This is a genomic window from Bacteroidota bacterium (assembly GCA_038746285.1).
Classification (GTDB): Bacteria; Bacteroidota; Rhodothermia; order Rhodothermales; family JANQRZ01; genus JANQRZ01.
On record JBCDKT010000006.1, the window covers coordinates 1 to 105794 of the forward strand.

Here is a 105794-nt window from a genome sequence, read left to right on the forward strand (position 1 = left end):
GATTGTTGCCTCACTCTCATGTCATGCCCGCGCAGGCGGGCATCCATCAGGCGGCGGCGCTTCACGTAGGGGGGTGCATGGGTCCCCGCCTACGCGGGGACGACCTCGTGTAGGTGAGACACTATCCTGAAGAACTGGTATAACCCCGGTCCTCCTTCAACAAAGAGAGGGGACCCTCGCCTGATGCGGCAGTCGGCCTTTCGCCTACGGTGCCTCGTCGGTGTCTCCGTCGGTCTCCGGCGTTGGTGCGTCGGCGATTGGAGGCGGAGGCATGGTGGGGTCGGCGTTCACGCCGAGGGTCGCGGCCTGGCGCTCGAGGCGCTGCTCCCACTCGTAGAGCTCGCGCTCGCGCACTTCGAGGGCCTCGTAGGTCTCGCCGAGGGCCTGCTCGCGGATCTCGAACGGGGCCTTCTCGCGGTAGCCGCGCCGCTCGTAGTAGCCCTTGAAGAACCAGTTCTCCTTGAGCGCCTCCATGTTCTCGGCGAGGCGGAAGGCGCCCAGCGTGGCCCAGTTGGCGGCGTCTTCCATCCGGTCGGTGACGGTCGAGACGTCGCCGGCGGCGGCGTTGAACTCCTGGCTGGCCTCGAGCATGGCGTTGTAGATGGCGTCGTCGTTGAGGAAGCGCGCCATCGTGCCATCGCCGGTGTTGACCTTGGCGATGATCTCGTTGATGCCCTCGGAGGCGGAGGCGGCGATCCCGACGAGGGCGTCGGCCTCGGCGGTGAGGCCGCGCAGCGCGGCGCGCGTCTCCTGCGCCGTCAGCACACTCTCCTCGTAGAGCCGGTCGTCGTAGAGGAACGCGCCGAGCGAGCCCTCGCCACTGCGGATGTCCCCCATGATGCCGGTGAAGGCGACCGTCACCGAGTCGAACCGGGCGACGGACTCGAAGAGGCGGTCGGTGACCGCCGTGAAGCTGAACGGGTCGATGCCGGTGATCGTCCCGCCCTCGGCCACGACCGGCGAGGTCCGGCTGCCGCTCGTGAGCACGACCATCATGTTGCCGACGAGGCCCTCGGTCTGGATGATGGCGCGGCTGTCCAGCCGGATCAGGTTGCGCTCTTTCTCCTGGATTTCCATCCCGACGGTGATCGGCTGGCCGGGGGAGTCGGGGAGGTCCACGTACTCGACCCGCCCGACGCGGACGCCCTGGAGCTGCACCGTCGCGCCGGGCATGAGGCCGCCCGCGTCGTTGAACTCGGCGCTCACGCGGAAGGTGTTCGACAGCAGCACCGAGCGCTGGGCGAGCACGAAGAGGGCCAGCATGAAGGCGAGGACGCCGCCGAGGACGATCAGGCCGAGCCGGGCTTGACGAGACATGGGGATACCGGTGAGGTTCGCGTGGGGGACGGAAGTATAACCCCACCGGCGTGCCGCGTAGTGCACCGTGAGGCGTCTAGTTTCTGGTCCTTCGTTTCTGGTTTCTAGTCGAGCGAACGCGGCCGAGCGTGCTGAACTAGGAACCGAAAACCAGGAACTAGAAACCGAGCGCTACGCGCCGTACTGCTCGGTGCCGTAGAAAAAGTCCTTGATGATGGGCTCCTCCGAGGCGCGGAGGTCGTCGAGCGACCCGCTCTCGACGAAGCGTCCCTGGTAGAGAAAGTGCAGGTCGTCGGCGATGATCGAGGCGGCGAGGAGGTCGTGGGTGATGGCGACCGACGAGATGCCACGCTCGTCGCGGAGGCGGACGATGAGGTCCGAGACGACGCGGATGCTGATCGGGTCGAGGCCGGTCGTGGGCTCGTCGTAGAGGATGATCTCGGGTTCGAGGATCACGGCGCGGGCGAGGCCGATGCGCTTCTTCTGCCCGCCCGAGAGCTCCGCCGGAAACTGCTTCAGTGTCTGCGAGAGGTTCACGTCGGCGACGGCTGCCTCTATGCGGTCCTGCTTCTCGCCCTTCGAGAGCGCCGTGTGGCGGTCGAGGTAGAAGCGCATGTTGTCCTCGACCGTCATCGAGTCGAAGAGCGCGCCGCCCTGGAACAGGTAGCCGATCGAGAGCCGGACACGGTCGAGGGCGTTGCCGTCGAGGAGGTCGACGCGCTGGCCCTTGACCCAGACCTCGCCCTGGTCCGGCTTCAGCAGCCCGACGATGTGGCGGATGAGCACGCTCTTGCCCGAGCCCGAGCCGCCGAGCACGACGGCGCTCGACCCCGCCGGGACCGAGAGCGAGATGCCGCGCAGGACGTGGTTCTCGCCGAAGCTCTTGTGGATGCCCCGGAGTTCGATGACCGTGCCCTCCGGCGGCGGCGGGGAGCCGCCGGTCACAGGGGCATCGGGCTGCGTAGTGTCGAGCGCGTCGATCATGAGGGGGGCTGGAGGATGGAGGGTGGAAGATAGAAGATGGGTGTGCTACGAGGACGGCGCAGGGAGATCCGCAGGCAGGTTTGTCAGCGGATCTATCGTTCCCTCGAAGCGGTCGCCGTAGTGTGACGCAATGACTTCTATCAAGCCGCGTAGATGACCGTTGAACACCTCAAGCTCCTCGGCGGGGACCCACAACTCTCGGTGAGTCCGTGCGCTTCCGGCTACCTGCACGTCGTACCGCTCCGCGAATCCGCTGTCTATCTCAAAGCGCGTCACGAATCCGCAGTAGCCTGAGTTCTCATCGCTCAAGTTCCACCCACTTGCAATCTGTTCAGCGTACTCAAAGTTGAGTACTGGGTAGAAGATGGGTTGCTACTCCAAGCGAGGAGGAAAAGCGCGCCACCTGCTCTCAGCAATTAGCTCCAGCTCTTTCAAGCCAACGGGGCGAAACAGAGTCATGGGTATGCGTCGTCCTCCATCCTCTATGCTCCATCATCCATCGTCCAGCCTTCTACCCTCCCGACACGTCGCCGAAGATGAAGAGCGAGATGCGGACCACGACCACGTCGGCGATCAGGATCAGCAGCGACGAGAGCACGACGGCCTGCATCGCCGCCTGCCCGACCTCGCGCGTGCCGCCGCGCACGGTGTAGCCGAGGTAGCACGCCACGATCCCGACGATGAACCCGAAGATGCTCGTCTTGAGCGTGTCGACGGTCACGTCGACGAACCGCATCGAGGTGAACGCCGTGTCGATGAACACGCGCCAGTCCATGTTCGTGGCGAGGTTGCTCTCGAGGAACCCGCCCGACATCGCGATGATGTCCACGAGGATCGTCAGCAGGGGGAACATGATGATGCAGGCCAGCACGCGCGTCACGACGAGGTAGTGGAACGGCTTGAGCGCCGCCGCCTCCATCGCGTCGATCTGCTCGGTGACCTTCATCGACCCGATCTCGGCGGCGAAGCCCGCCCCGAGCCGCCCGGCGAGGACGAGGCTCGTGATGACCGGGCCGATCTCCTTGAAGACCGAGAGCGCGAGCATGCTCGGCAGGAAGGCCTCGGCCCCGAAGCGCGCGAGCGTCCCCCGGCTCTGCATCGCCAGCACGATCCCAATCGCGAGGCCGCAGACGGAGACGAGGAGGAAGCTCTTGCTCCCGACCTCGTCCATCTGGTTCAGCAGCTCCCGCCACTCGAACGGCCGCCGCCAGAACCGGCGGAAGAAGCGGCCGATGAAGCTGAAGAGCGCCCCGGCCTCGTCGAGGAAGGCGTAGAGCACGCTCTGCGAGTGACGGAACTGCTCCAGCGCCTGCTCGGCGAAGCTCTTCTCGCGGAGGATCTTCTCGTTGGCCCGCGCCCTCCGGGCTGTGCGCTTGCGCTCGGCAAACGACCGCGGGCGCGCGTCGTCCGGGCGGGGCTCGTCGGTGACAGGGGGCTCCATGAGAGGGTGTCGGCTATTGGATTTCGGCTGTCAGCTTCTGACTACCGGCGGTCCAGTATACGGTCGCACCGGTGAGGGTGAGCGAGACGGACGCCGACGCATCGTGCCCAGGGTCATTCCTCAGGGTCATGCCTCTGCGTTGTTGGCATGCCTACACCGTCGCACGGCCGTGCGCCCCTGCTGGGACGAGGAATGATAGCGAGCCAACCGCCAAAAGCCGGAAGCCGACAGCCTCACGAATCAGTACGAGAACTCGATCAGGGCGCTGCCGCCGTCGCCGCCCTGGTTGCGGCGCTCGAGCTGCAGGATGAGCCAGTCGAGGAGCTGGTACTCCAGCGTCGCCTCGAAGCGCGACTCGGTCTCGCCGTCGTCGGTGGGAGAGGGCTTGATGACCGGGCTGAGCGAGGCGAAGGTGCGGTTGGTGACGTAGCTGCCGAAGGTGGCGACGATCGCGCCGTCCGGGCGCTGGTTGATCTCGATCACGTCGAGGGCGAGCCCCGAGTTGGCCGCCAGGCCCTCGACGATGCCGGAAAGCTGGCCGATGCCAGCCCCGAGAGCCGCCCCGCCGAGCCCGCCGTCCCCGCCGCCGCCGAACGCCTCGCCGGCCGGGCGCCCGGTGGCGATGTACGAGAGAATGTCGGTGTTCTCCATCGCGGGCTCGGCCGAGAAGGTCAGCGCGAGGCCGTCCTCGGCCTGCTCGCCCTCCTCGCCGAGCCGCCCGGCGAAGGTCAAGAGAATCGTCGCCTCGGTGCCAGGGCCGGAGCGCGCCGGGACCTCGTAGGCGGCTTCGAGGTCGATCTGCGTCTCGGAGACGGGCCCGTTGAAGGTGAGGACGCCGCGCCGGAGGTCGAACTTGCGCCCGAGCGAGACCACGCTCCCTCGGTTGACCTCGATCGTGCGGAAGAGCTGGTTCTCGCCCCCCGGCTCCTTCTGGACGAGGAGCGTCCCGAAGAACTCGATGTCGAACTCGGGGTTGGTGTTGCTGCGGAGCCAGACGTTGCGGTCGATCTCGAGGTCGAGGTCGAGCTCCAGGTTTTGGACGAAGACGGAGCGCGCCGTGTCGGCCTCGGTGGCGCGGACGCCGAACGTGGCCTCGATGCGCTGGAGCTCGGCCTCGCTCAGCTCGACCTCTTCGAGGTCCGGGCCGGTGAGCTCTTCGGTGAGGTAGATGTCGCCCGATTCGAGCGTGATCGCCCCGGTGAGGCGCGGGAAGTCGGTCGTGCCCTCGAACAGGAGCGGGAGGTCGCGCGTGGTCAGGCGGAGCGCGTCGTAGGTCGGGGTCTCGATGACGTTGAAGCCGTCCATCTCGATGGCAATCGCGAGTTCGCCGAGCGAGAGCTTCGGGAGCGTGATCGTGCCCTCGGCTTCGAGCGCGCCGTTCCTCCGCGCCCCGGCGCGCGCGCCCCGGATGCGGACCATGTTGCCGTCGAAGACGAGCGGGATCTCGACGGCCTGGACCGTCCGCCCGAGCGCGAGCAGGCCGAGGCGGCCGTCCGAGAGCCGAGCCTCGCCGCCGAGGACGGGGTCGGCCTGCGTGCCGGTGACCGTGAGGTCGGCCGCGAGCGTGCCGCCGACCTCGGTGAAGGTCTCGGGCGGGAGGAACGGCTGGGCCCACGAGACGGGGAACGAGTCGGCGCGGACGACGAAGTCCACGTCGCCGGCGGCGGCCTCGCTGACGCGGGCCGCCTCGCCCTCGGCCGGGCTGAGCCGGAAGCCGAGCGGGAGGAAGCCCTCGGCGCGGAGCGTCTGCCCCGAGACGTGCGTCAGGAGCGCGCCGAGGGTGAGGCGGAAGTCGTCGTAGGCGATCTCGGTGGCGAGCGAGCCGACCGTCTCGCCGCCGGAGACGAGGCTGTCGATCTGGACCGACCCGTTGATCGTCGGCCGGGCGGCCGGGCCGGCGAGCACGAGCGTCGTCGAGAGCGTGCCGCCGACGCCGTCGTAGCCGACGAGGTCGGTGACGGCGTCGATCGCCAGCTGGTCAACCGTGAGCACGAGGTTCTGCTCGCCTTCGAGGTCGACCACGCCGTCGACGGCGATCTGCTGGTCGCCGGAGTAGAGCAGGAGGTTGCGGAAGCGGGTGCGGGAGCCGTAGGAGATGGTCGCCTCCTGCAGGAGCTGCCAGGGTTCGCCGTCGACGTTGAAGGTGAACGTCTCCAGCACGACGTTCCGCTCGTTGGGGTTGAGGTCGGTGCGGAGGCGGAAGGCGAGGTCGCGCCGCCGGTCGACGCCGAGCTCACCCTGGGCGGTAAGCTCCTCGCCGTCGTAGGTCACGTCGATGTCGCCCCCCTCGATGTCGATGCTCGGGAGCGAGAGGAAGCCGAAGTCGATGCGGGCCGTGCCCCGGACCCCGCCGAGGGCACTCGTGTCGGCCGCTGCGCCGGCGACCTCGCCGTTGAGGATGAGGTCGAGCGTGGAGGCGCGGATCTCGCCGTAGGCGAACTGCTGCGCCTCGACGCGGACGTCGGCGAAGAGGTCGCCGGGGGCACCGGTGGCGCGGCCCTCGACGCGGCCCTGCTCCAGCGTCACCGGCTCGGCGAGGAAGGCGTTGAGCGGCGTCGTGTCCTTGACCTCGGCCTCGAACGCGAAGTCGGTCGGGGCCGAGGCGTAGTCCGGCAGCGCGATCTGCCCCGCGCCAGTGGCGTCGGCGAACGACGACCGGAGCAGGAGGCCGTCTACCTGCACCACGCCGCCCGCGAGCCCGAAGTCCGTCCGGAGCGAGTCCAGGTCAGCCCCGACGACTACCGAGCCCCCGCCCACGAGCGAGCCGTCGAGCGTCATCGTCGCCGGGTCGAAGCCGCGCCCGGCCACGTCGAAGGACAGGGTGAGGCGCGTCGCCTCGCGGCGGAGGTCGACCGAGTCGGGCAGGACCTCCCCGAGCAGCGCCGTCACGTCGAGGCCGTCGAGCGCGCCCGAGGCGTCGTAGCTCGGCGTCTCGCCGAAGGGCCGCCCGGTGAATTGCGCCGCCGCCCCGCCGGTCTCGAAGTCGAGGTCGAGGCCGGCCTCGACGTAGCCCCGGTCGTTGTCGAACCGCACGGTGCCCGATTCGAGCGCGGCCCCGTTGACGCGCGACTCGGCGAGGACGATCCGGCCGGAGGCCGTGGCGAGCTGCTGGTCGAACCCGTCGAGCTCGAGCTCGACGAACCCGTTGAGGCTGGTCTGGAGCGCGGGGTTGCCGGTGACGGCGGCGAGGTTGAGGCCCCGGAACGTGCTCTCGCTGAGCCGCAGCGTCGGGGTCTCGTCGAAGGGCCGCCCGCTGGCCGCGAGGCGGAGGTCGCCGTCCGGCGTCGCCGCGTCCACGTCCAGGCGGAGGTCGCCGCTGCGGAGCGCGCCGGTGACGGTGCCCTCAGTGATCTGCTGGTCGCGGAAGCGCGCGTCCCGGAGGTCGAGCCGCACGTCGGCGGCGAGCGTCTGCGGGTCGACGCCGGTGCCGGAGACGGCGAAGGTGCCGGTCAGGTCGCTCGACTGCGTGGTGTCCTGGGCGATCACGCCGAGGTCGAGGTTACGGACAGCGCCCCGCGCCTCGTAGGCGAGCGGTTCCTCGAAAGGCTGCGCCGTCCCCTCGGCGTCGAGGCCGCCCGCCGCGCCGAGGTCGGCGTCGAGGTCGAACGCGAGCCGGCCGCCGCGCAGGTTCGCCGCGACGTTCGCGTCGTCGATCCGGTAGGCCGCGTAGCGTGAGTCCCGGAGGCTAGCCGTGAGGTCGAGGCTGAGGCGGGCGGCCTCGGCCCCAGAGCCCGACAGGGCGAAGCGGCCGGTGAGGTCCGTGCGTGTCGTGTCGCCGGTGACGGCGGCGAGGTCGAAGTCTTCGAGCCGGCCGTCGTCCACACGGTAGGCGAGCGGCTCGGCGAAGGGGCGGACGACGCCTTCCGCCGCCACGAGACCGCCGTCGCCCGCAAAGGTCGCCTCGGTGTCGTAGCCGACCGTGCCGTCCCGGAGGGTCACGCCAAGCCGCAGCGTATCCAGTTCGATCTCCCCGACCTGTGCCTCGCTGAGCCGGACGCTCGCCGTGGCGACCGCCGTCTCGGGTGCGAACCCCCGGCCCTCGGCGGCGAACGTCCCGGCGAAGCGGCCGGGCTGCTCGGGGTTCTGGAGGAGCCGCGCGAGGTCCACGTCCTGGACCTGTCCGTCTACATTGTAGCGCGGTACGTCGGCGAAGGGCCGTGCCGTGCCCTCGGCGAAGACGCGCGCGCCGGGCACCGCCGCGCCGAGCGTGAACTGAAGCTGGCCGCCGGTGAACTGCCCGACGAGGTCGGCCCGCTCGATGGTCCGCTCGCCCAGCGTCGTCGGGCGCACCTTCACGTCGAGCGTGCCGTCGAGCGCCTCGCGGCTCGGGCCGCTGAGGTCGAGGTCGAGGTCGGCGCTGAGGGCCCCGGCGAAGGCGGGGTTGCCGAGGAGGCGGCCGGGGTCGAGGTCGCGGACGGTGCCCTCGGCGGCGTAGCGGACGGGGCCGGTCGCGCTGCCGCCCGAGAAGGCCCCGCTGAGGTCGACCGTGCCGCCCTCGGCGAACTCGGCGTCGAGGCGGGCGAGGATGTCCTGGGGCGTGCCGTTGGCCTGGAGCCGGATGGTGGGCGTGCCGTAGAGCGGGACCGGGGCGAAGGCGCGCACGTCGGCGAAGGCCAGTGGGCTGGCCTGGAGGTCGGCGTCGAAGGTGAGGTCCTCGCCCCCGTAGTCGATGCGGCCGCTGGCCCGGACGTCGCTCCGGTCCGAGGTGAGGAGGAAACTGCGTAGCATCGCCTGGTCGTCCCCGAAACCTCCGGCCATGGCGAGTTGGACGGGGCCGCCGGCGTTCGGCGTCGCCGTGGCGTAGAGCGTGTCGAGCGTGCCTTCGAGCCGTCCCGGTCCGAAGTGGAAGCCGCTCAGTGTCGCGTTCAGCCCATCGACCGTCAGCACAGAGTCACCCGTCGCCGAATAGAACCGGGTCTCGACGCGGCCCCGCGTGATCCGCGCCTCGTCGAGTGTGACCGTGAACGCCGAGGCCGAGGTGTCCTCGGCGGCGGGCTTGAGCACGCGGGCGAAGTTCCACGTCGAGTCAGCGTCCTCGCGGGCGACGACCTCGACGCCGGAGATGACGACCTCGCCGAGCGCGAGCCGCTTGCGGAGCAGGGTGAGCAGTTGGTAGTCCGCGCGTGCCGTATCGATGCGGATGACCGTCTCGCCGTCTTGCAGGATCTCCAGTCCGAGGAGGCGCGCGCCCGTGAGGAAGCCGCCGTCGAGCCGGTCTACGGTGACCGTGCCGCCCTCGGCGAGCAGGTTCTGGACCTGCGCCACCGCAATGTCCTGCACCTTACTTCGGCCCCACTCCGTCCGCAGCAGGAGCGCCGCCACGAGCACGACCCCAACGAGCACCGCGAGCGCGATGCCGAGCCAGGTGGCTAGGCGGACCCCGAGGCTCCGCTTCGGCGGGGCGTCGGAGGACGGGGTAGTATTGAGGTCGGTGCCGGCCATGTGGTGGCTGTCAGCTACTGGCTGTCGGCTGCGGGCAGAGCGAAGGGGGCGAAGAGCTGAAAGCCAGTAGCCGAAAGCTAAAAGCCCTAAAACGTCTGCCCGATGGAAAAGTGGAGGTGGATGCGGTTCGACTCGGGAATCGTGAACAGCCCGAAGATCGGAAGCTCGTTCGTTGGCACGTCCGCCAGGGGCTCCCCGTTCTGGAGTGCGTTCAGCACGTCCTGCGGGCTGCGGAGGTCGAAGTAGTCCGGGTTCAGCTTGTAGCCGACCGAGAAGCGGATCGCGCCGACGGGCGTGGCGAACGCCATCCCGGCTCCGGCCGCGTAGAAGAACCGGTCGGGGTTGATGTCGAGGCCGTCGAAGCGGGGGTCCGGCTCCTCGTCGGTCAGGAAGCGCTCGTCGCTGGTCCAGACGCGCCCGGCGTCGAGGAAGACGAAGGTGCCGAAGTTCGGGCCGAAGCCGGGGAACGGAAGGCGGACCTCGGCCGTGGCCGTCACCTTCGACAGCCCGCCGATGCCGACGTAGCGGCTCGCCCGCAGGGTGGTGTCGGCCGGCGTGGTGAGGGTCGCCTCGGTGATGCGCTGCTCGACGTCCGGGACCTTGGGACCGAGCAGGCCGATGCCCCACCCGCGCACGTCGCCCGTGCCGCCGCCGAGGAAGACGACGTTCCGCAGGCGGACGAATTCGGTGAGGGCGTCGTCGGCCCCGCTGCCGGGCACGCTCGTGCCGAACGCGAAGAGCCGCCCGCCGTTCACGCGCCCGTAGAGCCCGATCGATTCGGTGAGCGGGAAGAACCCCGTCGCCGTCGCCCCGAGCCGGCCGTACTCGACGCTCGTGATCGGGAGGGGGAGGGCGACCTCGGCGGTGGGGCGAAGGATGTACCCCCGGCGTGGGTCGAGGTCGTCGTCGAGCGCGCCGTAGCTGCCCGCCACCGCGAGCGTGCTGCGGTCCACGCGCCCGGCGAGTACGTCCTGGAGCGAGTCCTGGCGGGCGAAGTCGAGGAGCGTGGCGAGGTCGAGGTTGGCCGTGCTGGCCGTGCGGAACTCCTGCACGTCGCGCAGCTCGATCCCGTACTGGAGCGAGGCCGTCTTGAGCGGCTCCACCTCGTAGAGCAGCGTCGCCGTGCCGCCGTACGTCGTCGACTCGTTGCGGTCGTCGTCGCGGAACTCGGCGAACGGGGAGCCCAGGAGCGCGAGGCGGCGGTTCAGGAAGTAGGGCTGGCGGAGGAGGACCGACGCCCGGTAGAGCCGCTGCGGCTCGCTCACGATCGCCCCGGCACCGGTGTTGGCGACGGCCGAGGCGGTGAAGGTGCGCGCCCCGCCGAAGAAGTTGCGGTGGGTCCACTGGGCCTGCGTCGTCGCGCCGGCCTCGGAGAGGTAGCCGACGGACCCCGAGACGATGCGCGCCTCGCCCTCGCGCACCCGGAGGCGGACGACGACGCTCGAGTCCTCGGGCTGGCCCTCGGGCACGTCGGCGAGCGCGATCTGGAAAAGGTTCAGGCCGAAGACCTCGCGCTGCCCCTCGACGAGTTCGCTGAACGAGAACCGGTCGCCCTCGCGGAACGGGAGCTCGCGCCGCACTACGTTCGGGCTGACCGAGTCCGAGCCCTCGACCTGGATTTCGCTGACGCGCCCGCGCGGCCCGGCCGCGAGGCGGATCGTGACGTCGGCCCGGTTAGCGAGCGAGTCCACGTCGCTCTCGGCCTCTACGCGGGCGAAAGCGTAGCCCTGGTCGCGCACCCAGCTCAGCGTGGCGTCTTCGAGCTGGAGGAGCCGGAAGTCGTCGAGCCGCTCGCCCTGCTGGAGCGCGATCCGGTCGCGGAAGGCGTTCCAGGCGGGATGGAGGCTGGCTGGAAGCTGCTCCACGGCCGGCCGGCCGGTGGTGTCCTGGAAGGCGAGGTTGTCCAGCAGCAGCGGCGGGCCCTCGTCGATCGTGAAGAGCACCTTGATCGTGTTCCTCGTCGTGTCGAGGTCGGTGAGCCAGTCGATCTCCGGCTGGAGGAAGCCGTTGCGGTTGTAGAAGCGCCGCAGCCGGACGACGTCCTTCTGCATCTCGATCGGCAGGAACGGGTGGACGCCGAGGCCGGGGATGAGCCAGCCGAGGACCGGGATGCCGTCGAGCGTGCTCCGGGTCCCCGGCCCGAAGAAGAGCAAGCCCGGCTGGTCCGTCAGCGCGATCTGCTCCCGCAGCAGGTCCGGCTCGAAGGTCTGCCGCTCGGCGAACGTGAACCGGATCGAGCGCACCTGCGTCTGGTCGTCGACGAGGAACAGCGGGTCCTGGGCGACCGCCGCGCCGGTCCAGGCGAGGGTGAGGGCGAAACCTGCGATGAGAAAAGGAAGGGAGAGGGGACGGCGGCGCATAGGCCGGGCAGCGCGGGAGAGGAGTCAGGAAGCAGAGGTGCGGGGGAGCGACGGCGGGGCTCCGTCGCCGGTCGGAGGGGCCGATGCGGCGGCCCTGGCGTCCGGCGCCCTTGCATCCAGCGACGGGCCGTCCGGTTCCACCGTCTCCTCGTCCTCCGCTTCTTTTCCGAAGAGACCTCGGAAGAACGCCCTGATCCGGCTCCGGCCCGGGTGGTTGCGGCGCTCGTGCAGCCCGGTCATGATCGCCCCGATGATGAGGACGAGGCCGGAGAAATAAACCCAGAACACGAAGGCCAGCAGCACGCCGAAGACGTTGCCCAGCCCCCCGAGGGCCGGTTCGGTGGCGTCGAACGCCGCACGGGCGGTCGCATCGGCCGCCGCCGCGGGGACGCTCGTCTCGCTGTAGCGGCTGAAGGTGCTGGTGTACGTCGCGTAGATCGTGAACCCGTTCTTGGCAAGCTCGAAGAGCACCGCCGAAGAGGCCGCGCCGAAGAACGCGCTCCGCGACGACGGCGAGGGCTGGGGGATGAAGTAGTAGAGCTGCACGAACATCAGCACCGAGATCGCATACGGGACGAGCAGCGACACGAGCCGGAGCACAAGGCCCCAGCCGCGCTTGAGGAAGTCCGGGTCGAAGCCCCACCCGGCCAGCACCTCGGTGCTCGCCGCGCTGACGTAGTTGAGCGAGAACGTCAGCGCGAACGACAGCAGGAAGAGGAGGCTCACCTGTGCCGTCATGCGCAGGTCGAAGACGTAGCCGCCGAGAAGGGGGCGGTAGTCCGGCTCGTTGCGGACCGCCGTGGCGATGACGTAGCGCAGCGCCGAGAACAGCGTGATCACCGTCACCAGGAGGAACACCGACCCGAAGATGGTGATGGCCGAGGAGGCATCCTGGACCTGGAAGAGGAGCTCGACGAGCGTCTCGCTCTGGCCCGGCGGCAAGAACGTCCGGAGGTAGCCCGCGACCGCGTCGAACGGGTTCTCCTGCTTCATCACCATGCCGAAGACGCCCGTCGCAAGCAGGATCAGCGGCAGGATCGTGACGAGCACCTTGAACGCGATCGCCTGCGCCCAGATGAAGACGGGTACCTCGTTGATACGCGTCCACACGCCGGCGAGGTAGAACTTCGCGGCGTCGAGGAGCGAGCGCAGAGGCCGGGGCAGCGCGGAGGCCATAGGGCGACGGGTTGAGTCGCCCTAATATAGGATGCACCCATGGTTAAGAGCGGAAGCGGGGACGAGCGGAAGCAGGGAAGAATAGCGTGTCGACAGGGCCTAAACCTCTTTCGCTCTTCCGTACCTCCGCTCTTCCGCTCCTACGCCGTCGCCTTGCGCTCCTCCAGCACCGGCGGGGCGGCGCCCTGCGCGGTCGCGCCCGAGACGCGGCACAGGCCGATCGCCCTGCGGCTCGGGAGGTCGAACATCACGTCGAGCATTGTCTGCTCCATCACGCTGCGGAGGCCGCGCGCGCCGGTCCCGAGGGCCTGCGCCCGCTCGACGAACGCGTCGAGCGCCTCGTCGTCGAAGACCAGGTCCACGCCGTCCATCGCGAGGAGCTTCTGGTACTGCCGGACGAGCGCGTTCTTGGGCTCGACCAGGATGCGCTTCATCGCCTCCGGCGTGAGCGGGTCGAGCGCGGCCAGCACTGGCAGCCGGCCGACGAGTTCGGGGATGAGGCCGAACTTGAGCAGGTCGTCGGGCTCGGCGTGCCGGAAGATGGCCGGGTCGTTCTTGTCGAAACGGCGCTCCGAGCCCGCGGTGAAGCCGATCTGCGAGGCGCTCATCCGCCGGGCGATCACGTCCTGGAGCCCGGCGAACGCGCCGCCTACGATGAAGAGCACGTTCGAGGTGTCGAAGGGAACGAGGCTCTGCTCGGGGTGCTTGCGCCCGCCCTTCGGCGGGACGCCGGCGACGGTCCCTTCAAGCATCTTGAGCAGCGCCTGCTGGACGCCCTCGCCGGAGACGTCGCGCGTGATCGAGGCGTTGTCCGACTTGCGGGCGATCTTGTCGATCTCGTCGATGTAGATGATCCCACGCTGGGCGCGCTCGAGGTCGTAGTCGGCCGCCTGGAGGAGGTGGCTGAGGATGCTCTCCACGTCCTCGCCGACGTAGCCGGCCTCGGTGAGGGCCGTCGCGTCGGAGATCGAAAACGGCACGTCGAGGACGCGGGCGAGCGTCCGGGCGAGGAGCGTCTTGCCGGTCCCCGTCGGGCCGACGAGCAGGATGTTGGACTTCTCCAGCTCCACGTCGTCGTGGAGGTACTCCTGCGCTTCGAGCCGCTTGTAGTGGTTGTAGACGGCGACGGCGAGCGCGCGCTTGGCGCGGGTCTGCCCGATGACGTACGCGTCGAGCGCCTCCTTGATCTCGCCCGGCGTGAGGCGGTGGGAGCGCGTGCTGACCGGGCGGCTCGGCGGCGGGTTCAGCACGAGGTCGCCGCGCACGATCCCGGAGGCGTCGTGGATGCAGCGGTCGCAGATGTAGACGCCGGGGCCGGCGACCATCGAAGCCACTTCCTGCGCGGTCAGGTTGCAGAACGAACAGCGGATGATATCGTCGTCGCCGCCGGCGTGCATGCGTTCGGAGCGTGGTGCGGGGTGAGGTGTTAGATACTGACATCGGCCCCCGAAAAGCAACCGTTAAATCGGCGGGACGTGGGCAGAGGACGGTGGGACGGAGGACAGAGGACGGAGCGGGCTGAGTAAGTTAGCCACACCCACGGTCTTCTGTCTACCGTCCTCCGTCTTCTGCCATGCTCCCTGCCGTCTTCCTCGACCGACTCGCCCAGATCGTTCCGCCGGACGAGCAGGGGTCTGTCCTGGAGAGCTTCGGCGCGCCGCAGGCGACGGGCTTCCGCATCAACACGCTGCGCGCCGAGCCGGCGGCGACCGTCGCAGCGCTCGAAGGCGGGGGGCTGCACCCGCAGGCGATCGCAGGCTTCCCCGGCGCGTACTGGGTGGCGGCGGACGAGCGGGCCGGGCTCCTCGCCTCACCCGCGTACGCCGAGGGACGGCTCTACGTGCAGAACCTTGCCAGTCAGCTTCCGCCGCTCGTGCTCGGCCCGCAGCCGGGTGAGCGAGTCCTCGACCTGTGCGCCGCGCCGGGGAGCAAGACGCGGCAACTGGTCTGCCTGATGGGCGACGCGGGCGAGATCGCGGCGGTCGAGGCCGTCCGGGGGCGGTTCTTCAAGCTGCGGGCCAACCTGGAGGCGCAGGGCGCGACGTGCGTCCGCACCTTCCACCGCGACGGCGCAACGGTCTGGCGGCACCGCCCCGAGCACTTCGACCGCGTCCTCCTCGACGCGCCGTGCTCGACCGAGGGGCGCTTTCGGCTGGCCGACCCCGAGACGTTCCGCTACTGGAGCCCGCGCAAGGTCAAGGAGATGGCACGCAAGCAGCGGCGGCTCCTGTTCTCGGCGGTCCAGAGCCTCCGCCCCGGCGGTACGCTCGTCTACTCCACCTGTACCTTCGCGCCCGAGGAAAACGAAGTCGTGCTGAGCCGGATGGTCCAGAGGTTCGACGGGCGCGTCGAGGTGGTGCCCGTCGCGCTGCCGCCGGAGGCGCGAGCGCAGGCTGCGCTCGCCGAGTGGAAGGGTAAGCCGCTGCCGGGCGTCCGGCACGCCCGCCGCATCCTCCCAAGCGAGAAGATGGAGGCGTTCTTCGTCGCCAAGCTTGTCAAGCACGAGACGACGCTGTAAAAAAGGCGGCAGGCCCTCTGCGTGGAGAGCCTGCCGCTTGGCGAGCAAAAGATTCTGTCATCAACTGTTTTCACAAACGGCCGTACCTCCACATAACTCAACTACGAATCTTCCTACACGTCCGTCACTTGTCGAGACAATTATGTAATGCGTATCCCAATTTGAAAGGATGAGATAGGCTTGCGTACCATTGATCTGCGGAAATGCACGTGAGAAGATTTCATCACCGGAAGCGCGAACCCAAATCCTTGAAATGGTCTCAGACGAATTCGGAGCTAAAAGATCAACCGTAACCTGATTAGGAACTGTACCAGCCGGTATGGTTGTCGGCGACTCTGTGTCACCGTCCACACTCAGATTGGCACTCCCGGAAGACTCAAATAGAGAAAATGATAATGCCTCTACGTCAAAGACGCTAGCTGTACGGTCTATTTTACCATCGCAGTTCGGTGATGTTAGCGCGAGTTCTCCTACCTGAGCATAGGCCCCAATTTTGATCGGAGTGCCGAGAGGTATATTTCTCTTCTGTAAAGAAAACGTATGAGAATAATTTTTGAGTTGACTAGAGGGTTCATTGCACTGGTTGTCAGCATTAGCAAGGTTGCTCCTAAACGGATCAAGATTAGCAGTGTCGATGTACATGAAAACCCCAGGTTCTCCTCCTCCCCTTACATTAAAGTAATCATAGGACCCCGGCGAGTACTCATGCGTAATTGCGCTTGCCCTGTTGAAGCTCGATTGCTGTGATATATTTATGGATACGAAATTTACTTCTTCATCATACAGTATGGCACCATTCCAGTGATCTAGCTCTACGGGAAGAGTAATACTTCCAGATAAAACTTCAACTTTATCAATGATTCCTGAGGAGAGTAGATCGTTGGGAGAACCCATCCGGACTCCCAGGTTCAGTAGTCTGTCGAGAGGGGTGGGTCCAAAACCCATGTCTTCATATGTGTAGCTAAGAGAGGCGTTCGGCGGCTGGAGCCCAACCCAATCAGAGATAATAATCCCTCCCAGGGGATGGGACCACGAGAACGGTTTGTAATCGTAATTGGGTTTGAGATTGACATAATTGGCCTGGCTCATGCCAGGAATGACAGGAATAGAGAGTACTGTTGGGTTCCCCTCACTCGTTTGAGCTATTCCACTTCCATAGTAGTTTGTGGGATAGGGCGGTGAGTTGGTTGTAGAGTCGCAACCATTGAGGAGTGCAAGTAGAAAAACGAATAAGGCTGCTGTTCTAGGCATGGCGGGGTGGTGTCGCTTGAGAGGTGAGCAAATATAGCATAGTCCAGTATAGAGAAGCATAGTTCTGCTATCGCCGCTTACCAAAAGAAAGCGGCAGGCCCTCCGCGTGGAGAGCCTGCCGCCGAGTCGGTCGCAGGACTGGGTGGCTAGTGCCGGGCTACTGCAGCAGCGTCACGCGCCTGGTGGCGGTGAACTGCTCGCCCGTGGCGCGGATCAGGTAGACGCCCGAAGCTAGGCCTGCACTGTCCAGCTCGAAGGTGTGCTCGACGGTCGCAGCCAGCAGGCCCTCGTGGAGCCGGGCCACCGTGCGCCCCATCACGTCGTAGACGAGGACGGAGACCTGCTGGGGCTCGCTCACCTCAACGGTGAACTGGGTGCGCCCGGTGAACGGGTTCGGGTAGGCCGCCGACAGCGCGTAGACGCCCGGCTCGGCCGTCTCCTCGGTGGAGACCGTCGCGGGGAGGTCGAAGTCTTCGGTCTCGTCCCCGACGACGCCGGACGAGCCCTGGCTGGCACCGACGCCCATGCCGCGCTTGGCGAAGGCACGCCAGATGATGTCCGAGTAGGCACCCCCGTAGAGCAGGCTGTCTGCCTCCAGGATGCCGTCGCGCCCATCGATGAAGCCCGGCGAGCAGGCTTGCAGCTTCAGCCCTTCGGTCACGAGCTGGAGGGCGATGTTGTTGCCCGCCGTGCCGCCAATCAGGTCGCCGTCGAAGCCTTCGGCGGCGATGAGGCCCCAGGTCATCTCCCACAGCGCGTTGGCGAAGACGCTCCCGATCCCGTGCGGGATCGAAAGGCCCGAGCGGATGTCGCCGTAGGTGGTCGGGTTGACGCTCATGTCGGTCGAGTACCGGAACGGCCGGATGCCGCCGCCAGTGGTCTCGTCGAACTGGAGGTAGGTCCCGATGCCGCGACCTTGCTCGGCCGTGTCGCCCTCGCGCATGGAGAACATGAGGCCGTAGTAGTCGCTCCAGCCCTCACCCATCTGCTCCTGGTTGCCGAGGCAGGAGGCCGCCGAGGGGCCGCCGGTGAGGCGGTTGGAGATGCCGTGGCCGTACTCGTGGACGATCACGACGTTGTCCAGGTCCGAGTCGCGGCTGAGCTGGGCCGAGAGCGCGCCCTCCGCGCCGGGCGAGTTGGCGACGAGCGAGAGGCCGGTGCTCTGCTGCACAAACGCCGAAGGGATTGTTATGTCGCTGTCGTTATCTCCCTGAGGGAGGCCCATGTTGACAAGATCCTCGGGTGATCCCGTCTCGTCGGTCCCCGTCCGTGCGTTGTTATGAACGATGACGCCGGTGGCACCGGCGTCTTGCGCGTTACGCACCTTGACAACAAAGCTGCAGTCCCCACGCTCGATGAGTGCGATGTTGCCCTCGATCTCGTCGACGTTGAAGAACTCTTCGCAGCCGCGGTCGGCTCCGTCGTCGCCGTCCTGGCTGCCGCCGTCGAAGCTCACGACCGGAACGATGCTGGAAACCTCAGCGCCGCTGGGGAAAGGCGGGCCGAAGCTGGCCGGGGCCGTCGGGTACTGCCCCGCAATCTCAGCCGGTGCGGTCACCTCAAAGATCGGCGGGGCATCCCACTGGAACATCTGCATCCGCGGCCGGCTGCCGTCGGGCGGAGTGCCGAAGTTGGCGTTGTTGGTTCCACTCCCGTCCTGCGCGTCGGCCTGGACGTAGTCGTTGCCGAGGCCGCCGTTGCCGAAGTTGTTCTGCTGGAAGTTGCCCGCGGCCTCGTCGAAGCCGTAGCGGTACATCACGTCGTGGATGAGGTTGTTCCAGTAGAACAGGTTCGTGATCGCCACGTCCTCGTATTCCACGGGCGACTGCGTCTCGAAGTCGATCGGGAAGTCGAAGATGAGGCTCTCGCCGCCGTCGGGGGCGTAGCCGGGGACGTTGTTGGCGTCGCGGTCCTCGGAGGCGTGGACGTTGTTGCCGCGCGTGATCGTGTACTGCACCGCGCCGGTGTCGTGCCACCCCAGCGGCGAGGCGGTCGGGTCGGCCGGGTTCACCTCCAGCGTGCGGCCCCCGAACGAGGGGGCCTCCAGCGGGTACGCCCACACGTTGTAGGAGCCGGCAGCGGCACCCCGAGCACCAACCATCGGGCTGGCCGCGACGGGCCGGTAGTCAGCCGGTGCGTGCGCCTCGTCATGCGCCCACTCGTCGTGGATAACCCAGTCGTACTGCGCCAACGCCGTTCCTGTCTCGGCGTCGACGATCAGGTTCCACCAGTGCTCACCGTCGAGCTGGTAGATCGCCAGGTCCCACGCTAGGCGCAGCGCGCCCTCGTCCGTTGCGAAGTAGACCAGCTGGACGGGAATCGGCTCCAGCGAGACGCCGGCCGCGCTCAGCGTGAGCCGGTTGCGCGCGTCCATCGGCTCCACCACTGCCGCCGCCGCGCCCAGCGACAGCCCGAGGTGCCCCGCCGCCGCGGACACGGCCCCGGCCGGCGTCAGCGTCGGCTCGGCGGTGTTGGCGGCCCGCGCCGCACTCGGGACGAACGACGAGCGCACGGCGTGGACGCCGCCGTCGGGGGCGACGTGGGCGCTGGCCCGGGCGTTGAAGACCTCGATGCCGCCGACAGTCTGGCGGAGGTAGAGGTGGGTCACGCCGCTGGTGCGGCTGGTGTACTCGTCGGTGACGGCGACGTCCGCGAGGTCGGCTTCGGTCAGGCCGAGCGTGGCGCGCTGCGCGTTGAGGTGCTCCAGCGCGGTCGAAAGCTCGGCGCTTTGCGCAAAGGTGAGCGGGGCGCTCACAGCAAGTAGCGTGAGCGCGAGTAGAAGTCGGTGCATGAGCCTCTGGGGGTAGTGGGAAAGAGGAACGAAGACTAGAGGATACTACTAGAAGCCGCTCTCTGCAAGGGAGAGGCGACTTCTCGCACTCTTGTTACCGGCCTGTGAGAAACGCCCCGGCGGGGACGGCCTACCGCAGGAGCGTGATGCGACGGGTAGCGGTGAAGTGCTCACCCGTGGCACGGACCACGTACACGCCCGAGGCCAAGTCTGCCCCGTCCAGCTCAAACGCGTGGGGGACACCTGGACTCAGCAAGCCGTCGTGGAGCCGGGCCACCGTGCGCCCCATCGCGTCGTAAACGACGACGCTGGTCTCCTGGGCAGCCGCTACCTCGACGGTGAACTGAGTATGCCCGCTGAACGGGTTCGGGTAGGCCCCCGACAGCGCGTGGGATCCCCGGACGGCTCCGATGCCGGCCGAGGTCGTCCGAAGGTCCGGCGGTAGGTCGAACGCCTCGTTGCCGTCGTTGACCGAGTTCGACGAGCCCTGGCTGGCGCTGAAGCCGAGGCCGCGCCGGGCGAAGGCGCGCCAGATGATGTCCGAGTAGGCACCCCCGTAGAGCAGTGCGTCGGCCGCCAGGATCGCGTCGCGCCCATCGACGAAGCCCGGCGAGCACGACTGCAGCTTCAGCCCCTCGGTGACGAGCTGAAGGGCGATCGTGTTGCCGCCGTTGCCCGAGATGAGATCGGCCGCGAAGCCTTCCTCGGCGATGAGGTCCCAGGTCATCTCCCACAGCATGTTGGCCCAGATGCTCCCCACCCCGTGCGGGATCGAAAAGCCGCTGCCGATGTCGCCGTAGGTGGTCGGGTTGACACTCATGTCGGTCGAGTACGGGAACGGCCGGATGCCGCCGCCGTCGGTCGGTTGGAAGGTGACGTAGGTGCCGATGCTGCGGACCTGCCCGGGGGTGTCACCGGGGCGCATGGAGAACATGAGGCCGTAGTAGTCGCTCCAGCCCTCACCCATCTGCTCCCGGTTGCCGAGGCAGCTGGACGTGCCGGGACCGCCGGTGAGGCGGTTGGAGATGCCGTGGCCGTACTCGTGGACGATCACGCCGTTGTCCAGGTCCGAGTCGCGGTCGGGGCGCGCGAGGAGGGCACCCCGGACGGGCGCGTTCGCGACGATCGTCAGCCCCGTGCTCTGGCGGACGAACGCTGCCGGAATCGTGACCTGGTCTCCGAATGAACCGGGCCCCATCTCGATGAGGTCCTCGGGGCTGCCGTTCTCACCGGAGCCGGTGCGGGCGTTGTTGTGGACGATCACGCCGACGGCCCCTGCGTCCTCAGCGGCGAGGGCTTTGAGGCCGAACTCGCAGCCACCACGCTCGATAAGCGCGATGTTGCCTGCGACCTCGACCGTGTTGATGATGGCCTCGCAGGCGCGGTCGGCCCCATCGTCGCCGTCCTGGCCGCCGCCGTCGAGGCTGACGACGGGGACGATCTGGGGGATGGCGTCGGCGGCGGACTCTGCGGTCGTCGGAAGGCTCGCCGGGAAGCTCGGTCCGAAGGTGGCGGGTTCGGTGTCGTACCCCCCGGCGATCCCTGCCGGAGCCTTGATCTCGAAGCTCGGCGAGCCGTTCCACTCGAACATCTGCATCCGCGGCCGGCTGCCGTCGGGCGGGGTGCCGAAGTTGGCGTTGTTCCTCCCGCTTCCGTCCTGCGCCTCCGCCCGCACGTAATCATCGCCGAGGCCGCCGTTGCCGAAGTTGTCCTCCTGGAAGTTGCCCGCCGCCTCGTCGAAGCCATAGCGGTACATCACGTCGTGGATGAGGTTGTTCCAGTAGAACAGGTTCGTGATCGCCGCATCCTGGTACTCGACGGGCGACTGCGCGCTGAGATCGACGGGGAAGTTGAACGAGAGGGCCGCGCCGCCGTCAGGGGCGTAGCCGGGCGCATTGTCGGCGTTGCGGTCCTCGTACGCATGGACGTTGTTGCCGCGCGTGATCGTGTACTGCGCTGAGCCGTCGTCGTGCCAGCCGAGGGGCGAGGCCGCCGGGTCAGCCGGGTTCACCTCCAGCGTGCGGCCCCCGAACGAGGGGGCCTCCAGCGGGTACGCCCACACGTTATAGGTTGCCCCCCCGCCGGTGCTGCGTGCCCCGAGGCTGGGCTCGGGCGAGAAAGGGCGGAGGTCGGTGAGCGCAGGCGGCTCGTGCCACTCGTCGTGGACGATCCAGTCGTACTGGGCTAGCACCGCGCCCGTCTCGGCGTCGACGATCAGGTTCCACCAGTGCTCACCGTCGAGCTGGTAGATCGCCAGGTCCCACGCCAGGCGCAGCGCGCCCTTCTCGGTCGCAAAGTAGACGAGCTGGACGGGAATCGGCTCCAGCGAGACGCCGGCCTCGCTCAGCGTGAGCCGCTTGCGCGCGTCCATCGGCTCCACCACTGCCGCCGCCGCGCCCAGCGACAGCCCGAGGTGGCCTGCTGCCGCCTCGACGGCCTCTTCCGGTGTCAGCGACGGCTCGGGCGCGTTAGCCGCACGCGCCGCGCTCGGGACGAAGCTACTCGTGAGCGCGTGCACCGCGCCGTCGGGCGCGACGTGAGCGCTGGCGCGGGCGTTGAAGACCTCGATGCCGCCGACGGTCTGGCGGAGGTAGAGGTGGGTCACGCCGCTGGTGCGGCTGGTATACTCGTCGGTGACGGCCACGTCGGCGAGGTCGGCTGCGCTGAGGCCGAGGGCGGCGCGCTGGCCGTTGAGGTGGTCGAGGGCGGTGGCGAGGGCCGCGCTGCGGGGCGCGTCCTGCGCCGCCGCGAGCGGAGCCGCGACGAGGAGGGCGAGCACGAGTGGGAGTCGGTACATGAGCCTGCGGTTGAATGGAGAAGGCCGGGGCGGGGAGGATAGACACGGGAGGGACAACCCGCAAGGGCGGATCAGCTTCTCCCTGTGTCTCCTTTGCCCTGCCCCGGCCGATGCCTTCAGGCTACCCGAGCCGGGTTCTCCGGCCGCGCCAGCAGGTGCTCCCAGTCCACGCGCCCCGTGAGCTGCATCACCCCGAAGAGCGTCACGATGCAGAGCGCCGTGATCGTCAGCCCGGTGTAGCCTTCGAGGAAGAAGGTGTAGGCGAACCCGACGAGGTAGACGAGCTGCGCCAGCCCGACCTCGACCAGCGCGAACCGCGCCCCGGTCACGAGCCGCATGTACGACACCACGAGGCCCACCGAGACCGCCGAGCAGACGGCCACCGCGAGGTGGACCGACAGGTGGTCCACGAGGTAGGAGAGCAGCAGGTGGAACGCGAAGAACGACGCCCCGAGGAAGAAGTAGTGCATCGGGTGCAGGCGCACGCCGCGCATCAGGCTCATCAGGAAGAGCAGGAAGAAGAACAGGAACAGCGAGACCGGCGCGAAGAACGTCACCCGGCTCACCCCCGGGCCGGGGTTGAGCCGCTCCGGCATCGCCATCCCAATCCCGGCGTCGGCCACGAGGTGGGCGTAGCTCCAGTCGAGCGCCCAGCCGTCGTCGGTCCGCGTCTTCCTGGTCGCCGCGAGGGTGCCTGCCGGGAAGTCAATCTTCCCGAAGTCCGTCGCCATCGCGAGGCGGAAGTCGCGGACCTGCTCGGTGCGCTCGCCGAAGTCGTAGCGCCAGGTCTCGGTGCCCTGCGACCGGTAGCCGACCCGGAAGCTCGCCGTCTCGCCCGGCTCCAACTCGACCTCGCGCACGGCGCGCCCGTTCTCGATCACCGCCTCGCCCTCGTCCTTCCCGCCGAACGTGAACCGGAAGCCGTCGAGCACCGGCGCGCCCGTCGGGAAGGGATACTGGACGCGGAAGGTCCTCGGCTCCTCGGCCTCGTTGCGGATGCTGTAGCGCCCGGCGAAGTCGACCTCGTAGGTCGGGTGCCAGAGCAGGCCCTTCTTCCGGTGCTCCAGCGCGAGGTGGGCGCGGAGATCGCTGCTCGCGAGCGGGTGGACCTCGGCGCGGACGCGCTCGACGGTGCGCGTCGCCGGCTTCCCGTCCACGAGGTCGGCGACAGTCTCCTCGTACGGCACGAGCCGCTGGACGAGGGGGGCTTGCTGGACCTGTGGCCCGCCCCAGAGCGCGCCGACGGCGCTGCGGGTGGCCACGTCCTGCTCGTTCGTGCGGACCGTGACGGCCCCGCCGAGGATGAACCAGGCAACGGTCGTGCAGCCGAAGATGAAGGCGATGGCGATGATGCGTTTGATCATGTCGGTTGGGTGTTGAGGTTAGAGGATTGAGACTCTAGGGAGGAGGCGGGCCGAGACCGAAGCGCTAGTCCTCACTTACGGCACCCGTAGGGGCGCAGCATGCTGTGCCCAGGCCGCTCCCGTCGCCGCTCAGCCCGCCGAAGCGGCGGTCCCGGCGGCGGAAGTCCGCGACGGCCGCGCCGAGGTCGGCGGCGGTGAAGTCGGGCCAGAGGGTGGGGGTGAAGACGAGCTCGGCGTAGGCGCACTCCCACAGCAGGAAATCGCTCAGCCGCTGCTCGCCGCCGGTGCGGAGGAGGAGGTCCACGTCCGGCGCGGCCGGGCTGTGCATCGCCTCGGCGAGGGCACCCGCGAAAGCGTCGCGCGTCGGGTCCGGGCGGAGCCGGCCGGCGGCTCGGCAGAGTGCGTCGCGGGCCGAGTAGTCCACCGCGATGCGGAGCGCGAGCCGCTGCCCGCCGCGCGTCTCCCACTCGGCGCGGGCAATCGCGGCGCGGACGGCCCCCGGCAGCCGGTCCCGGCGGCCGATGACGCAGAGCCGGACGCCCTCGCGCTTCAGCTTCGGTGCCTCGGCGCGGAGGTAGCGCCGCAGCAGGGCCATCAGCGCCGCCACTTCCGTCCACGGACGCTTCCAGTTGTCGGACGAAAACGCGTAGAGCGTGAGCGTCCCGACACCAAGCTCCGGCGCGGCCTCGACGATCCGGCGGACCGTCTCGACCCCGGCGCGGTGGCCGGCGGTGCGGGCCAGCCCCTGTGCCGTCGCCCAGCGGCCGTTGCCGTCCATGATGAGGGCGGCGTGCAGGCTGTTCGATGGGTGTTTCATAAACAACTTTGTTTTGTAAAGTAAAAAGGCAGAGAGCAGCGAGCGCAGCGTCCGCTTCACGTCTGTAGGGGCGAACGGCGTTCGCCCAGGTGCCGTCGCCTTCGATGGCACCTCGCCTCACCGCCGCGCGGCCGAGATGATCGCCTCCATCTGGTCGAGGTAGGTCTCCAGCGCCCGGCGGCCCGCAGTCGTCAGCTCGTACTCGGTCCTGGGCGTGCGGTCGTCGAAGAACTTGCGGCAGGCGAGGTAGCCCGCGTCCTCGAGCTTGCGGGCGTGGACGCTCAGGTTGCCGTCGGTCGTGCCGAGCACGGCCTTGAGGTCGCCGAAGCTCATCGCCCCGCCCGCGGCGAGCGCGCTGACGATCCCGAGCCGCATCCGCTCGTGGATCAGCTTGTCGAGGTCCGGGGCCGGGGTCACGGCTGCCTTCCGTTTTGCACGCGTCGTCTTTGCCATAGTCGTCACTCGTTGTTCGTCATTCGTAACCCGACGCTCGTGTCAGCCTCCGTGCCGGCGTGCGATGAGGAAGCCAAAAATGATCTGCAGCCCGCCGAAGCCGAACGCCATAAACGCATTCCCCCACGCCGCTGGGGCGAGGAGCGCAAGCGCGCCGGTCAGCATGAGCAGGCTCCCCATCAGCGGAACGAGCCGGACCGAGAACATGCCCGCTGCGACCACGCCCGCGCCGTAGAGCAGGAGCCACAGGCCGGGCAAGAGCCGCAGGCTCGCGGTAGCCTCCACCACCCCGCGCCGCACGAAATACTCCTTCGTCGGTCCCACATCGAACCCGTAGACGGCGAGCGTGAGGACGACCCCGGCCCCGACGGCCGGCGCGATGCCGAGCAGGAACTTCCGGCCCTGGCCGCTGAGGAGCGGGACGCCGTGCCCCCGCGCCTTCCGCGCCGTGGCCCACGCGCCGATCGCGATCCCGACGAGCGCCTCGGCCGCCCAGACGCGCATCCACCCGAAAACGGTCGCTTGCTGCGCGGCGAAGGCGGCCGCCGCGAGGGCCGTCACACCCATCGCTACGCCGCCCCAGCCGGGGACGGCGGTGAACTCGGCCGTGCGCGACATGGTGTCGCGGATAAACCGGAGGTGCGCCTCGGCGCGGCGCTCCGGGTGGGGCGGCGGCTCGGCGCGTCGGAGCGTGCGGCGGTCGGTGCGGGATCCGCTCATAGGTGATTACCAAGAACTTTGTAATGCAAAGTAAAAAGAAAAGCCGTTCGTGTCAAGAGAAAAGCGCGGGGGCGTCGGAGCGCGAGACCGCAGCGCTCGCGTGTGCAGGACCTAGAGGTCGGGGTTGACCCACCCCACACCCGGAGACGGCCGGTCCGCCTGCGGCGCGGCGCCCATCGCGAACCCCCCTTCGAGCGCCTCGTCGATCTGGCTCTCGAAGCTGTCCTCGATCTGCTCCTCGATCTGCTCCAGCACCTGCTCGGCCAAGTCGCCGTCCTGCTCGATGATGACGAGCGCGGCGAAGCGGACGCTCGCACCGCTCCCGGCCCCACCCATCGGGACGACCTGGGCGACGCGCCAGCCCTGCTGGAGGTGATCGTTGAGCGGGTTGAGCCCGCTCGTGCCGCCGGTGCCGGTGGTGACGAGGAGGGTTTTCTGAGTCGTGGGCATGCCTAGCGTGGTGGAGCGGGGGGAGGGCTGTGAGATGGTTCGTCCTATCCGCTGGTTCCCTTAAGTCGGCCTGGGCGGGCAAAGCCGAGGCTCTTGGGGGCGGTACGGGCGGCGGGTGTGGGTGTGGTCAGTGTCTTCCGCGCCCCGAATGATTCGACCGATCTCAACGACTGATGAATACGGCGCTTCCCGAGCCCCGCATCGAAAGCGGGCGTATCCATTGCCCGCTTCTCGCCCCCGATTCCTCTCTCGACGCCTGGCTCTACGACAAGCCCGAAGAGCGCGTGCGCCAGAGCTCTATCGAGCACCTGCGTCAGTACTACGGCTATGCCTACGCGCAGATGGCGCAGGAGCAGCGAACGCAGCACGGCACGAAGAGTCCACGCGTAGACATCGCCGTGTGGGCGACAGTCGAGGACGCCCAACGCTCGCCTCGGCCCGCGCCGGTTCTCGTGGTCGAGTGCAAGGCGGAGACGGTCAACATCCACCCGCGCGACTACTACCAAGGCGAGAGCTACGCCCGCGCCGTCGGCGAGCCGTGCGAGTTTCTGGTGATGCACAACGCACGGCAGACCGTGTTCCTCCGGCTCGTGCGTGGGCTGCCGGGCGAGCTCGTCCAGGTCAACGAGATCCCGAAGGCGTCGGACTGGGGTGATGCAAAGCGGCTGCGCGAGGCTCGCGAGAGCCTGCGGGCGTTCAGCCGGAAGGAGTTCCAGCACCTGCTTCACAAGTGCCACAACATCCTGCGCGACAACCACAAGATGGCACCGGGGCGGGCCTTCGACGCGATCTCGAAGATCCTCTTCGTCAAACTGTCGAAATAGTGGACCTACTGCGGCCTGCAGTGAGCGGCGACGCTAGCGGCTGGGCGATGGAGGCTGCGCCGTGGACGGTGGAAGCCGGGCACGCGGCAGCTACGCAAGGAACTCCGTTCGTGAGCGTGTCGCCGAACCCGTTTGCCCAGCGGGCTGCCTTCAGCCTCTCGCTTGCAGAGACCGGTCCAGTGCTCCTGACGCTCTACGACATTCGAGGGCGTGCCGTGGTGACACTAGCGGATGGCGTGCCCGGGGCGGGCTGGCACACGGTGGTGTTTGACGCCGATGGATTACCGAGTGGCGTTTATATCTGGTCATCGGTAGATGGAAGCCACGCCGAGACAGGACGCATAACGCTGATGCGCTGAATTCCTGGAGGGTTCGGTCCAATATCCTTCGGCCAGAGCGTCCCCACCGTTGCACCGGCGTAGGAGAACGCTCCTTTGCTGTTCAGCGCGCCCAACCGAACCGACGGAACAGAGACTTACTTATCGTCCAGGCTCACTGCTCGATGCTGCGCGCCTCGAAGGCGGTGACGGTTTCGCCGTCGGTGGCGTAGGCGAGGCGGATCGGGTTGCAGCACACCTCGCAGTCTTCCACGTAGGTCTGCTCGGGGACCGAGAGGTCGAGGACCATCGAGATGGTTTCGCCGCAGTAGGGGCAGGAGAAGAAATGCTCGACCTCGATCATGTGTGCGGCGTCTGGCTTGCTGGCTTGACACGGACTGGCTGCCGTGCCTACCGTGTATCATTCTCTCGCTCCGCCCCTTCCGTTCCCGGCCTCCTTGCTATGCGCCTGCGTATGTGTGCCCCGCCCTCTATCCGTCGCCTTGCGGCGGCCTTACTGCTGGCCCTACTCGCCCCCGGCCTGGCGGCGCAGTCTCTCCATGCGCGCATCGTCGATCCGCTCACCGGCGAGCCGGTTCCACTTGGCCTCACCGCACCGCCTACCGGGCCTGCCCGGAGCGGCGGCGGGAGCGACCTCGAACTCCGGCAGTACCTCCCCGAAGGCTCGACCAAGCTCGTGCGTGCTCTGCCGGGCGGGCTGACGGTGCTGCACCAGAACGGCGCAGCGCTCGTCGCCACGGCCCTCGACGGCCCGGCCGAGCCGCCGGAGATGTACCCGCTCGAGCTCGGCCGCGTCGTGCTCGGCGCGCAGCCCACCGACCTCGTACTGCGGGACGACCTCGCCTTCGCCGCGCTGCGGAAAGACGCGGGCCTGCTGGTCCTCGACGTAAACGACCCGGCGGACCTCCGGGAGGTGGGACGGGCTGAGGGACGCGATCTGCTCGCGGTTGCCGTCGCGGGCGACTACGCCTACGCGGGGGCTGGCACGAGCGGCATCGTGGTCTACAACGTCTCGGACCCGGCGGCACCGGCCGAGGTAGCTACGCTCGGCACGCCCGGCTCGGCCAACGGCATGTGGGTGGACGGGCAGACGCTCTACGTCGCCACCGGCGTGGACGGCCTTCGGATCTACGACCTCGCCGACCCCGAGGCTCCGTCGCCCATCGCGGCGTTCGGCACCGACGGCGAGTTTGCGACCTACGTCCGGGTCCACGACGGCGTCGCGTGGCTGACCGGCGGCTTCGGCCTCGTCGCGCTCGGCGTGTCCGACCCGGCCGCACCCGACTCGCTCGGCAGTTTCTCGACAGGCGGCGAGACCACCTACGAGATCGCCTTCGACGAAGACACGGCGTATCTCCCCGGCCTCGACGGGCTGCGCGCGCTCGACGTGGCGGACCCGGCGGCGATCGCGGAGACCGCGTTCTTCCCCGCCAGCCAGGCGCTGAGCGTGGACGTCGGCGGCACGGCCCTCGTCGCCGAGCGGTTCAAGGGGTTCTACTCGCTCTCGGGCTCCAATCTCTTCGAGGAGGCCTTTGTCGCGGGGGCGGGCTTTTCGCACAAGGTGTTCTTCGACGGCGACCTGCTCTACGTCACCGACCTCGCGGGGCAGCTTCGGGTTATCGACGCGGGCGGTGAGGCGGCCGCCGAGATCGCCCGCGTCGACGTGCCGCCGAACACGCAGGAGGTGGTCGTGGCCGGCGGGCGGGCCTACGTCACCGACTCGGACTTCGGCGGGACCGGCCTGACGATCCTCGACGTGAGCGACCCGGCGGACCCGCAGATCGTCGGCAGCTACGGCTTCGGGAATCAGGCCTTCGGCCTTGACGTGGTAGGGACGACCGTGTACCTCGCGGGCGGCTTCAGCGGCCTCCTCGTCCTCGACGCGAGCGACCCCGGGGCCGTGACCGAACTCGGGAGCTTCCCGATTGGCTCGAACGCGGTCGACGTGACCGTGCGCGATGATATCGCTTACCTCGTCAGCTTCGGCGGCGGAATGCTCACGCTCGACGTCTCCGACCCCGCGAATATCGCTCAGCTAGACGCCGAACCGTTCGGCTTCCTCAACGCGATCGACCTGGACCAGGAAACCTTCGGGCTGAGCGCCCTGGTTGCTGACGGGCAGGAAGGCCTACGACTCGTAGACGTCAGCGACCCGGACAGCATTGTGAGCGTCGGCACGGTTCCGACGCTCACGCAGGCGCGGGACGTGGATGCCAGCGTTGGTCTTTTCGAGGATGTACTTATTCCTCTCGCTTACGTGGCTGACGACTTCTACGGTCTCCGCGAGTTCGAGAACGGTCAGGTAGAGTCTGGCAGCTTCGAGAGTTCGGATCGCGGTATCGGGGTGGCCGTCCAGCCCTTCGACTCTGCGGACGCCAGCATCATAGCCCTCGCAGCAGGCGAGACCGGCGTCTATCTCTTCGAAACCCCCTTCTTCACGGCCAACGAATCGGGAGTAGGCAAAGGCACCCTCTCGCTCGCGGCTCCGTTTCCAAATCCGGTGCGAGGCATGGCGACGCTCCGGTACACGCTCCCTGAGGCCGCCGACGTGACGCTCGCCGTCTACGACGTGCTCGGCCGGCGTGTGGCGACGCTCCGGGACGGAGTCCAGCCGGCAGGCGTGCACGGGGCGACGTTCGACGCAGGCACCTTGCCGAGCGGGGTTTACCTCGTCCGCCTCGCAGCCGGCACCGACCGGGCCGCCAAGCGCCTGACGGTCGTACGGTGACGTGATCTCCGTGCGTGCTGTCCTCACATAGCTTCTGGTTTTTCTGCGCATTGCGTTTGGCCTCGGCCGAACCAGGAGCCGGAGTATGCGTGTATCTTTGCCGTCTACCCTCTCCTTCTGATGATCTGGAACCTCATGCCTGCTTCCCGCTTCGCCTCGTGCCTCGCGGCCCTCGTCCTCTTCTCGCTCGCGCTGCCGACAGCGTCGGCCCAGATGCGCGGCACCCACATCGTCTCCACCTGGGACGATCCCGTCAAGCTCGCCGACGGCACGGAGACGGTCTACCGCTACGAGGTCTCCTACGACTACGCGACCGGCGAGACGCTGCGCCGCGCCTACGACGGGGCCGTGCTCGTCGAGACCGTCGAGATGAACCCGCCGTCGGCTCCCTTCCCTGCCGAGATCGAGGCGGCGATGAACATCATCCAGGCGGACGGGCAACTGAGTGCCCTCGTGAGCCGCTCGAACGCTCTTGTCGGGGGCGGCTTTATCCTGTTCGGCGAGCAGCACGCGCCCTGCGCCAAACCGGCCCGGTGCCTACAGTTCGACATCATGTCGCAGGATCGCCTGGAATCGTACCAGTTCGTCGTGGTGGATCTGCACTCGGGCACCGTCATCGAGCGTGACTTCTACCCGGACCTCTAGCCGCTGCCCAGCGCCCTCACCCTCTCCCCCTTTCGACGATCTGAACCATGCGCATTCTCTTTACTGCTCTTCTGCTGGGCCTTTTCGCAGCCCCCTACGTCGAGGCGCAATCCTGCAACCCGGACACCTTCGAGCCTATCGCCATCACCTGGCCTGAGGGCGAGGGCGTAGATCCGATCTGGGCGCTGTCCTTCCTCCCGCCCTCCTCCAGCACCGGCATCGTCGGCTCGGGCCTCGAAGTACGCGACGTGACCTTCAACGGACGCGAAGTCCTGAAGCGCGGCCACGTCCCGATCCTAAACGTGAAGTATGAGAACGAAAGCTGCGACTGCTACCGCGACTGGAACTACCAGGATCAGCAGTTCGAGGCTGACAACGCGGTGAGTACCTGCTATGCCGACGCGACGCCAGGCAGCGTCCAGACGATGTGTGATGCAGCCCCGACCAACTGCGTGGACACCAACAACGACGGCGAGCCGGACCGCTGCGACGACGTAGGCTCGTTCGAGGGCGTTGCCGTCGAGCGCTTCGACGACCGCCTCGTGCTCTCGACCCAGTACAGCGCCGGCTGGTATCGCTACACGGCGCGCTGGACCTTCTTCGAGGACGGCACGATCCACCCCCGCTTCGGCTTCACCTCCACCGGCAGCGTCTGCACGCAGAACCCACGTCGCCACCACGCCTACTGGCGCCTGGACTTCGACATCGAGGGCAATGCCAACGATTATGTCCTGGAGCGGAGCGCCGTCGCCGAGGACGTAGTCTTCGAGACCGAGACCCGCCGGACGTGGGGCGATCCGGACGACGGCATCGCGTGGACCATCGCCGACGTAGCCACCGAGCGCGGTTACACCGTGGCTCCGAGTGCTGCCGACTACCTCACCCCCGTCAACCCCATGACGGGTATCCCGGCCATCGACAACTTCGCCCGCGAGGATGCGGTCATTGCCCGGTACCAGCCTGGCGAACTCGACGACGGCATCGGCTTCGCAGGTGGCACGCCCAACTGCGACGCTGAGTTTGAGGGCGAGGGCAACGCGACGCAGGCCATCGTCAACGGCGACGATGTCTACGACCAGGACATCGTCTTCTGGTACCGGTCCGGTGCCACCAAGGGAGACATCGACCCCGGCACCTGCTACGTCGTCGGCCCCGTCTTGACGCCGGTCGGCGATTGGGGGCAGCCTCCGGTTGCCGCTGAGGAGCAGGCCAGGCCGACGGGCTACACGCTCGACGATCCCTACCCGAACCCGTTCGACCAGACCACGACGCTCCGCTTCTCGGTCGAGGAGGCGCAGGCGGTCACGCTCGTGCTCTACGACACCGCCGGCCGGCTCGTTCGCACACTCTACGAGGGCACGCTCGCCGCCGGTCAGCCGCAGACCGTGGTGATGCAGGGCACCGACCTCCCGAGTGGCGTCTACACGGTCCGGCTCGAAGGCAAGTCGTTCACCGGCAGCACACGCGTGGTCCTGCTTAAGTAACTCAAGTTGTGTGGTAAGAGCGCTCCGGGGCCGAGACCGCAGACGGCGGACCGCCGGCTCCAGCACCCAAGGCGGTCTGCCGTCCGTCGTCTGCGGTCAACGGACACGACGGATGGGCAGCCCACAACTTGGATTAAGTAAGGTCGACGCTCAGCGCCGCACCGCGTCGGGCACCGCTGGCAACCAGCCTACCCCGATCACGCCCCAGAGGCCGACGAGGATCGCCTCGGCGGCATCGTGCCGGAGCGAGGTGGGGCGCGCCGCCCCCGACCACTCGATCACGCGGCGGGCGAGGCGTTCAGCGTGCGCTTTGGCGTCCGTCCCGGCGCGGCGCTCGCGGGGGTAGAGCAGGGTGCGCCGCCACGTACCGGCATCGACGCGCTGCACGGCCACCCCGCTCCGCTCGCCCTCTTTCGTCCACAGGTCGGCGAGGGTGCCGCCGCCTTCCAGCACGAGGTGGGCCAGCCCGGGCACGTCCTTCAGCACCCCGTACGCCCCGCGCTTGAGCTTGGCGTTCGAGCCGAAGTGCTGCGAGCGGTACCAGCGCAGCCGCCCGTCGGACCCGTAGAGCGCGAGGCCGGTCCGCAGGCCGAGGTCGACGGCGAGGAGGGCCTGGGGGTGCGCCTTCGGCGCGCTTATGGACGGCGCGGGGGGAATGGAGAGCGTGGGAGGACCGAGCGGTGACGCGGAGCGTGATGGTCTCGGTAGATTTGTCGGCTTTCTTTGGCTCGCTCAGAGGGCGATGACGGAGGCGGCGAGGACGTGGTCTTGCGCGCGGATGGCCTGGAGCGTCGCGTCGTCTTCCTCACCGTCGAAGCGGATCCGGGCACAGGCGGCCTCGGCTCCAGCGAAGATGAGGTTTTCCATCTCCTGCACGTTCCACCCGGCCTGGCGCGCCGCGTCGAGGACGCCGGCGAGCACGCCCACCCGGTCGTGGTGGCGGACCGTCAGCAGGTGCGTCGCGGGCGACTGCTCGGCGAGGTTGACGCAGTTCGGGACGCGCCCGGTCTCGGCGTAAGTCGTGACGACGCGGACGGCCTCTTGGCCGATAGCCTCCGTCGCCTGCTCGGTCGAGGCCCCGATGTGGTGGGTGACGTAGAAGTTGGGATGCGCCGCGAGAGGGTGATCGAACGCGCCCTCCTTCGCCGATGGCTCGCCGGAGGGCACGTCGGTGGCGAAGCGGATGTCCTTCTCCTCCATCGCCCGGCGCGCGGCCTCCTCGTCCACGACCGCCGCACGGCTCGTGTTGATGAGGAACGTCTTCGGAGCCATCGCCTCGAAGACCGCGCCCCCGACGAGGCCTTCGGTGGCCGGCGTGGAGGCGACGTGGACCGAGACGATGTCCGAGGCCCCCGCCACAGCCTCGGGCGACTCCATCCGGGCGACCCCGAGGTCGGCCGCCGTCTCGTCGGTGAGCGAGCGGCTCCACGCGACGACGTGCATCCCGAACGCCTTCGCGCGCGGGACCATCTCCTGCCCGATGTTGCCCAGCCCGATCAGCCCGAGCGTGCAGCCCTTGACCCCGAATGCCTTCGAGAAGCCGCCCTTGTTCCACCGCCCCTGCCGCGCCTCGCTGACGTTGTCGGGGATCCGCCGGTCCAGCCCGAGGATCAGCCCGAAGGCGAGTTCGGCGACCGCCGCCGCGTTCTTGCCCGGGCAGTTGGCGACGAAGATGCCGCGCTGCGACGCACCAGCCACGTCAATCGTGTCGTACCCCGCGCCCGCCCGGACGATCAGTTCTAGCCCCGAGGAGGCGTCGGGGTCGGCGGGCGTAACTCCGGTCGAGCGGACGATGAGGATGTCCGGCGCGTGCTCGGCGAGGGCCGCGGTGAGCGCCTCGCCCTTGAGGCCTGGGTCGGAGACGACAGTGTGGCCAGCTTCGCGGAATTGCTGGGTGCCGTCTTCCGAAAAGGCATCGGCGATGAGAATGGTCATGGAGGAACGACGAGTGACGAGTGACGAACGACGAGGGCTCAGAATCGGTGGACGAGGTGGCCGGTAGCCGATAGCCAAGAGCCGATATCTCTAAAAGCGGTGGACGAGGAGGCCGCTGCGCAGCTTGGGCTCGAACCAGGTCGACTTGGGCGGCATGAGCTGGCCGGCGTCGGAGACGGCGAGGAGTTCGTCCGGCCGCGTGGCCGACATCGAGATCGCGAGAGCCGCCTTGCCGCTGTCCACGAGCCGCTCCAGTTCACCCGTCCCGCGGATGCCACCGACGAAGCCGATGTTGGCGTCCGTGCGCGGGTTCGTGATGCCGAGCATCGGTTCGAGGAGGTGCTCGCCGAGGCGCGCCACGTCGAGCGTGTCGGCGACCGTGTCGCGTTCGGTCTCGGGCAGCGCCAGGTCGTACCACCGGCCGCCGAGGTAGACCGAGACGTGCCCTGGTCCTACCGGTTCAGGTGCGGCGCCGTCCGCCACCTCGAACCGCTCGCGGAGTGCCGCGAGGAACGCGTCGGGCGTGTCGGGGAGGCGGTAGATCACCCGGTTGTAGGGCATGATCATCATCTCCTCGTAGGGGAAGAGGACCGCCATGAACCCGCCGACTTCGTCGTTGTCGGCGACCTCCTTCGCTGCCCGGCTCGCCGCCGCCGAGCGGTGGTGCCCGTCGGCGACGTAGAGGTTTGGAACGTGCCGGAACGCCTCCTGCACCGCCGGTGCGTTGGGCATCCGCCAGACCTCGTGCCGGACGCCGTCGACGGCGGTGAACGCGTAGAGCGCCTCGCCCTGCGTGGCCTCTTCGACGAGTGCGTTAATGGCGGGCGTGCCCCGGTAGGTCAGCATCACCGGCTCGGCGTGGGCGCGCTGCGTGACGATGTGCCGCGTGCGGTCGTCCTCCTTGTCGGGCCGCGTCTTCTCGTGCTTGAGGATCGTGCCGTCGTCGTACTCGGCAACGGTCACGAGGCCGAAGAGGCCGGTCTGCGCCCGCCCGTCCATCGTGAGCCGGTAGACGTAGAACGCGGGGGTCTCTTCCTCGACGAACGCATCGCTCGTGGCAAAGCGGCGGAGCGCGTCGGCCCCGGCCTCGTAGACGCGGTCGTCGTGCTCGTCCGTTCCCTCGGGCAGCCCGATCTCGGGGCGGATGACGTGGAGGAACGAGTAGGGCCGCCCCTCGGCGAGCGCCCGCGCCTCCTCGGTGTTGACCACGTCGTAGGGAACCGACGCCACGTCCTCGCCGCGGCCGGGCGCGGGGCGCAGCGCGCGAAAGGGAAGAACCGTAGCCATGCTCAGAAGAGATGTAGGAGGGGGGGACGGAAGGTAGCCACCGCGCCGCGGTGCGTGCTGAGGCGCAGGCGGCAAAAAAAGATTAAGACCGCGCCGCCGGTTCACCGAAGCTTCGCTGCCCTCACGCCGGGCGGGGTTGCATTGGGGCACTCGATTGCGTACCATGCGTGTCCCACTGCGGGGTGGAGAAGTGGTATCTCGTCGGGCTCATAACCCGAAGATCGCAGGTTCGAATCCTGCCCCCGCTACCAACGCCGGGCCGTCAGCACATCCTGACGGCCCGGCTTTTTTGGGCCCGCTCGGCGAGGCCGCCCCAGCGGTCTGCCGTTTGGCTTAAGGTTACGCCCCGTGCGCGTCGAGGCCGGGCGGTTCTACAACGCCTACGACCGCTACTCCGGCTACCTTGACGGGGTGAGCCCTCCATGTCGGGACCCCGGACGCCGGGGCGGGCGTGACGGCAGGCGTCCAGCCCGACCGCGCCGACGGGCTGTTCTCGGCGGACCTCCCGAAGTACACGGCCTTCGGGCACTACCGCTTCAGGCCAGAGCCGCTCCGCGTTGATCTCCGGGCCGTGGTCAGGCAAATCCTGCCCCGCGAAGACGGACTGGTGGGCCGCACGCATTTCGGACGCGTGGTCGGGGCGAGCTGAGCGACGAGGGAACGCTGGCTCGCTTTACTCATTGATTGGCTTCGTGACCTCGCTCCGCCGATACCGATTCCTCCCTGTCCTGCTCGCGGCCAGCCTCGTGCTGGCGACGGCGCTCCCCCTCGTGCAGCACGCCTGTGCGATGACGGAGGTGGCAGCCGGAGAGGCAATGGCCGAGCACGCAGCACTCGCTTTGCCGTGTCACGGTGCGCCTTCGGACGAGGCTCCTGAGGACGATAGGTCCGACTCGCAAAGCGTTCTGAGTATGCCGTGCTGCACGCTCGCTGCCGTCGGTACCGCGGCGCAGAACGCGCCGGAACTGAGCGTCTCGGTGACCGTGCTTGCAGAAGACGCGCAGGCCCCGTCCCTAGCCGCTGTGGATTCGCACCCGCGCGCGTCTGGCCTGTCTTCTCCGGGGCGACGAATGCCGCTCCACATCGCCCTGTCCCGCTTCCTGACCTGATCGGAGGCTCGGCGGATTCGTCCGCCGTGTAGCGGCTCCGTGGTTGAGTCGCTGTTTCCCGCACGCTCCCTCGCAGGGGGACGCGTGCTCGCTCCTCATCCTCACGATCAGGTCTATGGACATCCTCCGCTCCATCCCGGCGCTCGCGCTCGCCGGGATCACGCTCGCGGGCTGCGCGACCATCGCCCCGCAACGCGCCTTCGATGACGTGCGCAGTACGCTCGATGACCGCCTCGACGCCCACATCGCTTGGCGCATCGGCACCACCGAAGACGCCGCCGCCGACAGCGCCGTCGCCGCCCTCCTCGCCGACTCGCTCACCGCCGACGCCGCGGTACAAGTCGTCCTCCTCAACAACCGCCGGTTGCAGGCGACTTACGAGGCGCTCGGCGTCGCGCAGGCTGACCTCGTGCAGGCGGGCCTGCTGTCGAACCCGGTCTTCGGCGCAGGTGCGCTGTGGTCGCTGGAAGAACGGGGTGCGCCGGACCTCCGGTTCAGCGTCGCGTTCCCCTTCCTCGACGTGCTGTATCTCCCGCTCCGCCGCCGGATCGCCCGGAGCGACTACGAGGCGACCCGGCTCCGCGTCAGCGGGGCAGTGCTCAGGTTCGCCGCCGCCACGCGCTCGGCGTTCTACCGTGCCCAGGCGGACGCGGCGGTCGCCGCGATGCAGCGCGCCGTAGTCGAAAACGCCGAGGCCGCGTACAGCGCGGTCCGCTTGCTGCGCGAGGCGGGCAACGTCCCGGCGGTGGACGTGCTCGCCGAGCGGACCCGGCTCGAACAGACGCGCCTCGACCTGGTGGCAACCGAAGCGCAGGCGGCCGAGAGCCGGGAAGCGCTCGCCCGCCACATGGGACTGGAGCGCGCAGACTTCGCGCTGGCAGGCGCGTTGCCGCCCGTACCCCGCGACACCCTCGCTTCGGAAGACGCCGAGGCCCGAGCGGTCGAGGCCAGCCTCGCGCTCGCCGCTGCCCGGCAGGACGTCGTCACGCTCGGCGAGCGGCTCGGCCTGGCCCGGCCCGAGCAGCTGCTGCCCGACCTGGAGGCCGGCGGCGAGGTCGAGCGCGAGGAGGGCGAGTGGGAAGCCGGTCCCGAAGTCGAGGTGGTGTTGCCCCTACTCGACCAGGGGCAGGCTCGCCTGGCTCGCCTCAGGTCCGAGTTGCGCCGCCGCCGGGCGGTCTACGACGCGCTCGGTGCCGAGGTCCGGTCTGCCGCTCGGCAGTTCGCCCTCCGCCTCGACGCGGCGCGGGCCGTCGCCGAGCGCTACGAGCGCACCGTACTCCCGCTCCACGCTGACCTGACGGCGCAGACGCTGCGCCAGTACAACGCGATGCAGACCGGCGTCTTCGGGCTGCTCCAGGTGCAGCAGCAGGAGGTCCGCGCCAGCCGCCGCTACCTCGGCGCGCTCGCGGCCTACTGGACCGCGCGCACCGACCTCGCGCTTCTCTTCCAGGGCGGGATGCCCGCCCTCGACCGCTCCCCGCTCGGTGGCTTCGACGCATCGAGCGATCCGATGAGCACTCCTGCCGACGACCACTAAACCCTACCGACCATGTCCCGATTCTCCCGCCGCGACTGGCTCAAGGCCAGCACCCTCGGCATCGGCGGTGCCGCCCTCGGCGCGCACCGCGCCGCCGCGCTCCCCGTCCGCCTCGGTCCCACCGCCACCTCACGCCCGGCGCTCGTGCCTGCCTCGAACCTCTCGACGCGCTGGACGGGCGACCGCCCCGCCCGCGTCCACACGCCCAACGGCTCGTCCATCACAGGCCGCCGCGCCTCCGACGGCGCATGGGTCTACGAGTTCACCGTCGGAGAAGTCGAGCACACCTTCGCCCCCGGCCTGACGGCGACGTGCTGGGGTTACAACGGGCAGGTCCACGGGCCGACGGTCGAGGCCGCCGAGGGCGACCGCGTCCGCCTCTACGTCACCAACCGCCTCGGCGTGGCGACGACCGTCCACTGGCACGGGCTGTTCCTGCCGAGCGGGATGGACGGCGTCGGTGGCCTCAGCCAGCCCGCCATTCCGCCGGGCGAGACGTTCGTCTACGAGTTCACGCTGAGGCAGAACGGCACCTTCATGTACCATAGCCACCACGACGAGATGACGCAGATCGCGCTCGGGCTGACGGGGCTGTTCGTCGTCCACCCGCGCCGCGAAGCGAACCCGGTGGACCGTGACATCGCGATCATGCTCCACGAGTGGTACGTCGCCCCCGGCACGAGCCGCCCGGACCCGAACGCGATGTCGGACTTCAATATTCTGACGATGAACGCCCGGGCGTTTCCCGGCACCGACCCGCTCGTCGTCGGGCACCGGGACCGGGTGCGCATCCGTTTCGGCAACCTCTCGCCAATGGACCACCACCCGGTCCACGTTCACGGCCACGCCTGGACGCTCGTCGCCACCGACGGCGGGCCGATCCCGGCGGCGGGGCAGTGGCCCGAGACGACCGTCCTCGTCCCCGTCGGCTCGACGCGCACGGTCGAGTTCACCGCCGACGCGCTCGGCGACTGGGCGATGCACTGCCACATGACGCACCACGTCATGAACCAGATGGGGCATGAGATCCCGAACACGACGGGCGTGGATTCGGCGGCGCTCGACCGCGACGTACGCCCGCTTCTGCCCGGCTACAACACGATGGGCGAGCACGGCATGGACGAGATGGGGCGGCACATCGAGATGGGCCACATGCCAGTCCCCGAAAACTCGATCCCGATGCTGGGCGCGCCCGGCCCGTTCGGCTACATCACGATGGGCGGGATGTATACCAACCTCCTGGTCCGGGAGAAACCCGTGGACTACGACCGCTTCCCCGGCTGGTACGATCACCCGCCAGGCACCGTCGCCCGCGCCGCGACGCCCGAAGAGGCCACCCGCGACGGCGTCCGTCTCGCTCCGATGCAACGCCACGACGCGCCACACCGGGAGCAGTCCCACGACGGTCACTCGATGCACTGACCCACGTCCTACTCAGCAAACGAATCTCAGCCTCATGTCCTACACCCGCTTCTTCGCCATGATCGCCACCTCGACGGCGGTGATGTTCGTGCTCATGTACTCTACCGTCCACGCGCTCGACCACGTCTGGTGGAGCCAGACGAAGTTCTGGATGGCGCTCTACATGGGTGCGGCGATGGCCGTTATCATGCTCGCGTTCATGCTGAAGATGTACGACGACCGGCGGAAGAACGTCGCCATCGGCGTCGGAGCAGTCCTCGTCTTCGCCGCGTCGTTCTTCCTCGTCCGCAGCCAGGACACGGTGGACGACGTAGCGTGGATGAAGGCCATGATCCCGCACCACTCCATCGCGGTGCTGACGAGCGAGCGGGCGCACCTCACGGACCCGCGCGTCCGCGAGCTCGCCGCCGAGATCATCCGCGCCCAGCGCCGCGAGATCGCCGAGATGGAAGCGCTCATCGACAACCTCGACAACCGGTAGGCCGCGCCCTAAGCTCGCTCGGCGAGGTCGGCCCAGCGGTCCACGTCGCGCTCGAGCTGTGCCGCGAGAGTTTCTAGTTCGGCGGAGAGCGCCGCGACCTGCTCGTAGTCGCTCGGCGAGGCGGCGAGGGCGGCTTCGATCTCGGCCTGCCGCGCCTCGGCGGCCTCGATGCGGGCCTCGGTCTCGTCCAGCTCGCGCTTCTCGTTGAACGAGAGCTTTTTGCCGGGGGCGGTGGCCGGCTTCGGCGCAGGCGCTTCGGCGGGCGGCGCGCTCTTCCGGGCCGCGGCGGCGATGCGGGCGGCCTCGGCCTCTTCCTGCTCCTTGATCTCCAGCCAGGCACTGTAGCTGCCGGGGATCTCGCGGAGGTGCCCGCCAGGCTCGAACCGGAACAGGTGCCCGGCCGTGCGGTCGAGGAAGTAGCGGTCGTGCGAGACGGTGATGAGCGCGCCGGGGAACGTGTCGAGGTAGTCTTCGAGCGAGACGAGCGTGGGGATGTCGAGGTCGTTCGTCGGCTCGTCGAGGAGGAGGACGTTGGGCGCGCCCATGAGCACGCGGAGGAGGTAGAGCCGCCGCCGCTCGCCGCCGGAGAGCAGGCCGACGGGCGTGTACTGCTGCTTCGGCGGGAAGAGGAACCGGTCGAGCATCTGGCTCGCCGTGATGACGGACCCGTCGGCGGTCTTGACGTTCTCGGCGACCTCCTCGATGTAGTCGATCAGCCGGAGGTCGTCCTTGAGCGCGCGGCTCTCCTGATCGTAGTACCCGATCGACACTGTCGGGCCGACCTCGACCTGGCCGGCGTCCGGCGCGAGGCGGCCCGCGATCATCTCCAGGAGCGTCGTCTTGCCCGACCCGTTCGGGCCGATGATCCCCACGCGGTCGGTGCGGGTGAACGAGTACGAGAAATCGTTGATGAGGGTCTGGCCCTCCCACCCTTTCGTTACCCCGTCGAGTTCGATGACCTTTTTGCCGAGGCGGCTCGAGACGGCGGAAATCTCGGCCGTACGCTCGGCCTCTTCGCGCGGGGCGCTCAGGAGGTCGTGGGCACGCTGGACGCGGGCTTTCTGCTTGGTCGTCCGGGCCTTCGCGCCGCGCCGGAGCCAGGCCAGCTCGCGCCGGGCGAGGTTGTCGCGCGTCCGCTGCTCGGCGGCGCGGACCTCGGCCTGCGCCGCCTTCGCCTCGAGGTACTTCGTGTAGTTGCCCTCGAACCGCTGCGCCGTGCCCCGGTCGATCTCCAGCATCCAGTCTACCGCGCGGTCGAGGAAGTAGCGGTCGTGGGTGACGAGCAGCAGCGCGCCGGTGTAGCGGCGGAGGGTTGCTTCGAGCCAGCCAACGGTCTCGGCGTCGAGGTGGTTGGTGGGCTCGTCGAGGATGAGGAGGTCGGGCTGCTCGACGAGGGCGCGGGCCAGGGCGACGCGCTTGCGCTGTCCCCCGGAGAGCGCGTCGACGGGTGCCTCGGTGTCGGCGATGCCGAGGCGGTCGAGCACGGCGCGGGCGCTCGTCTCCAGGTCCCACCCACCGGCCGCGTCGAGCCGGTGCGACAGGTCGGCAACGCGCGCGGCGAGGGCCTCGCCCGTGCCGTCGGAGGCCTCAAGGCGGCGGAGGGCAGCCTCGTAGTCGCGGAGGAGCCGCATCGCCGGGCCGTCCCCTGCGAAGACGGCGTCGAGGACCGTCTGCCCGGGCGCGAACGCCGGCTCCTGCGCGAGGTAGCCGACCGTGTGGGCACTCGGCCGCTGGACCGTCCCGCTGTCGGGCGGCTCGACGCCTGCGATGATGCGGAGGAGCGTCGTCTTGCCTGACCCGTTGGCCCCGATCACGCCCATCTTGCCGCCGTCTTCCAGGCTGAAGGAGACGTCGTCCAGGAGGGGCTTGACGCCGTAGTGTTTGCGGACCGAGTCGAGCGTGAGCGCGGGCATTCCCAACGGTACCACCGCAGCGGCTGGGCAGTGGCAGCGCAGCGGGCTATTCACCCGGACTCCGAAATCTCCCGCACCGGCTGACACAGAAAAGCGGTGCCCCCTCCGAAGAGCGAGCACCGCCTGCCTGGCAGGGTCGTGTGCCCCGGCTAGCGGACGAGCGTGATGCGCTGCGTCTGGCGGAAGCGTCCGGCTTCGACCTGGTAGATGTAGACCCCGCTCGGGAGGCCGGCGGCGTCCCACTCGACCTCGTGGGTGCCGGCGGCCTGCGGGGTGTCGACGAGCGTCGCTACGCGGCGGCCCGTCACGTCGTAGACCTCGACGCGCACGGTGGCGGCCTCGGCGAGGTCGTAGCTCAGCGTCGTCTGCGCCGCGAACGGGTTCGGGTAGCTCGGGCGGAGCACGAAGCCGGCAGCCAACCGCCCGTCCTCGTTCGAGACGGGCGGGTTGACCGTGATGTCCACGGCGACGACGATCTCGGGGTTGTCTTCGTCGTCCGTCGTGATGACGAGTTGGGCCTGGTACGTGCCCGGCTCGGCGTCGGTGGCGTCGACCGTGACCGAGATCTCCTGGGAGCTCGCGGCGTCCACGGTGCCGGCGTCCGGGTCCACGCTGAGGACGATGGGATCGTTGCTGGCTTCGGTCGTGATCGTCACGTCGTCGACGAAGAAGTTCGTCACGGTGGCTGCCGACCCGTCCTGGGTGGACTCGAAGCGGAGCGTGTGGCTCTGGCCGTCGGCGAAGCTCGAGATGTCCACCACCACCTCGGTGTAGTCTCGGAACGACATTGTGTCAGCCTCGGTCGCCGAGAAAACGACGTCGCTGTCCATCAGGACATCGAAGGTGCCGGGGCTGTCGCCGACCGGGATGCGCAGCCAGAACGCGAGAGTCGCTGTACCGTTCGGGATCGTCACGTCTTGGTCGATGGAGCCGGTCTCGGCCGCCTCAGCGCCGCCGAACCAGGCCCACCAGGTGCCGGTGCGGGGCTGGAAGTCGGCGTTGTTGGGTGCGCACACGGCGCTCGTGCAGAGCGGCGTGCCGAAGTTCGAGGAGGCCTCGCCCCACGACCCGTTCGGGGTTCCGCCCTCGAAGCTGCCGTCGGCGACGATCTCGCCGCCGCGCCACGGGGTGCCCTCGGTCGGCGGCATCAGGCCGCGCAGCGCTTTGGAGGCGGTGCCCCGGTGGCGGACAGGAGCGTCCGCTGTCGCCCGGGGGGCCGGCAGGATGACCGTGGCGATGCTGTACGTGCCCTCGGTGTCGCCGTCGTTGGTCAGGGTCAGCGTCTCGGCGTCCGAGACGGTGCCCGTGTCGACGGTGAACGAGAGCATCCCTGGGTCCACGCTGAAGGACGGGGCCGCGTTGGGCGTCTCGTCCTCGAACGATCCGTCCTGGATGGCGGGCTCGTCCTGAGCAACGGTCGAGGGGGTGGCCACCGCGAGAAGGACGGCAGCTGCGAGACGCCAGAGCAGGACCGCGACGGGGCGAGGAGAGCGAAAGTAACGAAGGGGCATAAAGTCACGAAGGGGCATGAGGAAGAGAGGTTGAGTTGAGGACAGAGGGCGTCGCAGGGCGCGAGACCGGCCTTGCAGCGTGGCTGTGGCTGAGTATACACCTCGCCCTGGCATACAGCGCGCACGCAAGTCCTGTCCGCGAAAAGCGGTGCCCCCTCGTCCGAAGGAGCACCGCTTCGCTGTCCGGCCTCGGCAGGCCTAGCGCAGCAGCGTGACGCGCTGCACCTCGGCGAAGCCGCCGCCGGTCGTCAGCCGCACGAGGTAGGCCCCGCTGGCCAGCCCACTCGCGTCGAACGAGGCCGTGTGCGTCCCCGCCTCGTACTCGCCCTGCGCGACGAGCGCCACGCGGCGGCCGAGCACGTCGAGCACCTCGAGCGTCACGTCCGTTGCCGCCGGCAGGGCGAAGCCGAGCGTGGTCGCCGCGGCGAAGGGGTTGGGGTAGGCTGCGGCCAGCGCCGCCTCCACCGGCAGCGCTTCGCTCGATGCCGCCGGCGTGTCCGTCCCCGGCGCGGTGCGGAAGTCGTAGACCTGACCGCCTTCCAGGAGCCGCCCCTCGGCGTCGAACGACTGCCAGTCGTCCGGCCCGTCCGCGCGGCCCGGCACGATCTCGGCCGAGAAGGCGTCCGCGTCGGCCACGTCGTTCGGGAAGCTCCCGACCTCGGCGCGGTAGGCGTAGCTCCCGAACGGAGCCTGGTTGGGGACGCGCTGGACGAACGTCTGCGTCACCGTCGCCGGTGGGCTCACGTTGATCGTGCTCGGCCCGATCAGTGGCGAGCGCGTGCTGCCGTTGGGCAAGTCCACCTCGGTCCAGAACTCGAACGACGACGGGCCGTCGGCGCTGACCTCGAAGGTCACGTCGAAGAAGGCGAAGTCGCCGCGCTGGAGCACGACCGGCGCGGGCGGGGTGTTCGGGGTAATCGTCACGGTGAGGTCACCGCCGGACGGCAGCACGAACTCGGCGATACGGGTTCGGAAGTCGGAGAACGAGGTGGTCTGGTAGTACTCCGTCGTGAACCAGAACGACTCGTCGTTAGCCGGATCGACGGAGAGCATGCTGTAGTCGCCCCAGCGGGAGCGCCCGCTGAAGACACCGGTCTGCGCGCCCCCGCCCGTCAGAATCGTGGTCTCGGCGACGTCCAGGGTGCCCGTTCCGCTCATCGCGGCCGTCTGGCCGGTGAAGCGGATCGACGGGAACAGCGACGGGCCGGAGACGGAGTAGCCGATGGCGAGGTCTCCGTTGCCGTTGAGCGCCGCCGACGCCATCCAGCGGTCCAGCCCGTCGTTCGGGGCGTAGGTGCCCTGCTGGTAGAGGCTCCACCCGGAGCCGGTGTTGCCCGCGCCGTTGCGCAGTTCGTACCACCGAACGCCCGCCCGGTTACCCCCGGCGTCGACGGTGTGGTTGAGCACGAGCGTCTGGCGGTCGCCGAAGTTGCGGTACTGCACCCGGTGCATCAGCGTGAACGACAGCACCTCGAGACTCGCCCCCGGTGACGGCTGCGGGATGCCGCCCGAGACGTTCGAGTCGTACCCGGCTGGGGTGAGTGTGTTGAGCAGGGAGAACGTCGAGGCGTTCGGGTTAGTCCAGTTCACGTCGAGGCCGTAGATGCGAAGCTGCTGCGGCGACGTGACCGGCCCGCCGACGAAGAGGCCCGGCGTGCCCGCCGGCGGCGGCGGCCCGTCCAGGTCGGCCGGGAGGAAGCCGTCGATGTCGGTGCCGTTGTTGTTGCGCGGGATGAAGAACGAGACCATATCGGCCTGCTGCCCGTTCAGCATCCGAGCACGCTCGAAGGCCATGGCTTCCATCCGAAAGCCGCCCGGCGCGCCGAAGGACCGCGTGGTCATGTAGTACGCGTCGGGCCAGACGCCGATCTTGGGGTAGTCCGGGAAATACGGGTTGTTGAACTGGTACTGGTGGTAGGAGCCGGTCGGGTCCGAGGTCGTGGAGACGGCGATGCAGAGTGCATTCGTCCCGAAACCCGTGACGACCTCCTGGAGCATGAACTGCATTGCCACCCAGCGGCCCGCAAGCTCGTCGTAGAGGATGATCGGGTCGCCGTCGTTGCGCGAGTCGCACGGCCCGCCGAGGCCCTGCCAGAAGAAATTGCCCGGCACCGGCCCGAGCACGACGTTGCCCGCCTTGTCGTAGAACTTGGCCGTGCCGTTGATCCAGTGCACGTAGTGGTCGAGGCCGACATCGCCGTTGGTGTCCGGCGGGATGAGGAAGGACTCGGCCGCCGACACGCCGTCGAAGCTCTCCAGGACCGTGCCCGGCCCGGCCGTGCTGCGCCCGGCGTCGAGCACGGGGTCGGTGAAGCCCGGACGGTCTGCGTTCGGGTTGCGCGACGGCTTGTCGAAGCTGTGGAACTTGTTCGGCACGACAGCGGGGAGGGCCGTGCGCGTCTGTGCGGGCTGAATCGGCAGGTCGCGGAGCGGGAGCGAAGTGTTGACCCGGCTGGCCGCGACGACCCGCGGCGCGGCGTCCTGGGCTGCGACTTCGGGCAGGCACAGCAGGAGCGCGAGCAAGACCGGCAGTAGGGAGCGGTACATGGCTGAGGAGGGTTGAGGAGGTAGGGAGATGGAGGAGGCGGGGGCCGCACCCGGTCCGGAGGCCCGGACCGCAGAGCGGGCCGCAAACATACTGCGATTCGGCGCTTGTGTCGAGACTCCGAAGCGAAAGAGTCCGCGCGCAGTCTAGCGCAGGAGGGTGAGGCGCTGCACCTCGCTCTGCCCGCTGCCCGTCACGAGGCGCACCACGTACGCCCCGCTCGGCAGGCCCGTCGCGTCGAACGTCGCCCGGTGGGCCCCGGCTGCGTGCGTACCCTCGGCCAGCAGCGCCACGCGGCGGCCGAGCACGTCGAGTACTTCCAGCGTGAGGTCATCGGGGACCGGGAGGGCGAAGCTGAACGTCGCCGCCGCGCGGAACGGGTTCGGGTAGGCTGCGCCGAGGAGCACCGCGTCGGGGGCCGTCTGGCTCTCCGTAGCCGTCGCGCCCACCACCGCGAGGGTGAACGTGCGCGACGCCCGCGACACGTCTGGGAATTGGCCGACGCTGATCGTGTAGGCGTAGGTCCCCACCAGCGTCGTGTCCGGCACCGGCTGCGTAAAGGTCCCGCTGGTGCTCTGCCCCGCTGGAATCACCCCGGAGGTGATGATGCCCGCGAGGCCCGCCGGTGTCATCTCGAAGAACAGATCCCCCGCCAGATCCGAGTCGGTCGCGTTGGAGATGGTGTAGGCGAACGTCACCGAGTCGCCGGGGGCGACCGTCAGCGGCGTCGTGTTCGTCGCCGACAGGGCCAGCCCGCCCGAGGGCAGCTCGAACGAGGCGATGCGCGTCCGGTAGTCGCGTGCAGAGGTCGTCTCGTAGTACTCGTTGGTGTGCCAGAACGTGCGGTCGTCCACCGGGTCAACCGAGGTCATGCTGTAGTCTCCCCAGCGCCCGAAGCCGAGCGTCTGGACTCCGCCGCCGTCCAGAATCGTCGTCTCCTCGACGTCCATCTGGCCGCTGCCGCTCGCGGCGGCCGTCTGGCCGGTGAAGCGGATCGACGGGAACAGCGACGGGCCCGTGACCGAGTAGGCTAGGCCGATGGCCCCGTCGCCGTTCATCGCAATCGACCCAAGCCACCGTTCGAGGCCGTCGTCCGGCGCGCAGGTGCCCTGCTGGTAGAGGCTCCACCCGCTGCCGGTGTTGCCCGCGCCGTTGCGCAGTTCGTACCACCGCACGCCCGCCCGGTCATCCCCGGCGTCGACGGTGTGGTTGAGCACGAGCGTCTGGCGGTCGCCGAAGTTGCGGTGATGATGACGAGGTTGTCGTAGGGCGCGGGCGTCAGCGTGTCGAGCAGCGTGAACGTCGAGGCACTGGGCGTACCCCAGTCCGCTTCGAGGCCGAAGAGGCGGAGGTCCTGCGGCGGGGCCTCCGGCCCGCCGACGAAGGGACCCGGGGTGCCTGCCGGCGGCGGTGGACCGTCGAGGTCGGCCGGCAGGTAACCGTCCACGGTGAAACTGCTACCGTCCAGCGGGACTAGAAACTTGACCATGTTGGCAGGCTGCCCTTCGAGCATCGCCGCCCGCTCGAACGCTATCGCCTCTACACGCAGGCCTGAGCCGAGCGAGCGCGTCGTGGCGTAGTAGGCGTCCGGCCAGACGCTGATCTTGGGGTAGTCCGGGAAATTCTCGAAGTCGAACTCGTATTGGTGGTACGCGCCGGTCGGGTCCGGGGTCACCGAGACGGCCATGCAGAGGTCGAAACCGACCGTGAGTTGGAACTGCATCGCCACCCAGCAGTCGGCGAGGTGGTCGTAGAGCACGATGGGGTCGCCATCGTTCTGGCTCTCGCATGGCCCGCCGAGGCCCTGGAAAAAGAAGGTGCCCGGCACCGGCCCGAGCACGACGGTGCCGGCCTTGTCGTAGACCTTGGCCGTGCCGTTGATCCACTGCACGTAGTGGTCCGGCCCAACGTCGCCGTTGGTGTCCGGCGGGACGTAGATCGTCTCGGCCGCCGAGACGCCGTCGAAGCTCTCCAGGACGGTGCCCGGGCCGGCGCTGCCGCGTCCGGCGTCGAGGACGGGGTCGGCGAAGTCGGGGCGGTCTGCGCCCGGGTTGCGCGCCGGCTTGTCGAAGTTGTGGAACCGGTTCGGGACGACCGCCGGCGGCAAGGACCGGTGGTTGATCGGCGGGAGCGGCATCGCGCGGAGCGGGACCGACGTGTTGAACCGAGCGGCTGGGATGACCTCCGGCGCGAGGTCCTGCGCGGTGGCTGCAGGCCACGCAAGGGCCACGCCGAGCGTGGCCAGTAGGAGCAACTGGGAAACGGCGAGCGAGGTATGAGAGGGACGGACCGAAGGCGGTGCAGCGCGAACATACTGCTGCCTGGCGGTGACGCCCAGTCACGCCTTTCGCCCTCCTGTTCCCCACACGTCCGTCACAATGCCACGCGCACACCCACGACGAAGCGGTTGCGGACCACGTCTTCGCTTACCACCAGCGCGCCGGCATCGGCCGAGTCGAACACGACCCGGTCCTCGAACTCGGTGTAAGCGTAGGCCACGTCGAGCGCGATGCGGTTCAGCGTCTTGAGGCTGAACCCGACAGTGTAGGTCGAGCGCAGCCGGTCGAGGTCGGGCTCGCCGGCCTGGGCGAGGCGCTCGAACTCCTCGCGGAGCGGGTCCGGCTGGAAGGCCGCCCCGGCGCGGACGGCCCACACGCCGAGGTCGTATTCTGCGCCGAAGCGCGTGTTCAGGACCTCGCTGTAGCTCCGGCGCAGGTCGAAGTTGGCGTCGACGAAGTCGTTGCTCGGGCGGAGCCGGGCCTGCGACCAGTCCACGAACTCGATGTCGGCGGCGAGCAGCAGCCCGCCCCGGTCATAGGCCAGCCCGCCGGAGAGCCGCCACGGCGTCGTGATCGAATACGGCTCGAACGGGCCGAACTCGTCCTCCTCCTCGATGCGGAAGTAGGTCGGCGTCTCGACGGCGAGGCCGAGGCGCGTCCCCGCCGACACCTCGGCTGCGAGGCCGGCGCGGACGTTGACGCCGCCGAGGTCGGCTTCGAGAAACCGGAGTGGCTCCTCGCCCTCCGGGAAGACGTTTTCTATGAACTGCTCGAACTGGTACTCCCCGCCGACGAGGTTGAGCGAGGCCCCGAACAGGACGCGCGGCGCCACCTCGACCGCCCCAACGAACGACAGCTCGCCGCGCTCGCCCTCTTCGAACACGTCGCCGAAGGGCCCGGTCCCCACCTGTCCGAACGACAGTTCGCGGTCGAATCCGGCCGTCTGGTTGTACCCGACGCCGAGGACGAGCGAGCCGCGACGGACCGGCACGACGCCCACGTACGCCGCACTGCCGAGCGTCGTGCGGCTTGCCGTCGCGGTGAGCGCTTCGCCCTCAAAGACGGCGTCGCTCTCCAGCGTCCCGCCGCCGAGCGAGCCGACAGCGTGCGAGCGGCGGATGAGGCCCAGGCCCGCCGGGTTGGCGAAGGCCGCCCCCCAGTCTGCGATGCCGGCCACGCCGGCCCCCGCGAGGCCCGTCATCCGGGCATCGACCGCCGGAAAGCGCTGACCGTAGCGGAGCACGTCTTCGCCCGTCTGCGCCTGCACGGGCAGCATCGCAGCGGCCAGCGCAAGGGCAGCGGCCCAGAAAATGCGAGCGTTCATAGAACCGGTTGGATGGTGGACGGGCGTAGAGGGCAGACGCAGAAGAGGCCCGCACGGGGCGCACGGGCCTCCTCAGCACATCAGTACATCACGTTAGCGGTGCAGCGCGCTTACTCACCGCCGCCGCGGCGCGAGCCGCCCCGGCTGGACCGACCGCTGGAGTTCGACGAGCCGCGCGACGACGGGCGGGCCGTCCCCCGCGACGACGAGCCGCGCGAACTCGGGCGCGCACTCGGGCGAGGTGCCGGACGCGGAGCCGGGCGCGCACTCGGGCGGCGGTTGGAGCTGCTGGAGCGGGCACCGTCGTCGTTGCCAGACCGGCGGCGCGGCGGCTCGGAGCGTGGGCGCGGTGCGGAGCGCTCGGTGCGAGGCCGAGGCGCAGGGCGCTCGGTGCGGGTACGCGGGGTCGGGCGCTCGGTCCGGGTCCGGCGGTCGGGCTGCGGAGCCACGCGCGGCGTACGGTCAGGCTGCGGTCGGACACGAGGCGACCGGTCGGGCTGCGGACGGACGCGAGGCGTAGACCCCTCCCGAACCGAGGGCTGGTCCGAGGGACGCACCCGGGTCGAGGGACGCACCGACGGAGCCGACGTGGAGGGGCGAACACGCGTGGACGGACGAACGGACGGCGACGAGGTCGAAGGACGGACGCGTGTGGAGGGGCGGACGGACGGCGCGGAAGCCGCCGACGGGCGGACGCGCGGCGGCGTGCCAAGCTGGGGCGCATCGGTGCGCGTCGGCCGGACCGGCGTGTCGCGGTCGGTGGAGGCCGAGAGCGACGCGCCCGCCGGGCGGATCGGCGTACCTGCGCGGACCGCGTCGCGGACGGACTCCTGCCGCGCGGCTACCTGCTGCTGCGCCGAGCGCGAGAGCGTGCGGATGCTGCCCACGCCGAGCGGCGCGTCGAGCAGCACGTCGCCCCGGCGGCGGTCGTTGGCGTAGGCCGAGAGCGCGTTGCGGCGCGTCCGGTCGGTGCCGAGCGCCGTGCGGATGCTGCCCCGCGTGCCGCCGCCCCGGATGCCGCCGCTACTGCCGCCGTAGAAGCCGCCGCCGTAAAACCCGCCGTTGTAGAAGCTGCCGTCGAAGAAGCCCGCCGCGTACCCGTCAAAGAAGCCGGCCCCGTAGCCGCCGAAGAACGTCGGGCGGAACCCGTAGTAGGGCGCGAAGAAGGGGTCGTAGAAGAAGGGGTCGTAGAAGCCGGAGTAGAAGGGCCTGCCGAAACCGAAGCGGAAGCTCACGCCGAAGCTGTAGCGGAAGCGCAAGTCGAAGAAGGGATCGAAGCCGTAAGCCCACGACGGGGCCGGGTAGAACGGCGAGTAGAACTGGTAGAAGCGGCAGCGGAAGGGGCGGTAGTACGGCGCGTAGCTGACGAAGTAAGGACTGTAGTACGAGCCGCCGAAGTAGTCGGAGCCTGCGTCGTAGTAGCGGTCATAGTCCTCGTAGACCGGGTCCTCGTAGCGGTAGCGCGTGACCTGCACGTCGTCGTCGTAGTACCCGCCGCCGTAGGTCTCGCCGTAGGTGTCCTGGTAGACGCCCTCGGCGTAGGTCTCTCCCTCGTAGTAGATCGTCTCGCCGGCCTCCGGGGCATAGCCCAGGCCGACGCGGGCCGTGCTGCCGGTCCAGGTCGGGGCCGCCTCCGGCTCAGCGCTCGTGCGCTCAGCGTAGTCGGCGGGGAGGCGGTAGTCGCTGCCGGCGGCGTAGGCGGCGTCCGCGCCGAGCTGGGTGTAGCAGCTCGACAGGCTGAAGCTCACCGCGACGAGCACGAGCGGGACGAGGAAGCGGGGAAGCGGGTTCATGGTAGCCAGGAGTCGATGTTGGTGCGGCGGATGCGTCAGCAGTGTACCGACAGCGAGGGCCCAGGGTCCGCAGCGCGTTGCGAGCACGCGGACGGGCACGGTATATTTGATCCTTTGCTCCCAGAGCCGCCGCGCCGCCGCCGGAAGTAACATCCAGCGCTGCCTCTCCCCCGGAGGGCAAGAAGCACGCCGCGCCGCGATCCGCCCTGCCGCGCCCCGAACCCCCGGGGCGCGCGTCGTTCCTGATCTCTTCTCTCGCCACACCCTTCGCCATGGCAGACGCCATTACGCCCCAGCAGCACGACTACTCGCAGTGGTACGTCGACGTGGTCCGCGCCGCGGGCCTCGCCGAGTACTCGCCCGTCCGGGGGTCGATGATCATCCCGCCCAACGGCTACGCGCTCTGGGAGAACATGCAGCGCGCCCTCGACGGGATGTTCAAGGCGACGGGCCACCGCAACGCCTACTTCCCGCTCTTCATCCCGCAGAGCTTCCTCGCCCGCGAGGCCGACCACGTCGACGGCTTCGCCAAGGAGTGCGCCGTCGTCACCCACTACCGCCTCAAGACCGACGACGCGGGCGAGCTGATCGTAGACCCCGAGGCCGAACTGGAGGAGCCGCTCATCGTCCGCCCGACGAGCGAGACGATCATCTGGGACGCCTACAGCCGGTGGATCCAGAGCTGGCGTGACCTCCCGATCCTGATCAACCAGTGGGCCAACGTGGTCCGGTGGGAGATGCGGACGCGGCTCTTCCTCCGCACCGCCGAGTTTCTCTGGCAGGAGGGCCACACCGCGCACGCGACCGAGGCCGAGGCCGTCGAGGAGGCGCGCCGGATGCTCGACGTCTACGCGACCTTCGCCGAGGACTGGATGGCGATGCCGGTCGTACGGGGCGCGAAGACCGAGAGCGAGCGCTTCCCCGGGGCCGTCGACACCTTCGCGATCGAGGCGCTGATGCAAGACGGCAAGGCGCTCCAGGCGGGGACCTCGCACTTCCTGGGGCAGAACTTCGCTCGCGCCTTCGACTGCACCTTCACCAACCAGAGCAACGAGCAGGAGCACGTCTGGGCGACGAGCTGGGGCGTCTCGACGCGCCTCGTCGGCGGCCTCGTGATGACGCACGGCGACGACCAGGGCCTCGTCCTCCCGCCGCGCCTCGCGCCGACGCAGGTCGTCGTCGTCCCGATCTACCGCGCGAACAAGCCCGACGACAAGGAGGCCGTACTCGACGCCGCCGAGCGCATCCGCCGGGACCTCGACGTGGCCGGCGTCCGCGTCCACGTCGACGCCCGCGAGGCGCAGCGGCCGGGCTGGAAGTTCAACGAGTACGAGGTGCAGGGCGTCCCGCTCCGCCTCGCCGTCGGCCCGCGCGACGTGCAGAACGGCACCGTCGAAGTCGCCCGGCGCGACCAGGACGGCAAGCAGTCCGTGCCGCTCGACACCCTCGCCGACACCGTCACGAGCCTCCTCGACGCCATCCAGCAGGGCCTGTTCAACCGCGCCCGCGACCGCCGCGACAGTCGCACGGCAACGGTCGACTCGTACGGCGACTTCAAGGCGGCCGTCGAGGACGGCGGGTTCGTCCTCGCCCACTGGGACGGCACGCCGGAGACCGAGGCGCGCATCAAAGAGGAGACCAAAGCCACGATCCGCGTCGTTCCCTTCGAGCGCGACGACGAGCCCGGCCAGGACCCGCTGACCGGCCAGCCCTCCGCCGGCCGCGTCCTCTTCGCCCGAGCGTACTAGGAGCGGAAGTGCGGATGAGCGGAAGCAGGGAAGATCACAGACTCATCCCTCGTCGCACTCTCCCTCCGCTCTTCCATCCCTCCGATTTTCCGTTCCCACGCATGCAACCCGCCAGCGCGATAGCAGCAGGCCCTGAGGCACGCCGCGACCTCGGCTACCAGGCGGCGAACCTGCTGTCGTACGTCCTCAACCCGCTCGTCCTCCCGCCGGTCGGGTTCGGGCTGATCCTGTGGCACTTCGGGGCGGCGGGCGGCGAGATCGCGCTCATTGTGGCGGTGGCGCTCGTGTTTTTCAGCGCAGTCCCGCTGGCCTACGTGATCACCCTCGTCCGCCGGGGCGAAGCCACATCGCTGGAGGTGCGCGAGCGGTCCGGGCGGCTCAAGCCCTTCCTCGTCGGCATCGCCTCCTACGCCGTCGGCATCGCCGTGATGGCGCTCGTCGGGACGACGGCGGTCCCGTTCCTGGTTGCGCTCGCGCTGATCTACCCGCTCAACACGGCGGTCCTCCTCCTCGTCAACCTGCGCTGGAAGATCTCGGTCCACATGACGAGCCTCGCCGGGTTTGTCTCGATCCTGCTCTTCGTCTCGCTGACCGTCTGGCGGGACCTCCCGCCCGGCACCGAGGCAGTGCTGACCGTACTCACGGTGGCCCCGCTGCTGCTCTTGCTGCCGGTGCTGATGTGGGCGCGCGTGCGCGTCGGGGCACACTCGCCGGGGCAAGTCCTGGCCGGCACCCTGTACGGGCTCGTGATGCCCGCCGTGGAGCTGCTCGTCATCGTCCGCGCGCTCGGGCTGATCTGAAGCTGCAGGGAGCAAAGCGTCTTCACAGGCGTTGGTCCTGTTTAGCGTACCAGAGCACGTACCTCATGTCGCACATCCATCCCACGCAAGACATCCGCTCGCTGTCGGACTTCCGGGCCAACGCCGCGTCGCTCATCAAGCACGTCCGGCAGACCCGCCGGCCGCTCGTGCTCACCCAGCACGGTCAGGGCACGGCCGTCGTCCTGGACGCCCACGAGTACGAGCGCCTGATCGACGAACTCGACCTCCTCCGCGATGTGCAGGCCGCCGAGGCGGACCTCGCGGCGGGCGGCGGTCTCGGCCACGAAGCGGCGAAGGCTCAAGTGCTCGCCCGGCTCCGGCAGTGATGCGCGTCCACTGGTCTACGGTCGCTCTCGAACGCGTGTCGGAGATCGCCGACTACCTCGCCGTGGACGACCTAGGAGCGGCAGAACGCTGGGTGGACGGGCTGTTCGCTGCTGCCGAGCGCCTAGAGCCCTTTCCGCGTAGCGGGCGCGTCGTCCCCGAGTTGCGGCGCGAGGCCATACGCGAGGTCTTCTACAAGCGGTACCGAATCCTCTACAAGGTCCAGCCGGAGCGCGTAGAGGTGCTCACCGTGCGTCACATGCGGCAGCATCTCAGCGACAACGATCCAGACCTGAGCGATGTCTAGAGCGCATCACAAAAGGGTAGAATCTGGTCCCTTTCGCCGCCGAAGGTAGGGCTAGGCTCCGCAACGCCTTATATTCTTCGCCCCAACCGCTCAATTCCGACGCCGCTGCGATAGGCTACCGTCCGCTTTCTGCTCATCAACCTCTGGTGCTCCGACGGTATGCCTCGTCTCCCCCGCGCGCTCGCCTTGCTCGGCCTCGCGCTGTCTTTCGCCGCCGCCCCTGCCCTCGCCCAGAACCTGGGACAGATCGAGGGCCGCGTCACCCAGCAAAGCAACGGCAGCCCGGTGCCCGGTGCCAACGTCGTCGTGGACGGCACCTCGTTCGGCACGGCGACGGAGCCGGACGGGACGTTCGCCCTCCGCCTCCCGACCGGCACCTACGTCTTCCGCGTCTCGGCGGTCGGCTTCCAGGCGCGGACGGACTCGGTGACGATCCGCAAGAACGAGACGGCGCGCCTCGACGTGGCGCTCGAAGAGACCGACATCGAGATGGAAGGCGTTGAGGTGGAGGCCGAGGAAATTCCTCAGGACGCCGGGGTCTACACCCTCGACCCGAGGACGGCTGAGGAGATCCCGTCCCCGCTCAACGACGGGCTGCGGGCGATCAAAGTGCTGCCGGGCGTGACGAGCAACAACGAGACCTCGTACCAATACTCGGTGCGCGGCGGGGGCTACAACGAGAACCTGTACTACATCGACGGCTTCGAGGTCTACACCCCGTTCCGCACCAAGCAGGGCGAGCAGGAGGGGCTCGGGATCGTCAACCTCGACATGACCGACCGGCTGACGCTCTACGCCGGCGGCTTCCCGGCGCGCTACGGCGGCAAGCTCTCGTCGGCGCTCGACGTGGCCTACGCCCGCCCCGGCGGCGACGGCGACAACACGGTCGCAGGTGGGGCCTACGCCTCGACGCTCGATGCGGGCGGGCACCTGAAGCTCGGCCTGCTCGGCGGGCGGCTCGGGGTGGCGCTCGCCGCGCGCTCGGCGCGGCCCGAGGGCTTCTTCGGGACGCAGGAGCTCAAGGGCGAGTACGACCCCGAGTTCGCCGACGTGCAGTCGACCGTCACCTACCGCATCGCCGAGGGGCACGAGATCCAGGGCCTCGGCCTGCTCCTCGACCACCGCTTCCGCCTCGTCCCGACGACCCGGCGGACGTTCTTCGGCACGTTCCAGGACCTCCGCTCGGTCTCGTTCGGGTTCGACGGGCTCGAGGAGGACGGCTACACGCTCGGCTTCGGCGGGGTCCGCGTGCTGAACACCATCACGAACGCGCTCCGCGTCGAGCACGACGTGTCGTACTTCGACGTCGAGGAGTTCGAGACGCTCAACATCGCCGGCAGCGTCGGGCTCTTCCGCATCGACAACCCGTTCGAGGACCCGGACGACCCGACGAACCTGATCCAGACCGGGGCCGCCAGCCAGCGCGACACGACCAACAACAACGTCCGCGTCAGCACGCTCTCCGGTGGCGGGCGCTACCGCCTGAGCGCCGGGCGCCACGCCGCCGAGCTCGGCTGGACCGCCCGCCGGTTCAGCTTCGACGACCGCCTCTTCGAGGTCAGCTACCTCGCCGGCCGCGCCGAGAACGGCAACCCGGTCGAGGTCCCGGCCGACAGCCTCTCCGACCAGACCTCGTTCAGCGAAGAGCAGGTCGGAGTCTACCTCCAGGACGCGGTCGACGTGTTGGCGGAGTCCGGCAAACTCGTCGTCACCGGCGGCGTGCGCGCCGACTACTTCACGTTCAACGACGAACTGACGGTCAGCCCGCGCCTCTCGGCCCGCTACGTGTGGAACCCGCTTACGACCGTCACTGCCGCCGCCGGGGTCTACCACCAGGCCCCGACCTACCGCGAGCTGCGCGGCGAGCCGATCTTCGACTCGACGACCGTCGGCAGCAACAACATCATCCGGGGGACACTCAACCGGGACATCCGGAGCCAGCGCGCGATTCAGTTCATCGGGGGCGTGGAGCGCTTCTTCCCGAAGGTCCGCTTCTACGGCCGCGCCGAGGCGTACTACAAGGCGCTCTCAAACCTCATCACCTACGACGTGGAGAACGTCCGCACGGTCTACTCGGGCGAGAACGACGCCGACGGTTACGCCTTCGGGTTCGACCTCCAGCTCCGCGGCGAGTTCGTGCCCGGCCTGGAGAGCTGGCTCAACTACGGCTTCCTCAAGACGAGCGAAGAGTTCCTCCGGCCGACGCCCGGCGTGAGCGGCTCCACGCCGCGCCCGACCGACCGGCGGCACAACTTCGCGCTCTTCGTGCAGGACTACGTCCCCAACAGCACGACGTGGAAGGCCCACCTCCGCGCGCTCTTCGGGACCGGCACGCCCTTCACGCCGCCCGCCCCCGGCGAGGTCGTCGGCGGCGTGCAGCTTCAGGCCCCCGGCTTCCGCAACTCGCAGCGCTTCCCCGAGTACCGCCGCCTCGACCTCGGCATCACGAAGGAGGCCACGCTCGCCCAGCGCACCCCGTCCGGCAACCCCGTCCGGCTGGAGCTCACCGGCGAGGTGCTCAACGTGTTCGACATGACGAACACGATCTCGTACTCCTACGTCGCCGATGCGCGCGGCATCTGGCAGCGCATCCCGACGCGCCTCACCCCACGCACCGTCAACGTGCGAATGCGCCTCCGTTTCTAAGAATGCCGTTTAGATGCAGTCCGGCATTAGGCTGGTTACAGGTATTGGCAGGATGCATAGGAATAATTGCTCCTATCGCCATATTCATATGGGCAACCTGGCCCGTCATCCTCGTGTGGGCTGTTTCCTTGGGTCCAGACCCCAGTCCAGAACGGTGGGCCGAGCGTCAGTTGGAGGTACATCTAGACTTCGATGTGCCGCCTGATTTTGAAATCGTTGACTCCGACTCCTACATTGCGTCGCGTGAGACCTACCATACCTTCACTGTACGATTCACGAACGACGCTTTTAGTTCTTTTCATGAGCAATGGAGAGATATGCAAGGGGAAGAAACTGTTTGGGAGCAGTTGGATGAACGTGGTCTGGGGACTCGAATCACACTAGCCACAGAGAATCATTCCGTAAACTTCTGGCATCGCCACATTCCATAGGCCTCGAGCATCGCTACCAGTGACCGTTCTCTACAACGCACCGTACTTGCTCAGCCGGTGGGCGAGGTGCGTCGGCATCGGGAGCTTGAAGCGCGTGGCGCAGCGCAGCGTCAACTTAACCGCTGTCCGCAGTGAGGCGCGGTGGCCGACCGAGACGAACACCGGCTTGACGTTCTCCCGCGTCCGAATGACGGCTCCAATCGGCTCGCCCTTGTCGGTGAGCGGCGCGAGGTCGCCTTTCGTCGGTCCCGGCTCGTCGTAGCGCCCCGTGAGCCGCGTCTTCGCCACCCCGATGGCCGGCTTGTCGAGCAGCACCCCGAGGTGGCACGCCAGGCCGAACCGGCGCGGGTGCGCGTAGCCGTGCGCGTCGAGGACGAATACGTCCGGCTCGGTGGTTAGCGTGTCGAGCGCCGGGAGGACGGCGGGCATCTCGCGGAAGGAGAGCAAGCCCGGCACGTAGGGAAACGCCGTCGGTCCCTCCCACGTCGCCTGGTCGATGACCTCGAAGTCGGCCAGCCGCAGCACGACGAGGGCGGCCCGCACCCGGTCGCCGCGCACGCTCACGTCCACGCCGCATGCGGTCGCGATGTCCTCAGCCAGCGGCTTAAAGCGGACGAGCGCGGCGAGGTCGCGCTGCAAGGCGACGGCTTCCTTCGGAGTGACATCCCAGGGGTGCTCGTAGTGGAGGCGCATTCGGAGGAAAGAGGGCGGCGAGAGAGGAGAGCGATAAGATAGAAGAGCAGGAGCAGCGTACCTCTACTCTCTCCTTTCTTTTCTGCCTCTACCCTTGCTCCGGGTGGCCGAACCACACGATGCCGAGCACCTTCTCCTCCGCGGCGTCGACCCCGACGAGGGCGTAGAGCTCCGGGTGCTCCGTGATCATGTCCGTCACCCAGTTGTTCGGGACGTTGTCGCTCCAGAGCGAGAGCGTGGCGCGCTGCACCGAGGTCAGGCAGTCCTCCACGGCGCGCTCCATCTTCGCCTCATCATCGATGCGCGCGCAGGTGACGACGACCCATCCGGGTATAGCGCGCCACTGCCCGTAGGCGGCCCGTGCGCCCTCCGGCCCCATCTCCTCTTCGAGTAGGCGGGCGTAGAGCCACACCACGGCCGAGACCGTCTCCTCGTCCAGCCTGTAGTACGTCCACGGCTCCGGGTCGAGCGAGCCGAGCGGGTCGCGCGCCGCCTCCATCGCCCGTTCGAGCGCAGCCTCCTGCATCGCCACGGACGGGCGTTCAGGTTCGAGGGAGCGTGGACGAAGGGAGAGATTCATTAGCCTATCTACAGCGTCAGACCCGGCGGGGTACGCCAGGTGTATCGGCTGCTTTCTATCTCATCTTGATTCAGATTGCGAGCGCGCTGCACCAAAGCATATGCCACTCGGAGATGTGAACCCTGGGAAACAGGGTCAAATTGCGCAGAGGTGGAACAAACTGCTGGATTAGCGGCCTGAACGGGCTGTACCGGAAAATATACCGGAGTTCGTTCTCCGCACGGTGTTGAGATGGATCGGGACAAGGTACCCGTCTAGTGTCGGATTCGTAACAGCGTCTCCAGGTTCCCGACCCTGCGTTCTCGCCGGTCCATTGAAGATTCACGCCGGCATCGGGCCTGGCTCGGCCTTGTCTGTTGATTCCCCTCTGGACGGGGCGGTATATTTTGGCCTTCCGCGCCGGATGCGCTCGCGGTTTCCTGCTGCGTCCGGCGATGGGCTCTTAGCTCAGTTGGTTAGAGCGCGTCGTTGACATCGACGAGGTCACTGGTTCGAATCCAGTAGAGCCCACGAGAAGCCTTCGCAAGCGACTGTCTTGCCACGGCTTCTGCTTGTTGAGGCGCATCGGTGCGGGCTTCGTCGCAGAGCAAGGCACCGGTGCTGGCAGGGCGCGGCGCTAGCCGATGGGATCGTTGAGTGGTAGCTCCGTTCCTACGCCGGGGCGCACGAAGACGAGTACGAGCCGGCACGGGCTGTTGCCTCGGTTGATAAATGCTACCTGCGCAGCGGCCGCCGGGACGACGGCCGACTCCATGTAGCGCAGCGGCTGCCGCCGTCCGTTCTGCGCGGCGATCTCTACCGCCTCGCCTTCCACGAGGTTGACCGCCAGCGCCCGCCCGTCCGTCTTCAGTTCCACCCGGTCCTCGAAGTTGAGGCGGTGGATGTCGTAGAAGAACTCGGGGCGGTCCATGAGCACCTCCTCGGTCCACCCATCGCCCTCGCGCAGCGTGCGTGGCGTCGGAACGAGGTTGTCCCGGACCCACTCGGTGCGCCGCTCGAAGCGCAGGTTCTCCCACGCGCGGTCGAGGTTGATCGGTCGGAGGTTGCCCTCCAAATCGCGCCGGACGTAGTCGTAAATCTTGAAGGTGAAGATGTACGGCATCGCGCTGATTTCCAAGACGAGGTTGCCAACCCCGCTGCAGTGGACCGTGCCGTTGGGGATCAGGAAGAGATCGTGCGGCTGGGCCGGGACGCTGTGGACGTACTGCTCGAAGTCCACCGGCTCGCCGGACTCGGCCGACGCCTCGAGTGCGGCGCGGAAGGCACCGGGGGCGGCACCCTCATGCATCCCGAGGTAGACGACGGCGTCTTCCTGCGCAGCCGAGATGTAGTAGGTCTCGTCCTGCGTGAACGTCTCGCCGAACTGGTGCCGGATGAAGTCGGGGCGCGGGTGGCACTGGACGGAGAGGTTGCCGCCGCTGACCGTGTCGAGGTAGTCGAGCCGGAGGGGCCACTCGTACCGGAACTGCTGGGCGGCCTCGCCGAGCACGCGCCGGTACTCCTGAAACATCAGGCAGTCGAACGAGCATTCGAGCCGGGTGCCGTCGGTCTCGAGGACGATCCCGTTCTCTGGGGTGATGAGCTCGAACGACCACGCGAAGTTGGGCTGCTCGGGGTCGAGGCCCATGTGGTCCTGCATGAACTGGCCGCCCCAGGGGCCGGGATAGAACCACGGGCGCGGGCGGAACGGCGTCTCGGAAAGCTCCCGGAGCGCAGCGCGGAAGGGGTCGCCCGGCATCGCCGCCGGTGCGGCGGCGTCCTGGAGGTCGAGGAAGAGGTCGAGGTCCGGGAGAAGGCGGCGCTTGTGGCGGTTGAGGGCGGGCCACTCGGCGAAGTAGGCCCGCTTGTAGAACAGGTTGAACGGGAGCGCCTCGTCGGTGCCGAGGTTGGTCAGGCCCTCGTCGCGGGCACGGGCCTGCAGCACGTCCTTCGGGATGTCGGCGTACCACAGCGCATCCCAGAGTTCGACGAGGCCGGCCCCGACGCCGTAGACGATCGCCAGGTCGCCAGCGGCCCGGCCGCGCGCCACGGCGGCCTCGATGCGCAGCCCGGCCAGCCGCTCGGCGTCGAAGAACACGTCCGGCCCCAGCGGGAAGTGGGTCCCGAAGATGGGATCCTCCCCGCCGAGGAAGGGAGCCAGCCGCTCGGCGATCGCGTCAGCCTCGGCGAGGGCGTCGGCAGTGGGCCACCACGCCGGGTCGAGGCCGCGCACGGCGAGCGCCTCGGCCAAGCGTGCCCGGAGCGTGTCCCAGTCCACGCCGTGGAACCCATCGAGCGCGAGGACCCGCAGGCCCGTCGGCACGGCGGCGGCAATCCGATCGGCGAGGACGTCGTACCCCTGCTCGATGCGGCCCTCGGACGGCGTGAAGGCTGGGAACGGGTCGAAGAGGCCACGCGGGAAGGTGGTCGCGTCGGCAGGCAGCAGGGTGCGGGCGGGGAAGTCTACAGGGTCGGACATGAGCAGTCAGGCAAGCGAAGGGTGGAAGGCTGCGCCGAGGGCGGCGGCGCGGTTGCCGAGCGCGGCGGCGGCAAGCTCGACCCGGCCACGCGGGACGGTCCACGCCTGAGCGTGGACCCGCTCGGTGAGGCCCGGAAGGATAAGGTCGGCGCTGTTCATCACCCCGCCGCCGATCACGACCCGGTCAGGCCCGTAGGCATGGATGACATTGACGACGCCGAGGGCGAGGTCGTCGAGGTAGACGCTGAGGGTGTGCCGGCACGCTGCGTTGCCGGAGCGCACGGCGGCGAAGAACGCCGGCAGCGGATCGCCGGGGCCGAAGCTCGGATGCGCCTCCCTGACCCGAGCGGCGAGGGCCGTCGCCGAGGCGTACAGTTCGAGGCACCCACGCTGGCCGCACGGGCAAACCGGGCCGTGGCGGTCGATGCTGATGTGGCCGCCGAGGATACCGCCGAGGGCGTCGGTACCGCTGTACGGCGTCCCGTGCCGGACGAGCGCGCTGCCGAGGCCGGTGCCGAGGGTGAGGCAGGCCATCACCGTGGCTCCCTGCCCTGCCCCGAAGCGCCACTCGCCCCAGGCATAGGCCCGGGCGTCGTTCTCGACCGCAAAGGGAACGCCGAGCGCATCGCCGAACGCCCCGCGCAGGTCGCGCCCGGCCAGCAGCGACCCCTCGCCGATGTCGTCCAGCACGCGCCCGTCGTCCACGAGTCCTTTGACGGCAAGCCCTCCGGCGACCAGCCCGCAGCCCGAGGCCATCGCCCGTGCGTGGGCGACGAGGTTGGCGAGCATATCACCATGCATGAACGTCCGCAGCGGGGTCTGCTCGAAGGTGACCGGCCTGCCAGCGTCGGTGAAGACGCCGGCCTTGACGTTTGTCCCGCCGTAGTCCATCCCGAAGCGCATGGCTAGTCCGCCTCGGCGGGGAAGAAGCGGCGGAGGCCGTCCATCAGGTGCGCCCGCCAGTTGCCCCAGGTGTGGCCCTCGGGGTACTCCGCATACACGAAGTCGTAACCGCGCTTGGTGAGCGCGTCGCGCAGCCGCCGGTTGGCAGCGGTGAAGTCGCGCTCGCCGTCCGGCAGCAGGCCCACTCCGACGGTGGTCTCGTAGGTCCCCACGTCGACGTAGAGCCGGACCGGCGCGGGCGGGGCGGAGGCGATGAGCCGGATCATCCGGTCGCCCTGAAACGAGTGGTACCCGGACTGGCTGTGTCCGAGCCCGAACACGTCGGAGCGCCGGAACGGGACGTAGGTCGCGGCCAGCCCGCCGTAGGAGTCGCCGACGATGAGCCGGGCGTCGGCGGCTGGTCGCGTCCGGTACCGACTGTCTATGAAGGGCACGAGCTCGTCCGCGAGGAAGGCGACGAAGGCGTCGTTCATCCCGTACTCGGTCATCCGGTTCGGGGACTCGGGCCGGTGCCGGTTGGGAGGATCCACGAAGACGGCGACGACCGGCTCGGTCTCACCGCGCTCGGTCAGCCAGTCCAGCACGGCAGGCGCGTGCGCGAAGGCGACGTAGTCCCGGCCGTCCAGAAAGTAGACGCTCGGGTAGCGCGCCGACGCCTCGGCGTCGTAGCCGGGCGGCGTGTGTACCAGCACCCCGTGGGGGTACGGCAGCGCGCCCGGCGGCAGCGTGTGGCGGTCGGGTCCGTCGGACGAGCCGGGCGTGCCGTCGCGGACGGGCGCGAAGACCTCGGGGTAGGCGTAGCCCGGCATGACGAGTTCGGAGAAAGGCCCGAACCCGCTCAGCACGCGGTGCGGGTTGCGCGGGTCCGGCTGGCCGAGCAGCTCTGCTCCGAACCCCTCGGCGTCGGTGTCCACCATGAAGAGATACTCCAGCCGCGCCTCCGGCTCGACGCGCTCGCGGCGGTACCACAGGTCCGTCCCGGCAAGGCGCTCGAGCGGCAGCGCCTCGGCCCACCCGCTCATGTCGCCGAGCAGCCCGACCGCCTCGGCCTCGCCGCGCCAGAGAAACACGGCCGCCGTGTCGCCCTCGACGAGCGGCGCCGGCCCGAGCCGTTCCCAGAACGCCTCGGCGAGCGCCGCGCGCTCGGCCTGTCCTGCCGCCTCGGCCTCAGCGCGAAAGGCATCGAACGAGGCGGGCTGCGCGAAGGCGGAGGTAACCATGAGTGTGAGGAGGAAGACCGGGCGGATCATGCGGGACGAGCGCCCTCGCGGGTGACGTGGTAGCGCGTACCCTGGTGCTCGACGTTGTGCAGCTCCGCCCTCGGGTCGAACGAGCCGAACTGCGGCTGTGCCGTGAGCGGCCCCGACAGCGCAGGCTGCACGCCGAAGAGGCCCTCGATGACGACGTTGACGTAGCTCCCGTTCGAGGAGCACGTCCAGTCGTTGATGTACGGCTCGTCGGGCGGTGCCTTCGTGGCCGCGCCGTCGGTGGTCGGCCAGAGGGCTTCGGCGAAGTGGGCCTGCCCGAACGGTCCCTGGTTGGCACTCCGGGCAAGGCCGCGCAGCCACTCGACCGCGAGGTCGGCCTGGCCGATGCGGAAAAGGCCGCGCGCGGTCTCAGGCGGCCACGCCGGGTAGGCCCCGTTCCACTGGTGATCCGGGCGCACGTCGCGGAAGGCGTCGTCGTCGCCGGGCGAGAGGGCATGCATCCAGGTCGGCGTCTGGAGTTCGCGCCGGAAGAAGGCGACCATCTCGGTCTTTCGCCGGTCGGTCAGGTCGTCGGGGATGGTGTTGAGGACGGTGAGGAGATCGTAGCCGTGGCGGACCTCGCGCTCGGAGCCGTCGGGGAAGCGCGCCCGCCAGTAGCCCTTACCGTCGACGTACAGCGCGTCGAGATCGCGGAGGATCTGCTGCGCCTCGGCCTCCAACGCACCGTCGTCCGGCTCGCCGACGTGGGCGAGCAGCCGCCCGACCTCGCGGAGGTTGAACACGTTGGCCGCGTTGAGGCTGGCGACCTCGTGCAGGTAGGTGTGGACGCACTCCAGGAGGTTGTTCAGCCCGCCGTAGTCGGCCAGCCCGCTGTCCGTTTTGAAGCGCCGCCAGTTGGTGGCGTAGCGCCGGAGCGCGTCGACGATCCGCTCGTCGCTCCCCTCGACCGTACCCGTCAGCCAGTCGTGGTCGCCGGTCCAGCGGACGTAGGTGCTCGCCATCGAGACCATCGCAAAGTCGTTGACGGCGTACCAGTTGCCGACGCCCTGCCCGGTCAGATATTCCGTCCCGAAGTGCTCGTGCACGTCGAGGTGCATCCAGCGGTCGAGGTAGCCGCGCATCACGGCCGGGTCGAGCTGGGCGTGGACGGGCGAGGAGAGGAAGTAGTCCCACAGGAACGTCACCGACTGCCAGTAGCGCGGCATGAGGGTGTCGTAGGCGCGCCCGTGGACGGAGTGCGGCGAGTCGCGCTTGAAGTAGACCACCCCGAGCGCACCCATCGCGTAGAGCTTGGCCATCGCGTCGTCGGTGGTGTGCAGTTCGGGGAGGTGGCCCGAGTAGCGGTCGTTGCCCGGCGTGAAGACGGCCCGCAGTTCAGCGTTCCAGTCGGCGCGCACGCGCTCCAGCTCTCCCGGCACGTCGCGGATGAGCGCGTCGTAGGTCGCCTCTGCTTCGGCGTCGGTGGCCCCGATGGCGTGGACGTAGTCGATCCGCCCGGTCTCGCCGGGGGCGAGGCGGAGCGTCTGCGCGAGGGCGACGGGCCGCAACCCATCGGGCTTGGGTGCCATCCCCTGAAGCTGCACCGCTTCGCTCCCGGTCGCCCGAAAACGGACGGCACCTCGACTCTCGTCGAGCGAGACGGCGTGGCCGGTCTCGTGCGGCGGGAGCGGCGCGTTCCACGGCCGCCGCGCCTGCGTCACGCTCCCCTGCACCCCGAGCCGGACTTCCACCGCGCGCTCGGACCCGCTCCGGTTCTCGACCTCCAGCGTCATCACCGCCGCCGGCCGACCGAGCGCGAGCGCCGTCGTCGAGGTCAGCTTCAGCCCGTCGTGCTCGGCGGTGCGGACGACCCGGTCCGGCCACCAGTGGAACGTCACCGGTGCGCCGAACGCGTTGAACAGCCGCAGAGCCTGCCCCGGACCTGATCCGGGGTCGAGGTACAGGTTCGCCGTGTTGATGTCCGCCGTGCCAAAGGGCGGGAAGTTGAGGCTGTGGATCCCGGTCAGGTCGAGGGCTGTCTGCACGCAGCCGAGGAAGTTGGTCAGCCCCGGCGCGGCGAAGAGGTCGCCGTATCGCTTCGTCATCGGGGCGCTTCGGAGATCGTCGACGGTAGGGATCACGGTGGGGAATGGGGAAAGGGCGAGAGGGCGGAGGGGCGAGAGGGCGAAGGGGACGTGGTCGCCCTTTCTCCCCTTCGCCCTTTCTCGAGCGAGGCGTCAGCCGAGCGTGACCTCGATCAGGTGGGGGAAGTATTCTTCGGCTTCGATGTAGGTGAAGTAGATCACCCGCCCGCCGTCTTCCGAGAGCGACGGGTGCTCCTTCCCGGCGTAGGCTGCGACCGGGTATTTCTTGTCCGGCGTCGCCTCAACGGTCCACAGCACCGTCGGCTCGCTCCACGGTCCCCACGGCTGCGGGGCCGTCCGCCCGACCTGCTGCCCGTCGGTGTTCATCGAGTGGACCGAGAGGTAGCAGCCGAGGTAGTCGTTCCACGAGACCGACAGCTCGTTCGGCGGCCCCTCGAATATGGAGACCGCATCGGCGATGTCAGCACTCCACGCCGGGTCGGGACCGCTGAGGTATTCGTAGCAGCCGAGGTCCTCGACGGCGTCGGGGCGGACGCGGGCGAGGTAGACGCGCTGCGCGCCGTCCTCGTAGCCGGTGACGCCGTAGAGATAGAGCCACCCGTCGGCCTGCAGGACGGCGGAGGCGAACTGCGGCTGCGGGTACGGCCACCACATGTCGTTCCCGCCCTGACTCAGCCGCTCGAACTGCCATTCGTCCACGGTCCCTTTCGCCAGCCCGCACCCGATGATCTCGAACCCGAGGTCGAACGGCCCGCCTTTGTCCTCCAGCATGCGGATGTGCATGTAGAAGAGGTAGACTGCCTCGCCGAGCGCAACGCCGTGCATGCACCACATGCGGTCCCACTCGTCGCGGTCGCCCGGCCCCGGCGGGACGAGTTGCCGGATCTCCCCGTCTCCGTCCACGATGTGCTGGAAGCCGGCGAGGCCGCCGCGCCCGGACTGCGCCGGGAGGACGAGGCCGGTGTTCGTCGGCAGGCGCTCGAACGGGGCGTGGCCCTGCGGCCGCCCGATCTCGGCGAGGCGCGTGAACACGTCGCGCAGGCTCCCCGGCGGGCGCTCGCCGATGAGCGTGTCGCCGAAGTACCAGAACACGCGCGCGGCCTCCTGCGGTCCGGGACCGCCGAGCGGGATCGAATACGCACCGTCCTGCCCGGTCATCCGGTACGGGTTGACGGTGAACTGCGGGCCGAGGTCGCGCACGGCGGCGACGCGGAGCGAGCGAAGAGGCATGGGTCGGGTGTGGGTGGGCGTGTGAGCAAAAGACCCGGAGGGGCGAGCGGTGCTGCGCCCTGGCCGGAGACGCAGCTGTCGGGCGTGGCACCGCCGCGCCCCTACGGGAAAACCTTCATCGCACTATCGTCATCCGCCGGGTCTCGACCATCTCGCCGTCCGCTTCGAGGCGGTAGAGGTAGGCCCCGCTCGGTAGCTCCGCTGCGTCGAAGACTGACGTGTGCTCACCCGCCGGCCGGGTCCCTTCAGCGACGATAGCCACTTCGCGGCCGGCGAGGTCGAAGACCGTCAGCCGCACCTCGGCGGCACGCTCCAGCGTGTAGCGGATCGACGTGGACGCAGCGAACGGGTTGGGGTAGTTCTGACCGAGCGCCACCGCCCCGGGCTGCGCGCCGTCCTCGGTCGAGACGAAGGTGTTGACCGTGATCGGCTGGTTCAGCGCAGTGTCGGCCGAGACACCGCCATCAGCCGGGTCCAGGTCGATGTCGTCTACTTTGAAGGCTGTCGTCGTCGTGAAGTAGCCAAGGTCGAAGGTGCCAGTCTCCTGCCCGACCTGGAGCCGGAGGATGGCGTCGTAGAAGTCATCCGCCTCGGCGAAGTACGCCTCGTCGGAGATCGTGCCGATCCACTTCATCCCGTCCGGCGCGGGGAGCACCCGCTCGGTGGAGTCGGCCCATCCCAGGTCTTCCAGCATGTCGCCCGCGCCTGCGTCGCCGTCGTACTCGCCGGAGACGAACGACCAGTCTTCGGGTACGAGCACGGAGACGACCCCCTCGAACCGGTTCATCTGGTCCTCGAAGGTCTTCCGAATCGTGACGGTCACCGCGATGACCTCGCCCTGGTCGGCCTCGGACGGCTGGATGACCTCGACGATCTCGCACGCGGCGATGGCGAGCGGCAGCAGCAGGCAGAAGCCGAGCACGAGCGCCAGGCTGCGACGGGGGTGCAGGGTAGCATGGGTCATAGGATTACCTCGTGGTTTGTTGAGTCGGAGAAGGAAGGGCAGCGCGAGCCTCGGCGAGGCGGAGGCGTAGCGTGACGCGTTCGTTTGGCCCGAGGCGGACCGTAGCCGCGCCGCCCTCGACCGGCACGGGCGCGACCTCGTCGCCGAGGAAGGTGACGCGCGCAGCCGACGTAGCAGCGCGGCCGGGCAGGCTCACCCGGACCGCCGCGTCGGCATCGGGCCGAGGGTTTCTCAGCCGGACGCGCACGCCGTCGGCGTCCGGCTGGAAGGCGAGCAGGTGGACGGGATCACCGTCGAGGGTCAGGAACGAACGGACCGGGTCCACGGCGGTCAGCCACGTCGGGTAGACGACGGCGGGCTGGGCGAACGAGCGCCCGAAGCCATCGGTGAACGCCGCGTCGAAGCGGCCCGGCTGATGGGTGAAGGCGAACCGGAGCGGCCACACGCCTTCGTTCGCCTCGTTCCGGTTCCACGCGGGCGGGAAGTGGCTCGCGAGCACCGCCACGACGGTCGGCACGTCCTCGCCCGCGATCTCGCGCAGCCGGATGACGCGGCTGTCGGCGGCGGCCCAGCTCACGGTCCGCTCGGGGTCGGCGAGGGCGAGGCTCTGGCGGAGCGAATACACGTCGTGCGTGATCGCTTCGAAGCGGTCCCTCCCGGCCTCGGCGAACCCGCCGAGCACGCCGAGAGCCTGCCCTGAGCCTGCCGAAGGGTGCGCCGCCGGACCGCCGAGCGCAAACGGGAAGGCGAGACCGTACTCCTCCGTCACCCCGACCGGCGTGAGCGCTTCCAGGTCGACTGCCGCCTCGACCTCGACGCGGGCCAGATCCTCCCACAGCGTGTACGTCACGCCCGGCACGACGCCACCGCCGAAGTCCACCGCGAGTCGGAGCCGCGCCGGGCGCTCGTCGATCACCTCGACCGTCACCCCGTCCGCCGGCAGCGGCGCGAACCCCGCCGGGTCGCCGAGGACCGCCCGCACTGGCAACCCGAACGGCAGCGCCGCACCGGGGCGGACGAGCTCGGTGCCCGTCTGCTTGCCGACCACGCTCGCCAGCGCTCCCGTCGCGGGATCGACCGCGAGGCGGTAGTGCGCGTTCTCGATCACGTTCGGCCCGGCCTGCAAATCGGTCGGCGGTGCTTCGCCCCGCGCTTCGAGCCGGATCTTTTTGTACCCGACCGGCGGTAGGTCGCGGGCGACGAAGCGGAGGTCGTAGCCGTCGGCGACGCTCGGAAGCTCTTCGCCCGTCGCAGGGTCCACGACCCGGTAGCGCGCCGCGTCGTGCGCAAACTCGACCTCGACCGGCACGTCGCGCCGGGCACCCATCCCGTTGAAGACGAACACGGCCTCGGTCTCGAACGACTCCATCGGCTGGAGGAGCCGCCGGGTGGCGCGTTGCAGCGTAGCCTCGGTGGCGAGGACGGCGCTCTGCACGTAGTCCTCGCGGTAGGCCATCGTGATCGCGTTCTCGTCGGGGCCGCCGTAGCCAAGCTCTAGCCCGCTGCCGTGGGCGCTGTATTGCAAGAGGTGGTGGTAGGCCTCGTCCACCATCGGTTGCAGCGGTGCCCGGCCGTCCGAGAGCCACGCCGCCGTAGACATGGCCTCGGCGACGGGCAGCCGGTGCTGCGCCTCGCGCTGCCGGACGACGCGGGCGAGTTCGCCCTGGTAGAGCATGTCCCAGTCCGAGGTCCAGTCGCCCCGGACGGTCGGCAGATCGGCGGTGCAGCAGGCGGTGAACGCCTCGGCGAAGCGGTCGAGCGTGCTGACGACGATGCGGGGGTAGGCGTACTGCCTGTTCCACGCCCGCGCCGTTTTGAGTTCGGCGCTCGGGATGCCGCCGTTGTCGCCGAAGGTGGTGTTGAGGAGGACGACCGGGTGGTCGTTGCCCTGCGCCCGGAGCCGTGCGAGCCGCTCGCGCATCCTGTCTTCCACCGCCCCAACGCCCTTGACGAGACCGACGGTCTGCCCCTCGTTGTAGGCCTCGGTCCGGTAGGTCACGACACTCGCCCCGTCGGCCCCCTCCCAGCGGAAGGCTTTGGGAAGCGACTGCTGGAAGGCGTAGCCGCTGAAGACCTCGTTGATGCCCGTGACGAAGAAGTCGAGGCCCGCCTCGCGGAGCACACCAGGGAGCCTCCACGAGAACCCGGGCACGTCGTTCGAGAGCATCGCGCTGACCTCGAAGCCGTAGCGGTCGGCGTACGCCTGCCCGAGCGCGAACGAGCGGAGCAGCTCCTCCTCGCTCACCCAGCCGGTGAACGGGTTGGCGTAGGTCGGCGAGACGGCGATCCGCCCGGCGCGGACGAGGGCCATCAGCCGCTCTACCTGCTCGGCCGAGCGCGCCTCGACGAACCGCTCCAGTTGCCACACGGTCTCGACGGTCCACCGGAAGTCCGGCTCGGCCTCGGCTTTTTCGATGACGGCGTCGAGCAGGAGCGCGTGCTTCTCGGCCACCGTCGGCTGCGGGTGGGTGTAGCCGACATCGGTGTGCGAGTTCAGCATCAGGTGCAACTCGACCCGCGGCTGCGGCTCCAGCGTCACCTCCCGCGTGACAGGCGATTCTTCGCCGAGCCAGACCTCCAGACGGGCGGGCGTCGGCCTCTCGACCGGTGGTCCCCACAGCGCCAGCCGACTGACACCAAAGGGGGCAGCACCGACGGGCACGGTGGTGGTTTCGCTGCCTACCGTCAGCCGGGCCTCACCGTCCGCCGGACCGACCGTGCGACGGGTGATGCTCAGGTCGAAGCGCTGCCGTAGCCCGCCCTCCGCCTCCCGGAAGAAGATGGACGAGACAAGCGAAACGCCCGGCTCGTCACCACTCAGTCTCACCTCGGCCTGCACGCCTTCCGCCCCGACGAGTCGGGCGTAGAAACCCCAGTCCCAGTCCAGCGGCACGAAGAACTGCACGCCCTCGTTGTGGTGCGACTGCCCGACCTTGACGAGCAGCCGGTTCGCCCCGGCCCGTAGCCGCACGCGCACCGTGTCTTCGTCGGCGACGGCGTTGCGGGCGCGGTCGACGGTCTGGACAGTCTCGCCGTTGAGCACCACTTTCAGGCGACTGTTGCTGCCCATCAGGAGGAGGGCGTCCTGCTCGGTCTCGCTCTGGACCGTCGTGAAGGCATAGCCCGCCTTCGCCCACCAGATTTTCTCCGGCCCGTCGCCCGGCGGCACGTCGGCGAACGCCGCGTGGAAGTCGACCAACCCCGCGCTGTTCGGCGCGACGGGGCGCCACGTCACCGCCTCGCCCGCCGCCCACGGACTCGCCTCGGCGTCGCCCTCGGCCGGCTGCGCGTCGGCCTCGCCGATCACGTCTTCGTCCGCGGGCATCCCGAAACCGGTCGTGGGTTGCTCGAACGGCCCAGCGGTGAGCCAGACGGGGATGGTGCCATCGGCGGCGATAGGTGCCTGGGCCAACTCCTGCGCTACGGCGGGCGCGGCAAGTAGGAGCAGAGATAGTAGAGGATAGAGGATAGAGAATGGCGGGCGGTGGACCGATGCGTTCCATCCTCCATCTTCCATCCTCCATCTTGTGCCGAGGAGTGCAGAGCGATATGAGCAACAACGCCGTCTCATCCCTTCAGTCCGCTCATGGTGAAGCCTTTGATGAAGTAGCGCTGGAAGAAGAAGAACAGCGCGATGACCGGCACCATCATCAGGATCGACGCCGCCATCAGCACGCCCCAGTCGGTCTGGTGCTGCCCGGTGAAGAGCGCGAGGCCGAGCGCGAGCGTGTTCTTCGCCTGGTCCGAGAGGTAGATCAGCGGCCCGAGGAAGTCGTTCCACGCGAACATGAACGTCAGGAGCGCGACCGTCACGAGCGCAGGCCGGGCCAGCGGCAGCGCGATCCGCCAGAAGATGGTCCACTCGCTCGCCCCGTCGATCCGCGCGGCGTCGAACAGCTCGGTCGGGAGTGTGAGGAAGAACTGCCGCATCAGGAAGATGTTGAACGCCCCCCCACCGAGGAAGGCGGGGACGATGAGCGGCTTGTAGGTGTTCAGCCACCCGAACTCTTTGAAGAGCACAAAGAGCGGGATCATGATGACCTGCAGGGGCAGCATCATCGTCGCCACGACGAACAGGAAGAGCAGGTCCCGTCCCGGCCAGCGGAGGCACGCGAACGCGTAGGCCACCAGCGCGCTCGACCCGACCGTCCCGACGATCGTGAAGACCGTGATGACGGTCGTGTTGCGGAGGTAGAGCAGGAACGGCATCCGCTCGAAGACCTCGGCGTAGTTGTCCCACCGGAGCGTCTCCGGGATCCACACAGGCGGGACGGCGAAGATGGCCTCGTTGCCCTTGAGCGAGGTCGAGACCATCCACGCGAACGGCAAGAGCAGCACGAACGCCACGGCGACGAGGGCGCCGTAGCCGAGGGCCCTGCGCAGTCCTATGGGCCGAGTCGGTACCAAGTGTTGATGCTGGTTCAGAGAGCGTCCCGCTCGATCTAGCGAGGATGGAGGATCGAAGATGGAGGATGGAATGCTCTGGTCTGCCTTTGCCATCCTCCAATCTCTATTCTCCATCTTCCAGTCATTGTGGTAGCCCTCGCAGCCGGATGAAGCGCGGACGGTAGAGGTCGGCGTCCGAGAAGAAGTCGCCGAAGAAGTCGAAGGTGTTGACGTTGTACGAGATCAGCAGCGTCCCCGGCTCGGAGAGGTGCGGGTGCGCCTTCGCGTTGTAGCAGTAGTAGTCCGAGTCCTGATTCACTTCGGGGCACGAGTAGATGTCGCGTATCGGCCCCCACGGTCCCACCGGGCTGTCGCCGACGCGTGCCGCCGTGACCGATGAGATCGCGTCGCGCTGGAAGACGAGGAGGTACTTCCCGTTGGCGAGCGGGGTCACGCTCAGTTCGTTCGAGACCCGGTTCGTGACCGGCACCGCCGCGTCGAGGTCGGCCACCCAGGCTGCTCCATCCCAGTAGCGGTAGCGCTCGAAGTCGGCGATGTGCTGTGGGCGTACGCGGGCGACGAGAAGCTTCTTGACCAGGGAGTCGTTGCGGACTCCGTAGACGTAGAGGAAGCCGTCGGGGTTGGGTACCCCGGCCTCGGCGAGATTCGGGAGGATGGCCCCGCCGAAGGCCAGGTTGCCCCGGTTGCCCTCGGCGGGCCGGAAGAGCGGCGTGTCGAACTGCTCGACCGGCCCCGGCATGCCGCCGGCCAGCGAAGTCCGGGCGAGGTTTGCCCCGACCAACTCGAACGGGAAGAGTATGTCCTCCGCGCGCGCCACGCGGAGGTAGTAGGCCCACAGCGTGTTGCCGATCACGATGCCGTCGGCGTTCCAGTACCAGTCGCCCGGCTCAGCGTCCGGCGTGTCCGGGACGACGGCGGCGCGGGGGGTGTCGCGTCCGCCGGGCCAGAAAAACTCGATGTCGCTGGGATCGGGTGCCCCGCCACCGAGCAGGGCAACCGTGTTGTTGACGAGCGTCGAGCCGGGTGCCCGTCGGCCGTCGGGGAGCACGTCGCCGATAGCCGTGTCGTTGAAGAGAAAGATCGTCTGGGTCGCGCTTGCCGTGCCCGGTACCTCGACGCCGTTGACGGGAATAGAGTAGATGCCGTCGGCCCCGGTCCAGCCGCTCGTCGTGTCGAAGAGGTCGGTCCACGCCGGCGCAGGCTCGACGGTCACGCCCCCCAGCAGCCCGGTGGCGCGCTGCGCCTGCGGTGTCGTGTGGGTCTCGGCAGAATCGGTGGTAGCGTCGCACGCGGCGAGCAGTAGGCAGAAGGCACAAAGCAGAAGGTTTCGCATGAGCATCACCAGGTGGTAGAGGACGAATGGCTGACTCCTAGACTCCGCCTTCGTAGTGGACCCACCGCTTGCCGAGGCGGAACTGCACGACCGTCACGGCAAGGGTGATGACGAGGAGAATCCACGCCATCGCCGAGGCGTAGCCCATCTCGAAGTCGTCGAAGGCTTTGTAGTAGAGGTACAGGTTGTAAAAGAGCGTCGAGTTGAGCGGGCCGCCCTGCGTCATCACGTAGGCCTCGGTGAAGACCTGGAACGAGAAGATGACTTCGAGTACCGTCCACAGGAAGATGACAGGCGAGAGCATCGGGAGCGTGACGTGCCGGAACTTGGCCCACGCCCCGCCGCCGTCGATCTCGACCGCCTCGTAGAGGTGGTCCGGGATGCCCTGGAGCGCGGCGAGGAAGACGATCATCCGCGCTCCGCCAACCGACCACAGCCCCATCAGCACGAGCGCGGGCTTCGACCAGTCCGGGCTTTGCAGCCACAGCGGCCCCTCCAGCCCAACCCACCCAAGCACCTCGTTCACGAGGCCCACCGACGGGTTGAAGAGCCACAGCCAGATCACGGAGAGCACAACGCCCGTGATGATCGACGGTAAGAAGTAGGCCGTGCGGAACCACTTGACCCCGCGCACGCTCTGGTTGACGAGCACCGCGAGCAGCAGCGACCCCGTGATCGCAAACGGCACCCGGAGTACGGTGTAGACGAGCGTGTTCCAGACCGAAATCCCGAAGTACGGGTCGGCCCCGAGCAGCGTCGCGTAGTTCTCCAGCCCGATGAACTGCGGGACGCGGAGCACGTCGAAGCGGCACAGGCTGTAGTAGAGCGACATCACCATCGGGTAGAGCCCGAAGACGAAGAAGCCGACCAGCCACGGCGAGAGGAACAGGTAGCCCGCGGCGGCCTCGCGCCCCCGGTTCGTCCCCAGCCGGTCCCGGAAGCGGCGCGCCCGCCGCTCGTCCGGCGGGGGTGGCAGCGGGGCCGGCCCTGGCGGCGGCGTCATCTCGCGGATCGCATCGGTCTGGACGGCTTGCATCGCTCAGCCCTCCCCGTCGCGGTCCACGTTCGCCCGGACGTACTGGTCGTAGGACACGGCCCGGTCGAGGGCGTCCTGCACGACGGCCTCGGCCTGCCGGAGCGCCTCGCCCGGTGCCTGCAGCCCGTAGATCACCCGCTCCTGCGCGCCGAAGAACTCGCGCCAGAACACGTCGTGCGCCAGCGGCACGACCGTCGGCGAGTAGGCGACGGTCATCTGCTCGGCGAAGACCTCCATCTCGGGGCTCGTCAGGAAACGCGGGTCGGTCGCGGCGTGGCGGTTGGCCGGGAACAGGTCCTCATCCGTCGCGGCGACCTCCTCGAGCTGGACGTGCTTCTGGACGGCGAAGCGCATGAAGGCGAACGCAGCCTCGGGGTGGCGCGCCCCGCGCGGAACGGCCAGCCACCAGCTCCCAGCCGACGAGGCAGTCGGCCGACCGGGGAACGTCGGGATCGGGGCCACGCCGTACGCGACGCCGGGCGCGTAGCGGGCGAGTTGGTCGAGGTAGCTCAGGTCGAGCACCGCCATCCCGATCCGGCCGGAGAGGAAGCCGTGCTGGTCGGCGCTGCCGAGGCCGGAGGTGAACGCCTTGAGGTTGTCCACGCCGTAGGCCGCGTAGAAGTCGGCGATCCACCGGAGCGCCTGCCGCATCGCGGGCGTGTCGAGCCGGACCGTGCGTCCGTCCTCGCTGAGGAACTGGGCGTCCTGCTGCCACGCCATGAGCTGGGTCGTCGGGAGGTTGCCGTAGTCGGGAACGAACCCGACGCGGGTCAGCCGTCCGTCCGGCCCGCGCGATGTCAGTCGCTCAGCAGCGGCGATGACCTCGTCCCACGTCGTGGGCGGCTGCCCGGCGTCGAGGCCCGCGTCGCGGAAGAGCGCCTTGTTGTAGAAGAGCGCGTACGAGGTCGAGTTGATGGGAAGGGCGTAGGTCTGGCCCTGCCAGCCCATCTCGCTCCAGAGCGCGGGGAAGAAGGCAGTCGTATCCAGATCGCTCGCCTCGATGTGCCGGTCGAGCGGTTCGAGGGCGAGGCGCGAGGCCCACTTGACGACGGGCACGAACTGGCTCACCACGTCCGGCGGGTCGCCCGAGAGGACGGCGGTGAGGATTTTGCGCTCGTGCTCGTTCCACGGGATCGGCGTGGCGTGGACAACGATGGAGTCCTGGACCTCGTTGAAGCGGCGGGCGTGGTACGGCACGTCGTCCTGCGCGCCGACGATGTACCAGTAGCGGATGTGCGTTCGGCCGTCACCGGGCGCGGCGCGCTCCGGCGTCCAGACGAGGAACGCGACCGTGACGAGGGCGAGGAGCACCCAGCCGGCGCGCTGCGCTATGGTCCCCCAGCCGCTCACAGGCCGAGGCTCACCGTGAAGCGGTGCGTCGCGCCGAGGAGGTCGCCGAAGCCGACGTACGCGTAGTCGGCCCGCACGCCGACGCCTTCGACCCGGGGCGGCACGACGCCAGCACCGACCGACCACGCGCCTTCGTCCACGCTCACCCGGTACCCGGCGCGCAGCGCGAGCACGTCTAGCAGCACGGCCTCGACCCCGCCGTTGACCCACTCCTCGTTGTCCGTCGGGTGGACGAGTTCGACGGCTCCGGAGACGCGGACCTGGTCGAAGCGGACGAGGTCGTCGGCAGCGGCGACACGGAAGAGGAGCGGCGTGCGGAAACTCTGCTCCAGACCCTCGGTGTCTGGCCCGAAGTGCTGGAGGGTGAACGCGAGGCGGAGCTGCCGGAAGCCGGTGTAGTAGAGCGCCCCGACGTCGAAGAGCACGTTCTGGAAGCGGTCGTTGTCGAGCATCTCGATGACGTACTTGGCCTGCACGCCGATCGTGAGGCGGTCGGTGAAGCGGCGCGCGCCAGCGAGGCCGATCATCACGTCGCCCGCCTCCACCATGCGCCCGGTCCCGTCCGGCTCCAGCACGGTCGTCTCCTCGAACGGTTCGATCCCGAAGCGGACGAGGCTCAGGCCGACAGCGTACGGCCCGACCGGTGCCGCCACCACGAGCGCGTCGAGCGAGCTGTCCACGATCCACTCGTTGTGGGTGAACGCCACCTGCCGCTCGCCGATGAGCGGGAGCGCGCCGACGTTCCAGAAGACGGCGTTGGCGTCGTTCGTCATCGCCGCCGCCGCCTCGCCGAGGGCGCTCTCGCGCGCCCCGAGGGCAATCTTCAGAAACTGAAACCCCGCCGAGCCGGACTTCTCGAACTCGAAGCCCTGGTCGATCTGAGCCTGGACTGGGAGTGCAGAGAGGAGGAGCAGGATGGAGAGTAGAGAATAGAGGATGGAGGGGAGCGAAAGGCTATCCGTCCTCCATTTTCCATCCTCCATCTTCCGGCCTACGGAGGCGAGACGGGCGCAGCGAGCAGTACGTGACACCATCACCACCTCCTCATTTAATGATGACCAGCGTGCCCCGCGCCGTCCCGACCTCGGACTGCACGGTCCAGAAGTAGATGCCGGGGGCCGTGCGCTGGCGGGCGTCGGTGAGTTGGTCCCACGCTTCCTGCCCGCTGTTCGGGTCGTCGTGCTCGAGGGTGCGGATCAGCTCGCCGCTGGCCGTGTAGATGCGGATCGTGGCGCGCGCCGGGAGCTTGTTGAAGATGATGAGGTTCGCCGCATCCGAGGTGGGAAAGGAGCGTCCCCGGAACGGGTTCGGGAAGACCTGCACGTCCATCGCCGTCTCTGCCGCGCTGCGCTCGACGGTTACCGGGTCGAGGTTGCGGTTGGTCAACCAGCTTTCGTTGCCGTCGCCGTCGACCGCCGTGACGGCGTAGGTGTAGCTGAAGCCCAGCCCTACGTCGTTGTCGGTGAACTGCCAGCGGCCCAGGCGGAGGTTGAAGAAGCGGTCGATGTCATTCTCGTTGCCGACGCGGATCGGCCGACGCGTGAGCTTCTCGAATGGACCGATGAACCCGAGGTCACTGCGGTAGACGTTGTAGCCGGTGATGAGCGAATCGGACAGCGGGTTGACCCACACCTCGTCGATGGGCGGCCAGGTGACCGACGCCTCCGGCACTGCGCCGGGGAGGGTGACGATTTCGATGGGCGGAGCGGGCGGCGGCACGGCTGCGACGCGGTAGCCCGCTTCGTAGAGCACAGCGGCCCGGTCGATGCTGGCTTGGAGCGAGTCGAGCCCGGCGTCCAGGTCGTTCTGCGCGTCCAGTCCTTCGCGCGCTACCTCCAACGGCAGCCCGTTGACGGCTTCGGCAAATGCGAGGCGGACAGCCTCGCCCGGGCCGAGGTCGTAGGGTCCGCACCCGAGGAGGATCAGCGGCGTCAGGCGCTCCTCGTCCTCGGCTTGGAGCGAGGTGTCTGTCCCTGTCAGGATCGCGTAGAGCGCGGCGGACGAGGTGCTGGCCGTCGTGAGGCGCGGCCCGTTGCCGAGCGTCTGCGCCCAGAAGACGGTCGCGGGCTGCGCTTCGCCGCCGCTGCCCGGCGGCGCGTCGAGCAGGGCGATGCCGGCGTAGCCGGTCGTCCGCAGCTCGTCGCGGTCGGGCCAGTAGTTGCCCACGTCGCCCGGCAGGTCGAAGTTGGGGGTGTCGTCGTAGGCGTAGACGAGTGCCCGGTCGGCGTCGTAGGCGACGAGCTCGTCGGTGCGGTTGCCGTCGTCACCCCAGCCGTTGTGGACGTTGATGTCCTGGTAACTCGGCCGTAGCAGCGAGGGCAGGCCGACGAAGACGCCCGCGAGCGGACCGCCCGTCTCGTTCGTCACGGCGTAGTCGAGGAGGACGAAGGTGTTGAGCCCGCGAAAGCTCCACGTCCGGCTCGTGCGGCGGACGCGGAGCCCCGAGGTCGTCGTGAACTCCGCAACGATCGTCTCCTCGGCTTCGCCCGGGTCGTAGCCGTCGGCCTCGACGAAGTTTTCGGTCTCCGCCATCGGCAGGACCTCATCGACCTCGACCGTCGCAAACGGGCCGAGTTCGTCGAAGAAGACGGCCCCGTTCGCGCCCAGACCGCCGATCCAGAGCCCGGCCCCGGCATGGTAGGAGCGCTGCTCATCCTTTGAGGCCAGCGCGTCTGGCCCGCCCGGCCAGTCCATGCTTGGGAAGAACTCAAACGGGTTGAGCGGCTCGCGCGCGCCGAGTGTGCCGTCGTCCTTGACCGTCTCCCAGAGCTCGCCTCGGTCGTGGACGCGGACGTCGGCCTCGCGGAGCTGGGCGGCGGCGGGGAGTGCGGTGAGGACGAGCAGCAGAGCGAGAAGGTGGAGGGTGGAGGATCGAGGATAGCGGGCCGTTCTCCATTCTCCATCCTCTATCCTCTCCCGATCCTCAGCGCACCCCGCCCCTGCGGAGGCAGAACGATGGAGACGCCCTCTGTTTATTACGCGAGGCACACTCATCGGAAGTCGTAGCGGACGCCGAAGACCACCCGGCGCGGGGGGAAGTAGGTGACGGCGCTGATGTCGTAGCCGATGAAGTCCTGCGTGACCGTGTCGTTCTCGACGAAGTCTACGACCGCCGCCTCGTTGGCCCCGAAGTAGTTGCCGAAGGAGCGGAGGTTGCGCGTGTTGAAGAGGTTCGTGACGTTGGAGTAGACCGCGAGCGCGTGGGTGCCGACGGTGAACTGCCGCTCGACCCGCAGGTCGATCTGAGAACTCGCCGGGAGGCGCTGGTTGTCGACCGTGTCTGCCGGGTCCAGAGGTTCGAGGTAGGTGAAGGCACGCCCGCTGACGTAGCGCCCGAGCGCGCTGAGGCTGGTCCCGCCGAGCGCCCGGTCGAACCAGCGTCCGCCGCCCTCGGGGTAGCGCAGGAAGAGGTTCGCCCGGAAGATGTGCGGGCGGCTGAAGGTCTGCTCGGTGGCAAGGCGCTGGCTGGCCTCGTCGTTGTAGAAGAAGGTCGGCGTGCCGGTCGAGTCGAAGTCGACGCGGCCCGGCGTGGCGCGGCCCTGGACGGCACGCGAGAAGCTGTAGTTGAAGTCGAACGTGACGTGGCGGCTGAAGAGGGTGCGGAGGTTCACCTCGAAGCCGCGCGCGTCGCCGTAGTCCCCGGAGAAGTTGCTCACGAAGTTGCCCGAGGGCAGCGTCACCCGGCGGTCGAAGAGGTTGGCGCGCGGGAGCACCTGGTCGAAGACGTCTTTGTAGAACCCCGTCACGTCGAGCACGGCGAGGTCGCCGAACTGCTGCGCGATGCCGACTTCGAACGAGATCGTCTTCTCCGGCTTCAGGTCGTCGAGCGAGAGCGCCACCACGCGCTCCGGGTCGCCGCTGGCCGAGGGCGCGCGGGTGCCACCCTCGGGGCAGTTGGTCAAGCCCTCGAGCGACAGCCCCTGGTCGTAGGCCTGCTGGCACTCGACGATGTACTCGGGCCGGAAGTAGCCGAACTCGAACATCCGGTCGAGGGGCGCGGTCTGGTAGAAGTGCCCGTAGTTGAAGTGCAGCACCGAGCCGTCGGTGATCGGGTAGGAGACGCCGATGCGCGGGCTGAGCCGGTGGTAGGACGGGGCCGGCGTGCGCGGCTTGTCGAAGACGTTGTCGAAGCTGAACTTCACGCGCCCGTTCTCGTCCACCTGGTCGCCGTCGGGGTCGAGCGTCTCGTCGTAGAGCGGGTCGAGGGCGAGGACGGGGAGGTTGGTGACGTCGAACCAGTCGCGGTTGGGGTTGAAGTAGTCGTAGCGGAGGCCGAGGTTGAGAATCATCCCCTTGAACTCCATCTTGTCCTGGAGGTAGGCCGCGAACTGGAGCGGGTGGTAGGTCTCATCCAGGCCCCGGTTGAGCCAGTAGCGCTCGTCGAGCGTGGTCGAGGGGAAGCGGAAGGAGCGGTCCTCGTTGTAGGTGTTGACGCGGGCCTCGAAGCCGGCCTTGACGAAGTTGGCCGCGTCCACCTGCCACGAGAGTGCGCCTTCGAGCGACACGTCGCCGACGACCTCGCGGCGGTCGAGGAGGAACGAGAACTGGTCGAAGGGCTCGTCGCCGAAGCCGTCGTAGCGCTGGAAGCCGAAGATGGTCACAGCCTCGTCGTCTTCGGTCCGGCCGAAGCGCGCGAACGGACTCGGGCGCTCGCGGAAGTCGAGCCAGTACGTGCTCAGCTTGAGGTCGTAGAACATGTTCTGCGACAGGCTGTGCGTCCAATCGACCGCTGCCTGGTAATGCTTGCGGTCGAGGACCGAGCCCCAGCCCCGGTAGTATTTCGACTCGAGGATGAAGTCACCGTTCTCTTGGAGCGTCGAGTGCAGCGCTCGGCCGTAGAGCCCGCTCAGCCGGAGCTTCGTACCGGAGCCGGGGCGGAGGACGAGGTTCGCCAGCACATCGTCCTGCTCGCGCCGGTCGATGGGACGGGGGTAGGCGTAGGCCGCGCGGTTGTACTGCCCGGCGACGAAGAACCGGCCGTCCAGCGCGCTCAGTCCGGGCACCGGCCCGCCGACGCTGCCCCACGCCCGGTGGTCGGCGATGTCGCGGTAGTCGTAGATCTGCGCCTGGCGCTCGTCGGTCCACCACGCGGGGTCGAGTGTACCGTCCGGGAGCTGGTTGCCGACGCTCTCGCTTTCCGGGTTGTCCGGATCGATCGGCATCCGCGGCCCGAACTCGAGCTGCGTCTCCGGGTCGTAGAGGTAGCTGCCGAAGTGGCGCTGTCCCGGCGGCCCGTAGAGGTATTCCGCCGTCGCCTCGATCCGGTCGCCGCCTTCCTTGGTCACCACGTTCACCACGCCCGACTGCGCCCCGCCGTATTCCGCCGCGAAACCGCCGGTGAGGATTTGGATCTCCTGAATTGCGTGGGGATTGATGCTCGTGTAGGAGCCGCCCTGGTCGGCTCGGCCTTCGATGAGGGCTGCGATGCGCGCGCCGTCGAGGAACCACAGTACCTCGGTCTGGTCGCCGCCCCGCACCGCGTAGCGCGGCTCGCCCCGGCCCGATCCGTTCAGCCCGCCTTCGATAGGCTGCTGGTCGAAGAAGACCCCGGCCTGGACGAAGAGGGCTTCCTCGGTGCTCGTCACGGGCAGCTCGTCGATCTCGGCGACATCGAGGTACTGCACGCTCGCCGTCTCGTCGCGCTGCACGGGCGGGCGCTCGGCCGTCACGACCACCTCGTCGCCGAAGTCTACCGCCCCTTCGCTCAGTTCGATCTCGACGCGCGTCGTCAGCCCACTCTGGACGCGGACCGCCTCGACCACCGTCTCAGTGTAGCCGATGAACGAGGCGCGGAGCGTGTACGCGCCGGGGCGGACGCCGATGATCGTGTAGTGCCCCTCGCTGTCGGTCGCGGCACCGAAGCTCGTGCCGACGACGGCGACGCTCGCGCCGGGCAGCGTCTGACCGGTCGCAGCGTCGGTGACGGTGCCGGCGATCTTGCCGGTCTGGGCGAGGGCCGGGGCCGCGAAAAGCAGCACCCCGGCGAACGTCAGAACCCACGCCAGGGCGCGGCACCGGGGCATTCCAGCCTTGTCCGTGCGCGGCGTCATAGCGGCAGGGGCTGCGCTTTTTCGTCCCAGCGCAGCAGGACCGCGCGCACGCCGCCGAGGTGGACCCGCATCCGCTCGGCCGCGAGCGCGGCGTCGCCTCCGCGCAGTGCCTCCAGGATGCCGACGTGCTCGTCGTGGTCCTGCTGGCGCGAGCCGTGGATGTCGAGAATCACCCGCTGCTCGGCCTGAAAGAGGGTCGTCAGCACGTCGAGCACCTGCCGGAGGACGCCGTTGTCCGACGCTGTCGCAATAGCGGCATGGAACGCCATGTTGGTCATGTTGAGCACGTCGCCGTCGTCCAGGTGAGCCTGCGCCCGGTCCAGCAGCGCAGCCATCGCTGCCAGGTCGTCCGGCGTGGCGTGGCGGGCGGCGAGCCCCGCCGCCTCTACTTCGACAAGGATACGCGCCTCGATCAGGTCCACGAGCGTCTTTTTGGACGGCGTTCCCGCGAGGACCGGGTTGGAGGCGAAGAGCGCGTTCGGCCGACGCCCCACGTAGACGCCGGAGCCGTGCCTGACGGCCACCGTGCCTAGCGTCTCCAGCTTGGTCAGCGCCTCGCGCAGCGTCGGGGTGCCGACGCCGAAGCGCCGCGCCAGGCGGCTGATCGTGGGAAGGCGGTCTCCGGCGGCCAGCCCCTCGGCTTCGATCATCTGCGTGATGCGGCGGGCGAGGTCGTCGGGGAGGCTGTGGCGGGCGACGGGCGCGAGCGTCGGTTCCATCGGCAGATTGACAAAGTGATCTGATGACTTTAGCTTTCCCGGCAGAAGGATACGGCGCGCGCCTATCCCTGTCAAGCCACGTCCCTCTCCCCCATGCCCCTCCCCGACCGCACCGCGCTCGTCACCGGAGCCGCATCCGGCATCGGGGCCGCTGTCGCCCACCGTCTCGCCCGCGAGGGCGCGTCCGTCTGGGTGACCGATGTGGACACGGCAGCCGGCGAGGCGACCGCCGAGGCGGTCCGGTCCGGCGGCGGCAGTGCGCACTTCTTGTCCCTCGACGTGACCGACGAGGCCGCGTGCACCCGCGCCGCCCACGCCGTCCACGACACCTACGGGCGGCTCGACGTGCTCGTCAACAACGCGGGCATCGGGCACGCCGGGACGATGCTGGAGACGACGGGCGAGGACTTCGACCGGCTCTACGCGGTCAACCTCCGGGGCGTCTTCAACGTGACGCAGGCCTTTCTGCCGGGGATGCTGGAGCGGAAGCGCGGCGTGGTGCTCAACCTCGCCTCCATCGGCGGGATCGTCGGCATCCGGGACCGGCTGGCGTACTGCGCGACCAAGTTCGCGGTCGTCGGTCTGACCAAGTGCCTCGCGCTCGATCACGCGGCGGACGGGATTCGGGCGGTGGCGATCTGTCCGGGCCGGGTCGAGACGCCGTTCGTGACGCAGCGGCTTCAGGAGTACGCCGACCCCGAGGCCGCCCGGCGCGAGATGACCGCGACGCAGCCCGTCGGGCGCATGGCGCAGCCTGACGAGATCGCGGCGGCGGCAGCCTACCTCGCCGGTGACGAGGCCGCCTTCGTCACCGGCGTTCCCTTCTACATCGACGGCGGCTGGACCGCTGGGACCTGAGATGAAGCTGCTCCGCTACCGCGACCCCGAGGGGACTGTCCGCTACGCCGCCGAGCAGGCGGGCGGCGCAGCGCGTGTCGTCGCCGGAGCCCCGTTTGGGGACGTCGCGGTGACGGGCGAGGCTGCCTCAATTGCCGACGTGCTCCCCCCCGCCGACCCGCCTGCCGTCTGGGCCATCGGGCTGAACTACCGCGCCCACGCCGAGGAGGCTGGCCTGCCGATTCCCGAGCATCCCGTCGTGTTCGCCAAAGGGGTCAACGCCGTCACTGGACCCGGTGCTCCCATCGTGCTCCCGCGTGTGCTCCGAAGCGACCGGGTGGACTACGAAGGCGAACTGGCCGTCGTGATCGGGCGGCGCTGCAAAAACGTCTGGGCCTCGGACGCGCTCGGTTACGTGCTCGGGTACACCTGCGCCAACGACGTGAGCGCCCGCGACTGGCAGATCGAGCGCGGCGGGAGCCAGTGGTGCCGGGGCAAGAGCTTCGACACCTTCTGCCCGCTCGGCCCCGCGATCACCCTCGCCTCGGCCATTCCAGACCCGCAAGCCCTCGTGCTCCGCACCCGCGTCAACGGCGAGGTCGTGCAGGAGACGAGCACCGCCGACATGATTTTCCCCGTCACCGAGCTTGTCGCGTTCCTCAGCGGGAGCACGACGCTGCTCCCCGGCACGGTCCTCCTCACCGGCACACCCGTCGGGATCGGGATGGCGCAGACGCCGCCGCGCTGGCTCCAGCCGGGCGACACCGTCGCGGTCGAGATCGACGGCATCGGGACGCTCACAAACCCGGTCCAGGAAGAACCGATCTGACTATGCGATTCCGCGACCACGTAGCCGTCGTGACGGGTGCGGCGAAAGGCATCGGTGCAGCGACCGCCCGGCTCTTTGCGAGCGAGGGGGCCCGTGTGGCGCTCCTCGACGCCGACGATGCCGGCGCGGCCACCGCTGCCGAGATCGACGATGCCCTTTTCGTCCGCTGCGACGTGGCCGAGGCCGGGGCCGTCGAGGCGGCCTTCGGGGCAGTCCGCGAGGCGTTCGGAGGGGTTGATCTACTGGTCAACAACGCGGGCATCCAGCGCTACGGGACGGTCACGCAGACGAGCGAGGCGCTGTGGGACGAGGTGATGAACGTCAACCTCAAGAGCGCCTTTCTCTGCGCGCAGCAGGCGCTCCCGTCGATGGCTGAGCGTGGGGGCGGGGTGGTGGTCAACGTGGCGAGCGTGCAGAGCTTCATCACCCAAGCCAACGTCGCCGCCTACACGACGAGCAAAACGGCAATCCTCGGGCTGACGCGGAGCATCGCGGTGGACTACGCGCCCGCTGTCCGCTGCGTCGCGGTTTGCCCCGGCACGGTCGACACGCCGATGCTGCGGTGGGCCGTCAACGAGTCGCCCGACCCCGCCGAGGTGATGCGCGAGGTCCACGCGATGCACCCCGCCCAGCGCATCGCGACGGCCGAGGAGGTGGCTTCGCTCATCGGCTACCTGTGCAGCGCCGACGCGGCCTTCATCACCGGCCAGGCCTACCGGATCGACGGCGGCCTCGGCCTCTCCATCGGCGGCAGCAAACGGGCCTGAGCCATGAAGATCACCGACCTCCGCGCCACAACCGTCACCGTCCCGCTCGAAGCCCCGCTTCGCCATGCCAACGGTGCGCACTGGGGCCGCTTCGTCCGCACGATTGTCGAGGTAGAAACCGACGAAGGACTGATCGGGCTGGGCGAGATGGGCGGCGGGGGCGAGTCGGCCGAGGCCGCGTTCGCCGGGCTGAAACCGTACCTCCTCGGGCATGACCCGATGCAGCTCGAAGCGCTCTACTGGAAGCTCTGCAACCCGACGGCCTCGCTCTACAACAACCGCGTCCAGCTCCACGCCGCCGTTGAGTTCGCCTGCATCGACCTGATCGGCCAGAAGCTCGGCGTCCGGGCGTGCGACCTGCTCGGCGGGGCGCTCCGCGAGCGGGTGCCGTTCGCGTCGTACCTCTTCTTCCGCTACCCTGCCGAGACGAACGGGCACGGCGGCGAGGACTCGCCCGAGCGCATGGTGCGCCACGCCCGCGCCCTCGCCGAGCGCTACGGCTTCACGACCCACAAACTGAAGGCGGGCGTGTTCGCGCCGGACCACGAGATCGAGGTCTTCCGCGCCCTCGCCGAGGCGCTTCCCGGCCACCGCCTCCGCATCGACCCCAACGCAGCGTGGTCGGTCGAGGAGAGCATCCGCGTCGGGCGGGCCATCGAGGACCTGCACAACGACTACTTCGAGGACCCGACGTGGGGCCTGGAGGGCATGCGGCGCGTCCGCGAGGCCGTCTGCATCCCGACCGCGACCAACACCGTCGTCACCAACTTCGAGCAACTCGCCGCGTCGATTCGCACGAACGCGGTGGACGTGGTTCTGCTCGACACGACGTTCTGGGGCGGGCTGCGGCAGGCGTGGAAGGCGGGCGTCGTGTGCAGCACGTTCCAGCTCGGCGTGGCCGTCCACTCGTCGGGCGAACTGGGCATCCAGCTCGCCACGATGCTGCACCTCGGGGCCGCCCTCCCCAACCTCCACTTCGCCGCCGACGCGCACTACCACCACCTCACCGACGACGTGATTGCAGGCGGCAAGCTAGCCTACGAAGACGGCCACATTGCCGTCCCCACCAGCCCTGGCCTCGGCGTCACGCTCGACCGCGACAAGCTCGCCGAGTACGCCGCCCTCTACGAGAAGCTCGGCCCGTACCCCTACGACCGTGACCCGCACCGCCCCCGCTGGTTCAACCTGTGGCCGAAGACCGACTGGGCTGTTCCGTCGGCTTCGCCTCCTTGAGTGTGGGAGGATGGGAGTCTGGGCGCAGAAACTTGCAGAGCGCGCTGGCCTCCTCCCCCGGCCTCCCAGCCACCCGTACTCCCAACCCCATGCCTGTCCTCTCCCTCGACCGCGCCTCGGTCTTCTACGACGGCCTCGACCACCCGGAGTGCGTCGCGGTCCACCCGGACGGCTCGGTGTGGGCCGGCGGCGAGGCCGGGCAGATCTACCGGCTCGACGCCGACGGGACGCACGCCGAAGAGATTGTCAACACGGGCGGCTTTGTGCTCGGGATCGCCTTCAGCCCCGACGCCTCGTGGCTGGCCGCCTGCGACCTGAAGAAGCAGTGCGTCTGGCACCTCGACCTCGCCACGCATGCGCTGACCGAGTTCGCCCGGGGGCCCGAGGACGGCGCGCCGTTTAGCATCCCCAACTTCCCTGCCTTCGCCTCGGACGGCACCCTCTACGTCTCCGACAGCGGAGCCTTCCGCGACGTCAGCGGGCGCGTCCTCGCCTTCGATGCAAGCGGGCGCGGACGGGTCTGGCATGCCGGGCCGTTCAACTTCGCCAACGGCCTCGCCCTGGCTCCTGACGAGCAGGCGCTCTACGTCGTGTGCTCGTGGCTGCCCGGCGTCGAGCGCGTCGAGATTCTGGAGGACGGTACGGCGGGAGCACGTAGCGAAATAGTCGTGCTCCCCGAGACCGTGCCAGACGGTCTGGCTTTCGATGCCGAGGGCAACCTGTACGTCTCCTGCTACGCGCCGTCGCGCATCTACCGCGTCCCTCCCGGCGGGAGTGCCCCCGAGGTGTTCCTAGACGACTGGGAGGCGCACACGCTGGGCAACCCGACCAACGTGGCTTTCGGCGGCCCCAACTTCGAGCATCTCTTCGCGGCCAATCTCGGCCGGTGGCACCTGACGCGGATCGAGGCCGGCGTGCGCGGCGCTCCGCTCGCCTGCCGCCGTACCCCCTGACCTCTCCTCCCCTCGCGCCGATGCATGACATTGCTCCACCGCCTCTCCAGACCGTACACGGCCAGCCCTCGTGGCGGATCGGCAACCACGGCGTCGAGACGTTCGTCACCCGGCAGGGAGGCCACCTCGGCCCGACGACGTTCCGGCTCGGCGAGCGCAACGTGCGGCCCTATGCCGTCGCACCCTGGGCCGAAGACGCGGCGACGGCAGCGCTCCCCCCGATGCTGCGCGTGCTCCGGGGAGACTTCTTCTGCCTCCCGTTCGGCGGCAACGCCGAACCGTCCGGGGACGAGGCCCACCCGCCGCACGGCGAGGCGGCCAACGAGACGTGGACGTTCGACGACCTGCGCCGCGAGGGCGACGCCGTCTCGCTCCACCTCCACCTCGACACGACTGTGCGCGTGGGGCGAGTCCGTAAAAACGTCACGCTCGTGGACGGGCATGCTGCGCTCTACCAGCGCCACACCGTCACCGGCATGGTAGGCCCGATGAGCCTCGGCCACCACGCCATGCTGAAGTTTCCCGAAGCCGAGGGCAGCGGTCTGGTCGCTACCAGTCCCTTCGTGCTCGGGCAGACCTCCCCGGTGCCCGTGGAGCGCCCCGAGCAGGGCGGCTACTCGGTCCTCGCCCCCGGCACCACCTTCGACGCCCTCGACGCCGTCCCGACGACGACCGGTGTCCACGCCGACCTCAGCCGCTACCCGGCTCGGCGCGGCTACGAAGACCTCGTGCTCCTCGCTTCCGACCCGGTGCTGCCGTTTGCCTGGACTGCAGTCACCTTCCCCGACGAAGGCTTCGTCTGGTTCACCCTGAAGGACCCGCGCGTGCTGCGCCAGACGATCCTGTGGGTCTCGAACGGCGGGCGGCACTACCCGCCCTGGAACGGGCGGCACACCAGCGTGCTGGGGCTGGAAGAGGTCACGTCGTATTTCCACTTCGGGCTCGCCGAGTCGGCCGCGCCCAACCCGCTCTCGGAGCAGGGGCTTGCCACGACCGTCACGCTGAGGGGCGGTCCGTTCCACGTCGCCTGCATCAGCGCCGTCGCCCGCGTCCCGGTCCAGTTCGACCACGTCGCCGAGGTCCACGCGCTCGGCGAGGAGGACGCCGTCGTCCTGACGTCGCGGAGTGGGGCCCTGGTGCACGTACCGCTGCGCCACCGCTTCCTCCAACCGCCCGCCTGAGTGTCCGCTCATGGAGATGCTGAAGGGCTGCGAGAGCAGGTGCCCACCTCCGCTTTCGATTTGAATAGCACTTCACCGCTCCGCCGGGCGCTGCGCGCGTATCGTTGCGGCTTCCACTCTTCGCAGCGTGCTATGCAGATTACCCTCCCCGACGGTTCCGTCCGCGACCTCCCCGACGGCAGCAGCGGTCACGACCTCGCCCAGGCCATCTCGCCCGGCCTCGCCCGCGCCGCGCTCGCCGTCCGCGTCGACGGCGAGGTGCGCGACCTCCACCGCCCGCTCCCAGACGGCGCGACGGTCTCGATCCTGACCTGGGACTCGGACGAGGGCAAGGGGGCCTTCTGGCACTCGACGGCCCACCTCATGGCCGAGGCGCTCGAAGCGCTCCACCCCGGCGTGCAGTTCGGCATCGGCCCGGCCATCGACAACGGGTTCTACTACGACGTCGACCTCAGCCGGACGGACATCGACACGCTCTCGCCCGAAGATCTCGAGGCGATCGAGGCGAAGATGAAGGCGCTCGCGAAGGAGGACAACCGCTACGAGCGCCGCGCCGTCTCGAAGCAGGAGGCGCTCGACTACTTCGGCGAGAAGGGCGACGCCTACAAGCTCGAACTGATCGAGGAGCTGGAGGACGGGACGATCACGTTCTACCGGCAGGGCAACTTCGTCGACCTCTGCCGCGGGCCGCACATCCCGAGCACGAAGCCGATCAAGTACCCCAAGCTGCTGAGCATCGCGGGGGCGTACTGGCGCGGCGACGAGTCGCGCCCACAGCTCACGCGCATCTACGGCGTCAGCTTCCCGAAGCTTTCGATGCTGGAGGAGCACCTCGAAAAACTCGAACTCGCCCGGCAGCGCGACCACCGCAAACTCGGACGCGAGCTTGGCCTGTTCATGTTCTCGAACCGCGTCGGGCCGGGCCTGCCGATGTGGCTCCCGAAAGGCGCTGTCCTCCGCGAGACGCTCATCGACTTCCTCAAGGCCGAGCAGCTCCGCCGCGGCTACGAGCCGGTCGTCACCCCGCACATCGGGCGGCTCGACCTCTTCCGCACGAGCGGGCACTACCCGTACTACGCCGACAGCCAGTTCCCGCCGATGCTGGAGCGCGGCGGCGCGGCGCTCCCCCACGGCGAGCACCCGTCCGAGCGCTCGCGCGAGGGCCACGAGGACGAGGAGGGCTACCTCCTCAAGCCGATGAACTGCCCGCACCACGTCCAGATCTACGACCACACGCCGCACTCCTACCGCGACCTCCCGGTCCGGCTCGTGGAGTTCGGGACGGTCTACCGCTACGAGCAGTCGGGCGAGCTGGGCGGCCTCACGCGCGTCCGCGGCTTCACCCAGGACGACGGCCACATCTTCTGCACGCCCGACCAGGTCAAGGGCGAGTTCAAGGACGTCATCGACCTGACCCTGACCGTGCTCCGCGCGCTCGACTTCACGGACTTCACGGCGCAAGTCTCGCTCCGCGACCCGGCCAACACCGACAAGTACATCGGCGACCCGGCGCAGTGGGACGCTGCCGAGCAGGCCATCCGGGAAGCCGCGGCTGAGGTTGGCCTGGAGGCGGTCGAGGAGGAGGGCGAGGCCGCCTTCTACGGGCCGAAGCTCGACTTCATGGTCAAGGACGCCCTCGGCCGCGCGTGGCAACTCGGGACCGTCCAGCTCGACTACAACCTCCCCGAGCGCTTCGACCTGACCTACGTCGACGAGAACGACGACCGCGTCCGGCCGGTGATGATCCACCGCGCCCCGTTCGGAAGCCTGGAGCGCTTCATCGGCGTGCTCATCGAGCACACCGGCGGCGACTTCCCCGTCTGGCTCGCCCCGACGCAGGTCAAGATTCTCCCCGTCTCGGACGCCTTCAACGACTACGGCCGGACCGTCCTCGACCAGCTTCGCGCCGCCGGTCTCCGAGCCGAGCTCGACGACCGGAGCGAGAAAGTGGGCCGCAAGATCCGCGACGCCGAAGTGGCGAAGACGCCCTACATGCTGATCGTCGGCGCGAAGGAAGAGGAGGCTGGCACCGTCGGCGTCCGCCGCCACGGCGAGGGTGACCGCGGCGCCGTGCCGACCGCCGACTTCATCGGGCAAACCCAGGCCGAGATCGCCGAAGCATTAGGTCGCTGAACGTACCTCCGATGCCCAGGCACCACACCATCGACTACACCGAGTTCGCCGTCCGCGACCTCGCCGAGGCGAAACGGTTTTACCGCGACGCCTTTGGCTGGCAGTTTACCGACTACGGCCCGGCCTACGCCGGCATCCAGGGCACCGACGGCGAGGTGGGCGGAATGGAAGAGACCGACGCCCTGCGGACCGGCGGGCCGCTCGTGATCCTCTACTCCAACGACCTGGAGGCCAGCCTCGGTGCCGTCCGGGCGGCGGGCGGGACGGTCACCAAAGAGCCGTTCGACTTCCCCGGCGGCCGCCGCTTCCACTTCGCCGACCCGAGCGGGAACGAGCTCGCCGTCTGGACGGAGGCGTAGGGGCGACGCATGCGTCGCCCTTACCCTTCGAACTTGCGGAAGACGAGTGTCGTGTTGTGACCGCCGAAGCCGAAGGCGTTGGAGACGGCGACGGTGACCTCGCGCTCGACCGGCTCGTTGAACGTGTAGTCGAGGTCGCAGCGCTCGTCCGGGTGCTCGAAGTTGATCGTCGGCGGGATGCGGTTGTGCTGCACGGCGTAGATCGACGCAATCGCCTCGATGGCCCCGGCGGCCCCGAGGAGGTGGCCGGTCATGCTCTTGGTGGACGAGAGGTTCATCGCGTAGGCGTGCTCGCCGAACACCTTCTTAATCGCCTCGGTCTCGGCCACGTCGCCGAGCGGGGTCGAGGTGCCGTGCATGTTGAGGTAGTCCACGTCCCCGGCCTCGATGCCGCTCGTGTCGAGCGCCATCTGCATGGCGAGGCGCGCGCCGGCCCCCTCGGGGTGGGGGGCCGAGATGTGGTAGGCGTCGGCGCTCATCCCGAAGCCGGTCAGCTCGGCGTAGATGGTCGCGCCGCGCTCGGTGGCGCGCTCCAGGCTTTCGAGCACGAGCGCGCCAGCCCCCTCGCCCATCACGAACCCGTCGCGCGTCGCGTCGAACGGGCGGCTCGCCGTCGCGGGCTCGTCGTTGCGGGTCGAGAGCGCGCGCATCGCGGCGAAGCCGCCGACGCCGATCCGGGTGACGGGCGCTTCGGTACCGCCGCAGACGACGGTGTTCGCCATGCCGTTGCGGATCAGCATGAAGGCGTCGCCGATGGCGTTGTTGCTCGTCGCGCACGCGCTGACCGTCGCGTAGTTCGGCCCCTGGAAGCCGTGCCGCATGGCGATCAGGCCGGGCGCGATGTCGAGGATCATGTAGGGCACGAAGAACGGCGAGAGGCGGCGCGGGCCGTTCTCGTGGAACTCGATCACCTGGTCCTGGAACAGCTTCATCCCGCCGATCCCCGACCCGAAGACGACGCCGACTTTCTGCTTCTCCGCCTCCGAGAGCGAAGCCGCGTCGAGGCCCGCATCGGCGAGGGCCTGGTCCGCCGCGACGAGGGCGTACTGCGAGAAGGCGTCGAGGCGGCGGGCCTCCTTGCGGTCGAGGTGGTCAGCCGCGTCGAAGCCTTTGAGCTCGCACGCGAAGGTCGTTGCGAACGGCTCGGGGTCGAAGTGGGTGATGGGGGCCGCGCCGCTCTCGCCGCGCATCATCGCCTCCCAGAACGTCGCAGCGGTCAGGCCGATGGGGGTGAGCGCGCCGAGGCCGGTGACGACGACGCGGCGGCCGGGGGGGAAGGGGTCCATAGCAAGCGGGGGTCGGCAGAGGCGACCGGCGCAGATGGGTGGGCCGGCAGTCTAGCGCATAGAACGGGGACGGGGAGAGACGGCGCAGCCGAGGGCGCGGTGCCCCGGGGTCGCCCGCTCTCCACGTCCCCGCAGGGTCGGGCACGTCGGCAGCGTGCCGACGGAGAGGCTACGCCGTGTGGTTAGCTTCGACGTAGTTGATGGCGTCGCCGACGGTGGCGATCTTCTCGGCATCCTCGTCGGGAATGGTCATGTTGAACTCCTTCTCGAACTCCATGATGAGTTCGACGGTGTCGAGGGAGTCGGCGCCGAGGTCGTCCTGGAAGGAGGCGGATTCGGTGATGTCGCTTTCGTCCACGCCGAGCTTCTCGACGATGATGGAGGTGACGCGGGCTTTGGTGTCAGCCATGTTGGCAAGGGGTGAGGGTAGAGAGGGCGAGAGGAAACGTCGCCGGGCGCGCCCGGACCTTGAAAAACTACGGTGGAGCACATTTGAAATCAATCTGCTCGGTCAGGGTCCGCCGCGCGCGCTGCGAAGTTCCGGTTAGAACGGAGCGTAGCTCGGACGGGTTGCACCCTCGCAGTTGGAGCCGCCCTCGGCCTGCGCTATTTTCGCCTGCTCTTTACGAACCCCCTTTTCCCGCGCGCCATGGTCTACCTCTTCACGTCCGAGTCCGTCTCCGAAGGGCACCCGGACAAAGTCTCCGACCAGATCTCCGACGCCCTCCTCGACGCGTTCCTCGAAGGCGACGCCGCCAGCCGCTGCGCCATCGAGACGCTCTGCACGACGGGCCTCGTGGTCGTCTCCGGCGAGGTGACGAGCGGGACCTACGTCGACGTGCAGGAGGTGGCGCGCCGGACGATTGAGGAGATCGGCTACACCGACCCCGCGCTCCGGTTCGACGCCCGCTCGTGCGGCGTCCTCGTCACGATCCACGAGCAGAGCGGCGACATCGCGCAGGGCGTGGACGAGGACACCGGCCTCCACGACGACCAGGGCGCCGGCGACCAGGGGCTGATGTTCGGCTACGCGACGAACGAGACCGAGGAGATGATGCCGCTCGCGCTCGTCTGCGCTCACGGCCTCGTCAAAGAGCTCGCCCGGATCCGCAAGGCGGGCGAGGTGATGCCCTACCTCCGGCCCGACTCCAAGAGCCAGGTCACGGTCGAGTACGAGGACGACCGCCGCACCGTCCGCCGCATCCACACCGTCGTCCTCTCGACCCAGCACGACGACGACGTGACGCTGAGGCAGATCGAGGCCGACATCCGCGAGCACCTCCTCCCGGCCGTCCTCCCGGCGGACCTGCTCGACGACGACCTCATTCTCCACGTCAACCCGACGGGCCGGTTCGTGGTCGGCGGGCCGCACGGGGACACGGGCCTGACCGGGCGCAAGATCATCGTCGACACCTACGGCGGCAAGGGGGCTCACGGCGGCGGCGCGTTCTCCGGCAAGGACCCCTCGAAGGTGGACCGGAGCGCGGCCTACGCCGCCCGGCACGTCGCCAAGAACATCGTCGCGGCGGAGCTTGCCGAGGAAGTCCTCGTCCAGGTCGCCTACGCCATCGGCGTCGCCGAGCCGGTCTCGATCGACGTGACGACCTACGGCACCGGGGCCGTCTCCGACGCCGCGCTCGTCGCCGCCGTGCGCGACACCTTCGACCTCCGCCCGCAGGCGCTCATCCGCCGCCTCGACCTCCTCCGCCCGATCTACCGGCCGACAGCCGCCTACGGACACTTCGGACGCCCCGACGTTTCGTGGGAGAAGCTGGACGGCGCGGAGGCACTCCGGCAGGCCGCCAGCAGCCTGGCCTAGCATGGCAACGGGCCGCGACATTCCGCGTTAAGAAGCGGCCAATCCCGAACCTACGGCCTCGCCCCGCGTTTGGCGTGGCTGACTCTGAACCCCAACCCCAGAAGCTACTATGGACCACAAAGAAGGACGTTACAAGGTCGCCGACCTCTCGCTCGCCGACGCCGGCCGCATGCGGATCGAGTGGGCCGAGAGCCGGATGCCGGTGCTGATGAAGCTCCGCGACGAGTTCTCCCAGAGCAAGCCGTTCGAGGGCTACAAGATCACCGGCTGCCTCCACGTCACGAAGGAGACCGCCGTCCTCATCGAGACGCTCAAGGCGTGCGGGGCCGAGGTCGCCTGGAGCGGCTGCAACCCGCTCTCGACCAACGACGAGGTCGCGGCCGCCCTCGCTGCCGGGCCGAAAGGCGACGGCGACGGCGTCGAGATCTACGCCTGGTACGGTCAGGACACCGAGGCCTTCTACTGGTGCATCGACCGGACGATCGACAAGACGCCCCACACGACGCTCGACGACGGGGCCGACCTCATCTTCCGCGTCCACTCGGCCTTCCCCGAGAAGGCGGCCGACATCATCGGCGGCTCCGAGGAGACCACGACCGGCGTCCACCGCCTCCGCGCGATGGCCGACGACGGCAAGCTCGGCTACCCGGTCTACGCCGTCAACGACGCCGAGACGAAGTGGGACTTCGACAACGTCTACGGCACCGGGCAGTCCACGCTCGACGGCATCCTCCGCGCCTCGTCGGTCTTGGTGGCGGGCAAGAACTTCGTCGTCGCCGGCTACGGCCACTGCGGGCGCGGCGTCGCGATGCGCGCGGCCGGGATGGGGGCCAACGTCATCATCACCGAGGTCAAGCCGACGGCTGCGCTCAAGGCGACGCTCGACGGCTTCCGCGTGATGACGATGGAGCAGGCCGCGCGCGAGGGCGACATCTTCGTCACCGCGACCGGCATGAAGGACGTCATCCGCGGCGAGCACTTCGTCACGATGAAGGAGGGCGCGATCGTCTGCAACACGGGCCACTACGACGTGGAACTCAACCTCAAGGAGCTCGCCGAGGCGTCGAGCGACACGCGGATGATCCGCACCGACAACCGCGAGTACACCCTCGACAACGGCAAGAAGATCTACGTCCTCGCCGACGGTCGCCTCGTCAACCTCGCCGCCGCCGAAGGGCACCCCTCGGAGGTGATGGACATGAGCTTCGCCAACCAGTTCCAGGCCCACCTCGAACTGATCAAAGCCCACGAGGCCGGCGAGACGATGGACAACACCGTCCTCGACCTGCCGGAGGAGCTCGACCAGCAGATCGCGCGCGTGAAGCTGGAGACGCTGGGGCTGGAGATCGACCGCCTCACCGACGAGCAGGTGACCTACGCCACCGACTACTCGGCCGGCACCTGATTCCAGAAGGTGGCAAGCAGTAGCAGAGGGCCGCCTCGCAGCGCGCGGGGCGGCCCTCGCTACGTTCACAAAATTGCCGCAGACACCGACCTCCCCGGACGCACCGAGACTGCTGAGGTCCAGGTCGCTGGGTAGCTGAGGCGAGACGGCACCTGCGTGCGGGGCATTAGCCATCCGTGCATCACCGCTCCTACCGTGGACCATGCCGCGACCATGCAGGCCCAGCGCTCGCCTTCGGACCCACTCGCCAAATCGTTCCCGCACAGTACCTATCCACATGCTGACTACGTACCGCAGGGGTCTGGCCGGAGGTCTTGAACTATACATTACAGGTGTTAGTTTACGCTAAACGTGCTTCAAGCGGAACCTTCACTATTTCGGTTGACTCAAAGATGCCGAACTCGTAAGTTTGGTTAAGGTCAGGAGACGCGCTGTTTAACAAGGGCTCCGCGCCGGTTCGCACATCCTGGCTCCCCCAAGCCTCTTCCTCATCACCCATCCACCCTCCCTTCTATGCTACCCAACGTCCCCTTCGAGAACTTCTTCTCGTACGACCCGATGGCCTACGACATGACGGCCCATATCCTCACGCTGGGGTATGCCTGCATGCTCGCCGGGCTGTTCTACTTCGTCCTCACCATCAAGAGCGTCTCGCCCAAGTACCGCATCTCGTCGGTGCTCTCGGTCGTGGTGATGGTCTCGGCGTTCCTGCTGCTCTACGCGCAGGCGCAGAACTGGCAGACCGCGTTCATCTTCGACGAGGGTGCCAACCAGTACGTCCGCGCCGACGGGGCCAACATCTTCACCAACGGCTACCGGTACCTCAACTGGCTCATCGACGTGCCGATGCTGCTCTTCCAGATCCTGTTCGTGATCAACATCGCCCCGGACCGGTTCGCGTCCTACCGCAACCAGTTCTTCTTCTCGGGCTCGATGATGGTCCTCACCGGGTACGTCGGGCAGTACTACGAGGTCTCCAACGCGACCGCGTTCTTCGTGTGGGGGACGATCTCGACGCTGTTCTTCGTGCATGTGCTCATCCTGATGCGCAAGATCCTCAAGGAAGGCCAGCAGGGCATGGCCCCGCGTGCGGCCCGCGTCATCGACGGCATCTGGACGCTATTCCTGGTCTCGTGGATGCTATACCCCGGTGCCTACTTGATGCCGGTCATCACGGACATGAGCAGCCTCATTGCGCTCGACGGTGGCACGGGTGCCTCCGGCGTTGGCCTCCTCCCGCTCATGGAGGGTGACACGGCTGTCGTCGCTCGCTCGATGACCTACACCATCGCCGACGTCACGTCGAAGGTGATCTACGGTGTGCTGCTAACCGTTGCAGCGCAGATCCGCAGCGAGGAGGAAGACGGGTACCGGGAAGTCGCTGTCGCCTAACGCGCAGCGCGACCTGAGCCCAAAGCGCTCGGCCGGCCGCTCCATCCCACGGAGCGGCCGGCCTTTTTTTACCCCCCAACACCAAACGGGGCCGACCCGCACACGGCAGGCCGGCCCCGTTGCCAGGCAGGTGCTTTCTACGCTTCGCCGCGCACGTTGGGGTTGTACACGTCGAGCGGGATCAGTTCGAGGAAGATGCCGCCGTCGCCAGGGTAGCTCTCGGTGTGCGACACCTGGTTGGTCCAGATCTCGTCGGGGATACCCGAGGGGAAAGCCTCGCAGTTGGGCTCCTGGGCGGCCTGGCGGTCGAGGTGGGTGCACGCGGTGCACTGGGACTGAGCGGGAATCATGGCTGCGTGGGGTCTGGTTGGTTGGCCGAGTGCTACACCGATAAGCCCTGCCGGATCCGTGCGGATTCAAAGTCATATTGAGTCTAAATAACTCTATTTCTACTGAGTCTAGATAAGCATTCAGGTCTAGTCTTTTTGCCTCCCAACTAACCGTTGCTTACCGGTGCGACCCGGCCTCTCGGACGGCCCGCGAGGCCCGGCTCCGACCCACATCATCCGCTCGCAGCACACGCCCCGCAACCGGGTGGTTCCTCGGCGGTCGTAGCTTCTTGGCCTCCTTAGTCCACCACCCGGCTCTTCGATGCTTTGCCGCGCACTCCTCCTCTTCGCCCCGCTGCTTTTCTTCGCCGCTTGCTCGTCGTCCGAGCGCGTCGCACCCGAAGCACCTGACCCCCCGGTCGGTCTAGACCCAGCCCTTCTGGCCGAGCCGCTCGGCCTCGACCCGGCGGTGCGGACGGGTACGCTCGCCAACGGGCTGACGTACTTCGTCCGCCGCAACGCCGAACCCCAGAACCGCGCCGAGCTCCGGCTCGTGGTGAACGCCGGGAGCGTGCTCGAAGAGGAGGACCAGCGCGGCCTCGCACACTTCGTCGAGCACATGGCCTTCAACGGGACCGAGCGCTTCCAGCGGCAGGAGCTCGTGGACTACCTCGAGGGCATCGGGATGCGCTTCGGGCCGGACCTGAACGCCTACACCTCGTTCGACGAGACGGTCTACCTTCTCCAGGTCTCGACCGACAGCGCGGGGCTGCTCGCTACGGGCTTCGACGTGCTCAAGGAGTGGGCCTCGGCCATCACGTTCGAAGGCGAGGAGATCGACAAGGAGCGCGGGGTGGTACTCGAAGAGTGGCGACTCGGGCAGGGGGCGCAGTCGCGGGTGCGCGACAAGCAGTTTCCGATCCTCTTCGGCGGCTCGCGCTACGCCGAGCGCCTCCCCATCGGCACGCCCGAGGTGATCGAGAACGCGCCCTACGAGCGGCTCCGCACGTTCTACGAAACGTGGTACCGACCCGACCTGATGGCGGTCGTCGCCGTCGGCGACTTCGACCCGGCGGATATCGAGCAGACGATCCGCGCCGCATTCGGCGGCCTGTCGAATCCGCCTGATCCCGCGCCGCGCCCGACGTTCGACCTGCCCCTGCACGACGAGACGCGCTTCGCGATTGCGGCCGACCCCGAGCTTACGCAGACGAGCGTGGCGGTGCTCACCAAGGAGCCGTCGGACCGGGAGCGAGACGTGGCCGCCTACCGCCGCACCCTTGTGGACCGGCTCTACAACCGGACGCTCAACGCCCGCCTCTTCGAACTGACGCAGCAGCCCGGCGCGCCCTTCCTCGGCGCGTTCACCGGCAAGGCCGGGTTCGTCCGCCCGACCGACCTCTACCTTGTGCAGGCCGTCGTGGCCGACGGCGGCGTGCCGCGCGGGCTGGACGCGCTTCTGACCGAGGCCGCCCGCGTCCGGCAGCACGGCTTCCTCGCTTCGGAGCTTGAGCGCACGAAGGCCGCCCTGCTCCGCGAACTCGAAGTCGCCTTCAACGAGCGCGAGACGACCGACTCGCGGCGGTTCGCGGGCGCGCTCGTCAGCCTCTTTCTCGAAGGCGACCCTGCCCCGGGTATCGAGCGCGAGTACGAGCTTGCCCAGGTGCTCTTGCCAACCATCGGACTCGCGGAGCTCGACGCGCTCGCCAGCGAGGTGACGGGCGAGGCCAACCGCGTCGTCCTCGTGAGCGCGCCCGAGGCCGACGGCGTAGCGGTCCCGACCGAGGCTGAGTTGCGCGCCGTGTTCGAAGCCGTCGAGGACCGCACCATCGAGCCGTACACCGAAACGCTGTCGGCGGAGCCGCTCGTGGCCTCGCCGCCCGCGCCGGGCGCGATTGCGTCGGTCTCGGTCTACCAGGACGGCAGCGGGATCACCGAGTGGGAGCTCGCCAACGGCGTCCGCGTCGTCCTCAAGCCGACGGACTTCAAGAGCGACGAGGTGCTCGTGAGCGCGTTCAGCCCCGGCGGGACCTCGCTCGTCTCCGACGCCGCGTTCCGCTCGGCCGAGCAGGCGTCGGCGGTGGTCAGCATCGGCGGCGTCGGGGCCTTCAGCGCCCTTGCCCTCGACAAGAAGCTCGCGGGCGAAGCGGTGCGGGTGCGGCCCTACGTCGGGAGCCGCGAGGAGGGGTTCACGGGCAGCGCCTCGCCGGACGACCTCGAAACCCTCTTCCAGCTTCTCCACCTCTACGCGACGGCGCCGCGCGAAGACGCCGAGGCGTTCGTGGCCTACACCGAGCGGATCCGCGGCGTGCTCCAGAACCGCAGCGCCCAGCCCGAGGCCGCCTTCGCGGACACGCTCCAGGTGACGCTCGCCCAGCACCACCCGCGCCGCCGGCCCTTCACGGTCGAGACGCTCGGCGCCGTCGAACTCGGCGAGGCGCTCGCCGTCTACCGCGACCGGTTCCGCGACGCGAGCGACTTCACGTTCGTCTTCGTCGGCGCGTTCACGCCCGAGGCGATGGAGCCGCTCGTCCGGCAGTACCTCGCCACCCTCCCCGGGGCCGGCCGCGAGGAAACACCGCGCGACCTCGGCATCCGCCCGCCCGCCGGGGTCGTCGCCAAGACCGTCCGGCGCGGGATCGAGCCGAAGGCGCGGGTGCAGCTCGTGTTCTCGGGCACCCTCAGCGTCCGGCTCGACACGCTCGACTACGACGACACCGTCGAGATCGACGGCCGGACGGTGGCTGTGGCAGACTCGGTCTTCGGAGCCCGGCGGACTGCAGCGCGGGCCGAGCGGTTTGTCCTCGGCGCGCTCGAGGACGCCCTCAGCATCCGGCTGCGCGAGGAACTGCGCGAGGACCGGGGCGGCGTCTACGGCGTCGGCGTGAACGCGAGCGTGGACCGGATGCTCGGCCTCTACTCCGTCTCGGTCGGCTTCGGCTGCGACCCGGAGCGCGTGGACGAACTGACCGCCGCCGTCTTCGCCGAGATCGAACGCTTTAAGGCGGACGGCCCGACGGACGAGGTGCTCGGCAAGGTCAAGGAGGGCGACCGGCGGGCGCAGGAGCTCGCCCTCCGCGACAACGGAGCCTGGCTCGGGGCCCTCGGCGCAGCCTACCGCCACGGCGAGGCTCCGATGGGGTTCGTGGACCGGACCGACCTCATCGACGGCCTGAGCGCGGACGCAGTGCGCAGCGCGGCGCAGGCCTACCTCGACACCGAGCGCTACGTGCAGGTCGTGCTGCTGCCTGAGTAAGCTCGGAGGAGCGGAAGAAAGGAAGAGCGGAAGCGTCTCGGGACGCACCGCCGTCGTATTCTTCCGCACTTCCGGTCTTCCCCGCTTCCGCTCCGAAAAGCCATGCCCCCCACCCTCTCCGACGCTGACCGGGACCGCATCCGCACGGCCGTCGCCGAGGCCGAGCGGCGGACCTCCGGCGAGATCGTCCCGTATCTCGTCGAGCGGAGCGGGCGCTACGAGGTCGCCGTCTGGCGCGGGGCGTCGGTGGCGGCGATGGGGACGATGTTCGTCGCCATCCTCGTGCTGCAGGTCTACGACGGGTGGGGGCTGGGCTGGCTCTACGCGAGTTGGGGCCTCGCGCTCCTGGCCTCGCTCGCGGGCGTCGCCGGGGCGCTCCTCGCCACCGTCGCTCCCGTCAAGCGCGCCCTCGCGGGCGAAGCGCGGCTCGCCCGCCGCGTCCACCGCCGCGCCTCGCTCGCGTTCCTGGACGAGGAGGTCTTCTCGACGCGCGACCGCACCGGCATCCTTCTCTTCGTCTCGCTCTTCGAGCACCGCATCGAGGTCCTCGGCGACGCCGGCATCAACGAGCAGGTCAGCCCCGAGGAGTGGATCGAGGTCGTGGACACCATCCGGCGCGGCATCAAGCAGGGCGACCTCGCCGGCGGGCTCGTCGAGGCCATCGGCTTGTGCGGGCAGTTACTCGAAGAGAAGGGCGTCGCCATCAAGCCCGACGACACGGACGAACTGCCCGACAGCATCCGGCTGCGGGAGGAGTAGGTGTTGGCAGGGCGTGGGGAGAGGAGGGTAGGGAGAGAAGGGAGGGGAATCTTAACCCCCCTACCTCCGTGCCCGCCGTCTGGATATCCCTCCGTTCCTTCCACGCCCTCCACGCCCTCATTCTCCGTCCCTCCCTCCACGCCGTATTTTGCCCACCCCACTCCGCCGCCACGATGCCCCTCTCCTACACCGTCCGCGAAGGGCTTGCCGGTTTCCGGCGGGCGCGCTTCGCCGCGCTGACTGCGACGAGCGCCCTCACCGTCGCGCTCGTGCTGATCGCCGTATTCGGACTGCTGGCGTGGCAGGGAGCGCAGGTCACGAACTGGCTCAAGCAGCGGATCGGCGAGGTGCAGGTCTTCGTCTCGAACGCGGCCGACGAGCGCGCCACGAACGCGCTCCGCCTCAAGCTCGAAGCCACGCGCGGCGTGGACGAGGTGGTCTACGTCTCGCGCGAGGACGCCATCGCCGAGTTCCGCCGCGAGTTCGGCGAGGAGGCCGGGTCGCTGCCGGAGGACAACTTTCTCCCCGCCTCGTTCCGCGTCCAGCTAGAGCCGGACTGGGCGAACGCCGACAGCCTCGGCGGCCTCGCCGGGCAGTTCACTACGTGGAACCGGGTGGACGAGGTGATCTACAACCAGCCCCTCCTGGCGAAGGTGCAGCGCAACCTCCGCGTCTTCCTGCCGATCGCGCTCGGCCTCGGCCTCGTCGTCGTCGCGGCGGCACTCTTCCTCGTCGCCAACACGGTCCGGCTGACGATCTACGCCCGGCGGATGCTGATCCGCACGATGAAACTCGTCGGGGCGACGAATGGGTTCATCCGGGGCCCGTTCTTGGTCGAGGGGATTGCGCAGGGCGTGGTAGCTGGGGCGCTCGCGTGCCTACTCGTGTGGCCGGTCTACGGATTTTTGCTGCGCGCCGTCCCGCAGACGCAGGGCTGGCCCGGCGGCTCGCCGCTCTGGACCCTCGCCGCCGTCGTCCTCGTAGGCATCGGGCTGGGCTGGCTCGGGTCGTGGATGGCCGTCCGGCGCTTTGTCAAGCGTATCCAACTCTCGTGACGTAGGCCGTGGGCTTTCAGCTTCTCGTGGTCGGACTGACAGCCGAAAGCCAACAGCCGAAAGCCCTTCTCCTCATGCGCCCCCTCTGGCTCTGCCTCCTGCTTCTCTTCGCGCTGCCCGCCTGCCAGTCCGACTCCGACGTGACGCGCGGCGAGGACGGCACGCTGCGCCTCGGCCGGGAGGAGGCGCGGGCCATGACCGAGCGGGCCGTCCGGCTCGGCGACCGGACCCTCGTCCTCGACTCGGAGACCGGCTCGCTCTCGGTCGTCGGCACCGACGCCGAGGAGGTACGGCTCCGCATCGAGCGCATCGCACGCGGGGCCACGCTCGGCTCGGCGCAGTCGCGCCTGGAGCGCCTCACGATTGACGAAGCGGGCGACGACGAGATCTACCAGTACGTCTTCCGCTGCAACGGCGTCGAGGGGGCGCGCATCGATGTCGTCGCCGAGGTGCCGCGCGGAGCCCGGCTCAACGTGGCGCTCGAACGGGGCACCATTCGCCTCTCCGACGCGGCGGGCGATGTCGCCGTGCTCAACGAACTCGGATCGGTGGAGGCCACCGGGCTCGGCGGCCGCGAGGTCTCGGTCCAGACCGAGTTGGGCGATATCGAAGCCGCCTTCGCTGCGCTTCCGGCCGAGGCCGACGTGCAGATCGAGACCGGGAACGGCAGCGTCACGCTCACTCTGCCGGGCGGCGCGAGCGCCGAAGTCAGCGCCCAGACGCAGACGGGCACGATCGCCGTCGAGGGCCTCGCCTTCACGGACCGCGCCCTCAACGCGGCGGGCAACCGGTTCCGCGGACGGCTCGGGCGCGGCGAAGCCGAGGTTGCCGTCGAGACGGAGGTCGGCAGCATCAGCCTGAACGAAGGCGCGGCCCCGCGCTCGGACGGCCCCGAGAGCGACACGACGGTCGTCCCGCCCGGAGCCCCCGTCGCCCCGAGCCCTCCGGTAGAATGAGCCCGGCGCTCCCGGACGAGACGGGGGCTGCGCTCTCACACAGGCTGCACGGAGATAGGCTGCGTGAGGACGTGCGGGCGCGTTAACTTCGAGCCCCACGCGCCGACCTGCTCGCCCCATGACGCCCGACCTCCTGATCCAACACGGCACCCTTCTCGACCCCAACTCCGGCGCCACCCGCCGCGCCGATATCCTCATCCGCGGCAGCCAGATCGCCCGCATCGCAGGCGAGATCGAGGCCGAGGACGGCGTCGCGGTCTACGACGCAAACGGTAAGCTGATCTCGCCGGGATGGATGGACATGCACGTCCACTTCCGCGAGCCGGGGCAAGAGCACAAGGAGACGATCGAGACCGGCGCGCGCGCCGCCGCCTTCGGCGGGTTCACGGCCGTCGCCTGCATGCCCAACACCGAGCCGCCGATTGCGACCCGCGACGTGGTCGAGTTCGTCCGCAAGCGCGCCGACGGGCTGGCGGTCGATGTCTACCCGATTGGCGCGGTCTCGAAGGCCCGGGCCGGGGAGCACCTCGCCGAACTCGGCGACATGGCTGCGGGCGGGGCCGTCGCGTTCTCCGACGACGGAAGCCCGGTGCAGGACGCGGGGCTGATGCGCCGGGCGCTCGAGTACGCCCGCACGCTCGGCACGCCGATCCTTCAGCACGAGGAGGACCTGACACTCAACCCCCACGGGCACATGCACGAGGGGGCCGTCGCCACGCGCCTCGGCGTCCCCGGCATCCCAGCCCTCGCCGAGGAGGTGATGATCGCCCGCGACGCCATGCTCGCGGACTTCACCGGCGGGCACGTCCACGTCTGCCACATCTCGACCGCGAAGGCCGTTGCCATCGTCCGGCAGGCTAAAGCCGACGGCGTCCCGATGACGGCCGAGGTCTGCACCCACCACCTCGCCCTCACCGACCAGGCCGTCGAGGACACCGACTTCGACACGCACACCAAGATGCATCCCCCGCTCCGCACGGCGGAGGACGTGGCGGCGCTCAAAGAGGGCCTCAAGGATGGCACGATCGACGTGCTCTGCACCGACCACGCGCCGCACGCGAGCTTCGAGAAGGAAGTCGAGTTCACGGCCGCGCCGTTCGGGATCCTCGGGCTGGAGACGTGCTGGGGCCTCGTCGGGCGCGAGCTCATCCGGCCGGGCGTGCTGACGGTCGCCGAGGCGGTGCGTAAGCTGACCGTCGAGCCGCGCCGGATTCTGCGGCTGGCGCAGCCGACCCTCGAGGCGGGAGAGCCGGCCAACCTCACGATCTTCGACGCCGAGACCGAGTGGACCTTCGAGGCTGCGCACATCCACTCGAAGAGCAAGAACACCCCGTTCGTCGGCTCGCCGATGGTCGGGCGAGCGTGGGCGGTCTACAACAGCGGGCAGCTTGTCGAGGCCGAGCCAGGGCAGGCAGAGGCGTGAGCAGGCAGTCCCTAAGCGAGGCCGTCGGGCCGGAGGTGCAGCGGGCGATACGCGCTCGGCTGCGAGCTATCGAGCGCGAAGAGCGGGTGTGGATTGTCTACGCCGTCGAGTCCGGGAGCCGGGCGTGGGGCTTCGCCTCGGCCGACAGCGACTACGACGTGCGCTTCCTCTACGTCCGTCCCCGCGACTGGTACCTCACCATCGACGCCGAGCGCAAGCGCGACGTCATCGAGCGTCCGATCTCGGACGACCTGGACCTCAGCGGCTGGGACCTCAGGAAGGCGCTCGGGCTGTTTCGGAAGTCGAACCCGCCGCTGCTGGAGTGGCTGCAGTCGCCACTCGTGTATGTCGAGGACGGCCCGGTAGCGGAGCAGATGCGGGCGCTGCTGCCGACCCACTACGCGCCGCGCGCCTGCTTCTACCACTATCTCAGCATGGCGCGCAACAACGCCCGGAGCTACCTGAGGGGCGAGACGGTCCAGCACAAGAAGTACTTCTACGTGCTGCGGCCCCTCCTGGCGTGCCGGTGGATCGCCGAGGCGCGCGGCCCAGTCCCGATGGAGTTCGAGGTGCTCGTGCGTGCGATGCTGGACGATGCAGCTGTGACCGAAGAGATTGTAGACCTGATCGCCCAGAAGCGCGTCGGGCTGGAAGCCGAGCGCGGTCCGCGTCTGCCAGCCATCCACGCGTTCGTCGAAGCAGAGTTGGAGAAGCTCGGAAAAGAGGCAGACGGGCTACGCACCCCGGAGACTGTCCTCGGCCCGCTCAATCAGCTTTTCCGCTCCACCCTTGACGCCTTCGACCAGCGGTAGCGGCGCGAAGAGCCTGTCTTTCCGCTCAACTCACGCTCAACGCCATGTCCGCGCAGACTCTGGGCCCCGCATCGAGCAGGCCCCCGGCGTGGTTGAGGGCAGACCGCGCATCGCCGGACGGCGCATCGCCCTGCAGCACATCGCCGCCTGGCGCGAGCGCCTCGGCCTGAGCGCCGACGAGATCGCCTCGGAGTACGATCTGGCACTCGCGGACGCGTATGCGGCCCTCGCCTACTACTACAGCCAACGCGAGGACGTTGACGCAGCGATCCGCGAGGGCGAGGCGTTCGCGGAGGCAATGCGAGCGCAGATGCCGTCGAAGGCGAGGGACCTACCGGATGGCCGAGACGATTGAGAAACTGTTTGGGGAAGGAGCGGGAAGCCGAGACCCGGCGAGGCCGACCGCTACGAGGAGCGCGAGTGCGAAGCATCGAGGAGCGTAGCGACTCCTCCAGCCGATGCCGAGGTATCGGCGATGGAGCGCGACGCTGGAGCGGGGGGCCGCGCTCGTTCTCGCCTGCGTCCTCGAATACAGGCTCTAATACCAGTTCTTCAGGATAGTGTCTCACCTACACGAGGTCGTCCCCGCGTAGGCGGGGACCCATGCACCCCCCTACGTGAAGCGCCGCCGCCTGATGGATGCCCGCCTGCGCGGGCATGACATGAGAGTGAGGCAACAATC

Annotated in this window: 79 protein-coding genes and 2 tRNA genes; 34 read left to right on the plus strand and 47 right to left on the minus strand. The window is 68.8% G+C overall.

Translation table 11 applies throughout. From position 1 onward, the window contains the following. Positions 1-204: 204 nt before the first annotated feature. From AAGI91_03245 to clpX, 8 genes are all read right to left on the minus strand, one after another. Entirely contained in the window at positions 205-1317 is a 1113-nt protein-coding gene (locus AAGI91_03245) for an MlaD family protein (protein MEM1041623.1), read from the minus strand. A gap of 171 nt (positions 1318-1488) precedes the next feature. Next, on the minus strand, positions 1489-2301 hold the full coding sequence (locus AAGI91_03250; GenBank protein ID MEM1041624.1) for an ATP-binding cassette domain-containing protein: 813 nt from the start codon (positions 2299-2301) through the stop codon (positions 1489-1491). Between the two features lie 45 nt (positions 2302-2346). Further along, positions 2347-2610: a hypothetical protein gene (locus tag AAGI91_03255; protein ID MEM1041625.1), complete on the minus strand. Its 264-nt coding sequence runs from the start codon at positions 2608-2610 to the stop codon at positions 2347-2349. A gap of 202 nt (positions 2611-2812) precedes the next feature. Then, the gene (locus AAGI91_03260; GenBank protein MEM1041626.1) at positions 2813-3742 is read right to left on the minus strand and encodes an ABC transporter permease; all 930 of its coding nucleotides are present in this window, start codon (positions 3740-3742) and stop codon (positions 2813-2815) included. A 240-nt stretch (positions 3743-3982) separates the two neighbouring features. Next, positions 3983-9184 (minus strand): translocation/assembly module TamB domain-containing protein, encoded by a 5202-nt coding sequence (locus AAGI91_03265; GenBank protein MEM1041627.1) that lies wholly within the window; start codon positions 9182-9184, stop codon positions 3983-3985. Positions 9185-9270: 86 nt separating this feature from the next. Continuing rightward, entirely contained in the window at positions 9271-11544 is a 2274-nt protein-coding gene (locus AAGI91_03270) for a BamA/TamA family outer membrane protein (GenBank protein MEM1041628.1), read from the minus strand. Between the two features lie 24 nt (positions 11545-11568). Beyond that, positions 11569-12720, minus strand: a complete 1152-nt coding sequence (locus AAGI91_03275) for a YihY/virulence factor BrkB family protein (GenBank protein ID MEM1041629.1) — start codon at positions 12718-12720, stop codon at positions 11569-11571. Between the two features lie 140 nt (positions 12721-12860). Next, positions 12861-14117, minus strand: coding sequence for an ATP-dependent Clp protease ATP-binding subunit ClpX (gene clpX, locus AAGI91_03280; protein ID MEM1041630.1), 1257 nt, complete (start codon positions 14115-14117; stop codon positions 12861-12863). A gap of 176 nt (positions 14118-14293) precedes the next feature. Between clpX and AAGI91_03285 the strand changes: the two genes are divergently transcribed. After that, a complete protein-coding gene (locus tag AAGI91_03285; protein ID MEM1041631.1) occupies positions 14294-15238 on the plus strand; it encodes an RsmB/NOP family class I SAM-dependent RNA methyltransferase in 945 nt (314 codons plus the stop codon). 60 nt (positions 15239-15298) lie between these two features. Here the strand turns inward: AAGI91_03285 and AAGI91_03290 are convergent, their stop codons facing one another. From AAGI91_03290 to AAGI91_03325, 8 genes are all read right to left on the minus strand, one after another. Continuing rightward, a complete protein-coding gene (locus tag AAGI91_03290; protein ID MEM1041632.1) occupies positions 15299-16489 on the minus strand; it encodes a hypothetical protein in 1191 nt (396 codons plus the stop codon). Positions 16490-16646: 157 nt separating this feature from the next. Beyond that, positions 16647-19280, minus strand: coding sequence for a T9SS-dependent M36 family metallopeptidase (locus AAGI91_03295; GenBank protein MEM1041633.1), 2634 nt, complete (start codon positions 19278-19280; stop codon positions 16647-16649). A gap of 130 nt (positions 19281-19410) precedes the next feature. Then, on the minus strand, positions 19411-22077 hold the full coding sequence (locus AAGI91_03300; protein MEM1041634.1) for a T9SS-dependent M36 family metallopeptidase: 2667 nt from the start codon (positions 22075-22077) through the stop codon (positions 19411-19413). Positions 22078-22193: 116 nt separating this feature from the next. Continuing rightward, positions 22194-23441, minus strand: coding sequence for an inner membrane CreD family protein (locus AAGI91_03305; protein ID MEM1041635.1), 1248 nt, complete (start codon positions 23439-23441; stop codon positions 22194-22196). Positions 23442-23505: 64 nt separating this feature from the next. Continuing rightward, positions 23506-24258: a di-trans,poly-cis-decaprenylcistransferase gene (locus AAGI91_03310; GenBank protein MEM1041636.1), complete on the minus strand. Its 753-nt coding sequence runs from the start codon at positions 24256-24258 to the stop codon at positions 23506-23508. Positions 24259-24375: 117 nt separating this feature from the next. Next, positions 24376-24711: a transcriptional regulator gene (locus AAGI91_03315; protein ID MEM1041637.1), complete on the minus strand. Its 336-nt coding sequence runs from the start codon at positions 24709-24711 to the stop codon at positions 24376-24378. Between the two features lie 42 nt (positions 24712-24753). Further along, positions 24754-25431, minus strand: coding sequence for a hypothetical protein (locus AAGI91_03320; protein MEM1041638.1), 678 nt, complete (start codon positions 25429-25431; stop codon positions 24754-24756). 111 nt (positions 25432-25542) lie between these two features. Beyond that, a complete protein-coding gene (locus AAGI91_03325; protein MEM1041639.1) occupies positions 25543-25881 on the minus strand; it encodes a hypothetical protein in 339 nt (112 codons plus the stop codon). Positions 25882-26054: 173 nt separating this feature from the next. Here AAGI91_03325 and AAGI91_03330 point away from each other — a divergent pair, with 173 nt between their 5' ends. After that, on the plus strand, positions 26055-26705 hold the full coding sequence (locus tag AAGI91_03330; GenBank protein MEM1041640.1) for a type I restriction enzyme HsdR N-terminal domain-containing protein: 651 nt from the start codon (positions 26055-26057) through the stop codon (positions 26703-26705). A 492-nt stretch (positions 26706-27197) separates the two neighbouring features. On the opposite strand, the gene AAGI91_03335 is transcribed toward AAGI91_03330, so the two are convergent. Continuing rightward, positions 27198-27386, minus strand: coding sequence for a CPXCG motif-containing cysteine-rich protein (locus AAGI91_03335; GenBank protein MEM1041641.1), 189 nt, complete (start codon positions 27384-27386; stop codon positions 27198-27200). A gap of 111 nt (positions 27387-27497) precedes the next feature. Here AAGI91_03335 and AAGI91_03340 point away from each other — a divergent pair, with 111 nt between their 5' ends. The 3 genes from AAGI91_03340 to AAGI91_03350 all read left to right on the plus strand — a co-directional run bounded on the left by AAGI91_03340 (position 27498) and on the right by AAGI91_03350 (position 31900). Then, on the plus strand, positions 27498-29771 hold the full coding sequence (locus tag AAGI91_03340; GenBank protein MEM1041642.1) for a T9SS type A sorting domain-containing protein: 2274 nt from the start codon (positions 27498-27500) through the stop codon (positions 29769-29771). Positions 29772-29891: 120 nt separating this feature from the next. Next, on the plus strand, positions 29892-30416 hold the full coding sequence (locus tag AAGI91_03345) for a hypothetical protein (GenBank protein ID MEM1041643.1): 525 nt from the start codon (positions 29892-29894) through the stop codon (positions 30414-30416). 47 nt (positions 30417-30463) lie between these two features. Further along, positions 30464-31900: a T9SS type A sorting domain-containing protein gene (locus tag AAGI91_03350; protein ID MEM1041644.1), complete on the plus strand. Its 1437-nt coding sequence runs from the start codon at positions 30464-30466 to the stop codon at positions 31898-31900. Between the two features lie 150 nt (positions 31901-32050). Here the strand turns inward: AAGI91_03350 and AAGI91_03355 are convergent, their stop codons facing one another. From AAGI91_03355 to AAGI91_03365, 3 genes are all read right to left on the minus strand, one after another. Next, positions 32051-32386, minus strand: a complete 336-nt coding sequence (locus AAGI91_03355; protein ID MEM1041645.1) for a hypothetical protein — start codon at positions 32384-32386, stop codon at positions 32051-32053. A gap of 246 nt (positions 32387-32632) precedes the next feature. Beyond that, a complete protein-coding gene (locus tag AAGI91_03360) occupies positions 32633-33835 on the minus strand; it encodes an NAD(P)-dependent oxidoreductase (protein ID MEM1041646.1) in 1203 nt (400 codons plus the stop codon). A gap of 90 nt (positions 33836-33925) precedes the next feature. Next, entirely contained in the window at positions 33926-35122 is a 1197-nt protein-coding gene (locus tag AAGI91_03365; GenBank protein MEM1041647.1) for a DUF1015 family protein, read from the minus strand. 176 nt (positions 35123-35298) lie between these two features. Between AAGI91_03365 and AAGI91_03370 the strand changes: the two genes are divergently transcribed. The 5 genes from AAGI91_03370 to AAGI91_03390 all read left to right on the plus strand — a co-directional run bounded on the left by AAGI91_03370 (position 35299) and on the right by AAGI91_03390 (position 39671). Then, positions 35299-35373: transfer RNA gene (locus AAGI91_03370), tRNA-Met, on the plus strand. Between the two features lie 200 nt (positions 35374-35573). Next, a complete protein-coding gene (locus AAGI91_03375) occupies positions 35574-35771 on the plus strand; it encodes a hypothetical protein (GenBank protein ID MEM1041648.1) in 198 nt (65 codons plus the stop codon). A 575-nt stretch (positions 35772-36346) separates the two neighbouring features. Next, entirely contained in the window at positions 36347-37768 is a 1422-nt protein-coding gene (locus tag AAGI91_03380) for a TolC family protein (protein MEM1041649.1), read from the plus strand. A gap of 12 nt (positions 37769-37780) precedes the next feature. Further along, the gene (locus tag AAGI91_03385; GenBank protein ID MEM1041650.1) at positions 37781-39190 is read left to right on the plus strand and encodes a copper oxidase; all 1410 of its coding nucleotides are present in this window, start codon (positions 37781-37783) and stop codon (positions 39188-39190) included. A 34-nt stretch (positions 39191-39224) separates the two neighbouring features. Continuing rightward, entirely contained in the window at positions 39225-39671 is a 447-nt protein-coding gene (locus tag AAGI91_03390; protein MEM1041651.1) for a DUF305 domain-containing protein, read from the plus strand. Between the two features lie 8 nt (positions 39672-39679). On the opposite strand, the gene AAGI91_03395 is transcribed toward AAGI91_03390, so the two are convergent. The 7 genes from AAGI91_03395 to AAGI91_03425 form a co-directional block, all read right to left on the minus strand. After that, positions 39680-41584, minus strand: a complete 1905-nt coding sequence (locus tag AAGI91_03395) for an ABC-F family ATP-binding cassette domain-containing protein (protein MEM1041652.1) — start codon at positions 41582-41584, stop codon at positions 39680-39682. Positions 41585-41733: 149 nt separating this feature from the next. Then, positions 41734-43017 (minus strand): T9SS type A sorting domain-containing protein, encoded by a 1284-nt coding sequence (locus tag AAGI91_03400; GenBank protein MEM1041653.1) that lies wholly within the window; start codon positions 43015-43017, stop codon positions 41734-41736. 276 nt (positions 43018-43293) lie between these two features. Continuing rightward, positions 43294-45642, minus strand: a complete 2349-nt coding sequence (locus AAGI91_03405) for a T9SS type A sorting domain-containing protein (GenBank protein ID MEM1041654.1) — start codon at positions 45640-45642, stop codon at positions 43294-43296. A gap of 144 nt (positions 45643-45786) precedes the next feature. Beyond that, a complete protein-coding gene (locus tag AAGI91_03410) occupies positions 45787-46698 on the minus strand; it encodes a T9SS type A sorting domain-containing protein (GenBank protein ID MEM1041655.1) in 912 nt (303 codons plus the stop codon). Continuing rightward, positions 46695-47894 (minus strand): hypothetical protein, encoded by a 1200-nt coding sequence (locus tag AAGI91_03415; protein ID MEM1041656.1) that lies wholly within the window; start codon positions 47892-47894, stop codon positions 46695-46697. The genes AAGI91_03410 and AAGI91_03415 overlap by 4 nt, the downstream gene beginning before the upstream one ends. A gap of 119 nt (positions 47895-48013) precedes the next feature. Further along, positions 48014-49243 (minus strand): hypothetical protein, encoded by a 1230-nt coding sequence (locus tag AAGI91_03420; GenBank protein ID MEM1041657.1) that lies wholly within the window; start codon positions 49241-49243, stop codon positions 48014-48016. 110 nt (positions 49244-49353) lie between these two features. Next, positions 49354-51036, minus strand: a complete 1683-nt coding sequence (locus AAGI91_03425) for a hypothetical protein (protein ID MEM1041658.1) — start codon at positions 51034-51036, stop codon at positions 49354-49356. Between the two features lie 272 nt (positions 51037-51308). On the opposite strand from AAGI91_03425, the gene proS reads away from it, so the two are divergent. The 5 genes from proS to AAGI91_03450 all read left to right on the plus strand — a co-directional run bounded on the left by proS (position 51309) and on the right by AAGI91_03450 (position 56882). Further along, on the plus strand, positions 51309-52784 hold the full coding sequence (gene proS / locus AAGI91_03430) for a proline--tRNA ligase (protein ID MEM1041659.1): 1476 nt from the start codon (positions 51309-51311) through the stop codon (positions 52782-52784). A gap of 101 nt (positions 52785-52885) precedes the next feature. Continuing rightward, entirely contained in the window at positions 52886-53584 is a 699-nt protein-coding gene (locus AAGI91_03435) for a hypothetical protein (GenBank protein MEM1041660.1), read from the plus strand. Between the two features lie 65 nt (positions 53585-53649). Next, positions 53650-53931, plus strand: a complete 282-nt coding sequence (locus AAGI91_03440) for a type II toxin-antitoxin system Phd/YefM family antitoxin (GenBank protein MEM1041661.1) — start codon at positions 53650-53652, stop codon at positions 53929-53931. Continuing rightward, positions 53931-54236, plus strand: coding sequence for a type II toxin-antitoxin system RelE/ParE family toxin (locus AAGI91_03445; GenBank protein MEM1041662.1), 306 nt, complete (start codon positions 53931-53933; stop codon positions 54234-54236). Before AAGI91_03440 ends, AAGI91_03445 begins: the two co-directional genes overlap by 1 nt. Positions 54237-54395: 159 nt before the next feature. After that, the gene (locus AAGI91_03450; protein MEM1041663.1) at positions 54396-56882 is read left to right on the plus strand and encodes a TonB-dependent receptor; all 2487 of its coding nucleotides are present in this window, start codon (positions 54396-54398) and stop codon (positions 56880-56882) included. A 461-nt stretch (positions 56883-57343) separates the two neighbouring features. On the opposite strand, the gene AAGI91_03455 is transcribed toward AAGI91_03450, so the two are convergent. Beyond that, positions 57344-58006: an endonuclease V gene (locus tag AAGI91_03455; GenBank protein ID MEM1041664.1), complete on the minus strand. Its 663-nt coding sequence runs from the start codon at positions 58004-58006 to the stop codon at positions 57344-57346. A gap of 88 nt (positions 58007-58094) precedes the next feature. Further along, entirely contained in the window at positions 58095-58586 is a 492-nt protein-coding gene (locus AAGI91_03460; protein MEM1041665.1) for a hypothetical protein, read from the minus strand. A 436-nt stretch (positions 58587-59022) separates the two neighbouring features. On the opposite strand from AAGI91_03460, the gene AAGI91_03465 reads away from it, so the two are divergent. Further along, positions 59023-59096 (plus strand) — tRNA-Val (locus AAGI91_03465). Positions 59097-59202: 106 nt separating this feature from the next. On the opposite strand, the gene AAGI91_03470 is transcribed toward AAGI91_03465, so the two are convergent. The 15 genes from AAGI91_03470 to AAGI91_03540 all read right to left on the minus strand — a co-directional run bounded on the left by AAGI91_03470 (position 59203) and on the right by AAGI91_03540 (position 82328). Continuing rightward, positions 59203-61044 carry a class I mannose-6-phosphate isomerase gene (locus AAGI91_03470; GenBank protein ID MEM1041666.1) on the minus strand — a complete coding sequence of 614 codons (1842 nt, stop codon included), beginning with the start codon at positions 61042-61044 and terminating at the stop codon, positions 59203-59205. A gap of 6 nt (positions 61045-61050) precedes the next feature. Next, positions 61051-61947 (minus strand): ROK family protein, encoded by an 897-nt coding sequence (locus AAGI91_03475; GenBank protein MEM1041667.1) that lies wholly within the window; start codon positions 61945-61947, stop codon positions 61051-61053. A gap of 2 nt (positions 61948-61949) precedes the next feature. Further along, positions 61950-63167: an alpha/beta hydrolase-fold protein gene (locus AAGI91_03480; protein ID MEM1041668.1), complete on the minus strand. Its 1218-nt coding sequence runs from the start codon at positions 63165-63167 to the stop codon at positions 61950-61952. Positions 63168-63193: 26 nt separating this feature from the next. Continuing rightward, a complete protein-coding gene (locus AAGI91_03485; protein MEM1041669.1) occupies positions 63194-65239 on the minus strand; it encodes a hypothetical protein in 2046 nt (681 codons plus the stop codon). Between the two features lie 132 nt (positions 65240-65371). After that, a complete protein-coding gene (locus AAGI91_03490) occupies positions 65372-66469 on the minus strand; it encodes a DUF4185 domain-containing protein (GenBank protein ID MEM1041670.1) in 1098 nt (365 codons plus the stop codon). A gap of 115 nt (positions 66470-66584) precedes the next feature. After that, positions 66585-67433, minus strand: a complete 849-nt coding sequence (locus AAGI91_03495) for a T9SS type A sorting domain-containing protein (GenBank protein ID MEM1041671.1) — start codon at positions 67431-67433, stop codon at positions 66585-66587. Positions 67434-67437: 4 nt separating this feature from the next. After that, a complete protein-coding gene (locus AAGI91_03500) occupies positions 67438-70758 on the minus strand; it encodes a hypothetical protein (protein MEM1041672.1) in 3321 nt (1106 codons plus the stop codon). A 242-nt stretch (positions 70759-71000) separates the two neighbouring features. Further along, positions 71001-71840 (minus strand): carbohydrate ABC transporter permease, encoded by an 840-nt coding sequence (locus AAGI91_03505; GenBank protein MEM1041673.1) that lies wholly within the window; start codon positions 71838-71840, stop codon positions 71001-71003. Between the two features lie 121 nt (positions 71841-71961). Beyond that, positions 71962-73173, minus strand: a complete 1212-nt coding sequence (locus tag AAGI91_03510; protein MEM1041674.1) for a DUF4185 domain-containing protein — start codon at positions 73171-73173, stop codon at positions 71962-71964. A gap of 37 nt (positions 73174-73210) precedes the next feature. Then, positions 73211-74209 carry a sugar ABC transporter permease gene (locus AAGI91_03515; protein MEM1041675.1) on the minus strand — a complete coding sequence of 333 codons (999 nt, stop codon included), beginning with the start codon at positions 74207-74209 and terminating at the stop codon, positions 73211-73213. A gap of 3 nt (positions 74210-74212) precedes the next feature. Then, on the minus strand, positions 74213-75559 hold the full coding sequence (locus tag AAGI91_03520; protein MEM1041676.1) for an ABC transporter substrate-binding protein: 1347 nt from the start codon (positions 75557-75559) through the stop codon (positions 74213-74215). Continuing rightward, positions 75556-76542, minus strand: coding sequence for a PorV/PorQ family protein (locus AAGI91_03525; GenBank protein ID MEM1041677.1), 987 nt, complete (start codon positions 76540-76542; stop codon positions 75556-75558). Before AAGI91_03525 ends, AAGI91_03520 begins: the two co-directional genes overlap by 4 nt. Before the next feature lie 61 nt (positions 76543-76603). Next, positions 76604-78547: a T9SS type A sorting domain-containing protein gene (locus AAGI91_03530; GenBank protein ID MEM1041678.1), complete on the minus strand. Its 1944-nt coding sequence runs from the start codon at positions 78545-78547 to the stop codon at positions 76604-76606. A gap of 2 nt (positions 78548-78549) precedes the next feature. Then, entirely contained in the window at positions 78550-81609 is a 3060-nt protein-coding gene (locus AAGI91_03535) for a TonB-dependent receptor (protein MEM1041679.1), read from the minus strand. After that, complete coding sequence (locus tag AAGI91_03540; protein ID MEM1041680.1) at positions 81606-82328, minus strand: FadR/GntR family transcriptional regulator; 723 nt, start codon at positions 82326-82328, stop codon at positions 81606-81608. Before AAGI91_03540 ends, AAGI91_03535 begins: the two co-directional genes overlap by 4 nt. Before the next feature lie 93 nt (positions 82329-82421). On the opposite strand from AAGI91_03540, the gene AAGI91_03545 reads away from it, so the two are divergent. The 8 genes from AAGI91_03545 to AAGI91_03580 all read left to right on the plus strand — a co-directional run bounded on the left by AAGI91_03545 (position 82422) and on the right by AAGI91_03580 (position 90620). Then, entirely contained in the window at positions 82422-83186 is a 765-nt protein-coding gene (locus AAGI91_03545; GenBank protein MEM1041681.1) for an SDR family oxidoreductase, read from the plus strand. Between the two features lies 1 nt (position 83187). After that, positions 83188-83994: a fumarylacetoacetate hydrolase family protein gene (locus tag AAGI91_03550; protein MEM1041682.1), complete on the plus strand. Its 807-nt coding sequence runs from the start codon at positions 83188-83190 to the stop codon at positions 83992-83994. A 2-nt stretch (positions 83995-83996) separates the two neighbouring features. Further along, positions 83997-84761 carry a glucose 1-dehydrogenase gene (locus AAGI91_03555; protein ID MEM1041683.1) on the plus strand — a complete coding sequence of 255 codons (765 nt, stop codon included), beginning with the start codon at positions 83997-83999 and terminating at the stop codon, positions 84759-84761. A 3-nt stretch (positions 84762-84764) separates the two neighbouring features. After that, entirely contained in the window at positions 84765-85994 is a 1230-nt protein-coding gene (locus AAGI91_03560; protein ID MEM1041684.1) for an enolase C-terminal domain-like protein, read from the plus strand. 89 nt (positions 85995-86083) lie between these two features. Beyond that, positions 86084-86947, plus strand: a complete 864-nt coding sequence (locus tag AAGI91_03565) for an SMP-30/gluconolactonase/LRE family protein (protein ID MEM1041685.1) — start codon at positions 86084-86086, stop codon at positions 86945-86947. A gap of 20 nt (positions 86948-86967) precedes the next feature. Further along, positions 86968-88128: a hypothetical protein gene (locus tag AAGI91_03570; protein ID MEM1041686.1), complete on the plus strand. Its 1161-nt coding sequence runs from the start codon at positions 86968-86970 to the stop codon at positions 88126-88128. A gap of 132 nt (positions 88129-88260) precedes the next feature. Further along, a complete protein-coding gene (gene thrS / locus AAGI91_03575; protein ID MEM1041687.1) occupies positions 88261-90261 on the plus strand; it encodes a threonine--tRNA ligase in 2001 nt (666 codons plus the stop codon). Positions 90262-90272: 11 nt separating this feature from the next. Next, the gene (locus AAGI91_03580) at positions 90273-90620 is read left to right on the plus strand and encodes a VOC family protein (protein MEM1041688.1); all 348 of its coding nucleotides are present in this window, start codon (positions 90273-90275) and stop codon (positions 90618-90620) included. 20 nt (positions 90621-90640) lie between these two features. Here the strand turns inward: AAGI91_03580 and fabF are convergent, their stop codons facing one another. Both fabF and AAGI91_03590 read right to left on the minus strand, forming a co-directional pair. Beyond that, on the minus strand, positions 90641-91906 hold the full coding sequence (fabF, locus tag AAGI91_03585) for a beta-ketoacyl-ACP synthase II (GenBank protein ID MEM1041689.1): 1266 nt from the start codon (positions 91904-91906) through the stop codon (positions 90641-90643). 169 nt (positions 91907-92075) lie between these two features. Further along, positions 92076-92315 carry an acyl carrier protein gene (locus AAGI91_03590; protein ID MEM1041690.1) on the minus strand — a complete coding sequence of 80 codons (240 nt, stop codon included), beginning with the start codon at positions 92313-92315 and terminating at the stop codon, positions 92076-92078. A gap of 240 nt (positions 92316-92555) precedes the next feature. Between AAGI91_03590 and metK the strand changes: the two genes are divergently transcribed. From metK to AAGI91_03605, 3 genes are all read left to right on the plus strand, one after another. Beyond that, on the plus strand, positions 92556-93725 hold the full coding sequence (gene metK, locus AAGI91_03595; GenBank protein ID MEM1041691.1) for a methionine adenosyltransferase: 1170 nt from the start codon (positions 92556-92558) through the stop codon (positions 93723-93725). Positions 93726-93834: 109 nt separating this feature from the next. Then, a complete protein-coding gene (locus AAGI91_03600; protein MEM1041692.1) occupies positions 93835-95130 on the plus strand; it encodes an adenosylhomocysteinase in 1296 nt (431 codons plus the stop codon). Between the two features lie 513 nt (positions 95131-95643). Next, the gene (locus AAGI91_03605) at positions 95644-96522 is read left to right on the plus strand and encodes a bacteriorhodopsin (protein MEM1041693.1); all 879 of its coding nucleotides are present in this window, start codon (positions 95644-95646) and stop codon (positions 96520-96522) included. 137 nt (positions 96523-96659) lie between these two features. Here AAGI91_03605 and AAGI91_03610 read toward each other — a convergent pair whose 3' ends face one another. Then, a complete protein-coding gene (locus tag AAGI91_03610) occupies positions 96660-96872 on the minus strand; it encodes a hypothetical protein (GenBank protein ID MEM1041694.1) in 213 nt (70 codons plus the stop codon). A 301-nt stretch (positions 96873-97173) separates the two neighbouring features. On the opposite strand from AAGI91_03610, the gene AAGI91_03615 reads away from it, so the two are divergent. The 7 genes from AAGI91_03615 to AAGI91_03645 all read left to right on the plus strand — a co-directional run bounded on the left by AAGI91_03615 (position 97174) and on the right by AAGI91_03645 (position 105467). Next, entirely contained in the window at positions 97174-100107 is a 2934-nt protein-coding gene (locus AAGI91_03615; GenBank protein MEM1041695.1) for an insulinase family protein, read from the plus strand. 102 nt (positions 100108-100209) lie between these two features. Beyond that, positions 100210-100866 carry a hypothetical protein gene (locus AAGI91_03620; GenBank protein ID MEM1041696.1) on the plus strand — a complete coding sequence of 219 codons (657 nt, stop codon included), beginning with the start codon at positions 100210-100212 and terminating at the stop codon, positions 100864-100866. Positions 100867-101039: 173 nt separating this feature from the next. Next, the gene (locus tag AAGI91_03625; GenBank protein MEM1041697.1) at positions 101040-101921 is read left to right on the plus strand and encodes a permease-like cell division protein FtsX; all 882 of its coding nucleotides are present in this window, start codon (positions 101040-101042) and stop codon (positions 101919-101921) included. Between the two features lie 74 nt (positions 101922-101995). Continuing rightward, the gene (locus tag AAGI91_03630; GenBank protein ID MEM1041698.1) at positions 101996-102877 is read left to right on the plus strand and encodes a DUF4097 family beta strand repeat-containing protein; all 882 of its coding nucleotides are present in this window, start codon (positions 101996-101998) and stop codon (positions 102875-102877) included. Between the two features lie 118 nt (positions 102878-102995). Beyond that, positions 102996-104300: a dihydroorotase gene (locus tag AAGI91_03635; GenBank protein MEM1041699.1), complete on the plus strand. Its 1305-nt coding sequence runs from the start codon at positions 102996-102998 to the stop codon at positions 104298-104300. Then, entirely contained in the window at positions 104297-105112 is an 816-nt protein-coding gene (locus tag AAGI91_03640; protein MEM1041700.1) for a nucleotidyltransferase domain-containing protein, read from the plus strand. The genes AAGI91_03635 and AAGI91_03640 overlap by 4 nt, the downstream gene beginning before the upstream one ends. Positions 105113-105182: 70 nt before the next feature. Then, positions 105183-105467 (plus strand): DUF433 domain-containing protein, encoded by a 285-nt coding sequence (locus AAGI91_03645; protein MEM1041701.1) that lies wholly within the window; start codon positions 105183-105185, stop codon positions 105465-105467. The last annotated feature ends 327 nt before the right edge of the window (positions 105468-105794 follow it).

Bases quoted from the DNA above. Each gene is read 5' to 3' on its own strand.
- AAGI91_03325 (MEM1041639.1), bottom strand. From the start codon at position 25,881: ATGCCCACGACTCAGAAAACCCTCCTCGTCACCACCGGCACCGGCGGC.
- AAGI91_03350 (MEM1041644.1), top strand. From the start codon at position 30,464: ATGCGCATTCTCTTTACTGCTCTTCTGCTGGGCCTTTTCGCAGCCCCC.
- AAGI91_03310 (MEM1041636.1), bottom strand. From the start codon at position 24,258: ATGAAACACCCATCGAACAGCCTGCACGCCGCCCTCATCATGGACGGC.
- AAGI91_03480 (MEM1041668.1), bottom strand. From the start codon at position 63,167: ATGGTTACCTCCGCCTTCGCGCAGCCCGCCTCGTTCGATGCCTTTCGC.
- AAGI91_03345 (MEM1041643.1), top strand. From the start codon at position 29,892: ATGATCTGGAACCTCATGCCTGCTTCCCGCTTCGCCTCGTGCCTCGCG.
- AAGI91_03470 (MEM1041666.1), bottom strand. From the start codon at position 61,044: ATGTCCGACCCTGTAGACTTCCCCGCCCGCACCCTGCTGCCTGCCGAC.
- AAGI91_03290 (MEM1041632.1), bottom strand. From the start codon at position 16,489: ATGCCTAGAACAGCAGCCTTATTCGTTTTTCTACTTGCACTCCTCAAT.
- AAGI91_03265 (MEM1041627.1), bottom strand. From the start codon at position 9,184: ATGGCCGGCACCGACCTCAATACTACCCCGTCCTCCGACGCCCCGCCG.
- AAGI91_03360 (MEM1041646.1), bottom strand. From the start codon at position 33,835: ATGACCATTCTCATCGCCGATGCCTTTTCGGAAGACGGCACCCAGCAA.
- AAGI91_03420 (MEM1041657.1), bottom strand. From the start codon at position 49,243: ATGAACGCTCGCATTTTCTGGGCCGCTGCCCTTGCGCTGGCCGCTGCG.
- AAGI91_03635 (MEM1041699.1), top strand. From the start codon at position 102,996: ATGACGCCCGACCTCCTGATCCAACACGGCACCCTTCTCGACCCCAAC.
- AAGI91_03570 (MEM1041686.1), top strand. From the start codon at position 86,968: ATGCATGACATTGCTCCACCGCCTCTCCAGACCGTACACGGCCAGCCC.
- AAGI91_03305 (MEM1041635.1), bottom strand. From the start codon at position 23,441: ATGATCAAACGCATCATCGCCATCGCCTTCATCTTCGGCTGCACGACC.
- metK (MEM1041691.1), top strand. From the start codon at position 92,556: ATGGTCTACCTCTTCACGTCCGAGTCCGTCTCCGAAGGGCACCCGGAC.
- AAGI91_03385 (MEM1041650.1), top strand. From the start codon at position 37,781: ATGTCCCGATTCTCCCGCCGCGACTGGCTCAAGGCCAGCACCCTCGGC.
- AAGI91_03495 (MEM1041671.1), bottom strand. From the start codon at position 67,433: ATGACCCATGCTACCCTGCACCCCCGTCGCAGCCTGGCGCTCGTGCTC.
- AAGI91_03405 (MEM1041654.1), bottom strand. From the start codon at position 45,642: ATGTACCGCTCCCTACTGCCGGTCTTGCTCGCGCTCCTGCTGTGCCTG.
- AAGI91_03610 (MEM1041694.1), bottom strand. From the start codon at position 96,872: ATGATTCCCGCTCAGTCCCAGTGCACCGCGTGCACCCACCTCGACCGC.
- AAGI91_03275 (MEM1041629.1), bottom strand. From the start codon at position 12,720: ATGGCCTCCGCGCTGCCCCGGCCTCTGCGCTCGCTCCTCGACGCCGCG.
- AAGI91_03475 (MEM1041667.1), bottom strand. From the start codon at position 61,947: ATGCGCTTCGGGATGGACTACGGCGGGACAAACGTCAAGGCCGGCGTC.
- AAGI91_03445 (MEM1041662.1), top strand. From the start codon at position 53,931: ATGCGCGTCCACTGGTCTACGGTCGCTCTCGAACGCGTGTCGGAGATC.
- AAGI91_03320 (MEM1041638.1), bottom strand. From the start codon at position 25,431: ATGAGCGGATCCCGCACCGACCGCCGCACGCTCCGACGCGCCGAGCCG.
- AAGI91_03270 (MEM1041628.1), bottom strand. From the start codon at position 11,544: ATGCGCCGCCGTCCCCTCTCCCTTCCTTTTCTCATCGCAGGTTTCGCC.
- AAGI91_03295 (MEM1041633.1), bottom strand. From the start codon at position 19,280: ATGCACCGACTTCTACTCGCGCTCACGCTACTTGCTGTGAGCGCCCCG.
- AAGI91_03550 (MEM1041682.1), top strand. From the start codon at position 83,188: ATGAAGCTGCTCCGCTACCGCGACCCCGAGGGGACTGTCCGCTACGCC.
- AAGI91_03525 (MEM1041677.1), bottom strand. From the start codon at position 76,542: ATGGAGGATGGAAAATGGAGGACGGATAGCCTTTCGCTCCCCTCCATC.
- AAGI91_03535 (MEM1041679.1), bottom strand. From the start codon at position 81,609: ATGACGCCGCGCACGGACAAGGCTGGAATGCCCCGGTGCCGCGCCCTG.
- AAGI91_03450 (MEM1041663.1), top strand. From the start codon at position 54,396: ATGCCTCGTCTCCCCCGCGCGCTCGCCTTGCTCGGCCTCGCGCTGTCT.
- AAGI91_03435 (MEM1041660.1), top strand. From the start codon at position 52,886: ATGCAACCCGCCAGCGCGATAGCAGCAGGCCCTGAGGCACGCCGCGAC.
- AAGI91_03630 (MEM1041698.1), top strand. From the start codon at position 101,996: ATGCGCCCCCTCTGGCTCTGCCTCCTGCTTCTCTTCGCGCTGCCCGCC.
- AAGI91_03410 (MEM1041655.1), bottom strand. From the start codon at position 46,698: ATGAACGGCGACGGGGCCATCGGCCTAGCCTACTCGGTCACGGGCCCG.
- AAGI91_03260 (MEM1041626.1), bottom strand. From the start codon at position 3,742: ATGGAGCCCCCTGTCACCGACGAGCCCCGCCCGGACGACGCGCGCCCG.
- AAGI91_03620 (MEM1041696.1), top strand. From the start codon at position 100,210: ATGCCCCCCACCCTCTCCGACGCTGACCGGGACCGCATCCGCACGGCC.
- AAGI91_03245 (MEM1041623.1), bottom strand. From the start codon at position 1,317: ATGTCTCGTCAAGCCCGGCTCGGCCTGATCGTCCTCGGCGGCGTCCTC.
- AAGI91_03580 (MEM1041688.1), top strand. From the start codon at position 90,273: ATGCCCAGGCACCACACCATCGACTACACCGAGTTCGCCGTCCGCGAC.
- AAGI91_03615 (MEM1041695.1), top strand. From the start codon at position 97,174: ATGCTTTGCCGCGCACTCCTCCTCTTCGCCCCGCTGCTTTTCTTCGCC.
- AAGI91_03625 (MEM1041697.1), top strand. From the start codon at position 101,040: ATGCCCCTCTCCTACACCGTCCGCGAAGGGCTTGCCGGTTTCCGGCGG.
- AAGI91_03395 (MEM1041652.1), bottom strand. From the start codon at position 41,584: ATGCCCGCGCTCACGCTCGACTCGGTCCGCAAACACTACGGCGTCAAG.
- AAGI91_03250 (MEM1041624.1), bottom strand. From the start codon at position 2,301: ATGATCGACGCGCTCGACACTACGCAGCCCGATGCCCCTGTGACCGGC.
- AAGI91_03440 (MEM1041661.1), top strand. From the start codon at position 53,650: ATGTCGCACATCCATCCCACGCAAGACATCCGCTCGCTGTCGGACTTC.
- AAGI91_03500 (MEM1041672.1), bottom strand. From the start codon at position 70,758: ATGCCCGCGGACGAAGACGTGATCGGCGAGGCCGACGCGCAGCCGGCC.
- AAGI91_03330 (MEM1041640.1), top strand. From the start codon at position 26,055: ATGAATACGGCGCTTCCCGAGCCCCGCATCGAAAGCGGGCGTATCCAT.
- AAGI91_03315 (MEM1041637.1), bottom strand. From the start codon at position 24,711: ATGGCAAAGACGACGCGTGCAAAACGGAAGGCAGCCGTGACCCCGGCC.
- AAGI91_03555 (MEM1041683.1), top strand. From the start codon at position 83,997: ATGCGATTCCGCGACCACGTAGCCGTCGTGACGGGTGCGGCGAAAGGC.
- clpX (MEM1041630.1), bottom strand. From the start codon at position 14,117: ATGCACGCCGGCGGCGACGACGATATCATCCGCTGTTCGTTCTGCAAC.
- AAGI91_03560 (MEM1041684.1), top strand. From the start codon at position 84,765: ATGAAGATCACCGACCTCCGCGCCACAACCGTCACCGTCCCGCTCGAA.
- AAGI91_03425 (MEM1041658.1), bottom strand. From the start codon at position 51,036: ATGAACCCGCTTCCCCGCTTCCTCGTCCCGCTCGTGCTCGTCGCGGTG.
- AAGI91_03545 (MEM1041681.1), top strand. From the start codon at position 82,422: ATGCCCCTCCCCGACCGCACCGCGCTCGTCACCGGAGCCGCATCCGGC.
- AAGI91_03335 (MEM1041641.1), bottom strand. From the start codon at position 27,386: ATGATCGAGGTCGAGCATTTCTTCTCCTGCCCCTACTGCGGCGAAACC.
- AAGI91_03540 (MEM1041680.1), bottom strand. From the start codon at position 82,328: ATGGAACCGACGCTCGCGCCCGTCGCCCGCCACAGCCTCCCCGACGAC.
- AAGI91_03605 (MEM1041693.1), top strand. From the start codon at position 95,644: ATGCTACCCAACGTCCCCTTCGAGAACTTCTTCTCGTACGACCCGATG.
- AAGI91_03300 (MEM1041634.1), bottom strand. From the start codon at position 22,077: ATGTACCGACTCCCACTCGTGCTCGCCCTCCTCGTCGCGGCTCCGCTC.
- AAGI91_03380 (MEM1041649.1), top strand. From the start codon at position 36,347: ATGGACATCCTCCGCTCCATCCCGGCGCTCGCGCTCGCCGGGATCACG.
- AAGI91_03340 (MEM1041642.1), top strand. From the start codon at position 27,498: ATGTGTGCCCCGCCCTCTATCCGTCGCCTTGCGGCGGCCTTACTGCTG.
- AAGI91_03515 (MEM1041675.1), bottom strand. From the start codon at position 74,209: ATGCAAGCCGTCCAGACCGATGCGATCCGCGAGATGACGCCGCCGCCA.
- AAGI91_03365 (MEM1041647.1), bottom strand. From the start codon at position 35,122: ATGGCTACGGTTCTTCCCTTTCGCGCGCTGCGCCCCGCGCCCGGCCGC.
- AAGI91_03590 (MEM1041690.1), bottom strand. From the start codon at position 92,315: ATGGCTGACACCAAAGCCCGCGTCACCTCCATCATCGTCGAGAAGCTC.
- AAGI91_03460 (MEM1041665.1), bottom strand. From the start codon at position 58,586: ATGAATCTCTCCCTTCGTCCACGCTCCCTCGAACCTGAACGCCCGTCC.
- AAGI91_03600 (MEM1041692.1), top strand. From the start codon at position 93,835: ATGGACCACAAAGAAGGACGTTACAAGGTCGCCGACCTCTCGCTCGCC.
- AAGI91_03490 (MEM1041670.1), bottom strand. From the start codon at position 66,469: ATGCCTCTTCGCTCGCTCCGCGTCGCCGCCGTGCGCGACCTCGGCCCG.
- AAGI91_03510 (MEM1041674.1), bottom strand. From the start codon at position 73,173: ATGCGAAACCTTCTGCTTTGTGCCTTCTGCCTACTGCTCGCCGCGTGC.
- AAGI91_03285 (MEM1041631.1), top strand. From the start codon at position 14,294: ATGCTCCCTGCCGTCTTCCTCGACCGACTCGCCCAGATCGTTCCGCCG.
- AAGI91_03485 (MEM1041669.1), bottom strand. From the start codon at position 65,239: ATGACGAAGCGATACGGCGACCTCTTCGCCGCGCCGGGGCTGACCAAC.
- AAGI91_03455 (MEM1041664.1), bottom strand. From the start codon at position 58,006: ATGCGCCTCCACTACGAGCACCCCTGGGATGTCACTCCGAAGGAAGCC.
- thrS (MEM1041687.1), top strand. From the start codon at position 88,261: ATGCAGATTACCCTCCCCGACGGTTCCGTCCGCGACCTCCCCGACGGC.
- fabF (MEM1041689.1), bottom strand. From the start codon at position 91,906: ATGGACCCCTTCCCCCCCGGCCGCCGCGTCGTCGTCACCGGCCTCGGC.
- AAGI91_03390 (MEM1041651.1), top strand. From the start codon at position 39,225: ATGTCCTACACCCGCTTCTTCGCCATGATCGCCACCTCGACGGCGGTG.
- AAGI91_03565 (MEM1041685.1), top strand. From the start codon at position 86,084: ATGCCTGTCCTCTCCCTCGACCGCGCCTCGGTCTTCTACGACGGCCTC.
- proS (MEM1041659.1), top strand. From the start codon at position 51,309: ATGGCAGACGCCATTACGCCCCAGCAGCACGACTACTCGCAGTGGTAC.